Below are 88674 nucleotides of genomic sequence, written 5' to 3' on the forward strand. Positions count from 1 at the left end.
CGTCAAACGCAATGATGTCCGCGCCCTCCGCCGCGAGCCTGACAGCATGATTGCGACCCTGCCCTCGTGCAGCTCCGGAGATGAGTGCGATCTTGCCTTCGAAGCGTTTTGTCATGATCTTCCTCCAGTTTGAAATTGAGGTGTGGCCCGATGGCCTGTGTTTCGGGTTCCTGCGCTCACGCCAGTCGACGGGCGGCTTCGGCGGCCGCTGATTGCACCGCCTGAACCGCGTACCCGCAGCGCACGTCGCGGGTACGCGCGGTGACGGAGACAGCGATGGGCTGCTGGTTTCGGTCGAAGATCGGGCGGCGACAGAGCCGATTCCGACAGCGCGCTCCTCGTCGTCGCGGGCGAATCCGTTCCAGCGGACGGCGTCGAGTTGTCCGAGGAACAGCCTCGGCACAACAACCGTCTGCGGTGACCTTCGGTGTAATCGTCACGAGTCAGGACCGAGCCGACGGAGCCCGATGGTTCATGCGCCAGGACACCCTTGCCGACAGCCGCGCAATCGACCGCCTTCGCGTAAGGCAACGAGGGCGCCAGTGTGTCGAGTTTCTACAGGTAAACCAATGTCGGTGCCGTCAAGGACGGCGAGGCGCACGGTCAGTTCGACGCTGCTCTATAGCCGGCGCAAAACCGGACCAACGGTCAGTCCGATGCTGTGGCGCTGTGGTGCCGTGCGACGCGTTGGCCCAGCTCGAACAGTCGGTGCGCAATGGGTTTCGGAATCCCCTGTGCGGGCGTGAATTTCGGCGAGGGTGAGTGTTTCATCGCCTACACGGAGGCCTCGAATAGCCCGGCGCACCTCCCAAGCACGGCGTTCGGGTCAGGTGCAGGCATGGTTGCCGCCGACTTCCGAGACGACGTCACCGGTACTCCTGCCCTGACTCCCGGTCGTCCTGCCCGAGGCATCGGGCACCGTTGGCTTGTGGGAGACGACGAATCTCACTGGGACCTCCTCGTCGAGGCGTCGCCGCCGTCGGCGAACTTGTTCCAACGAGAGTGACACAGCATTTGACCGCGAGTCAAGGAATATTTGACTCACAGTCAAATTTTGCGAGAACGGCGCCTCTCCTTGGCGCTCAGCTGCGGAGCGAGTGCGGACCGTGATGCGCAACCTGTCGGTTCTGAAAGCCGATTCCTCAGCGCGCCGACGACCAGCGCTCGGATGGTCCGCGTGCGCGGGTTGTGGGGCCAGTGCCCCGTGTTCCGATGAGGGAAATGCACACCCTGACTTCAGCGATACTCGACGAGACCCCGGTGCACCTTCAGGATCCAGGCGGCCCAACTCGCGGCCTCTTCGCGCCGATTGCGACCAGCGCCTCCGCCCGCCCGCGGACTTCGACTGAAGCAATAGTCTGGCCTTATGACCAAGCCTGAAACGAGTTCAAAGGCCGACGACAAGCGCCGCCGGCTGATCAATGCGGGACTCGGGTTGATGGAAGACCTGCCCTATGCTGAGATCACCGTCGCTATGGTCGCCGAGAGGGCTCGTATGGCGCGAGGCCTGGTCTTCTACTACTTCAAGGACAAGGAGGCGCTGTTCCATGGCGTCGTCCGAGACCTCCTCAACGGGGTGCGCCAGTCATTCGAAGAGAACGACGTGTTGGATGCGCAAGACGATCCGAGGGCGTGGCTGCGCCGTGAGCTGGAGGTCTTCCTCGATTTCATGGCGGCTCATCCGCAGGCCATGGAGACCATCGTCAGTCAAGGATGGCAAGACGAGCAGGACGAGGCAGGGACCACAATGATGGACTTCACCGCAAGCCGCATGCTGCTGGCATTCGGCGGTTCCCCTGGGGACGAACTGCTCGATGCAGCCCTGCACAGTTGGGCCCATCACTGCGTGGACTTCGCGATACGACTCCGCAAGACAGCTCCGCGGTCGGATCGGTCGATGGTCGTCGCGATCCTTGTCAATCAGGCCGAAGCGGTGTTCACCACCCTCGAAACAGCTGCTGACTGAGAGCAACTTGCACCAGGATTTGACCGTGAGTCAAGAATTTCTTGACTCACGGTCAAATCCTGTGCCACCCTCGTTGGACCGAGTTCGCTGACGGCGGAGAAACCCGTAACCGGGAGGTCACTCCTGTGCACCGCGAGCGGATCGAGATCGTCGAATCGACCGGCGATGGTGACGGTGGCGCCGTCACGACATCATCAGCCTCGTCGCCTGCCGACCGCACCAGGGCACCCTCCCAACGGAAGGAAAAGCATGACCACCAGTGTTTCCACGGATACCGAAGCGTCCTACCTCGGCGATCGGACGGATGTCCTGATAGGAGGACGCTGGGTTCGGGCCACCGGCCCTCGCATCCCTGTCATCGATCCCTCGACCGAGGAAACGATCGCTACTGTCACCGAGGCATCCGAGGAGGATGTCCGCGCGGCAGTGGCCGCCGCCCGGGATGCCTTCGACAATGGCCCGTGGCCGACCTGGACTCCTCAGCAACGCGCCGCCGTGATGGAGAAGATCGCCGACCGCATCGAGGCGCGGATCCCCGAACTGGCACGGATCGGCACACTCGAGGGCGGCGTGCCAGGGCCGTTCAGCGAGTTCGCCCAGTCGAGCTGCGTAGGCTTCCTGCGCCGGTTCATCGCCATCGCACGTGAATACGAATTCGAGCGGGAGGTCATGCGGCCCGACGGCGGGGAGAGCCGCGTGGTGTCCGAGCCAGTGGGTGTGGTCGCGGCGATCGTGCCATGGAATGGCGCACTGCCGTTGACAGGACTGAAGCTGGGCCCTGCCCTGATCGCCGGCTGCACAGCCGTTCTGAAGACACCGCAGGAAACACCGCTGACGACGTTTGTCTTCGCCGAGGTGATCGCCGAACTGACGGAGTCGGGCGACCTCCCGCCCGGCGTGGTATCCGTACTGACTGCCGGGGCGGAAGTCAGCCAGGCGCTCGTGGCCGACCCGAATGTGGACAAGATCAGCTTTACCGGCAGCACCGTCGTGGGCAAGCAGATCATGGCGGTCGCAGCTGAGCGGATCGCACGGGTGACTCTGGAGCTCGGGGGGAAGTCCGCGGCGATCATCCTGGATGACGCACCGATCGACGATGTCCTGCAGACACTGGTGCTGGGCGGCTGCGGTTACACCGGCCAGATGTGCTTCGGACTGACCCGCGTGCTCGTCTCCCGCGAACGTGAGGCCGAGTTGCTAGAGAAGTTCGCCGCAGCCCTCGAAGCGTTGCCAGTCGGCAGCGCACACGATGCGAGCACGATGATCGGACCGCTCACGGTCGATCGACAGCTCCCACGAGTGCAGGGCTATGTCGATCTGGCGGTCTCGGAAGGCGCGCGGATCGTCACCGGCGGCGGCCGGCCCGCCACGCCCGAACGGGGCTACTTCTTCCAGCCCACCCTGCTGGCAGACGTCCGCCCGGACATGCGAATTGCCCAGGAGGAGGTCTTCGGCCCCGTCATCAGCGTGATCACCTACGAAGACGTCGACGATGCGGTGCGGATCGCCAACAACTCCGACTACGGTCTGGCCGGCAGCGTCTACACCAGTGACATCGAGGCGGGTTACCAGATCGCTCGCCGGATCCGCACCGGCACTTGCTCGGTGAACGGTGCAGTCTTAGAAATCTGCGTTCCGTTCGGGGGCTTCAAACAATCAGGTCTCGGACGCGAGGGCGGCGTGGAGGGCTTCGCAGAGTACCTGGAGAAGAAGTCCATTCACATGCCGGCCTGACGGAGCCCCTGCCAGCGGTCATCTTGTCGCTGCTGGTGCGGCTACCGCATTTGCTGCCCGATTTCGCCATTGCCCCCTTCGACATCACCTGACCCGGCCTCGCGACGCTTGAGCCGCCCAGCGACGCCGTCGAGCCCGCCGCTGCGCCATCGACACCAAGTTCGCGGCGGCGGGCCGCTGATGCGGGTCTCGCAGGTTCAAATCCCGCCGAGGGGACATTTGTCAGCGCTCTCCGAATACCCGGCCACAAGCGGATTCCGATACCTGCATCAGCTTCGCGATGAACCCGACCGGCTGATGCTGCGCCGAGGCCATCACCTCCACAGCCCGCCGCATCCGGATCGGTTGCTTGCTGCGCCGTGCGATCTGGGCCAGTTTGTGGCCCCCTTCCGGGGTCACTGCTCTGACGAACACATCCGCTTGCGAGCCACCGGCATCACCTCCACCGGCAGCATCACCGCTCACCCGCCGAGGATCAACCCGCCACCCCGAGACGGGGATTAAAGCATCAGCACGCGCAGAAGGTCCTGCTGCCCGGAGTTCGACAGGTACGCGTCCGGCTCATCCATCAACAGCAACTCCGAGCGTTCACCGCGTTGGTGGGCGCGGATCTGGACGTAGTAGGCCAAAAAATGAGTGAGACCACGACTATGCTCCCCGAAGGAGTACTCGGTGCCGGTGCGGTCGACGATGGTGAACACCAATTCACGGTCACGCGGTGACACCCGCAACGCGAATTCGATGTCCTGCGACCACCATCGGGTGAGATTCATGTGTCGCCGCAGGCTGTCGTTCGTCCGGCTGATCAGCCCGCCGACATCACCCTCGTTGCCAGCAGCCAGCGCAGCCCGCAACTCGCCGAACACCGCCGGATCGATGCAGGCGACGTCCACGGGCATCTTGCGGGCAGCTCGATTTCACGATTCGCGGCGTTCGACCGTCGCGGAATCTTCCACGGCGGCAACCAAATAGCCATCGCAGCAGTGCTCGCGCTTTTGGTCCACGCATCCACGCTGGGACCCAAACCGCCGGCGAAGTCCAAGACTGATTTCGGATGCTGCGGTTCTCGAGGCGTGTTACAGCCTCCCCGCACAGAGTCGCGATCGGGACACCGTCGGGGATCGCGATGTCGGTAGAGAACCGGCGCTTGACCGGAAGCAGACGATCCTGCACCGTCGCGACCTGCTCGGAGGTCAGTTCGATGAGGCTTTCGGTATCGCCGGGCATGCGCACCAGAAACGGAGCCCCGACCCCAGGGTGCACGAACAGCACCACTGTCCCGACAACGCAGTCGATGCCCAAACCGCCGAGCACCTCGACTCGCGAAGAGCGCATCCCGCCACCGCGCCCGGTCGATCCGCTCTCCCTTGGGATACCAACCATTTACGTCACAGTGACGTATCTCGCGCCCGAAAACCCTCCGGAAATGACAACTAAAGTGCCAATCCCGCCGGAAATGACAACTAAAGCGAGACAGTGACCCCGGAATCCGTCGCATCCAATCTGTCAATCCCCAGGTCGACGATGCCAACTAAAGTGCGAACGGACACACGTCACCCAACGACGCCTAGCTGGCCGATAAGCGACCACCCCGACCGCCATGTCGGCCCGGCACTGCGGTGCTGCGCGAGTTACTGCTCGCCTACGGCACATCGCCAGGTTGGCCCCTGCGGCGGACCGAGTCGCTGCACCGGTCCGGACCTGAACACGCACCCATAGGACTTTCCCGGGCCACCACCCGGCAGGGTGCTATCCGATCCGCCGACGAGAAGCGCTGCGGCAAGAAGGAACTGGCCCGTGACCGCCAGCTCGTCGACCACTGGCCGCGCACGCTGAACCGCATCAGCGGGCAGGTAGCCGACCATAGTTCCGTCGAGCTGCTGTGGAAAGGAATGTGGCTGCGTAACTGGGGCTTTGGCTAGCAAGGCCCGGCTTGGCGTGTTTGTTCACATCGTGCGAGTAGCTTTCGGTTAGTGGTGCGGGCGGTGTCGAGTTGCTGATCGCATTCGGACACTGGTCTGACGACGACCGTCCGCGAGGTGAGAGACCGAACCGGTCCGGCATCTCGGGCCGTTCCGGAGCCGAAGTTGGTGACGATATATAGGGTTCCGGCGACAGATCACCGGTGCTCGCCGTCAATGCCCGTTTATCCGAGCGGGGCCATTACCCGACGCGGCCAGCGGCTTACTAGCCGCTTGTGCCAGCGGTGCAGCCAGCGCCGCTGAGCCCAGCGAGCGCGTGCGTGGAGTCAGCGGACCTGAGTTGACCAATTGGGCCACCGCGGGGAGGCCGCGCCGATCAGGGTCTAATCGCACACACCGCACGATTGTGCAGGCGATGGATGGCGCGTGCTGGTTCGACCATTTCGGTCTCCGCCGGTGGCGGGCAGTTGCAGCTGCGGCTGGGCGCCGACGCCGACCCCGCTTCGCGCCATGATCGCCGCCGCCATCGGCGCGCAGCGCATCGATCAGGTGTCTGATTTCCTCGGCAACCGAAGCTGGGGCGGTCCCCAACGTGGATGGGCGGCCGCACTCCGGGGTTGGCGATAGGCTGGGCATCGTCGGAGGTAAGCGCATGGTGCCCGATGTTGGTGCACACGTCCAGTGGATTGTCTGCCACTGATGGTCGACGAGGATCCGCAGCGGACCCGCCGCGACGTGGGCATGCCGGTCGCGGTGGAGTTGAGTGCGTCCGGGTTCGAAGATGCCGAGGAGATCGGGCGCGGTGGTTTCGGTGTGGTGTACCGCTGTAGGCAGGTGGAGCTTGATCGCACGGTAGCGGTGAAGGTGCTGACCGCGGAGTTGGACGCGGACAACCAGGAGCGGTTCTTTCGTGAGCAGAAGGCGATGGGCCGCTTGACCCGGCATCCGAACATCGTCACTGTGCTGCAGGTTGGTGTCACCGCGACCGGGCGGCGCTATCTGGTGATGCCGTATCACCCGCTGGATTCGCTGGATGCGTGGATTCGACGGGAGGGGCCGATACCGATCGAGACGGCATTGTGGGTGGGGGTGAAGATCGCCGGTGCGCTAGAGAGCGCGCATCGGTTGGGGATAGTGCATCGCGACGTGAAGCCGGGCAATATTCTTCTGAGCGAGTACGGGGAGCCGGCGTTGACCGATTTCGGTATTGCGCACATGGCCGGGGCGTTCCAGACTGCCGCGGGCATCGTGACCGCGTCCCCGGCGTTCACCGCTCCGGAGGTGCTCGGTGGCGAGGTTGCGACACCGGCGGCGGACGTATACGGGCTGGGCGCGACCCTGTTCGCTGCGTTGACGGGGCATGCTGCGTTCGAGCGGCGTAGTGGTGAGCAGGTGGTGGCGCAATTTGTGCGGATCACCAGTCAGCCGGTGCCAGATCTCCGGGAGGGTGGTATTCCCGGCGATGTGGCGACGGTGGTGGAGTCCGCGATGAGCCGGGATCCGCAGGCGCGGCCGTCGGCGGCGGGGTTGGGTGAGGCGATCCGGCATGTGCAGCAGCACCATGGTTACCAGGTCGGCGAGATGGTTGTGCATGGAAAACCGGCTGCGGCTCACGGGCTTGCTCCGGTGCCCGGGCTACCGGAGCCCATCCTGCGAATGGGGGGACCGGTCCCGTCGCAGACCGCGGGGCGCGGTAGCACTGGTGGGCTGCCGCTCGAGCTGACCAGTTTCGTTGACCGCCGCACGGAGGTGTTGGAGATCAAGAATCTGTTGTCGGTGTCACGGTTGGTGACCTTGGCCGGGATTGGTGGGGTGGGTAAGACGCGGCTCGCGTTGCGGGCGGCGTCGAATGCTCGATCAGGTTTCGCCGACGGCGTGTGGGTGATCGAGCTTGCCAGCGTGCGCGACCCGGCCCTGCTGGTCGATGTCGTGGCGGCTGGCATGGGCCTTCGAGACGATTCGGGCCGGCCGATGCAGCAGGTGCTGGTCGAGTTCTTGCAGGCTCGGGAAGTGCTCCTCGTTTTGGACAACGGCGAGCAGGTGGTCGAGGCGTTGGTGCACCTGGTCGAGACGCTGTTGCTGGCTTCTCCCGGCCTGCGGGTTCTCGTCACAAGCCGCGAGCTCTTGGACGTCGCCGGGGAAGCAGTGCTGTGGGTGCCGCCACTGCAGGTCCCCGATCCCGACGATGAGCTCACACTGCGGGGACTGCCCCAATACGATGCGGTGACGCTGTTCGCCGAGCGCGCCGCCGCCGTGGTGCAGGGTTTCGAGGTCACCAAGGAGAATATGGCCGCGGTAGCAGGCATCTGTTCACGTCTGGATGGGTTGCCGCTGGCGATCGAGCTGGCTGCGGCGCGGACGCGCACGATGGCACCGGAGCAGATCTTGGTGCGGCTTACAGATCGGTATGCGCTGCTCACTCACGCCAGCCGTAGCGCGCCGCGGCGACAGCAGACCCTGAGATTGTGCATCGACTGGAGCCACCAGTTGTGCACCCCGGTCGAGCAGCGATTGTGGGCCCGGCTGTCGGTGTTCTCCGGCGGCTTCGAACTCGACGCCGCCGAGCAAGTGTGCGGTGCCGACCTTGATCCCGCCGGTCTGCTGGACGCGTTGTCATCCCTGGTCGACAAGTCGATCGTGAACCGGGAGACGCTCAATGGCACCGTGCGTTTCCGGATGCTCGAGACCGTGCGGGACTACGGGCGGGAGCAGTTGGAAAGGCGCGGCGAATACCAGGACCTGCGACGAGCACACCGCGACTGGTTCGAGCGGCTGGCGCTTGATGCAGAGGCCGGGTGGATCAGTGAAGGGCAGCCCGACTGGATGGCCCGGCTTGAGCGTGAGCAACCGAACTTGCGCGACGCGCTCGAGTTCTGCCTGTCAGACAACAGTGCAGGTTCGGGCGAGGCCGGGCTGCGCACCGCTGCCGCCCTGTGGAGGTTCTGGAGCTTCAGGGGTCTGTACGGGGAAGGTCTACGGTGGCTCGACCGCGCGCTTACTCACCCCGGCGCGCGCTCGATACCCGATCGTGTCCGGGCACTATTGCCCAGCATTGTCTTCGCCGCAGTGCAGCAGGATCTTCCGTTGGCTGATGCCTTTCTGGAGCAGGCGCGGGCATTCGCTGAGCAGGATCGCACTCCCATGAACCGGGCGCTGGTCGCCTACGCCGAGGGCGCCTTGGCGCTGTATCGCGATGAACCTGCTGGCGCGGTCTCGTTCTTCCAGCGTGCCGTCGAGGTGTTCGGCTCGAACAGGCGAGGACACCTGTATCTTGGCGCGGCGGCGTTGCTCGCTCGGGCATACGAACTGCAGGGCGATATCCGGCGGGCGATCGAGTGCCACGAGCAAATCGTGTCGATCACCGCAGAGTGCGGCGAACTGCTGTACCGATCGATGGCTCTGTGGGGGCTAGGAATCTCCGTATTGCGGCAAGGCGAGCGCTCCCGCGCGCAACAGTTGCTACAGGAATCGCTGCGGCTCAACCGGGGCGTGCGTAGTCCTCTGGTCGCGGCATTCGATCTCGAGGGGCTGGCCTGGACCGTCGCCAATAGCGATGACGAGCGCGCGGCCGTGCTGATGGGTGCAGCGGACAGTCTGCTGCCGTCCGGCTCTGGCATTTCGATTCTTTTTCAGCTGGTCAACGTTCACGATGAATACGAGCGCATGGTGCGTGGCGCGCTCGGTGAGCGACGATTCGATGCGGCGTTGCGACGCGGCCAGGGGTTGGGGATGAACGCTGCAGTGGCCTACGCGCTGGGTGAGCCGCCGACCACCGCATCGCGCGTTTCGGAAACGGCGTTGACCAAGCGTGAACGGCAGGTCGCCGAGCTCGTCGCCCGCGGACTCACCAACAAGCAGATCGCCGCCAAGTTGGTGATCTCGCAACGCACTGCCCAAGGACACGTCGAACACATCCTGACCAAACTCGGGTTTACCTCCCGCACGCAGATCGCGGCCTGGATCGTGGACCAGGCCCATCAAGACAATTCTTGACCGCACTATCAGCACCATCAGACCGCACCGATCGTGATACCCGCACGAGTTCTGGGCGCGGTACAGGGAACCGGTGGGCGGCTCTCCGACGCCAAGGTGGCCGAAAGCGGCTACACCAATTTCGCCTCCAAGCCCGATTGGGCCACTACTCGGTCGATTGTGCGTCGCGCCCGCGATGCTGCTCGCCAGGAGGAGCTGACCCTGCGCCACCGGTGCCTGGCCGATCCTGTGCTGGGCCAAGCCCGCAGGGCCACCCAACTCGTCACCGTCCGGACCTCATCTGGCTCATCCTGAGCGAAAACTCATGCTGCACTTGCCTGCTCACTGGCCCTCGGCCGATGAATGGCGACCACGTGGAACGCCACCATCACCACACTCTCGACCGTATGAACTCAGGGCAACCGGGACCCTTCGACCAGGAACCACAGTGGAAAGCCGGGCAGACCAGCGGCGACCCTATACCTGAAAACCTGCTGGCCTGTGCGCTTCCGGCGCATAGGCCAGCCCGAACCGGCTCGGTGGATTCAGGCTAATAAATGCGATGGCCTCGTCCATTAAAGAAGTCATGCAGGCTGTCCAGAGTCGAGAACAGATCACGTGCATTGATAGACCAAGTCTCTGCATCGGCCCCATCGTCGGTGAGGCCGAAGTTCGGGTCGGGCAGGATCTGGTGCAGTTGACTGATGTAGATGTCAAATACAGATTGCCAGAATAGACCTGCATCGGCCACGGATTGCCATGCCCGGCGCGCGTCTTCCGGATGGCCGCTGTCGATGTAATCGCCGCATCTAACGGCGAGCGCTTCCATCGGCGTTCTGGGCTGCGTGCGGGTTGACGGTCTTCGGTCATGGTGAGGTGCGGGCAATGGTCTGGATCGAACGTTGTCGGCTGTCTGCGACCTATTTGGTTTCTTGTATCCGTGGTCGGCAGCGAAGCGCCGCAACCGTCGCGCTGTCATAATGTCGCCGAGTTGGGCGCGAGTTGTTGCCAGGGCAATGAGGGCGAAGAAGTCCTGGCCCTCCGCCATCGTGCACGCGAGTATCTCTGCGAACAGCGAGAATCCATTGGCTTCGAGCCGGCTGACGGTTTGAGCGAGAAACCCTGGCGCCCAGTGGTTGGGAAAATCCGATCTGAGCAGATGCTCGATCGTTTTCGTGGGGTCCAGAACATGGGCACGCATGATGAGCTGATGCTGCCGCTGCAGCCGCCCGCGTGCACTCGCTGCGTCGGCGAGAGTCAAAATCACTACACCGTCATCGCAACTCTCCAGAGCCGCCTGCCAGAAAGAGGCGGGAGGGGAATCGCGATCGTGGTCAGTCTCTTTGACGTATTTGAATGAGTCCGAAAGTTTGTACCGATCGTATTCTCCGCCTGAACACTTATCACCGCTGGCTGCTGCCTGGAGCACGGGACCTGAGGAATCATCGCCCGAGGCTGTGAGGTAAGCCAGCGCTTGGTTGAACCAGGTCGGCTCGCGACCGGTAAGGAGTCGGGTCCGGTTGTCGAGGTAGCCGACGGCTGCATCGCGTAAAAAGACCCTTGGCATGTTCGCCCACCTGCCGAGTCGCTCGGCAGCAATGGCAGCGTCAGCCACAGCGCGCGCGTGTCCATCAGCAAGGTGATAGCGCAGCAGCATGTCGGGCTCTCCTGTCATCGATTGATCGAGATGCGCACTCTCCGCTCTTCGGCCTAGCCCGAACAGGGTCCGGTTTGAGTCTGAACCTTTTCAACACGCGGAAATAATTTACGCCGTTGAGTCAGCCTGTCTCGCGCCGCTAGGGTTGGTATTAGCTGGTTCGCTCGGTGCATCAGCGTCTGGCAGTACTGCACTGGGCGGAATTCATAATTTCATGAGCGCCTGCTTGAGTTGGGCGGGTAGATCCAGACTAAGTTGTCGCGATGTATTTGGACTCAAGGTACTCAGCTAGACCTTCTGCACCGCCCTCGGTCCCCAGCCCTGAGTGTTTGATTCCACCGAACGGCGCAGCAGGGTCGGAGACCATGGCGCGATTGATCCCGATCATTCCGAATTGTAGGGCATCGCTGACCTTGTGAGCTTGAGCGAGGTCTTTGGTGTACACATAGGCGGCCAGGCCGTAGTCGGTACGATTAGCCAGTTCGATCGCTTGTTCGCGTGTCTCGAATTCGGTGATCACGGCTATAGGGCCGAATATTTCCTCGTCGAGGACGCGCGCATCGGCCGGTACATTGTCGAGAACGGTGGCCTCGTAGAAGTAGCCGGGCCGTTGTATCGGTTTGCCGCCAGTGCGCAGGCGTGCGCCATCCATGATCGCTTCGTCTACGAGACGTGCAACCTTGTCATGATGCTTGCGGCTGATCAACGGGCCGAGGTCAACGTTGTCCAGGTAGCCCGAACCTACTGTCAAGGCGGCCATCCGCTCCGACAATCTGCTGGTGAAGGCTTCGCGTATAGGGGCGGCGACGAGGAACCGGTTCGCTGCGGTGCAGGCTTGGCCACCGTTACGCATCTTGGCGATCATGGCACCGTTGACAGCAGCATCGATGTCCGCGTCGTGGAGAACGATGAACGGCGCGTTTCCTCCCAGTTCCATCGACATCCTCAGGACGTTGGGAGCAGCGCGTGCGATCAGCTCCCTTCCGACCGATGTAGATCCGGTGAAGGAAACCTTGCGTAGACGACGGTCGTTCATCAATTGCCCTGCAACTGCCGCTGAGTCTGTCGTTGGAAGGACCGACAGCACGCCGGCCGGCAGGCCTGCGTTATCGAAGACCTGTGCAAGTGCGAGGGCGGTTAGTGGGGTCTCTTCCGAGGGCTTGAGCACAATTGTGCACCCGGCTGCGAGGGCCGGTCCGATTTTGCGAGTTGCCATGGCAAGCGGGAAGTTCCAGGGGGTGATCGCCAAGCAGGGGCCTACCGGCACCTTGTCGACGAGTATCCGGCCAGTGCCGGAGGGTGAGCGGGTGACGCGCCCGTTGATTCGGACAGCTTCTTCGCTGTACCAGCGCAGGAATTCCGCGCCGTAGGAAACCTCGGAGAGGCTTTCGTTGACAGGCTTGCCCATTTCGGCGGTTATCAGGTGGGCGAACTCGACGGCGTTCGCGGTGAGGAGTTCCCACGCGGCTCGCAGGACTTCCGAACGCTCTCGTGGTGCGGCGGCTGCCCACGTCGATTGGGCTCGGCATGCCGAATCGAGTGCGCGAGTGGCATCTTCGGTGCCCGCGCAGGCGCAATCGGTCAATGTGAGTCCTGTCGATGGGTCCTCGACGGCGAATCGTGCGCCGTCGAGAGCGTCGTGGAACTTGCCGTCGATCCATATTCCGGTGGCGGTCTGTGCCGCCGCTGCCATAGCGTTCATTGTTTCCTTTGTTCAGACCCTGCAGCCCGCCGCCTTTAGTTCGCCGATCCGGGGAGTCAGGTCGGAGGATCGCGGAGGCTGACGGGATGGTGATCATGCGATCGGGTGCGGTGTATCTGGGCCGTCGCCCTTGACGAGCTCCGCGGCTTCGCGTACGCATCGCCTGATGTAAGCAAGTATTCCGCCGTGGACGATGAGCTGGGCTCCCTGGTCGAAGGCAGCATGGATGGCCACGGGATCGGATCGGAAGGCACCGAATGCGATTCCTCGCTGACGACACAGTGCCGCGACCTGATGCTCCGCGTCGACGACGAGGTGGTGGTTCGGTTCGCCTGCGACCCCGAAGGAGTGCGCGAGGTCTTGGTGCCCGACAACAGCAAGCCCGATCCCTGGCACCAGCATGTCGGGCAGGTTTTCCACGGCTTCGGCTGTTTCGATGACGAGGCCGAGAAGGGTCTGTTGGTTTGCCCATCTCATCGCGTGGCGCACATCAGTTACTTCTTGATAGTTCACCCCAGCCCCGCCGACCATCACCACTCCGCGGCGGCCGAGGGGGTGGTAGAAGGACAATTCGATTAGGTTGTGCACCTCTGCCGGAGTGCGCAAGTGGGGGATCAGCAATGACTGGCAGCCACCGTCAAGCAGTCGCGTTATCCATTCATACTCGACTGACGGCGGGCGAACCAATGGCGCGATGCCGGCACCGTGGGCGTGAGCGACCAAGTCCAGCACCGTTTCGGTGTTGTGAGCGTTGTGCTCGAAATCGAAGAAGACCGTATCCGCGCCCGCGGCGGCCAAGGCGTATACCGAACCTGGGTCGCGCGCTTCATTGAAACTGCATCCGAGTACCCGCTCGCCCTGTTGCAGCTTCTCCTTCAAGGTGTTCGTTCTGAGAATCATTACTGATACTGCCGATCTGAATAGTCTTGGACGTCGGGTCCGCGAAGACACGCCCGCTCACGCGGAGTGTCGCCGGAACGGCTGCGGGTAGAGGCACAAGTGCAGCCGGCCGTCTTCGCACCAGACTGGGTAATGCCTTAAGCGTGCTTCCTGCGGGCGGTATGCCCGACCATCGCGGCCCGCGAGCTTGAATCGGAGCCCGTGGCCAGGGCAGATCAGATCGCGGCCACGGACTGTCGCGTCTTCGAGCCGACGGGTTCGATGTGGGCAGCGGTTGTCGATGGCGTATAGGCGGCGTCGCACGAACAGAACCAGGATCGAGGATTGATGGCCTTCGATCTCGAGCACGACGCGGCGATCCCGATGCAGGGCAGGCAAACAATCGACCATGACGGTCCCGACATGGCAGTGGTCAACGTAGTAGGTCAGGCACGGGTGGTCGACGGTCCCGGGCAGACTTCTGCGGAGATCGGCAGTTCCTGCCCGTTGCGCACTACCGCCAAATCGTGCTGCGAAGCGGTCACATACGCGCCACATCAGGCGTGTCCTCACTAATCCTCCTGCTCGCCCGACCGCTGCACTGACGTGCAGACCGCCGAGGAACCAGTGATGGGCGCCACTCGCACCCATGGATATGTATCGTAATTCATCTAAATGAATTACGGCACTGATGTCAACAGGCCTGAGGTCGATCGCGGGCTCGACCTGGGTTCGTTTGATGCTTGACCTGCCGATTTCGCCGCCAGGGCCCTATGAACCCAGGGCGACGTCCGACGATCACAGCAACTTTCACCTCTCGGTCGCCGAGTTCGCCGGCGATCCGGTGTTGGTGCTGATCGGACATGCCGTCCGTGACATCAGCGTCGACATCTTCAACGAGGAGCGGGTTCCGAACCTCGGTGACCAGCTCGCGATCTCACACTCTCAGATCCGCGACGCGATCGCGCGCGGCAGCGCTGCCAAGGCCGAAAAGCTGATGCGCGGCCACCTCGAGGAGTACGTGACCCTGCTCGAAACGAACCATCGACTCCTGTCCGGATGGGACAAGGCGGCACAGCCCTTCGCCTACGTCACCCGATGATCAACGAGTCGAATCGGAATCCTTGGCTCACGCACCTCTGGCGGTTTCGCGGGCCTTCATGCCCGGCCGCAGGCGTGGGTCATGCGATCCGCATCCAACCTCGCCCAGCCCTCGCTCGCCCCGACGCGGGGCGATCCGCGGTCGTCATTGACAATCATGTGGGAAATCTATTTAAATAGTTTTCATCAGTGGTGGGTGCCGCCCAGCTGCTGATCGGTTGCGGCCGGGGCGAGCGCGCGCCCGCCTCCCCCGGCCCCATCTCGGGCGTGCGCCAACCAGGCACTGCGCCCACTATCACCAGGAGGTCGGCAGATGACTGCCTATTCATCCCATTCGCTCATCAAGAGCAACGGTCCTGCGGCCGGACGTCTGCAGGGAGTCAATCATCTACAGCTGATTGTCGACGATATGGACACGAGCGTTCGGTTCTATCGGGACATCTTGGGGTTGCGTCTCGTGCGGACACGGACCAAAGATAATTACCCGGTCCAGAAGCGCGGTTTCAACATGTTGAAGAACTATTTCTTCGACATGGGCAACGGCGGTCTGCTGTCACTTCTTCAAATCGAGGCGGCATCAGGATCGGCGGAGGACTCGGAGCCTGCAGTGACGGGCGTGTGGCTGTGGCCAGGTGAGCGAGTCGCACGGCACCCTCGAAAAATGGACCATCTTGCCTTCGATGTCGATAGTCACGAGGACATGGTTTGGTTTCGCGAGCACCTGATTACAAACGGTGTCGAGGTCACCAAAATCATCACTCGAGAAGACGAGCACTTTGTCGAGTCGATCTACTTCTACGACCCGAACGGCATCCCGCTCGAAATCGCTACCTTCGATAGGGCGCATCCCCGCTGGCAGGACCACGATCCGGAGATGTGGTTCTGGGACACCGATCCAGTGCCGGCTTTGCGGAGCGAGTGAGCAACTAGACGCTCGCTCGCTTCTCCCGAACCAGGAAAACCTAGCCATACCAGGGCGTACTCCGCAGCGCCCTGATCACCAACCGACTCGCTGCCGGCCTGCCTACCTTGTCAGCAGGCGGCCGGGGCAGCGAGCGGCCATGAATGGAAGATGCATGAATGGCGCGTCGATGGATCTGGGTTTGTTCCTGATCCGAGTCACCGTCGGTATCACCATGTGCGTCCACGGCATCAACAAATGCTTCGGTCCAGGTGGAATCACCGGCACTGCGTCGTGGTTCGAGAGCGTGGGCCTGAGGCCGGGCTTGCTGCATGCTAGAACAGCTGTCGTAACAGAGCTGGTGTCCGGACTTCTCGTAATGTCCGGGCTGGCGGTGCCCCTTGCCGCCGTGATGATCACCGGAACCATGGGCGTCGCCGCGTCCACCGACCACCGAGGCAAGGGGTTCTTCGTCTTCAAAGGAGGCTGGGAATATGTCGCCGTCCTGGCATTGCTCGCGATTGCGCTCGCGTCAACAGGCCCTGGCGGATGGTCGCTGGAGCGGTCGCTGGGCTGGGAGTTCCACGGCATCTTCTGGGGCTGTACCGCAGGCGTGGTCGGTGCCCTGGCTACCATCATCGCCAGTGCCTCCGCGCGGGCTCGCGAGAGAGACAATCCACACAGGTAATGGTGCACACGAGCCAATGTTCGGTCACCATCAGAGTAAAACAATTTCGGTACCGTCGGGGAATCGGATGTGTTTGATGTCGAGATATCGCAAAGACGCGACTCGAATAGAAGGAAGAAGTTTCACATGCAGGACGTTCCTCGATCAACAGCACTGATGTTGCTCGATATCACGCCGGTCACGGTTCCAGAGTTCGGAGGCGACGACGAATTTCTCAAAAGCCTGGCGGCTGTATCAGAGTTCGCGCGTAAGAGCGGGTGCGGAATCGTCTATACACGCGTAGCCTTCAATCCTGGCTTCCCGGAAGTCAGTGCCTCCAACAAGGTTTTCACATACGTCGTCAGGAACTACGACTTTCTCGAAGGATCCGACAGTACCAGGATTCATCCGAGTCTCACCGTCGAACCCGGCGACAAAGTCATCACCAAACGCCGGGTGAGTGCCTTCCACGGAACCGATCTGGAGCTGTCCCTCCGGTCCGCGGGCATCACAGATCTTGTCCTCGCCGGCGTTTCGACATCCGGCGTGGTGCTGTCCACGCTACGCCAAGCAGCCGATATGGACTTCAGTATCACGGTCCTATCGGACTGTTGCGCCGACCACGACGAGTTTGTACACCAAACCCTGCTGTCCCATGTCTTTCCAGCGCATGCCGAGGTGATCAGCTCGGCTGAGTGGATGAACAGGTCGCGATCATCCCGGGTTGAAACGCACGAGGGAACCTTGCTGCCCTAGCGTTCGTGGCTAGAGAGATCAAGGACTCGAATACGCAATCACAGCAGATCCCCTGTCAGCAGATGCTGACAGGGGATCACGATTCTACCCAACCGATAACCCTCGGCAAACAAAGCAGGGCAGCAGGAAAGAGCTCAAGTGGGCTCGTCGAGGCCGAGCACAGCGCGGGCCTGCAACCCCGATGCACCTGTCCGATCGTTGGCGGCCACCCCGGTCAAGCAGTCCAATATAGGCCGATCACGGCGGAACAGCCTATTTCAAGAAGGATGTCGATCACCGAGTATGCGAGCCTTCGGAGGCGAACAATCCGCAGGTTTCCAGATATCGATGCACGAGAATAGTATCGCAATGAAAATGAGAATAGGACCGGGGACCGGGCCGCCAGGAAACGGCAGCCTTCCTATCTTCCTGGTAGGTCAGCCGGAATCAGTATTTTTCGATCAGCAGGCCATGGCATGTGTCGTCGGCTTCCGAGCCGATGATCAACCCGGATATCCCCCCGGTGTCTTCGAGGGCGCCCAACATAGTTGCCAGCGACCGAAGGCCGGCTGCATGCGCGAGGTCACCCAGCGCGATCGCACCACCGCGTGGATTGAGGAGGTCTGGATTGATCGCGAACTCGGATTGCCACGCCAAAGCCGATGCGGCGAAGGTATCCGGTATCTCGACATGGTCCATCGACGTCACCGGAAACCTGCATGCGCTGAGCAGTGAACGTGTAACGATAGAAGGGAGGTTGCAGAATTTCTGCCGAGGACGCCTATAGACTTCGGTGAATTGACGAATTCGCGCACGCGGCGTCAGGCCCAACTCGTTCGCCCGGCGTAAACTGGTGACAAGAGCAGCTCCGGCCCCCACGGCCGTATGCGCGTAATCGCCGAGGACAACCGGCTCATTCTCCGGTATCGCGAGTTCTTCAGTGCTCCACGACCTTTTCATCAGTTCGATCTCGGTGACCCGAGGCACGCTGCACAAAATGTCGGTCGTCATTGTTCCTCCATACGCCAGCGAATGCGGGCTCGTAATGGGGACGATCTCTCGTTTGTAGTCGCCCCAGCGTGCACATTCATGAGCGCGTTCGATTGACTGACGGGCATAGTTGTCGATCTGGGTACGCGTCAATCCGTACAGGGTGACGAGCAATTCGGCGTTGGTTCGAGAATCCTCAATTCGGGAGCCGTTTCGCGTGGGCGCAAGTTGTGGGTTGCCTCTTTGACGAGAGTGGTTCACTCCGGCAACGAGGGCGACTCCACGTGGGTCGGCTTGTACACCGTTCACGGCCGTGAAGAGCGCACCGAGGCTGGATCCGGCCGAATGGAGTATGTCAAAGCCCCAGAAGCGTGATGACTCCAGGTAACCGTCGGCGCGGATTCCGGCCGCATGGATCTCGTCGATACACCCCTGGTCGATACCGGACCGTTCCGTTATGCCGTTGATGATTTCGTTCAGAAGATCGATCTCTGACAATGATGTGAGCGGGCTTGGCTGGTCGGCGGGTGACAGCGGTGTGCGGGCAGCGTCTACGATGACGATTTCTTCGGGCATGACGGTTCCTTGGGGCTACTTCTTCGATCGCTGATTCGGAATTACGGCATTCCGATCAATCTCGCCGTCTCGACAAACTGAGAAACTCTTCTCGTGTCCGCGGATCTTCTCGAAGCGCGCCGGCCAGTGAGGAGGTGACGGTGGTCGATCCTATGGCTTGTGCACCTCGCAATGTCATGCAACTGTGCTCTGCTTCGATCACCACGCCAACACCTCTTGGTGTCAGGTGCTCGTTCAGCCAGTCGGCGATCTGCTTGGTGAGACGTTCTTGTACTTGAGGCCTGCACGCGAAATACTCGACGACGCGCGCGAGCTTGGACAAGCCGAGAATTCTGTCGCCGGGTAGATATCCGACATGTGCGACGCCGAGAAACGGCAACAAGTGGTGTTCACAGATAGATCGGAACGGAATCGCTTTGGCGAGAATAAGCTCGTCATATCCGGCGTCATTGGGAAAGGTGGTGAGCTCGAATGGGCGTGGCGTGAAGAAGTCCATATACGCGTGGGCCATTCGACGTGGCGTGTTGCGTGTACCTTCCTCCTCGGTTGATATGCCGAGAGCGGCAAGAAACGCTGCCGCGGCGTCTTCTGCGGCGACGATGTCGATTCTTCGCTGATCCGAATGCAGGAGGTCCTCGAGGGGTAGTAGTGGTGACATGATCGTTCAGTCCTTGTTCTCCGAGGCAGTGATGGGGCGGTCGTGGCCGATATCGCTATCAGCGGATGCCTGTAGTTGGTGACGGCGAATCTTTCCGACACTGGTGCGCGGCAGCTCTGGCACGAAATGCCACGCCCGGGGCCGGCTCTGGGGCGGAAGGTTTTTCTCTGCCCACTCCGTAAGTCCTGCCTCTGATAGGCGGGGCGTGTGTGAGTTGGCGACCACGAAAGCGATCGGTACGACATCGCGAATCGGATCAGGGCGGGCGAGGACAGCTGCTTCGAGCACGCCGGGCGCTTGAGCGATGGTGGCTTCGATCTCGGTAAGGCTGACATTCTCACCGGCAACTTTGATCACGTCGTCGGCTCGCCCGACGAAGCGGAGGCCGCCTTCCGAATCGGAGGACACGAGGTCGGAGGTGCGAAGCCACGTTGTATTGCCATCATCAACCAAGGTTGCGGCGGTCGTAGCCGGGTCGTCCAGGTACTCGCAGAATAGGTCCTGGCCGGGGACGCCAGCGACGAGGAGCATTCCCGGTGTGCCGGTTGGCGCAGGCGAATCGGACTCGAGCTCGACCACGGCTGTGGTTCTTCCCGCGTCGGCGGGACGGCCGATGGAGTCGCAGCGCGGATTGTCACCGAGCTCGGCCGTGACTATTGCGACCGTTTCTGTCATCCCGTACAGCTGCCGCGGGACGCAGCCGGCCAACTCGGCGAATTCCGCGTAGTGGGCGGGTGCGAGGCTTTGCGCGAACCAGACGTGTTCGAGTTCGAGAGCCGGAGCGTCGGGTCGTCGGCGTGCCAGGATCATGCGAATCGGTGCTGCGAAGAGACTGGCATGGGTTGCGTTCAGCTCCTGCGCCCAGAAGGGCCATTGGGACGCGGAGAAACGTGCAGTCAAGGCTACGCTGGCGCCGACGGCGATCGCGGGTGCGAAGCAGTAGTACTGGGCGTTTGCGTGGAACAGCGGCAACGTGACCAGCCATCGGTGACGACTGGTGAGGTCAATGATCGACGACATGGTGTCGGCGACATGTGCATAGTTGTGCTGAGATAGCACGACCCCCTTGGGTTCGGACGTCGTACCGGAGGTGAACATGACCGCCAGGCGTGTGGTCGGCGAGGGTGCGGGTTCGAGCTCCACGACCCTCCAGTCGATCGCGCTGGTCAGAACTCCATCGAGCTCCAGATCCTGAGCAGTTTCGGCCAGCGCCAGTACATGGGGCACGGATGCTGCTCCGCGACGATAGATGTCGGCACGGTCGGCGGCACAGAAGCCCACAGCCGGATTGGTTCGCCGGATCTGGGATTCGATGTCTCGCGACGACGACGCCGGGTCTACCGGCACGATCCACGCCCCCACGCGCGCCGCGGCGAGCCACAGGCCGACAAATGCTGGGCAGTTACGTAACGCGATATGGATGGAGGAGCCGGGAGTGCAGCCCAATGTCACGAGGTTGGCTGCGAGACGGCCGACGATTTCATCGAATTCGGCGTAGGTCCATTGAGTGACCGTGTCGTCGTCTGCTTTGAATACAAGGAAGACTGCGTTCGGGAACAGCTGCACCGCCCGGCGCCACCGATGGTCGAACGTCACAGGATCGCTGGAAGACACGGGCGTTCCGCTTTCTGAAGGAGCTGAGATGCTGTTCGGAGGAGATGCCGGTAATTGTGATGTTGGCCGGCGGCGGTATTGACCGGTGAACCGACCGATCCTGAGACCTCGGCCCAGGACGCCGTTGTCCTTCACCGAGGACCCCTCGGCTCCTGGACACCATTGACCTGGAGCCGAGGTTCAGGATGGATCAACCGCTACGCCGGCACCGTGTATTCGGGATTGACGCCCTGTTTGGCGAGGGCTTTCGCGTAGAGTCGAGCAGGGTTCTCCCACAGGATCTGCCGACGGATCTCCTCGGAGATGTTCCCCATGACGAGTTCGATGTTCTCGTCCAGGGTGGGACGGTGATAGCCGGTCGGGTGCGGGAAGTCGGTTTCAAACAGGATGCCCCGCAGACCGAGCTTGTCGATGTGGAACTGGTCGAGTTCTTCGAACCAGAAATTCACCGACATCTGGCGCTTGAAGTAATCACTGGGAAGCATGTCCCCGAACGCGTCGTGGTGGCTCTTCGCGACACCGTTCTTTTCGAATCGCTTGTCCAGTGCCTCCAGCACGAACGGCGCCCAGCCGATGCCGCTTTCCACCGAAGCGAACTGCAGGGTGGGGAAGCGGTGCATGATGCCCGACATCAGCAGGTCGCACACGTGGTTGGCATTCGCCAGGTAGATGTGCGGTCCGTCGCGGACCACGAGAGCACCACCGGAGACGTCGTCGTCCTCGTGGCGTTCCATCAGCTGCCGGAAGTCACCGCTCGCAGTGTGGAAGCTGACCGACAGTCCGGCCTCCTCACATGCCTTCCACATCGGATCCCACTTGCGGCTACCGAGGGGCGCCTGACCGTGCTCATGCGGTGCGCCAGTGGTCACGATGCCGCCGAAGCCCGCATCGGCAAGACGTTCGATCTCGGCAACAGTCTGCTTCACGTCCCAGTAGGGAACAACCATCATGGGAATGAAGCGGCCGGGGAACTGCTCGACCCATTCCAGCTGAAAGTCGTTGTAGGCGCGCAGATGTGCGATGGCGACTTCCGGATTCGGGTGGTGAACGAACGGCTTCCAGTCGAACCCGGCGAGGTTCGGATACAGGACCTGCATCTCGAAGCCTTGCTCGTCCATGAACGCCACACGGGCCTTGGGATCGTAGGTGGCGGGGTGGGCCTCGGAGAGACGAGTCGGCCCCGAGCCGTCGTGGATCTCGCCCTTGCCCGTCCATCCCCAGTTCGCCCACTGCCAAGCAGACTTCAACGGCTGATCGCCGAAGAACCACAGATCCTGCTGCGACTTGTCGTCCCATCGCACGTGCAGGACATCGTCGCCCCACGCCTTGGGCAGCCGCTCGGTCCACAGGTCCGCCGGCTCGATGAGGTGAGTGTCGGTATCGATCACTCGGTACTTGCTAGCCATTTGATTCGCCCTCCAGTTGGTTTGGCGAATTCATTTAAATGGTTTTCACCCACCTGTGTCAAGGGTCACCTGCGTGGGAGCGCACATATGGGCGCTAGCGGGATGTTTACCCAGGTAGTCGCGGGAGTGAAGGCGCGGCCGTCGAAGGTCATAGAACGGTCTTCGAGACGTGGATGGCCGCGGTGCCGCCGAACGCCAGCTGCCGGAACGGGCTTGCATAGAACTTGCTGTCGGCCGTTCAGTGTCGGCAATGCCGGTATCGGCCCGCGGTCCCGTGCCTTCAGCAGCGGTCGGGGTGCCCGCGTAAGTGCAGCGGTGGAGCGCAGTTGGACCATCCACAACGGCCCACCGTGCATGAACTCGACGCCGACAGGGGCGTTCAGCGGTGCTGGAAGCGACCGCGATGAAGCTTTAGAAACAGGGTGTGGCGTGTTGGTTCTACGCCCTTACGGAGTGGCCGGCAAGCTCGAGATCAGCACCTACGGTGAGGGAACGTGAATATTGGTTCTGGCCCACTTTCGATGAACTTGGGTGTGCCGATCTGGTTGGGGCACAGCGATTTCCGATAGACCTTGTCCGTGGTCGTGCGTGGTGTCGTGGAGTCTGCGTTCGGGTAGTGGCGGGCGTACGTGTCGAGGGAGTCGACACGAACGGCCGTACGATCCGTCCGGACGCGTACGGCAGTGCGGACTTGGCTGCGTGATCCGTCTGCGGCAACGTCTCCGCGCGTGTGAACGGTCGTACGTTCGCCAGCTCGCTGATCGCAGCATTGGCGGCCTGGCGGCGTGTATCCGATTGCGGGCGAGGCGATTTCGGTGCGCGGCGCTGGATTGTCGATGCTAGATATTCGCTGAGCAGATCACCAGGTTGCCGGGACCAGCCCCGCAGTAGTCGGTTGACCGGTCTGCTGACCACAGTCACGTTCTGGGTCGCCGCGCGGGAGAGCGGCTCAGCGGCCACCTCGCCGCTGAGATATCCCGCTCTACGCCGCTGAGGTTGATCCGGCGGCTGCCGACTGCGGGTGCGCTGCCTGCTGTCGGCGTCGACGACTTCGCGATCAGCAAGGTCATGTCTATGTCATTGATCATCGACTTGGCCACTCCTCGACCGGTCTGTCGGCAGCGCGTGAATACTGGATCTGGCACAAATTTCGTGATCCGATCGACCGGGTTGTTCACTCGCTCAACAGGATTCGCTTGCGGAGCAGGTCAGTTTTCGCGCGGCCGAACATCTGGCGCTTGAGCATCTTGATGCGGTTGACATGGCCTTCGACCGTTCCGCTGCTCCAGGACATGGTCAGACCAGCGGTGACCGCGTCCTGATCGCGGCGCAAGCCCCGCACGAACGAGTGCAGCCCGGGCTGGTCGTCGGCATCGACGGCGGCCATCCACCGTTCGAGATCCCCACCGCGCCGTTGGCCCATGATGTCGGCGAACGCGCGGACGTACCCGGTCAGCGCAGCCAATTCCGGGCTGACTGCCAGGATCGCGTCGAGACTCGTCCGATGCTCGGCAGCGAGGGTGTCGGGGTTGGCCATGATCCAGGCGACGACTTTGCGGACGGACGGCGGCTTGGGCGGCGCGACCGGGACGTGTGTGACGGCGCGGAAGGGCTGCAGGTAGTTGCGCACCAACTTCTCACTGCCTTGATAGCCGCGAGCCTTGATCTCCTCGAACAGCTGGGTTGCGTTGGTGCACCCCTCGTTCCACCGCCGATGCAGCTCGGGCTTGTATGCCTCAAGGATGCTGACTCGGAATCCGAGGCGGTTGTTGACCAGTAGCTCGTCGACCGACTCGGCGCGGGCGAAGCGGCGTGTGGTGCCGCGGGACAGGCCCAGCTCACGGCTGATCGCCAGGATGCTCGTGCCCTGGTCTAGCAGGGTATGGACCTGGGCCCAGCGCTGGCGGGTGCGCACCGCGGTGCGATCCTGCCGTTCGCCGCGCGGGACCGGCCCAGGGAGTATTTCGGCGGCAATCGCGGCGATGTCGGGCCTGTCCTGTGGTTCGGGGGCGGTGATCGCGGCGGGCAGGCTGGCGCGGTGGCGTGCCACGGTGCGTTCGACCGCTTCGCCGAGGTTGTGCCAGATATGCCAGCGATCGGCGACCTGTACTGCGTTCGGCGCTCCGGCGGCGGCGCCTTCGGCGTAAGCGCCGGCGCGGTCGCGGCAGACGATCTCCACGCCCGAGTGGGCACGCAGCCAGGCTGTGAGGGTGTCGGCGGTCCGGTCGTCCAGGACCTCGATCGGGCGGCGGGTCTGCATGTCGATCAGGATCGTGCCGTAATGATGCCCGCGGCGCAGGGCGAAGTCGTCCACGCCCAGCACCCGCGGGACCGGGGGCTGAGGATCGGGCAAGGCCCGGATCTGGCGCAGCAACGTCATCCGGCTCACCGTCGCGGCCAGCTGCCGGGTCAGCCGCGCTCCCGCGCGACCGCCCAGCGCCAGCCCGACCGCGCACAACACGCGCTGCAGAATCAAGGTACGGCGAGCATGCCTGGCCGCCAGTTGCGGCACCTGCTCGGCGAAAGTTGTTTTCCCGCAATCGGAATTGCCGCAGAACAGCCTGCGGACCTGTAACCCGATCACGACTTCGCGGCCGGTGATCGAGGTATCGGACAACCGTCGCCGGTATCGGCTGTGGACCCGCGCGGACCGTGCCCCGCAGCCGGGACACTCGGCCGGTCCGTCACCGGTGGCAGCCTCGATCCGCACCGTCGAACCCGCCGCGCGGATGACCTCGATCCGCAGACCGTCCAGGTGCGGGAACAGGACCCTCATCGCTCCAAGATCAGAACACCCGCGACATAATGAACTATCAACCGCCCCTTCACATCCCGAACGGGTCAATCACCAAGTCTGTGCCAGATCCAGGATTGGCGTTCCGTTGACACGGTCGACCAGATCGACCGAATCCTTGGCCACCTGGCTGCGTGAGCATCCCGAAATTCGGGTCGTATGTCGTGACCGCCGTGGCCCCTACGCCGAAGGCTCCCGCACGCGCTCGGCCTCACCCTCGGATGGAGCAGCGGCATCATCGAGCGAACGTCACCTCAGGTGAGGCGCTCCGGACGGCTCACGTCCGTCGCCCCAGGGTATCTACGACCAAGCCGCACCTGAAATCGCGATCGCGTTGTATCACGGCGCTCGTAGGTCTGGGTCGATCCATGTACAGGAGACCGAAACCACAGGTCGAAGGCGCAATGGGATACAGATTCAACGGAAGGTCTGGGTCGGTCGCCCAGCCGCTGCATCGACGTAGTCCTGCCTGATCGGATGGAATGCCTCAATGAATACGGCTCCCTCAGAGCCGACGTGCAGGCCGTGAGCGACGCCACTGGGCACCACATACGCTGACGACGTATGGAGCGCGTACTCGTTCCGACCAAGCTGCACTGTGGCATCTCCGTGGAGGAGCAGACCGATCTGCTCCTGAGGATGTGTGTGCACAGGAACCACGGCGCCTGGGGCAAATCTCACGATCGTCAACTGCAGACGATCACCGAACACGGCCTGTCCGGACATTCCCGGCAGCGGAGTGAATTCAGGGATCTCGGAAACCTCGTACACTCCGCCGTCAGACATCGATCGACCCGTTCATCTCGAGGACGATCTTGCCCAGCCCGCGGCTGCCCGCGAGATGCCGGTATGCCTGTTCGACCTCGGTCCAGGCCATTGTTCGCTCTACTGTCGGCCGTAGGGCAAGGGCGGGTGAGATGCCGTTATCCGCAGGTGCGAGCAGTAGCTGGCGTACTCCTTCGGCTATTGCTCGCCGCTGATCGAGATCTCGCGTTCGGAAGGTCACGCCGATAATCTCAAGTCGCTTGTAGGCAAGTGCTTCCATGTTGATGCGGCCGTCGGCTCCGGCCAGGCGCCCTATGCCGATGATCCGACCACCCAGAGCCGCAGCAGCGATGTTGTCCTCCAAGTACGGTCCGCCAGCGAAGTCCAAAACGATGTCGATCCCGAGGTTGTGAGTCAGGTCCTGAACGCGCTCGGCCCAGCCGGGCCCATCGACGACGATCAACTCGTCCATTCCGAGCGCGCGCAAAGCATCTACCTCCCGGCGCGCACGAGCGGTTCCCACAATCCTGCCCGCACCGAGGTGCTTTGCCAGCTGGATGCATTGAATTCCCACGGCCGAGGTCGCCCCGTGCACCAGAACCGACTCCCCAGTCGTCATGCGCGCAGCTGTCATCAACGCGTTCTGGGCGGTCATCAGCCCGACAATCGCTGCGGAACCTTCGATGTAACTCCATTCGGGTGGAATTCGAACAGCGGTTCCCTCGTCTACGACCACACGCTCCGACAGCCCACCCGAGACCATCATCATCACGCGGTCGCCCACTGCGACATCAGTAACGCCACGTCCTGCCTCGACCACTTCGCCGGCTGCGTCCAGCCCTGCCAATCCGGAGATATCAGCCGTGTGAGTGCCGGCCCGTACCGCGAGATCAGCGCGATTCAGCGAGGCAGCACGCACCGCGACCCTGATCTGGCCATCGCCCAATTCCGGCTCGTCGATGCATCGGAACTCGAGACCATGCGATCGCTGATCGATCACTATCGCTCGCATCGGTGGTTAACCTCCTTGGGACCCAGCATCAAACGAACAGACCGGCGGAGACAAGGACCGCAGGGACCTCTGCCGAGATTTGCTCCCGGCCTCGCCCGTGAGCACCGGCCTCACGCGTCAGCGTGTCGGGCACCAGCAGCAACCGACACGCGAAGTCCGACACTTTGAGCTCGGTCGACATCGTTGTAAGACCATTGAAACTATATATATAGTTTGCGATCGTCAAGATTCTTTTCGCACCTGGCGGGCTAATCGTTGACGAGGGGGCGCCGAGCCATCGTCGCGAGACTGGAACGGAGATACTGCCGGTTCGGCTTCGAGCACCCCGCCGCGGCCTTGATGCTGGAGCGAACTCAGATCTCGGATACGGGTTCCACCAGATGCAATCGGCAGCATGGGCAGCTACGACGACAGCAGGGCGCCCCGACGCGAGCGCGGACATGCACAATCTGCCGGAGCAGCAATATCCGCCGCTTGCCGGGTGCGATTCCCGCACGTGATCGGCAGCGTCCTTGTCGCGCAAGCGAAGCTGCCGCAGAACAACCGCCCGACCGGAACCACGATATTGGCTTTCTGGTCGGCGATCATCGTGCCTGACTGCCGCCGAGCGTGGCTGCTGTAGGCAGGTCACGATCGCGCCGTGCAGCCGACAGCGCGAACCCTATCGGATCACAAACCCCAGATACGGCAATAAACCCCCCAGACACACCATGGCCGCGAGTCAGTCAACAGGCGAACCATCAAGCGCCGCAGTACATCCCGATCAGAGCAATCATCAATTGGCCAAGGCTAGATTTCGTCCGGATTGACACACCCGCCCGCCGAGACGACTCTGGCTCAGCCCCAATCGATGATCTGGTTGAGCAGATGCGGATAGTTCGTTTCGAGCAGGGTCACGTACTCCTCGAGGTGGCCGCGCATCAGCTTTTCGGCCTTGGCAGCGCTGCCGCGCGCGATCGCGTCGCGGATCTGAGAGTGTGAGATCGCGAGCTGGTCACCGAGGCTCGGAACCCGCTCCTCGTTGAAGATGTCGACGGTGATGTCACGGACGGCATGTCCGATCAGCACCAACACCGGATCGCCGGCGAACTCGGCGACCGAGAGGTGAAAGTTGCTGTGATCGTCGGCCACGCTGCTGTTTTCCGCGGCATTGTCCAGCTCCGTCCATGGCGTCCCCGCGCTGACCGCCTCGGCGGCGAGTCGCGCCATTAGGGGCTCCAGATGCAGTCGAGTCTTCAGCAGGTCGCGCAGCGTCAAACCCAAGAGGTGAAAGTACAGCGACGATGAAGTGGCGAACTGCTCGCCCGCAATCCGATTCACGATAGCCCCTCCGCCAGGGCCGGGCTTGAGCGTGATCACCCCATGCACCTCAAGCATCCTCAATGCCTCGCGCAGCGACGGGCGGCTGACCTTGTACTTCTTCAGCAACTCGCTCTCGGCGGGAAGCCGATCCAGCTCCCGGGCCGTGATGTCTCGGACGATATCCCCCGCCACCACCCGCGCGGTCTTCCCACCCACAACTTTCATAACATCATCGTAGCAATGTGACATCACGGCGACGGCTCCCTTGCTGAGCCAACTGCAACCGCGAAAATGACGCTCGATCCGAAGAATCGGCAGGTCAGGCCAGTCGTAGACAAAGGCTTCGGGGTACGGAAGCCACTTCCCTCGTGCATCTAGTGACATAGATCATTTATATGGTTTCACTTAGCCCTTCCACCCTATCGGGTTGACAGTCAGGTACTCACGTCCCAGTGGACGAGGACCAGCAGGAAACGAGCCCGGGCGCCAGGCCGGGCCAACATGCGCGCACTCGCCGGCGGTCCAGCGAGCGCGCGCCACGGTAAGCCTCAGCCGAGGCGAGGCCAGTCGGCGGTCCGAGTCAATACCTCAAAGGATGCGACGGTGAGGATGTCGGCGTGCAGGGGCAGTACATCGCGGAGCAGGAGTTCATGGAGTTCTGCGTTGCCGTCCGCGCACGCGTCGCCAACGACAATGATTCGATAGTCACGGTCAGCGGCGTCGCGGACAGTGGAGAGCACGACGCCACTGGTGAACATCCCAGCCAACACAAGGGTGTCGATCCCGCGCTCGCGCAGCGATTGATCCAACGACGTGGTATTGAAGGCACTCACGCGCGTCTTGGTGACAACATGCCCACAGCCGCCGTCCTGTAGCGACCAATGGACCTCAGTCCCAGGGTCGCCGAGACCCAGAGCCCTACGGGCAGCGAGTGGGGCGAACACCTTGTTATGCAGCGGGATTGCAGCATGCTCGTCCGGGGTGAACGCCACCCGGATCTGCACCTGGTGGATACCCGCACGCAGCGCGGCGCGCTGCGTGCGCCGCACTTGCGCCAGCAACACCTCCGGTTGCGTCAAGCCATCGAGTAACGAGGCCTGAAAGTCCATGAGCAGCAGCGCGGTTCGGGCAGCGTCAAAGGTCGTGAATTGATCCGACAAGAACCCTCCTTCATCGAGCGGCGCCGCTCACCCGAACGGTGGGTGAGCGGCGCCACTCTTTTAGTATAGCGTTAAATATTCCAGCGCTGTAATATCGAACTCGATGGGAACCCCTCTGCCGGTCGACGCCGATCGGGAGAGGGCAGCGCCACCTCGATGTGGAACCGGGCTCTCCGGAGTCGATCGACCGCACAGAGAGGTCTGGATCACAAGCAGGCTCCAAACCCGAGCGGGCACATCGGGTGTCACGTGACATCGCAGCTTTACCTGCGGGGCCATCGTGTGGAGCTCGTCCAGCGAGCATCAGATCGACGCGACGCCAATTCAGCGGCAGGAGCCCGATCGCAGCGCCAGGTGGGTTCCTCGTTGCCGCCGGCTTGCCCCGCGGCGAGGCGACGGCCCACAAGAGGAGGGCACAGACGGATGGAGGAGGTCCGAGACTTATGACGACCCGAGCAATCAACCCTGATGCTTTCGCACGAAAGGGTGCTGAACGAAGGGGACAAGTTCAAGTACAGGCCATTGCCGGACTCGGCGGCTTCCTGTCGGCGATCAACAACTCGATCATGGCTGTAGCGCTGCCGACCGTGAGCCGTCACTTTCATGCCACCGCCAGCGCGGCCTCATGGATCGCCTTGTCCTACATGATGGTGGCAACAGTGCTGGTGCTCGTATTCGGCCGGGTGACCGACATGCTCGGGCGCCGACGCATGTACCTCGGCGGGGTCGGGCTGCTGACGCTGGGAAGTGCGCTGGCCGGGCTGGCGCCCAACGTGGGTGTGCTGATTTGCTGCATCTGCCTGGAGGGCGTCGGCGCAGCCGCTCTGCTGTGCAATATTACGGCGTTGATCACCGATGCTTTCCCTGTCGGAAAGCTGTCCACTGCGCTCGGTATCAACGCCACAATCGCCGCGGTTGCACAGGTCCTGGGTCCGGTCATCGGCGGTGTGCTGGCCTCAGAACTGGGCTGGCGGGCCGTGTTCTGGTTCAACGTGCCAATCGGGCTGATCGGACTGCTCTGGGCATGGCGAAGCCTCAGCCCGACGCCGGCGCATGCTCACGGTGAATCCTTCGACTACTCCGGCGCGGTGTTGTCAGCACTCGGACTGGGTGGGTTGATTCTGGCGCTTTCCGAAGGCGGCACAGCCGGATGGACAAGCGTGCCCGTGCTGCTCGGACTGGTGCTGTTCGTAGTCTGCACACCGGCGTTCTTGATCCTGCAGACACGCCGCCAGCACCCGCTGTTCGATCTGTCGTTGTTCGGCGATCAAGCGCGGAACCTGGCGTACCTGTCACTGTTCCTCATTGCCATGGCCTACTACGCAGTCGTCCTGCTGATGTCGCTCTACCTTCAAGCAGCACTCGGAATGGCAGCCGACCAAGCTGGCTTCCGCGTCCTCTTTGTTGCAGTCGGCATGGCTATCGCGTCCCCGATTGCCGGGCGCCTTCAGGCACGGTTCACTGCTCGCACGCTCGCCAGTGCCGGGCTAGCAGCCACCGCACTCGCCTTGCTGATGTTGGCGATCCTTATCAATCCTCGGCTAAACGACGCGGCCCTGGGTGCATGTCTGTTGGTGATCGGTGCTGGCGCTGGATTCTTCATGACACCCAACACCAGCGCGATTATGAGCTCGGTAAGCGCGGACCGGCGTGGCATCGCAAACGGCTTTCGCCAAGCAGTCCAGAACGCCGGGTGGACTCTTTCCACAGCGCTGTCCCTTACGATCGTGACCATCAGCCTGCCGGGCCCGCTGAAGAAAGCGGCCTACGCCGGCAATGTCGGCACCCTGGACCAGCACACCTTGCAAGGCCTCACCGCCGGATATCGCTGGGCTCTAGTGATCCTCGGCATCGTCTGCATTGCAGGCCTCATCGCATCCCTCGCCCGCCGGAACCCGGCGACAGCATGAGAGCTGCAGGAAGAGCACAGAACTCGGTCATGCGAGGTCACTTTGCTACCGAATCGGCTGATTACGCCCCGATCGACAAGATGATCGCGCGCGATCAACCAATCTTTCTCCGCTGCTCACGTGCCACTCTGCTGTGCCACAGACGGGTCTTTTGTCACAGACTCGCTCTGCCCGGCTGCGGCAAGGCCGGGCCGTGGCATGGAGTAGGCGTCGCTTCGTCAACAGGGTGGCGGGCACCGAAGACACTACGTCCTGTTTCATCCGAGCTGTCGGCGTGGCTTACGGGGTCTGCCCAATTGCCCCATGCATTACTACAGCGCTGGATATTCCAATATGATCGCAAGGATGACGAGCGACGAACAACTGGGCTGGCTCAGCCCCGACGAACTGCGAACCTTCCGCGCCTTCAACCGCGCATGGGAAGCAGCCGCAGCTCACCTCGACGCCGATATGGAACGCGAGACCGACCTACCACGTACCTACTTCGACATTCTGTGGCGACTACGCCGCGCGCCGGATAGGTCTCTGCGGATGAGCCGACTCGCCGCGATCACCCATTCGAAGTCGAGTCGAATCACCCACGCCATCGGCCGCCTGGAAGCGGACGGGCTAGTGCGCCGCGAAGTTCCGCCGGGGGACCGACGCGGCTGGTTGGCCGTGCTCACCGACGAAGGTCTGCGGCGGGTGGAACAAGCAGCGCCGGTCTACGCGCGCAGCGTACGCGAACGTGTCCTCACCCCGCTCACCAACCAACAACGCAAGCAACTCACCGCTATCGGTGAAACCCTGCTCGCCGGTCTCGAACCAGAAGCTCTCGTCAGCAGTGGCGATAAAGAACAAGCCGCGACGCCCTGACCACTCAGACCGAGCCGCTTCGGCGGCGACCATCGCTAGCCAGCCCTCCGGCCAGGAAGGTTCTCCGCGGAAGTTCGTGCTACACCTACCGGATTCAATCTATGCACCGATACCACTCAGCCCTCTCGATTCCAAGTGATGAGATGAATGCAGACCCTGATGATTTGCGAACTATTTTCGACTGTTCCGACCCTGGATCGAGAGCCGCAGGGCTGAGCGCTGCGCAGGCATCGCTGAAATCGGGAGGTCTCGTCGTACTTCCGACCGATACGCTGTACGCCATTACCGCGGATCCATTCGACGCCACGGCGGTCGGCACGCTGTTCGAGGCAAAGCAGCGCAGACGGAACATGCCGGTTTCGGTCTTAGTTGGTTCCTGGGACACCATCGACGGACTGGTCTACTCGGTACCAGCACGAGCGCGGGACCTGATTCGGGCGTTCTGGCCCGGAGGATTGAGCCTTGTCGTCCAACAGGCGCCGTCGCTGGCGTTGGACCTCGGCGACACTCGCGGGACCATTATGCTTCGCATGCCCCTGCACCCGATTGCATTGGATTTGTTGCGTGAGGTCGGACCGCTGGCTCAATCCAGCGCCAACGTCTCGGGTCACCCGGGGGCCTCCTCCGTCCACGAGGCACGTGAGCAGTTGGGTAGCCAAGTCGCGGTGTACCTCGACGGCGGTCCGGTCACGGAAGGCGTCGCATCGACCATTCTCGACCTCACCGCCGATAGCCCGAGGATACTTCGTAATGGCGCGGTGCCAGCAACCCAGGTTGCCGAAGTGCTCGGCGTAGCGCCCGCGTCGCTGATGCCCACGGGTCGACGATAACAGCCTGGTGCGCATTTCAACGGAGTATGGAGACCTTGCGAAAGCTGACAAGAAATGATCGGTCGCGGGCAGGATTTGATGCCCCTGCGACCGATCACGTCGAGCAACCGGATTTGGTTCGAGGCCAGATAGCCACACTGATCATAGAAATGTAGATTCAAGCGATCGGATCGGCTGGTATCTGACCTCTGTCTTCGCCTCGGCTACGACAGCGCGAAAGACACTTCGCCTTCTTCAGGGTCCTCTCCATGCGGCCCAGAGTTTGTCGATCCGTCCTTGATAAGCTTCCACTCTTCGAACTCACGCATGAAGACAGTCATTACAGAGCCTATAAGCGCGGCGACGGCGATGTAGACAGCTATCGGCACCCACGAGTTGAAGGACCTAAGGAGAGAGGTGGCTATCATAGGCGCAAAGGCTCCGCCCACAAGTCCAGCTGCGGCCTGCCCGAGCGCCATCCCAGAGTAACGGAGATTCGCACGAAAAAGGGAGGGATAAAACAATCCCATACTTCCACCATAGGCGGCATAGCCTAACAAAAATATGACGAATCCTGCGTACAGCATAGCCAGGGAACCTGAGTTGAACAGGGGAAACCAGATGAACGGAGTGACCACCGTCAAAACCTGGCCTGACAGGAAGACCTGCTTTGCGCCAAAGTAATCAGCGAGCCAGCCGCAGAGGGGCATGCCCAATGTGAGGACTGCGGCTGTGATCATAACCGCCACAGAAATATCCGACCCCCTAATCCCGTGACTCTTTCCGTAGGTGAAAGAAAAGACTGAGGCTAGATAAAATGCAATGCTCATCGGAGCAGTCGTCAACGCGAAACCAAGCAGCGCACGCGGTTGCCGGCGAATAAGCTCGACCGGCGGGCTCTTACTGATCTGGCCGCCAGCTTGGACCGCTGCGAAATCCGGACTTTCGGCCAGCTTACTCCTGACGAAGATGCCGACGCCTACAAGCGCCACACTGAAGAGAAATGGGAGTCGCCACCCCCAGCTCATATATTGACTGTCGGGCAAGGATGTCACCAGGAAATTCACCGCATTGGCTAGCAGCAGGCCCACCACATTGCCGGTACTAACGATACCTGTAAACAGCCCTTTGTGGCCCTGGTTGGCGTGTTCATAGGTCATTAAGTAGCCCCCAGAGGTCTCGCCGCCCAAAGAAAATCCCTGAATGAATCGCAGAACGGTGAGTAGAATCGGCGCGGCGATACCGATTTGGTCATATGTTGGCAAGACGCCAATCAGCGCGGTGGCCCCTCCCATCGCGCTGAGGGTGAATACTAGAACTGCCTTCCGCCCGAGGCGGTCGCCAAAGTGGCCGAAGACCCAACCACCGATGGGTCGAGTAAGGAACGCCAAAGCAAAGGTGGACAAGGAAAGCAGGGTGCCGACCAGTGGATCGAATGATGGGAAGAATAGCTTTCCGAATACAAGGGATGCCGATAGTCCGTATATGAAGAACTCATAATATTCAATCGAGTTCCCGATCAGGCTAGCGGCCACCGATCGGACAGGCTGCCTGCGTGGTTGAACCATATTTGACATACAGTATCTTTTCGTAGATTCATAGAGTTTCACTCTGCGCACATGAATGGCCAGTAACGATATTGCCGAGCCGAGAAGACAACCCAACGCCACAGTGTGATTGTGGCGCGCCTTCATCGAAGGGCCTTTAGCCGCAGCCTTCGTGGTGTCACGCAGTAGCATCCCAGTGTGCTTGGAATACTCGGCCGGAGGCTCGCATGCTACAAATAGAGGCGCTGGGAGAAACGGGTCCGGTGCAGTGTGCAGTACAACCGGAGTCGAGTCTTTCAGGCAGTGTCGGCAATGGTTGGCCACACGCTTGACGGAAGTTTCGTCAGGCGTCAGTGCAGTAGGATTTCATCATCGCATCCGACGAACCGGCATTCGTGCGGATATGGGTACTGCTTGATGGCGGGAAGTACCGAGTATTCTGCCCGCAGAGATACGGCAAACCTCTGCGACACCTCACATGGATTGGCAACCTCGCCGCCAGATACAGAAGACCAGACTCGAATCGACGCGGACGGTGGAACTGTAGCAGTAAGTCAGCTTGTCGAAAATACACAGACTAGTCCGGGGCCTTTATTCGATTTTTACTCCTACGGGTTCGCGAATATCGGACGGAGCATAGACCCATCGCAAAATAAATGGCACGATGGATCTCTTTCCATAATAGGATTTCCGGTCAAATCGCGATAATCCAGCAAGATATGCTTACGACGCTGCAGTGGCGGACCGGTCATCTATTCCCTTATGGATTACTGTGCCGGCGCTGCCCTTTTCGACTCCTAGATTCTGCGGGTTACGATTTGGTGAAAACCATTTAAATAGATTTCCCCGGTGTTGTCAACCCCCGATCGAGACCAGCGTCACATCACTCATGGCCGCCCACCAGTTAGCCTCCGCCCCTCACGATGAGCTGCACGGCTCCGGCTACGGACGGTAGTCCTGCGGGTCCGGGCGGATCGAACAGTTCGCCCCGCACGACTGGGACGCCATGGTCGCCACCAACCTGACCGGCACCTTCCTGTGCACCCGCGCGGCCGTGCCGCACCTGCGGGAACGCGGCGGCGTGATCATCAATATGTCTTCGTCCATGGCGAGCCGGATAGCGGCCGGCGATACCAATCGAGCCCCGGACCGCGTGCGTCGGTTCGGGGCTCGTTCGGGGGTAATCGCCCACACTGATCGCATCAGCATGTTTGACGTCTGAACCCTACAAGATCGAAGGCCCGCTTGAGCGGCCCCAGTTTGGTGGTCGCCGCCAGCTCAGCATCCGCGGGTCACCCCCTGCCTGGACTTCCCGCCACAGCAGGTATCTGATCCAGGCCAGGGCGAGTTGGACGCTCAATCATCGGGGTCGTAGCCCATCTCGCGCAGTTCCTGTCGGCGTTGCCAGCCCATGTTGGCTTGGACGGTAGCCAGTCGAGTCTGGTTCGTGTTGAACGCCTCGACCGAAACCATAAGCGAACAGCCTATTTGAAGACCGCAATACCTCGTTGGCCCGAGGGTGTTGGTCATGTTGACCGGTCAACCCGACCTGGGTGGATCATCGGGTTGGGGTCGACTCACCCGACTGTATTGCTGATGGCTTGCCGCGGTCTGTACTGACGGTTGCTTTCGAAATGTGCTGCAGGACAACACCATTGCTGCGCCGATCACTCTTCGTTATGCCAAGCATGGCTGACAGATCTGTCAAGGGCTGCGCGTCCAGGCAAGCATCGTGTCGGCCCACTGCTCGGCGTCGAAGAGTTGGGCGTTGCCCAGGCCGGTTGCCTCGCGCAACGCTTCCGGATATGTCTGGTCATAAACGCGATTCGCAGCTGTCGCCATCTCGGGAGCCAACAGCATCCACTCAGCACAGATACTCGTCGGGGTCCACAACATCGCGTCCGACTCTTCGATTGCATCGAGAAGTCCGAGCGCGCGTAACCCGCGCCAGAGCGACGCGCATCCCGGACCCGACGTGCCGTAGGACGACGGTGGACGGTCGACGGCTAAGAGCGGCCGCGGCAGCGGGCTGGTCTGTATGCGTGCCAGCAGTGGAAGTCCGAAGACTCGTGCGAAGTGGGCTCGATGGGTTCCATCACCTTCTACCGCGAATATCGGCCCTGCCGGGCCTTCGACGCGTTCGAGTCGGACCGGCTTCTGGAAGTGACCGGTCATGAACGTGTCGATCCACTCGTCAAGTCGGTCCGCTGCGGCGGCTTCGTACAGCAGCACACAAAACCAGGCGAGCGAACGCCGCCACGCCTCAGCCCGATCGAATCGGCCCCACTGCTCATGGTCCGGTGTGCTGACCACCAACACCGGGTCAACCCAAGCGAGGTAGTGGGCTCGGGCGCCGTCTTCGCCGCCAGGCGCCATGCCCGATCCGAAGGCGGAAATCAGCCGCGCCTGGGAGGACATCGAATTCACCTGTGCCACTCGCATATCGAGCCAGGTGCCAAGTTCGCGCCCTGGGTCTGGATCGCGCACGTAACGCATCCTCGCTGCTTGGGGGCCAGGTTCCGGCATCTCCGCAAGGAGCATCGACAAGGCATCGTGCAGGTGCAGACGCTCTGGCCCGTGAACCACCCGCTGCAGGTGTTCGTCCCATCCCTCAGAGTCGCTGTCGAGCTCGGCTTCTCTCACGAGCGCGGCGTCGTAGAGTGCGACGACGTGTGAGACCTCGGGGCCCGTCATCGCTGCGCCGCTCATCCCGAGCCGAGCCAGGACGTCGTACATCTCCTTCGCCGTGGCAGACCAGCCACGAAGAGCCAGGCCTTCGTGACAGACGGTGAAGACGCCTGAGTCTGCTCGTCGGATCATGGAGCCCCTTCGACTGCAGGACCGTCGGCCAACGCAGAGCCGGCCCGGATAGATCACTCAGGCTACCGTGCGTTGCTGTGCCGTATATCGCTGTGGGCCGGGATGTTTCGTCACAGCCAGGTGATCAGGTAGCGGAGCTCGGCATGGATAGCCCGAGTGATTCAGGCGAGATTCGCTCAACCCGAAATATCCTGTCAGCCAGCTAAATTCATCGCTGGATGCGTCATCGATCGAGGCGTCCGATCTCGGCACGGTGCCACGTGTACCGGAGAGGTGTCGCTACCACGTCATCTCGTGCACCAGGTAGTCGCGCACTTCCGGAGACGCAGGCAGCACGTTGTTGGTCTGTGGCAGCCGCAGCACGTTGCCGTCGCCGCGGGTTGCCGCGGCCGCCACGACCAGCGAATCACCGTCACGATGCCGTCCACGCCGATCCCCGTCGAATCGGGAGTGCTGCAGAAACCGTGGGACGCCGTCACCGATCCGCACGAACTGCAGAGTCGGGTGTCCCACTCCGACGATAGTGGTCAAAGCGCCGACATTCGCAGCGCGCATCCGCTGATTGTGTGCGAAGGCTGCCGCCGCCAATTCCGCGTTGCCGCCCAATGATTCGACATCCACGCCGGTCAGCTTACGCAGGCCCGCCTCGGACTCCACGCAGGCGTAGGTCGGCAGCATCTCGTAGACCGCGGGCATGGTGCGCAACGCGCGAACGAGATCGCGGTGCCCGGGAATATTGACCGTAGTGCCGGACAGATACTGAAGTACACGCATGCTGCCCAGATACGGAGTGCCCAACGTGTATGTCGTGCGCACGATGTCGCGGCCACCGAGCGCACCGGTGAATGCCTGGGCGACAAGACCGCCGTATCCGTGCGCGATCAGCAGCAGCTCCGCATCCGGTCCCGCCTCGGGACGGGTTCGCCACCAGGCCAGATGATTCTCCGCGGCCTGAGCCAGCAGCGCCGCATTGTGCATCGATCCTAAACGCCAGTCATATGTGAACGTCAGTACAGCTTCGGGGATCGGTGCCGCACGACGCAACGCGCGCAGCAACGAGGTGTAGGGATCGACCTTCCACACGCCTCCGATCGACAGTGCGACTGGATCGGCTGCGGTGAGAGGAACCTGCTCGCCTGGATTCTCCACACGCAGATCCAGTGCACCAGAACCAGCCGCGCTGCGGAACAACGCACCGGGACGCAAACTCCACACCACGCGCCCGGAGTCCTGGTCCGTCAGTGTGCTGCCAGCGAACCCGGGCAGGACAACGATTGCGTCGCTGGTGCGCGCGGAGCGGGGCCGCGCGACGGTGAACGAAGGATTCTGCTGTTCCGAAACCGCATGGTCGGCAACCGGATCCGGATGCGCAGGTGTGTGCTCGATGCCAGTGTGGGCGGCTGCTCGTCGTTGCTCGTGACGATGCAGGACCGCGAGCAGCGCGTCCTTGGCGGTGGAGTCGAGGCGGTTCCGCTGCGGGATAAGGACCTTGTAGCCCCCGCCCGAGGTGCGTGCCACGTTCTCGGGAGCGATGTACTGCCAATAGGCGCGCTCCTGCTCCACGTCATACAGGACCACCAGAACTGGAAGCGTATGCGAGAGCCAATACTTCACGTGCCGAGCGCGGGGCCGGAACACCCAACCCCGTGGTGTTGTGCTCCGCTCGGAGAACCAGCTGCGGCCGGCTTTGACCTGCACCGCGAACAACCTGCCGTCAGGACGACCCTCACAGACCTCCACCTGGGCATCGATGCCGTAGTCCGCGCCCTTCTGTTCCCGGTACTTCCACCGCAGTTCGCGGATGACCAGAAGCCCTACACCCCATTCCCCCATCTGGCCGGTATCGTCGGTCGACGGAGAATCCTCCATGCGAGGCAGCGTAACCGGAGTCGCATGCCGACGTCGTTGGTTCGATAACAGTCTCCGCAGCGCACACACCCGCGACGGCACCGACCGAGCGCGGCGAGCGGTACTCGCCTATGGGGCGCCTGTGCACCGCCGATGGTGTTCCCCGACGCCTCGGCGAGGTCGAAGTGTCCTTCCCCCGAATTCACTGGTCACCGGCGGCGTAAGTGAAGGCGAGTGCTGGCTGAAAGATCAACGCACCCAGGGCAGGATGATGGGGTGGCTAAAAATTGAGGTCGTCCCCGACCGGGTGGCAGCAGCCCTCGGGAGACCAAGCGTGTCCAGGTTTTCGACGCCGCGCAACTGATCGCCGCGGTCGAGAACATCGCGCGGGTGGCAGGGTCATTTGAGGCGGGACCAGACCAGCGGCAGGCCGCTCTGGTCGCAGCGAACATGCTCGACGTGTGGAGAGCGGATCAGGTTGTCGTTCGTCTCGATGACCAGTTCGTCGACGCGATCGTATCCAGCGACACCAATGTGCCGATGGTGCCGGATTGGTTAGGCCGGTTGCCGTTTGGGTCGCTAGCGGCATCCTTGCCGACGCCTCTGCCGCTGGACGACGGCACCGACCTGTGCCGGTACACGGGGTTCCTCGCGACCGGAATCGTTCACGGGACACCAACCGGCAGCAGGATCCACACCAGCTATCGGCCGTTCGCCAAGGGCGACGGGATCCGTTTCCTGTGGGTCTACAGCGTCGATGGCGATCCGGTGCCGCGCTATCAGACCATCACCGTCGAGTTGCGAGGCGCGCTCGCGAAACCGGATCTCACTCTCGCCGGATGGATTTCAGGCTTGCAGCACGCCGCGCAGGCGCAGGGACATCCGTGGGGACCGGAGTTGTCGGTGCTGGTCCCGCTGTCGGTACAGGCCTTGCTGTATCTGACCGCGCAGGAACCGGATCTGGATTGGATTCCGCCCGAGCGATTGAGCCGGCCCCAGCAGTTGCGGACCGCGGTCGTGGGCCATGTCGGGTGGCGCGTCGGTTCTGCGTTGCGCACCTGGCGCAGCGTAGAACCGACCAGGCCCACCGCTAACCCCGAACCGGGGAAGGCCGCAGGAACCTGCCGCCGCACATCCGTCGCGCGCACTGGCACCGGGTGCGGATGGCCGCCCGTGACGGTGACGGCCGCATCGTCGGCGATGTGGGCGGGCAGCGCGGCGTCGACTGGGACTATCAATTGCGCTGGTACCCTCCGACACCGGTCAATACGGGCAGTGCTGGCCCAGCGCCGGTCGTGCGCGAGATGGGCTGACCCTATGTCGGTAGAACCGGCGTTTGGTGTTCTTGGGCTCGCTCGATGTCGTGTGAACTACAGTGCATGTGGGCCGAGGCGCTGGCCCGCACTGTGCCGGACATCGACGCCCACGCCGTCGCCGGGCTATTCCACGGTCAAGGTCTGTGATCGCGCCGAGCGTGATCAGCTGTCGTGCCCGAAACCCGGTAGGCGCGGAGCGTGGGAAACCGTGCCGTATAAGGAGTTCCGGCATGACCCGTGATTATTTTCGAAAGAAAGCTGTCCGCGACCACGCTGCCGCCACGGACCGCGCGTATCTGGACGCCGAAAGAAGTCTGACCGCATCGAGATCCGCAGGATTGGCACTCGCGGGCGACCTTCGTGACAGGTTGGCCGCCGGTCTGGTCGCAGCTGGGTGCCCGGTGGAGGTTGAGCACAACCCACAGGACGCGGGATTGCGGATCTACGCCGGACCGGCGACGATCTCGGTCGAACGGCAGAACAGCCTGACGATCTTCACCGGAGACGAGCATCCCGACGACCCGGACGTCTTCGACCTGACCATGCCTCTCGCTGTGTTGGTATGGGCCCCGCTGGTTGGTGAGTATTCCGAGGAACTCAAGCGCGTCTTCGGCGTCGATGGTCACGAGATCGCCGCCGATCGGACGGTCGCCGCGATCATCACCGAGATCGATTGTGTGGTGGGGCAAGCCCGTCAACGCGATCTCGCCGATTTGTCCGCCGACACCGAATGCGGGATCTGCGGGGATCAATATCCCGCTGTGGGATTGTTCAATCCGACCAAGGCCGAGATCAGCGTGTGTCCGTGTTGCGCGTTCGACGGGGACCTGCTCGGTGCCAGTCCAGAGCGGTTGGCATTCGAGATCGACAAGGCGGTTTGCGGGAATCTGGCGGTGCCAGCGGGATGGGCGGGTGCGCAGGCGTTGCTTTCGTGTCTGTGAGGTAACGAGTTCCATTCGTGGCTGCAACGCGAGTGGCGGGAAGCTGGAACCACTTTCACGCCGCTGGAGTGGTGGGGTGCGATGGGAAAGACATGGATCTGGCTTCCCGCGCCGGATCGGCGGCCACCTGCGTTGGCCAGCTTCGGCTGTGGGGCGTCCCTCGCCCACGTCGTGACCGCGATCGCCCGGATCCACCCGGATCTGCGCGGCCAGTGCCAGATCAACCGAGCCGACGAGATCGCGGAGTTCCTCGATGCCGACGACAGCGGCGACCTGGACGAGATGACGCTGGAGCGTATATGGCCTGCGGCCATTGCCTACGCGGTCGCGCTGCTCACCCAGCAGTCCGAACGACCAACGCACCGAAGTCCCTGGCACGTGACCGAATCGTTCGAATTGTCGGCGTGGGTGGAGGAATTGGAATCCGACCTCGACGACTACGAAGTCGAGTCCATCCTTGGCGTAGCGATTCCCACGATCGTGGGTGCTCTCGATCCTGCCGACTCGGAGGTCTGAGGCGACAATCCTCAGGCCGAGGCTGTGAGCTGGCGGACCTCCGCCAGCTGAGTCGAGGCTGCGGTCCCGCTGCTCGTCACTCCGAGACGCTCAGCAGCGTCCCGGACAGGGGTACAACGAGCGGGTTCCGTCCATGTCCAGCGGGTCCACGAGCGGATCGCCGTCATCCCAACTCACGGCACACTGAATGTCTGTTCCCCAGGCTCGCCGGCCGTGCATGCTGGAGTCGACGTAGCCGGACAGTTCGACTGCCTTGATCAGGCTGGGCAGGCGGTCGCGGGGCGACATTGACTCTTCCTCTCGCCACAGCTGGCTTACGGTCCCGCCGCAGATTGGGATGCGGACCTCGCTATTGGTCAAGGCGGCGTTGGGCAGATACCAAGGTGCTCTTCGGTTTCCTGGGATCTGTTGTCGGAGGTGGCCGCTAGATTTTTCCTGTGAGCGCGAGTGATCCGTTCGTCTTTCCCGCGGTCCCGGACGGACTGCCTCCCGGCCGGGTGGTAACTGCTCGCGGGGGCCGTTGGGACGGGCGCGAGGTCTTGTGGGTCTCGGACGAACGCCAGCGCCACGCTGACCAACTCTGGAGCCATCTGTATAACGAGCACGGCGCTACCGGCCTGTATCCGCTGTTGCTCGATGTCTTGAAGGTCGGCTCCGACGGGGACCGGCGGCCCTGGCGCAGCGGTGAACTCGGCTTTGTTCCCGTCGAGGCGATCGATGTGCTCGACCCAGACCGTGTGCTTCAGCAGTGGTGGCGAGTCTCCGACGACCCGACGTTCGAACCCGAGATGCCGAGGCAATGGCCGGGATTGGCCTCGCCCGGCATCGATTGCGACAGTCCCGATTCCACGGCCGGCTGGCTGGCGAGTATCCTGGCCACGGACACGATTCCTCGGCTCGGGCTGATACCCGCACAGCGCGGTGCAGATGCCGTCGCGCTGTGCGGCTGGCAGGGGCCGATGAATCACACTGGCGAGCCCGAGAAGATCTCGGCGGTGCTCCGCTCCTGGGAAGAACGCTTCGGTGCCCGCGTGGTGATGCTCGGCTTCGACACCCTGGCCCTGTCGGTGGCCGCGCCTCCACGCACCCACGCCCACGCACGGCAGATCGCAGTCGAACACGTGGCCTTCTGCCCCGACAACCTCGACGACGACACCCTCGACACCTACGCCACCGCACTCATCGACCACCTCATCTGGGAATTCTGGTGGGACTGATGTGACAACTATGGTCCGTCGTTACACGCATGACCGGCGCGAAGCAAGCCGTATCTGTCACCGGATGCAGACCGAAGTTGTCACCGCCGGAACCAAATCTCCTTGTTACCAGGCGATTCCGCCGCTGGTGACAGATGGCGGTCCCGCCGACGACCCACCCGATCGCCGACCCATGGCTTTCCTTGCCGGACATCTGCGCCCTTCTGTTCCCATTCGTGAGGCGGGCCAACAAGGCCCCTCCAGCGTGCGCGTCGTGCCACAACAGGCGACGTGCTCAGCGCTTCACCCGGGGATTCACCCGCTCACCACCGGCGCACGGAGCCTGAGCTGGCCCGGCCAGCTAACTTACGCTACCGTAGGTTGCCTCACCGAAGATCACTGCGAGCTGGGACGTTCGGTCCCCAGCTAGGAATACTCGGTAGCGATGCTGGACGCCGGTAGCGACAGCGATTATCCAAGACCCGCCCGATCTACTCGGAATGTCTTGTCAGCCAGCAAATTTCATCGCTGGTTACGTCGTCGAACCAGGCGCCGGCTCTCAGCACGGTGCCACGTGCACGGGAGAACCTGCCAATGGCCTCTGTCTCGGCTCCCGCTCGTCATCTACGCCCGGCGCGGCACCCGCACAGCCGCTGCCCCCCTTTCCGTTCGGGTGGTTCGCTGTTGCAGCCAGTGCGGATGTTCGGCCTGGGCAGGTCATCACGCGCCGTCTCGCGGGCCGCGACGTCGTTCTGACTCGCCTCCGATCGGGCCGTCTCGCAGTGTCCGAGGCCGCGTGTCCACATCTGGGCGCCCATCTCGGCCAGGGCGGTACCGTGACCGCGGGCGGGAACTTGCTGCGTTGTCCCTTCCACGGTTTCGAGTTCGATCTCACAGACGGCCGTTGTGCGGCAACGCCGCGCCCGTACGGTCCGCCGCCGCGCACTGCGCGGCTGGCGATGCTGCACGCGCGGGAGGTTCTCGGCACTATCCTGGTGCACGGTCCCGATCGCGGCGAACCGCAGTGGGAAGTCGAGGAAGTCTCGACGGATCCAGATGAGCACTGGATCCGGTTGCGGCACAACGTGATTCGATTTCACGGTGGACATCCGCAAGAAGTATCCGAGAACTCGGTCGACCTCGGGCACCTGTCGATCCTGCATCAGTTCGCGGCAGTCACGGTCCGCCGCCCACTGGAAACAGATGGCCCGTATCTGCGCAGCGCCTACAGCGCACGCCTGGCCCGGGTGCCGGTCATCGGCCATTTGAACGTCGACTTCGATGTCTACGTGGACGGATTGGGCTTCAGCCGCGTCGAGACCCGCCTACCCGACCTGGACCGCTTCCTCGGGACCGGATGGGCGCTGCGACAGCTGGTGATGCCGGCCCCCACCGACGATGGCACCCTCGAGTTGCGTCTGGCCGTCAGCGTCCGCCGACCCGACCGCCGACCGAGCTGGCTGTGGACCGCGATCGCCTATCTCATTCGGGCAGCGGTCATGGTGCGGTTCCGCGGAGAAGTGAACTCCGACCTAAAGATTTGGCGGCACAAGGCATACCTCGACCGGCCGACCCTCGCCGTCGGTGACGGGCCAATCGGACCCTACCGCCGCTGGGCCGCGCAGTTCTACCCCGAGAACGCGCCCGCCTCGGCCGACTGACCCCACTCGTTCACTCCCCCTTTCCTTTTCGAGGTTGCTCATGCACTCACCCATGCTGGTCGTCGAATCGCTCACGGCCATCGCGCGCGGCCGCGGGCAGTCCGTCTATCGGTGCCCGCCTGTGGTGCCGGCCGGATTCGAGCCGGTTCCGCTGGCTTTCCACGGCCCCGACGCCCTGCCGGTCGTCGGGATCGCATCTCGGTTGTGGCGCACCATATTCGATCCCATCGGTCTCGTCCGTGAGGCCGCCGCACACTCCGGCGACCGCCCATGGACAATCCGAATTCCCGGCCAATTCGACCTGACCTATCTGCCGGGGCAGGACGGCTACGACACCCTGATGGGGTTGTCGGCCAGTGATGCCGGCATGGGCAGTGTGTTCTCCCGGGTCCCTGTGATCGGCATGTGGTATCCGCGCCACGGCCGCATCGATGATCACGACTCGCTGCAAGAACTTGTGCTGATGGGCCGCCGGATCATGGCGCAGATGCTGTCCCCGGACCGGGTCGCGGGCCTTCCGGCCCTGATCGAGACCGTCATGCGGGATCGGATGCGGCAGTGGGGCACATCCGTAGACCTGGCCGAAGTCCTCTACCAGGCCGTGTACGAGATCTCGATCCGGTTCTTCGCAGGCGAGAAATTCTGGTCCCGCTTCGGTGAGGAGCTCATCCCGGTGTTGCGGGCGATTGCTGATGGCATCGACATCCCTAGAGCTGCCTTGGCAGTCACTCCTGCGCGATTTGCGATGCGTGAATATCGAGCCTCGCGGCGGCTCGTCGGCATTTTGCGTCGTGCGCATCGCGAAATCGGTGACGCCGACTCGCCTTTGTTCGCCGCGATCCATGCCGCCGGGGTGCACCGCGACAATTGCTCGTGGATGACGATGTACGTGCTGTGGAATGCCACCGCGTACCCGGGCAGCTACAGCTTGTGGACCTTGGTCGACGCCGTGACCGATGCCCGCACCAGCGAGGCGTTGGCTGCCACCGATCAAAGGACCACCCTTCTCAGCTGGTGCATGTGGGAAACGATCCGTCTGAATCCCATCTCCTCGCTTGTGAGAAGCCTGAGCGAGCCCCTCGAGTACAGCCATGATGGACACCGGTATTACTTGCCAGCGGGCACCCTCGCGGGCGTTGCGCCGTGGCTGCTGAATCGTGATTCGGAGACCTGGGACAGGCCGAATGACTATCTGCCCGAACGGTTCTCAGGAGTAGCGCGGCCACGGTTGTTCGGCGCCGGCCCGTTCTCGTGCGTGGCGGCGGAGTACTCGCGGGTGCTGATCACCGGCGTGTGCGATGCGATCCTCACTGCCCGCGAGATTTCGTTCCCGGGCCCCATTCCGGCTCGCCGCTGCCGTGTCCATCTGACCTACCCCAGCGGGCCGGTCGTGGCCGAATTGCCTGTGCGGGCACAGAAACCGCAGGCGGTGCTGACGAATGCATAGGCAATTCCAGCAGGATCTCCTTGTTGCGGCTCCACTCGCGTTCGTGCGCGACCAGATCGCGGCCCTGCGCCACGACCTTCCGGCACACGACCGCTACGTCGTCGACGCCACCTTGCTGCGCAGCCGCAGCGACGGCGCGCAGAGCATCGACGACTACGACGTCCTGGACCGGATCGGCCCGCGACCGATCGCGCTCACCATCCGCTACCGCACCCGCATCACCTGGGACGAGAACGACGGATCCGTCATCTACGCAACCCCACTCCCCTTCGGCATCCACCTACACACCCGCCACACATGCCAGGCAGAGGGCGAGAAGACCCGGATCCGCGAGACCGTCGACGTCACAGCGCCCCCGGTGCTCCTGCCGATCGTCTACCGCGGTGTCGCGACCGCCCAAACACGGCTGCTCGCACACGTGAAGGCCACCGCCGAATCCGCCTCGGCCGACGGCGCTGAAGCACTCGGACACGGTCCGGACAGCTAGAAGCCCGCATCCGCGAACCGTAGCCACACCACGAAAGAGAACCATGCAAATCGCCAAATATTTTGCCCCGACGTTGATTTGCCTGACCGCGTCCACCGTCCTCGCGGCCGCGCCAGCGGGCGCTGATCCTGCGACGCCACCGGCCCTGCAGATAACAGGCACCGACCAAAGCGTTGCTTACACTGCGGCATTGTCCGACGATCACCGCGCCGCGATCACCACCCTGCAGGCCGGGCAATTCCGCATCAACGCAGACACCACTGAGGTCGAGGTCACCGGCGAAGACGGGGTCCAGGTCGCCGCCGTTCCTCTTGGTTACGACATCGCCGGCAGGACAGCGGAATTCACTGCCGCGATCGATATGGACGGTTACCGTCTGACGTTGCGCCCGGTCGCCGAGACCGAGACCCCGCTCCGTGACATCGACGCCCAGCAGCGGTTCTTCGACGTCCTCCAGGCCAACATGCCTTCCGTGGCTGCGGGTGCGGCCCTCGGTGCAGCGATCGGCTTCGTCGCGGGTTTCCCGCTCGGACTGTTCGTTCTGGACTTCATCACCGCTCCGCTGCTCGCCGTCGTCGGCGGGCTCGTCGGGGGATTTATCGGACTACAGCAATCAGGAGGCGCGCCTGCTGTCGACGCCGCTTTCTCCTTTGCCGACAGCCTGCTCACCGGCACGGCCGATGCGATTCGCCCTCTGGCCACAGCGCTTAACGCATCACCACAGCCCACCAGCTAACCCGACCCCTCACAACAAGCTGCACGGCTCCGGGCTGCGGACGGTTCTCCTGCGGGTCCGGGCGGATCGAACAGCTCGCGCAGCCGTGCCGCACCTGCGAGAACGCGGCGCCGTGGTCATCAATATGTCCTCGTCCATGGGCAAGCCGGATAGCGGTCGGCGCCGCGGGCTACAGCGCACCAAGGCCTCCATCGAAATCCTCACCCCCACCACGCAATCGAACTGGGGCAGTGTGGAATCCGGGTCAACGCCCTCTCGCCTGGCATTCTCGACGCCGGCATGAGCGGTCGCGCGGCTCACCTTCGCCTGGGGGCCGCGGCGCCGCTACCCACCGGCGACCGGGTTAAGGTCAACAGAGTTGAGTGAAACCCGACCGTTCAGGATGCAGCACGTGGAGAACAAGAAGGCGCCGTGGACCGCCGGCGACATTCCGGATCTGCAGGGGCGCACCGCCATTGTGACGGGGGCCAGTGCCGGGCTGGGGTTGGAGACCGCGCTGCGGCTCGCCGAACACGGCGCCCGGGTGGTCCTCGCCTGCCGTAATGCCGACAAGGCCGCGGCCGCGGCGGAAGCCATTCGTCAGACCGTGCCGGATGCCGAATTGCCGTTCGTGGAGCTGGATCTGGCGTCGCTGAAATCGGTCCACCGGGCTGCGGAACGGCTGCATGACGACTTCGGGCGGATCGACCTGCTGGTGAACAATGCGGGCACGCTGAGCCGGGAGCGGACCGTCACCGAGGACGGGTTCGAAACCACCTTCGGCACAAACCATCTGGGACCGTTCGCGTTCACCGGGCTGGTGTTGGACCTGCTGCGAGCCGCACCGCAGGGGCGGGTGGTGACAGTGACGAGCGCGGCCTCGGCGAAGAAGGGGGCGCGGCTCGAGCTCGATGATCTGTTCTACGAGCGTCGGCCGTACAAGGGCTTCCAGGCGTATGCGCAGTCCAAGCTGGCCAATGTGCTGTTCGCATTCGAGCTGCAGCGGCAGCTCAATGGCACCGATGCTCGGCTGAGTTCAATCGCGGCGCATCCCGGGGCCGCCGAATCGGACTTCGCACAGAATTTCGGGCCAGCCGTCGCCTTTCTGGCACAGCCGTCGCTGCGGTGGGTGTTCCGGGTGTTCATGCAGTCCGTCGAGATGGGTGCGCTGCCGACGTTGCGGGCGGGCACCGATCCAGACGCGCAGGCCGGAGAGTTCTTCGGGCCCACCGGGTCCACCAAGGGGTACCCGGTGCTGAACGAAGCCTGCGAGCAGGCCCATGATCCGGAGCTGGCGGCCCGGCTGTGGACGCAATCCGAGCGGCTCACCGGCGTCACCTACCAGTTCGGCGAATTCAACGGCGGGACAGCGGACTAGACCGCCACGCGGCAGCGGACTCCGCCGTCCTACCGCACCGCTCCTCTGCTCGCTCTTGTTGGCGGGATCGTGGGGGGAATCATCGGACTGCAGCAGTCCGGCGGCCGACCCGCGGTCGATGATGCCGCGTCCTACTTCGACAGCCTCATAGCCGCGCCTGCGGTGCAATTCGCCTGCTGACTACTCAGTACAGCTGTGGCCGTCTCGCCAACGATGACAGCACGACGACAGCTGGTCTCTCGTCAAGGTCGACTATGGTGCGGCCTTGGGTTCTCTTCCGGCGCGGCGACTTCTACGGCGAGGATGCCCATTGGACCTTCGGCCGCCGGAAGTAGTCAGACCCGGGCCCTACACTCGCGGCCGTGCCCGGTCGACTCTCTGACCGCGATATCGCGGCTATTCGTGAACGTGTCCGGATCGAGGACATCGTCGGCGGCTACGTCACGCTGAAGCCAGCCGGACCACTATCCATGAAGGGGCTGTGCCCCTTCCACGACGAGAACTCGCCGTCGTTCCATGTCCGGCCACAGAACGGCCATTTCCACTGCTTCGGGTGCGGCGAGAGCGGCGACGTGTTCACGTTCGTTCAGAAGATCGAACACGTGGGGTTCGTCGAAGCAGTCGAGCAGATGGCGGACCGGATTGGGCACACCCTCACCTATGAGGGCGGCGGAACCTCCGTCCAACGCGACCGCGGCACACGCGCCCGCCTGGTCGCCGCCAACGCCGCCGCCCACGAGTTCTACACCACCCAGCTCGCCACCCCCGCGGCCGCGGAAGCCCGCACGTACCTCATCGACCGCCACTTCGACGCGGCCACCGCACGGCACTTCGGATGCGGATACGCACCCGGAGGATGGGACACCCTGACCAAACACCTTCTCCGCAAGGGCTTCAACGCCCAGGAACTCGAGGCGGCGGGCCTGTCGCGCCCGGGCAGACACGGGCCGGTGGACCGGTTCCACCGCCGCCTGCTCTGGCCGATCCGCAACCTCAGCGGCGACGTGATCGGGTTCGGCGCCCGCCGCGTGCACGACGACGACCCCGTGACCGCCAAATACCTGAACACGCCAGAGACCCTGCTGTACAAGAAATCTCAGGTGCTGTTCGGGCTCGACCTCGCCAAACGCGACATCGTCAAAAGCCATCAGGCCGTGATCGTCGAGGGCTACACCGACGTCATGGCCATGCACGCCGCAGGCGTGACCACCGCAGTGGCAGCCTGCGGCACCGCCTTCGGCCACGACCACCTCGCCCTGCTGCGACGCCTGCTCATGGACGACAACTTCTGGCGCGGGGAGGTCATCTTCACCTTCGACGGCGACGCCGCCGGCCAGGCCGCCGCCCGCAAGGCGTTCGCCGGGGATCAGAAGCTGGCCGGGCACACCTCCATCGCGGTAGCCCCCGCCGGCCTGGACCCGTGCGAGCTGCGCCAGCTCCACGGCGACGGCGCCGTCCGCGATCTCATCGCACGCCGGATCCCGCTGTACGAGTTCGTGATTCACGATCTGCTCAAGCAACACGACCTCGACACCGTCGAAGGCCGCACCCACGCCTTGCGGCGCACCGTGCCTGTCGTCGCGCAGATCAAAGACACCGCCCTGCGCAGCGCCTACGCCACCCGGCTCGCCTACCTGCTCGGCTGGTCGGACATCAACTACGTCACCCGAGCCGTCGCGGCCGCCGCGCGCACGGCCCGGCACGACAGTGGACGCATCGGTGCGGCCACGGCCCCGGCGCGCACGACACCGATCGCGAGCAGCGCGCCCCCCGGACCCGATCCCGACGACCCAGCGCTGCGGGCTCAGCGGCAGCTGCTTGCCGCCGCCCTCCAATACCCGGGCGTCGTCGGTGCCGGATTCGATGCCCTCGACGAGCGCGCCTTCACCCACCCCGCCTACATCGCAATCCGAGCCGCTATCCACGCTGCCGGCGGCACCGCCGCACAGCCCGACCTGGCCACTGTCACCGAGCACGCCGACGAGACCGTCCGCGGCCTGGTGCGCACGCTGGCGGCCGAACCAATCCCGGTGGCCTCGGCGCGAGATATCCCCCGCATCGTGCACGGCATCCTCCTCCACGTGCAGCAAGCGTGGATCGGACGCCAAACCGAGGAGGTGAAATCACAGCTACAGCGGGTTTCACCGACCGACCAGCCAGACATGTACCGCTCGCTGTTCGACGACCTGATCGCTCTCGAGCAGTACCGTCGAACGCTGCTCACCCAGTCCAGCGCCGACGCGTCGACCCGCTGGACCCACACCCAGCCCACCCAGGACCCGCTGGCCGCCACCGAAATCACGCCGCCAGCGCCCGAGGCGTGACCCGCCGGGTGAATCAGTAGTTCGGGGCAACACAACGTCCGCCCTGGCTCGGCGGAATGCTCGCGTCCGCACACAATCCGGTCTGCCAGACACGTCGCAGCGGGTCGTGACCGTCGGCCTTCGCCGCCGCGGTTCCTTCAAGGACCGTCCCGCGGTCCCACCAGAGACTCCGTCCGACGAGGCGGCGGGTGTTCTCTGCGGAATTTCTCCCGAATCCCCGGGTCTACCCGGCGATCGCCTCCAGCATAGAGCTGGTCGGTGACAACGTGCCCCAGCGCGAGAGCGGCCAAGAGCTGGGGACCGCCCACGGCGATTCTGCCTATATTCGGCGTGTCGGATACTCAGTCCCAGTGGTAGTCTCGAACTGTCCAGGGGTAGTCTCGACCGGGTGCCCGTAAAACTCTATTACGCCCTCGCGCAGTTGATGGCTACCGCTGGCGTTGACCTCACGCCGCACTAAGTCACACAACTGATGCGACGGTGGTTGGCCGGGCAGCGTCGGGCATGGGGCCAGCCCGCCCACGACCCCGCGACCGGCTGGCAGATGTATCTGCTGTGGATCCGCACCGACGAAGGACAAATCGTCCAGGTCACCGGCCGGATCGCCCCGCCGGACTTCTACATCGTCGATGTCCGCCCGTTGACCGCCGCCGAAACAGCCGAATTCACCCAGTGGGAGGCCCGCAATGATTGACAACACCACCCACACCAATGACGTCGCTCCGGAGGAGATGACGCAGATCCTCGCCCGTCTACAACCCGGCAGCGAGCCCTCGGCACCAGAGACCGAGGCCGAGGCCACCACCGCCGCCGGCTTGGTGGCGCGGTCGATCAAGTTGCCGCAGGACCTTGATCTGCGTGTCGAGATCCGCGCCGGTGAACTCGGCATGTCCAAGAGCGCCTACTACCGTTGGTTGGCCGAGAAGGACCTGAAGAACGCCTACAGCGACGAGCCGGAAATGGTGCCACTGGACCAGGTCCGACAGATCGCAACCAGCGCCGTCGACGAAGCCCTGGCGCGGCTGTCACATCGGCCCGGTCACGCCGCCTGACCACAACCTCCCTCGCTTGCTTCAGAGCGGGCGTCGTTGGCCGGAACGCGAAAGGGCAGCTCGCAGAGCAGAAATCGCGGGAACAGCCCGAACCGGCGGCCGATTTGGACTCCGGGCGGAGGGCGATCCCACGCACCCGCAACCCGCGTCGGGGACATACGGAACGTGGGCGGAGCGCATGCCGTGATCTCCGGTGCGCGCCCCGCCCCGGCCGATGGCAGAAGGTCAGCAGGCCGCCGGTACTGGACATCGTCGCGACGACCGACGACGGCCTGCCCAGCCTGATCAAGGCGGTCGAACTGTTCGGCTGGTTTGACTCCAGCATGCACGGCTGGCGAGCGTGGGGCGCAGACATCCAGTGTGCCGTGACCTGGGATGGTGGCAACCCGGTCGTGGAACCGCTGGGCTCGGACGGTGACCCTCGCGAAGTCCCCTGTTCGGGACACTGTGAACCCGTCTCGGGATGAATCGCGGTGTCGGGGTCCGCTGACCACGCGGACACAAACTAGGCCAAGATCTCCAGGTCAGCACCCTACAGGCGGCGTGGTGCATTACTGGCGAACAGTCGGTGTGCCCTTGAGAGCGGTAGCGGCCTGGAGATCGCCAAGCAGATGATGCTGTGTCCCCCGGCAATCCGGTCGGCTTGCCGTAGCCGAGCGGCAGGTTCAGAGGCAGTGGATCGCCGAGAATGAAAAGATCGCAAGGCCCAGGCCACAATTCGAGCATCCGTGGGGCCGTCAGCAGCGGCCGGATCGCAGCAAGGCGCTGATTGACGGGCCGGCTGGTGGGATGATGGGCAGCGACGCAAGCGCCTGCGCTGCCGAGGAAGAAGCGGGCGAGAATCGGCCTGACATCGGGAATATGGTGCTCGACATCGATGCCCAAGGGGTCGCGATGTGCCGCACCGGCCTGCCGAGACGCTGACGTGGTGAGGGCGGCCGAAATCTCTTCGGGGGTGAGGTTTCCCGGCAAGTCGGGCAGCAGGATGCGGAGCGGGCCGGTCTGGGGCTGCTGCTGGTGGGTCCAGTCGCAGTCGAGCGGGCAGGCGAAAACGACGGTGCCCGTGGCCATCTGCAGCGCGGGAGTGTCAGAACCCGTACGAGATGGGGCGTGTCGCTCATGGGTTTGATTCTCCTGCTAGCGGATTAAATGTGTGCCACTGCCGTCGTGGGCTGCTCGCTCGTGATTTCCGTCATCTTGCCGGTACTCCGGCGAGAGGCATGTCCGCTGTTTGCTCCAAAGATGCTGCGATGCAGCAGTTTCCACGCTTACCATACCGTCCGGTATCCGACTGGTTGCTGGCGCCGCCAATGTGATCTTGTTGAATTGTGGGCGACGACGACGGCGTGACCAGCGACGATCGGTTCAAACGCGGAAACACGTGGCTCGGCGTCGCCCCGGCCGGCCGAACCGGGATAGGCCGGTATCTGTTCCGCTGCCCGGCAGTGTGGTGCGAGTGGACCCATGATCAGGTCCAGGACACGATGGGGCGGTGGCGTCAGGAGGTCGATGACGCGGTCGGCGCGCATATGGCGGCGCGGCATCCGCAGTGGCAGCGGTGGGTGGGTGGCCATGGTCGGCTCCAGTATTGGGGGGTGTCCGGCGCGGCGCGCTGGATGGGGTAGCGGCGGGCCGCCCCGGACGGTGGGGCGGTGAGAGTGCGAGCGTGACGGCTCGCGCAAGCCGGTGGTGGCGGCGTCGATGCAGGTCAGGGGTCAAAGCCGTCGGTGATGGCCCACTGCTGGCCGGTGATGTCGCGGTGCGGGCCACGGTGGCGGAGCGTGCAGGTGGTGTCGGCAAGCGCAGTGAGGGTGCCGGCAACCTCGTTGTCGCGGCGGCGACCTCCGAATACTCGCATGTCCGTCTCCTCATCACAGAGCCTCAGGCGGGCCCGTGACTGCGGGCGATGTGTCGTAGGAATTCCTCGAGTTCCGGTGCCTGCAACGGCGTACGACGATCGGCGAGCATGTCCCTTTCATTATCTCTTTCCGGAATTGTCAAGACCTCGGCGCGGAGCATTTTTGTATAGCAGCAGAGCTTGTTTCCGGTGGCGTCAGGGCGCTCGTGCGGTGTCCAGGCGCTGCCACCTGGGTCGTGCGCGAAGGCCGTGGCCGGCCGATTCGCCCATATGCTCCGCCGGAACTACCTGACGAAGTCGGTGCAAGCGGCGCCTATGCCTCGACATGGCGAGGTCCGATACCTCTTCGGTGGACTTGAGCGAATCGACGGCTTCTTGGGTTCGCGCCAGTCAATGAACGAAGGGGCAGATGCGTGTTGACGCGCTCAAGTTTACATAAGGGATATTATCAGCGTTTAATCGAGTTGCGCCGCAAGCCTTTTCGTGCATCTTCAGATGTCCGATCCGGAAAGAGTTGCGTGTGGTCCGTCGAGGGTGCGTGTGCTCCGGATCGGGTGGATAAATCCGGGAAAACCTGCGTGTACGGCGGATTATTCAATGCCTTCTGCATAGTTATGCGTCGACATGTTGTGTCACTGTGACGTATGTGACTGTTGGTGCGTGTGTGACTTCGTCCGTGACGTGCAGGTCTTTCCGGATTTCGGTCCCCGCTTTGCTGTTCCGTGCGGTGTCCTGGGGTTTTGATTCTCCGTGGCGTGCAGGTCTTTTCCGGACGGTGTGTGGCGGGCTCGTGCGTGTCGGGTGGGCCGGCTCCGGGGCTCGCATGTCTTTCCCGGATTGTCCGGAGTTGGACTGCTCCCCTGGGTTCCTTTGTGTTGCAACAGTTTTAGCCGATAATAGGTAAGGTAATTATGTCAAGTTGAAGTGTCCACCTCGGCCGGTGCAACCCCATACGTCGCTGCCCGCGTCGGCCCTTTGTGCAAGCTATCGGCGCTCATCGATGAGTTCGTTTGCGGCGGTTGGTGTGCGGGGCGTGCTGCAACGATGCGGATTACGGCTGTTTCGGTGTGTTGTCGCGGGTGGAGCTGGAGAGGTCCCGGCCTCTCGATGATGAGGACCGCAAGCTGATCGCCGCTCGGCGCCTCGACAGAAACCGGCTGTATTTCGCGATCCAGCTTGTGACTGTGCGGTATGCCGGGTTGTTGTTGCCCGAGCGCGAACCCCTCGATGTTCCTGCGGAGCTGGTCGACTATCTGGCCGAGCAGCTGGAGATCGCGGATCCGGCGTGTGTGAAGTCCTACGCCGACCGCTAGAAGACCAAGCTCGATCATTGCGTGGGAGATCCAGCGCGAGTACGGTTTACGCCCGTTCGCCGAGATTGATGGGGCTCTGCCCTACCTATGGGCGAATTCGCTCGAGTAGTCGATCCCCAATCGGTCGACGACGATCTTCAAGGTGTACGTTCCCGGGTTTAGCGCAAGCTCGACGAAACGCACCATCGCAATGGGGTACGGACCCGTCGCCGGCCCGAACACCAGCTCCGTCTCGATCGAGCCGATGTGGTTCACCAGCGTCACCACGCAGTCGTCATAGAGGGACTCCAGCGGCAGCAACGGCGCGGTGTAGGGACCGGGCTGTTCGACCGGGGTGATCGTGAGCGGCACCTGGATCCAGGTATCTGTGCAGATCAGTCCGCCGTGCCAGGCCTGCCAGGTATCGGTGCACCCCAGAATAGCCGGAGGCACCAGGAGCGTGACAGTTGTGTCTGTTCTCATCGGTTTCACGCTCCTCTGTTGCGCCTATGCTCCCGGAAAGGTGTTACGGCACCCGATGCTGTTGCACGGGCAATGATTTCACAGACTGGTTGGTGCTACTCCACCCCTGCGAGACGGCACCCGATCGTCCACGGGCCTGCAGTTTTCTCGATGCTTGTCGGGATGGGGTTGGCGGTCTCCACGGTCTCCGATCCGGTTAGACGAAAGCTCCACCCTGCATTTCGATTGCTCTTGCACAGTGGCGACCATCCCTGGACAGTCGGATCCCAGCCCAGTCCGTGGTTGAAGGCAAAGCCGGAACCTGCGGGGCTGCTTGGATGTGAGACGTATGAATAGGCGGCGAGGGACAACTTCCAGCTGACTGGTTGAGTGCATTGATACGAGGCTTGGAACCACACAGCCGTCTGTCCCGTCCCGCCCTTCGCCACGATGTTCGCGTTCATCGTGCCGTTGCAGGACCCGACCGTTCGGGGTTGCTGTTCTCCGTTGAGTGTCTTCATGGCTTTGATCGGTATCACCCAATGGTTTTCGTCGATGAACCGAGCGTCCTTGTTGTTCGGCGAGAGATCGACGAACGGGACCCTTTCTTGGACTTCGGCTGCAGCGGGGCCCGCCGTGATGGTCATCGTTGCGGCTGCAGCAAACAGAGCCGTGAGCACTCGTGTGTGATGCCTCCGACCCGGTGACGAGGCCGCACGGTTCAATCGCTGCCGCAACTGGGATCTGAAGACCGGAAACGGACGGGCTGACAAGAAAACAGCGATCATCGGAGTGAGCAGGATTGTTCGGCGAGTCATCGTTTGCCCCTTTGCTGAACCTCGGTGCGGCCTGTGTGCCCGGGTGTTTTCCGGGGCGGCGGCCTGCTCGCAGCATTGAGGTCAACCGGGACCGTTCGTGACACGTCGATCTGATCGCGACATGAAATAGCTTGTCAGGCTATGTTTCTCGTCTTTCCGTTCCGGAGGCGCCGACGCAGTGAACCTGCCTGCGCGCGGGTGGTCAGCGGGCGCACAGGCACGATGAACTTGGTGTTGCGCGCGTATGCCGACCACAGGTCGGAGGTCAATGCACCGCTGGCTATTACGCAGATGCGTTGTTCGGTAGATGTCACATCGAGGTCGAGAACGACCATGAGCCCGTTGATACCGGTCATCAGCAGGTATCCGGCGATGGGGAGGAAGTCGGCGAAGCTGTGACTGGAGACCGCAGTGGCCGCCACGATCGAAGGCCCCAGACGTCTCGTCTGGGCCGGGCCTCATCAGGGATGTGTCGTGGCCGCCAGGACGGCTCATCGACGACCTCGAAGGCGAGACCCGCACCTGCCCCAACGGATGCGGCACGCAGATCACCACCGTGCCGAGGATTTGGACCGACCCGGGCGAAGCCTCCGAATGGTTCGATGATTTGAGCACTGCGACACGGTGATGAGGGTGCCGCTACTGGCCCAGTTATCAGGGTGGGTACGTCCTGGCCGCCTATCCTGTGGTCAGTGAGATGCGCAGGGCGGGCTGAATGGGTAGTCGGCTGCGTAGCTCGACCACAGGTCGGGTGTCAAGATGTCATGGGTCATTTCGCAGATGCGGTGTGCAGCGCCTGTCACGTCCAGGTTCAGAACGATCATGAGTCCATTGACGCCGGTTTGGAGTAGATATCCGGTGCTGCGCAGGAACTCGATAGGTCCGCTGTGGTCGGCTGCGGTGTTGGCAACGATTGATGGTCCGGAGCGTTTCGTTTGCCCTGGGGCGGACATTTCCGATAACTGGATGCCGCCGTCTTTGATGACGCTGGCGAGCAACTGCCGATCGGGGCGGATCTCGGCGCTTCCGTAGGAGATCCCGGATAGGTTGAAAACTCCGAGCGACTGCGGGTTTCGTGGGTCGGCGGTGTTCCATCCGTAAACCGCGGTGTTGGTGGTGGCGATGAGCGCCGACCCGCCTGAATCCACTGCTTCCAGATCGGTGAACAGCATTCCTTCGGGTGCAGGAATCTTGTCGATGAGCCTCGGCTCGAAGGCATCCGAGGTCGTCCAGATCTTGATCGATTGTTCCGCCCCGTTCGGTGTCTGGTCGTTGCCGAGCGTGTAGAGGATGTGGCGGTCTCGATGGTCGATCTCGGTGGCGAGAATCCGCGTTCTCCGCTCGGGATCGTTGTATAGCGCCGACGACGGGATGACCCCGATTTGGCGTGGGGTCGAGGCCGTCGAAATGTCCCACAGTTGGTTCTCGGTCCCGTCGGTGAACGACGTGGCGAGAACATGGGAATCGTCGGCATATCGGCCGGACCAGATTCCGGGGATGACACCTTGTAGTTGCGGAACAGCGGGGTTCGAAATGTCGAATATCCGCAGTTGCTCCGATGATGGATCCGAGGCGAGCATCTGCTTGCCGTCGGCCCTGATCGCGACGTGATCGCCTGGCACGCCGGTGATTTTGTGGGGCTTGTAGGGATTGGAGATGTCGATCACCTGCAGATTCCCGTCGCCGTAGCCGGTGATCATGAGGTGTGCGTTCCGGTCGACCACGCGGGGTGCCAGGTGCCCTGCCAACCCTCCGATGATCGCCGGGGCCAGCGACCACAGCTGGACGGTTCCGTCTGCGTTGCCTGTGACGAGCCGATCATCGGAGGGCAGGAAGATCAGTGAGAGCACTCCGGTGAAGCAGGACCCCTCGGGATTGACGCATTTCGGTGGACCGCTGCGAAGTGGGGATCCCAGCGGGTGCGGCGTCCGGGGGTCGCTGACGTTCCACAGCCGCGCACCGTCGTCGACGCCGATCGCCAATGTGCGGCCGTCATGGCTGAACTCGAGCGCCCACACGCCGCTCCGGGTCGCTACGGGTAGCGGATTGCCGAGCAGATGAGGGTCGCTGTCGTCCCCGAAAGCCCACAGTTGAACGCTGGCGTCACCAAGCAGATCGGGCCGGATCTCGGTGCCGCCGAGTCCGATAGCCAGTGTGGAGGTGTTCGGGTCGAATGCGACCGCATCGATTCGGGTATCGGTTGGCGCGGTGAGTAGTGGGGTCGCTGTCGGTTGTGGCAGATCCAGTAACCACACCAGAGCCTGGGCTGGTTCGTCGTTTTTCGGGAGGTCGAATGCTCCGGACGGATCTCGGGCGGAATTGTTTGCCGTCACAAGTTTTCGGCCGCTGCGGTTGAAGGTCAATGAGCGCACCGGCAGTCGCGTGTGCAACACGGTGCGCGGAACGAGGGTGCCGGCATCAGTGACCGCCCACAGAGTGACCGAACCGTCCTCGTTGCCGGCCGCCAAAGTTCGCCCGTCCGGGCTGAACGCCAGGCGGACCGCGCTTTCCCCGCTTGCGAGAGCGGGTCCTAGAGGATGTGGCTGGGCGGGATCGGACAGATCCCACAGTCTTAAGGCCGCCAGGGTACCGATAGCGAGCCATGGATGGGACGGACTGAACACTACGGAGGAGACGGGTGCAACGTAGGTGTCGGGAATCAGCGCTGGGGTTCCGCTGGGGTCCGCGGTATTCCGAAGCAGTACCTGATGATCAGCGCCCGCCGAGGCCAGCGTCGAGCCATCCGCTGACAATGCCACCTGATAGACCAGGTCAGAGTGGCCGTTGAACCGAGTGGCCAAAGGCAGGGTCTGGAAACGCAGGACTCGTGAGCGAAGCTCAGCGTCGTTGGGACGCAACTGAAACGCGGCGAGCGCCAACTGTGCAGCCAACGAGGGATCGGTGGCTTCCATGGCTTCGGCTTGCGAGGCCAGCGAGGCGATGAGTTCTTCTCGTCGGCTCTGGGAGGCAAGGTCGGCCTGATGGTCAGCGCGACTGTTCACCACGTAAGCCAAGGTCGCCAGGGCCAGCACGATAACCGCGGTCAGCGCGGCAACAGCGTTGAGGACGGTGGTGCGCCGTTCTCGGCGACGCCGCTCGTGTTCGGCGGCGGCCAGGAACTCAGTGGCCACGCCTCCTAATGCGCTGCTATGCACATGGTTACGCATCTCGGCCAGCTGCGCTGCGGAGTAGAGCCTCGATGCGGGGCGTCCGGTGTTGTGCCACTCGCCGGCGTCGGTGGTCACACGCTGCCGTTCGAGGACACCGACCCGGTCCTCGTCAAGCCAATTACGCAGTCGCTGCCAGTTGTCCAACACGACTTCATGGGTGAGGTAGACGAGGTCCTTCTCCAGGGTGACGAGCCGGCTGCGAGCCAGCACATCCACCACGAGTGCGGCCTCGGGATCGCCAGCGACGTCGTCGCGAGCAACGACGCGGCGAGTGTCCTTGGCGTCACGCCCGGCATTGACCAGCGCCAGCAGAACGTTCTTCGCTGCGGAACGCTGGGCCTCGGTCAGTTCGTCCCAAGCGTTTTCGGCGGTGGCTGTGACCGAGCCCCGGACACCGCCAGCGGCGCGGTAACCGTCGACCGTCAGTTTGCGGCCCTTACGATGACGCCAGGTCGCAGCCATGACATGCGAGAGCAGCGGCAGCAGGCTCGGGTCGTAACTGCGGCGTCCGGCCGGGTCGGTTCCGTCTCCGAGCCCGCACAACTCGTTGATGACCAGCTCACACAACCCGCTGTCGAGAGTGCAGCCGGCCAGCGCAGCCGGGCGGGTCACCGCACGGGTGAGTTCCTCATGATCCATCGGGCCAAGCAGATAGCTGCGCTCGCTCAACGTGTCCAGCAGCACCGGGTAGTCCATGCACCGGGCGTAGAAGTCGGCACGCACTGCGACGACGACCGTGGTCGGTGACCCGGCGTCCGCAGAGGTGAGGACGGATTCGAGGGTATCGAGGAAGGCGGTGCGGTCCCGGTCGGATTCGCGGGTGGTGAACAACTCCTCGAACTGATCGACGATGAGCAACCGGTGTGCGCTTGTCCCCCAAGCGATCTCGGTGATCGCCTGATCCTCGACCCGCCCCGGGGTTATCGTGCGGGCATCCCAGCCCTGGGTCGCCAGCGTAGCGGTCACACCCGCTGCGAGCAGCGACGACTTTCCCGCACCTGACGCGCCGACCAGCGCCACCATGCGACCCTCATGGCCTCGAATGAGGGTGACCAGTTCCGCGGTCGCTTGTTCACGGCCGGAGAAGAATTCGTGATCGGACTCCCGGTATTCGGTGAGGCCCGGATACGGGCAGCGGGTGGCGACGGCCGACTCGCTTTTCTCCTGAGCCTTATGCCAGAGGTGTTTCCACTGCTGCTCACTCAGCAGGCGTGCCGACACCGGTCGGTCCGACTCGCGGGCCCACCGCCACAGCACGCTCAGAACGGGATCGAGGGTCTCCCACTGACGGGGAACCGCACGCCCGGCTTTCCAATCGCTGATGCGCTGCATGGGAACCGGGTCCTTACGCCCCGGCAAGTCTCCCGTGGCCCGCGACACCGCCTCGAGGGTGGGGTTTCCCGCTGCCGCATACAACTCGGTGAAGCGTTGCTGGAAAACGGTTCTCGGTGCAACCCGTCGTACTGAATCACCCGGTGCCGACACTCACTCCCCCTCTGGTTCCGCGCGGCCTTCATCGTCGGCCGACACCCCGCCGGCCGCAACCACGGCGGACACCATCCGACATCCGAGCTCCGGAACGGAAACCCAAAGAACCACAGCTGAACTGCGCGAATACACGGCGGACCCGGACTGAGCCCGCCATATTGACGAGCAAGGGCGCGAGCATGACCAGTACCGGACCGAGCACCGTTCACGGGCCCACCCGCCGGAACCATTCCTCTCGGAAGGACAGGGAGCACAATCATGAAACGACTTGTTCTGGCAGCCGCCGCGTTGCTGACCCTCGTGACAGCGAGCGCCACCACGGAACCGGCAGCGCACGCCTTGCCGCCGAGATGGGGTGCGGTTGCCTACTCGGACAGCACGGGTTGGTTCGGGATCGCGTGGGACTCCCCGACACTCGCTGACGCGGTCGCCGCGGCGAAGGACAAGTGCCGATATAGCGACTGTCGATACGTATTCAGCTGGAAGAACGGCTGTATGGCCATCGCGAAAGGCTCGGGCGGTATCGCCTTCGGCAGCGCCTTCTCACAGCCGGTTGCCGACAGGATGGCTCGCACGAAAGCCGGCCCCGACGCCTACGTGATCAAACAGGCATGCACCAGGTCGACGTACTGATCGCCGCCACATCCCCCAGCCGTCGCGGGCCGCGACGTTCGCGTTCGTGGGGCTTGGTCCTCTCGATCAACCATCTTCAGGCTGCTGTATCGCGGTCCGGCATTCGCCGCGCAGATCTGGGTGGATCTGGTCGATCGCCGCGGCGATGTTGTGGGCAAAGGAAGCCCCGTAATGGAACTCGACGCCTCCCAGGCAACACAACAATGCCTGTACGCCCGACCATCCCGCCGGATCCGGCGCGGCGCGGGCCAGCGCCTCGGCCCACCCGCACGTAGTTCACGCGACACCGATCGGAGCAAGCACGCAGCAGCCGGTTCCGCTGTCATTCGTCGTGACGAGAGCGGCGGACACCGCACTGACGAATCGCATCCAGGGATGTTCAAATCCCCCGCTGTACCGCGGGCCTCGACGAACCATCCACCGGTGGCTCCAGCCCGGCGCAAGTCGAAGCTTCCCTGCAGTGAATAAATCGCTGGGCGATCTTGACGGCGGGTCGCGCAGCCCTCGTTCTAGGGTGTGCAGGTGACGCTGCCATCCACCGCCGCAGTCGACTGGCTTACGAAGAGCGATCTGACTCAGTACCTGCGCTGCAGGCAGGGTTTCGTGCTCCTACGCGGCGGAGAAGTCGCCGAGTCCGCGGCGGTGGGCACGGCCGCGCGCACCGTCATCGACGCGGGCACCGACTTCGACCACGCAGCACGCGCCGCGGCCACCCCGATAGTCGACGACACTGGCAAACCGGTCGCGATTGACGATCTGTTTGCCACCGACACGTTCGTGCTCACCGATCATCTCTTCGTCAACCGCGACCTGCGATTTCGAGGAATCCCAGACGGAATCAACATGGCTTCGGGCGAGCTCCAGCCGCTCGAGATCAAGAACCGGTCCCGGCAGATGCCGACCGATCTGCTGGAGCTGGCGTTCTACTGGATGCTGCTCGAGCCGCACCGACTCGTGCCGCACGCCAACCCGGTCGGGTGGCTCCAGCTCTCTGACGGGACGGGCAGTCTGGCAGACCCGATCCAACTCGACATCCCCGCGGAAGCGTTTGCGCAGGTGCACGAGGTGGCCGCGCAGGCGCGTTCGGCTCTCACAGAAGGGGTCGAGCGGTTCTGGTGTGACTGCAGCGTGTGCCGCCAGCACCCCCGCCCTGCGGGTCCGGCCGCACGCCGGACAGCCCCCGTGACGGTCATCAACGGAATCGGCCGCAGCACCCGTGACGCCCTCGTCAGCGGCGGTGTCAACACGGTGGGAGATCTCGTCGACCTGTCCCGCGAGCACATCCGGTCCGTGCTGGCACCCCGACAACGTCGGATGTCGTCGGACGCCACGATCGACAGCTGGAAGGAACATGCACGGGTGTTCATCGCGAACTCCCCGAAACTGAAGCCGGGCCGGCATGATCGGCTGCCCGACCGGTTCATCGCGCTCGATCTCGAATACGAGACCTCCACGCCGTCGGTGGTGTGGCTGTTGTGTGCGCACACGGTCGGTGTTGAGAGTCCGCACCGGATCACGGTCTTGGCCGACGAGAGCGGGCAGGCGGCGTTGATCGGCGATTTCGCAGCATTCTTGGCCAAGTATCCAGGGCTTCCCGTTGTGACCTGGGCCGGGACATCAGCTGACCTCCCAGCATTCACGCGCACGATCGAGCGGTACCCGATGCCGGAATCCCTCGATACCGCAGCCTTCCTCGAGACCCTCGAATCACGACACCTCGACCTGCACCGTTGGACGACGAAGGTGCTCGATCTCCCGATTCCAGGCCGGCGTGTCAAAGTCGTCGCTGAGTCCTTCGGGCTCGCCATCGACACCGCCGTCGGAGATGGACTGATGGCGAGCATTCTGTGGCATCGATATCGACAGACCGGCGACGCTGAGCTGAAGGACCGACTGATCGCCTACAACCAGTCCGACGTCACGATCCTCGCCGGCGTCCACGCGCACCTCAAAGCCATTCACACCGGAACCACTCCCCCAGTGCTTGGGCCGCCGCAGTTTTCACACGACGAGTTCATCTCCCGCGAGACACCCCCACAACCGCCCCTGGAAGCCGGCCATCAGGACGGCTCCCGGCGACGCACGCTCTGGGAGCGACTGCGAAACCGGATCGGCCGCGGGGCAGCCCCAGCTTCACCGTGAGCTTCGCGGGCGCGTCGGCGACACTGCAACGGCCTGCCGTTTCCACACGCACCGCAATCCGCAGCGTCGAATCCGCGGCACCGCAAAAGCCACTGAGGCGGCCGGGAATGCCTGCAGGGGTGAACCAACCGCGGATCCTGGGCGGTCGTCCGGTCAGGGGCGTGTAGGTTCGACGGTATTGAGTTGGATGGCGTGGTTGGCGATATCGCTGCCGACGGCACAGGGGACCGGTAGCAGCAGCAGGGTCGCCAGAGCCCAGATGGCCAATCGGGTGCGGGTGATCGCAGCAATGATCACGCAGCCCAGTCCGATCACCAAGACTGCGGCCATTCCCAGCAGAGAGACGTTGATGCCCCGGCCGACCTGGTCCATGCAGGGACTGGTGGGCGCACACGAATCGGCGGCCATCACGAACATCCCGGTGAGCATTGTCAGAAAGATCGCGAGTAGGAAGGCCACCGCGAGACACAGGACGGCGATCCCTTTGTCCCACACGGGGATTCGTCGGCGTCGGATCGGCGAACTCGGCTCCCGGGCGTGTGTCGTCCTCATGCAAGCCAGCATCGCCCCGTCACTGCCCCCGGCGGATCCGTAGATCTACCCAGCGGGCGGAAGAACTGGGGAACTTGACGGGCGTCCTGCCTCAACGATCGTGGCCAGGCCTCGGTAGACCTGGCCAATCGCCACCGACCATTCCTGCCGAAGTTGATCTTCGAGGCTGTGAAAGCTCTTCAGGTGCACCAAAATTGGTGCACCTCTCTCGAAAGGTCGATACGTGCCCAAGCACTTGATCACGATGGCAGCGATGGCGGTGGCCGCGGTTGCGGTCACGGGCTGCAGCGACCACCGCAGCAGCCCGTTGACTCCGCCGTCTCCGCAGACCTCGGCACCCGTCCTCGGCGGCGGCCAGCTCCCGGACGTGATCGACGTCCCGACCACCATCCCGGCATCGACAACATCGTCGACCATGGCCGGATGACGGTCCGTCAGGCTCGACCGCTACCCCGAAGGCCTTGCGCAGGAGGATGTCTCGACCAGGCATGGGCTGCTGCTCGATCCCTAGCCGGTCGGGATGCTGTGGCGCAGTTCGTCGGCGGCCCCGCGTAGCGGTCTCGCGGACAAGAACGCCGAGCGCGCGGAGTTGCAGCGCGACCTCGAGTACATGCGCCCCGGCGACACCCGGCGCCGATACCGCGGAGGGAAAGCGCTGGGATCCACCCTCAACCTACGGTATCGTAGGTTTTGTCGCCCGGATTGTGGGGGCAGTGAATTCTCCTACCCCACTTACCCTTTCGGATGACACGAGCTGGACGCTGGTAGCGACAGTGAATCGAGCACGACGCCCGTCTTTCGGAGCGTCCTGCGGGCCAGCGGAATTCGCGCTGGAACCTCGCCCTTGCCGGTTTGGCTGCCATTTCATGCCGTGTGCTCAGGAGAATCACCGTGCGAAAAGCGCTCGTCATGGCCGGGACCGCTGACCCGGTCGCATCCAGGCCGCCCGCCGCAGCCGCCTCGGCCGACACCGTCCGGGCCTGCACCACCACCGACTGCTCGGCGCTGGGACCGATCCAGAATCCCAGAAGCCCGACCACCAATGCCGTCCCTCTCGACCCCGATGACTCCTGAAGCAAACGGCACGCCGACGCTGCGAACCCGCTCGGCGGGTTCACCGTGGGAGCGCCGCCCCCACCGACACTGCACTGCCGGCGCAATGCTGTTGAGCAGCGCCAGCTTCTGAGAGGTCACCACCCACAGGTGCGGCGATTCGAGCTCCGCCACGGCGCGCACCCCAGCCCGGTCCAGACCTAGAGCGAGTTCCCGACGCCGCCAAAACCCCGGCGACAGCCAGGACGGACCGTCGACAGGCGCCCCGCAACACGACGGTGACGTTGGGCGCACCCCTCGATCACCCACCCGGATCCCGAAGCCGCGCGGGCCTCCCACAGGCCTGCGACGGCCCAGCTCGGCCCGCTGCGATTCCACCCGGGCCCAAGTGCGTGAGGACACGGCGCACCCAGAAGTAAAGGCGGCGACGCTGCTGCCCGGTCCCACGCCAAAGTCCTGTCCGGGCTCGGTCAGCCGTACCGGCCTCATCGCTGCCACCCGTCACATCGCCAACAGCGCAGAGCCAGCGGTATCCGCTTGAAATCTGCTGCGCTGCAACCGAACAGAGATTTCAATGACGCTGCCAGATGCCGGGACTCCCCGCCCGAAACGGCTGCTCACCCAGAATTCCGATCTCAAACGGATCGGGGTGTGGAACTGGACGTTGCCCGCGTGGGCAGTGAGGCTCTCGGACGGCCGCACGGTCAACACGTGCCCGTCGGCCGGGGTGTGCGCACAGGTCTGCTATGCCCGCCACGGCACCTACCGATTCCCCGTCGTGCGCGCCAAACACGAAGCGAACCTGCTGTTCGTGCTCGACGACCTACCCGGCTGGCAGGCAGCCATGACCACCGAGCTGTCGGCCCGGCGGTTCCGCGACGCCTGGATCCGCATCCATGACGCCGGCGACTTCTTCTCCGACGCCTACCTCACCGCGTGGCTGGCGGTCGCGGCCGCGCACCCAGGGGTCGAATTCTATTCGTACACAAAGGAGATCAACCGCTTCCGCCGCCTCGTCGAGCCGGACCCGCCGCCGAATTTCCGATGGGTCTACTCCTATGGAGGCCGCCAGGACGCTGCGATCACCGAGCACGACCGGCGCGCGGACGTCTTCCCCGACGAAGCAGCGATCGCCGGCGCGGGCTGGTCATCACAATCGCCCTCCGATCTGCTCGCCGTCCTCGGGCCCCGGCAGGTCGGCGTGCCTGCCAACCGCATCCCGGCCGCCAACAAGAAGATTGCAGGCCGCCGATTCTCGCACTGGCAGGCAAGCCACGACGCCGCGCAGGCCGCCCGCCGCGCGCCCACCGCGCGCTCGAGTAACCGGGCTTCTGACCGAGGACCGCAATACCGGCAACCCGTTGTTTTTTCGGCGAGTTCTACCGGGACCCCGTACATCGTCGTGCGTATCCTGCATCAACGCATGGACATCGACCGTTCTGTCGCCAGTTAGATCTGTTGCTGCTCAACGCTGTTGGGGCTCGATCTTGGCTGCTCATGATCATGCCTGGTTGGGTGCGGCAGTGCAACAGCCGTTGGTGTCGGGTGTGGTGGATCAGCAGGGGCCGATCATGGTCTGCCGGGCGCGGCGTCGGCGGCCGGTGTCGAGGTCGGCGACCGGGGCCTTGGCTTGGGCGGTGTCGTTCTGCAGGGTCAGCAGGTTGATGACCGAGGCGTAGAGCTGTAGCTGTTGCTCGAGTTCGGCGCAGTGGGCGCGCAATTCGGCGTGCTCGGCCTTGAGCTTGTCGTAGGCGCTGGGCTCCGCGGTCACGTGTGCAGCCTGGGAGGTTTTGACGCGGGCCTGGAACAGCTCTTTGAGGTCGGTGTGCTGGTGTGTGAGGTGCCAGCGGCCCAGGTTCGCCTCGACGGCGAGTTGGGAGATGCTGAGTCGGCCGGTGGAGCGCAGGGGTTTTCCGGCGAGGAGGCGGTCCATGGCGGCGAGGATCTTCTTGCGGACAGGGTCTTTCTCGGTGGCGGCGGTTGGGTTCACTGGTGGTTCTCCAGGATGGTGTCGAGGCGGTCGAGCTCGTGCTGCTCGCGGTGGTGGCGGATCGGTGGGGCGAGTGGGTCAGCGACGATCTCAGCGAGTTCGTCTCGGCGCGTTCGTATTTCGGCGATGTCGCGGTCGGTGCGGGCGATGTTGGGGCAGCGTGGACGGCAGTCACCGATGTCGGGGGTGACCATGGGGTCCTCGGTGGTGACGCGGAGCTGGCAAGCGGCTTGGTGGGGGTCGAAGACGCAGGTCATGGCGTGGCCGTGGAAGATCTGTAGCAGCGGGTTGCCCAGGAGGTCGCGGGCTTGTTTTCTGCTGGTGAGGACGTGACCGGCGAATTGTTTGTGGGCGGCGGAGATTCGCGTCCTGTAGGCGTCGGCGGCTGGGCCGCTGACGTGTTCGCCGGCGTCGAGTTTCTGCTGGTTTTCGCTGAGTTCGTCGAGGCGGGCCAGGAAGTCCTCGAAGGCGTAGTCGTCGGGGAACCCGGAGGCGAGATCGCCGGCGTAGCCCTGGAAGATGCGGGTGCCGACGTGCCCGTATTGCAGTGCCCCAGCGACGAGACCGCGCGGGCGTCGCCGGATGAACCATCCCAGCGTCCGCCGGAATCGTGACAGGGTGATCCGGCCGTTCGGGTCTGCGGGAATGCCGACGACGCCGAGGTCATGGCTGTGGGCGTTGACCCAGTCGATGAAAGCGTCGAGATCTCTCGCGATCTGACTGGAAACACGGGCTTCGCCGGTGCGGGTGGCGATGGCGTGTCGTCGTGCATGGTCGATGCGGTTGGCGAACAGCAAGTCGTTGCTGTGCAGCCGTTGCAGCGTGGCGACCGCGGCCGCGACGGGTTCGACCACGACCCAGGGATCGTGGCGAGGTGCCCCGGCCGGGATCTTGTTGCCGTCTTGATCTCGTGCGTTCTTGAAGTAGGTGCCCGACATCAGCCAGAGTCCGGTGGCGGGGTCGTGGTGGACGCATCCGCGCCGCAGATCGAGGACCTCGCCGGGCCGCGCGCCGGACAAATATCCGATCACGACAGCGCAGGCGCTGCGCAAGTGGTGCGCCAGCTCCGGAGCTTCGAAATGGGCGATCGGACGATCTCGCCAGGGCCTGCCGTCGATCTTCGCTGTGATAGGTGTGTCGAGGTATGCGTTGTCCGCCAGGGGAATTGCGGACTCGATGATGAGTTTTCCGGGTGCCTCCCTTTTGAGGGAGTGTGGCGTGTATTCCAGGATTCGCCCCAGATGCTGCCAGTCGATTTCGGGGGCGCCGCCCGGCCCGATTCGCCCTGGCAAGGTCCCGCCGGTGCGGCGCAGATGGTTGAGGTAGTCGATGACGTTCTGCCGGTTCTGGCCTCGGGGCGGACGGACGATGGAGCCGCGCCGGCGGCGCCCTTCGACGGTGCGGCTCTGCAGGAACAGGTGCTCGGCGTAGGCGGCGACGATGTCGTCGGCGAAGTCCTCGACGAACCGTAGTGACCAGGCCAGCAACGATTGCATCGTGTTCTCCGCGATCCTCGGTGTCGCGTTGTCCCTGGCTGGAATGCGTTTGCCGAGCAACTCGTAGCCTCGGTCGCCGTCCCAGGGGATCGGGGCTGGCAGCCGCATATCCTCCGGCAGCGTGTCGCGGTAGGACCATAACCGTCGAACCAAGGTGACCCGGTCGTGCTTGCGGGCCAGGGGGATATCGGCGGCGCTGAGGTCGGCCAGGTAGTCGTCGAGCAGGTCGGCAGTCACCTGCCGCAGTTCGGTGACCCCGTGACGGTGCAGCCAGATCGTGAATTCTCTCAGGCAGTTCTGATAGGCCGTGATGGTCCGGATCGAGCATCGGCTGATCTTGGCGCGGTTGATCGGGATCGGGCAGTCGGTGTTGATCAGTTGCCAGACAAAGTGTTTCGCCGTCAATCGCAGAGGTTCCGGGATGAGGGCGAAGTTCCAGCTGTTGGCCTCGGCGGAGGCTTCGAAGATCGCGGCGTTGAGATGCCATCGATCGTCGCCGAACCGGGACAAGGTGGTCGGGTCGGTTCCGGGGACCAGTTCCCGGTCGACGAGCACCGGGGTGTCCTCGGTGGGGATCTCGATGCCGGGTGCGGGTGAAAAGTGTGTGAGTGCAGGGTTTGTCATCGCAGGTCGAGCTCCCTGTTGAGGAATCGTTCGACGACGGCGCGGTCGGTGTCGGTGCCCGCGCTACGGGCGTCGGCAACAGCGATGTCGTCGTGGCTGGCGAGCAGATCGGCGAGCTGGGCGTGCGGCAGCGCGAACCGCTGGACCCAGGTCAGGGGTGTCATCTCGGACTTGCGGGCCTCAAGGCGATCGTGGACGAGGACCTGAATCGGCAGATGCCGGGGTAATGCCCGTGCGCAGGAACAGCCCAGGCATTGCATGAACGAGGCCCGGCAACCCTCGCCGGGCGTCGAGTCCGATCCAGCGCCGTCATCGACGCAGGCGGCCATCACTGTGTCGAGCTCGCCGGCGATCAGGCGCTCGAGGGTGGCCGTGTCGATGCCGTGCGCGGCGGCCACTGCATCTGGGTCGGTGCGTGCCCTCGCGAGGTCGGCCGCAGTGAGTTGGGCGATGACTGCTCTGGCGCGAGCCTTGTCGACCTCCTCGCTCAGAGCGCGGGCGACGACCCCCTGGTAGTCGGCCAGGGCGCCGCGGTTGCGCGCGAGATAGTCGTTGACCAGAGTCGTTTCCCGATGCGCGACCGGCTTCTGATGCAGTTCGAGATAGGTCAGCCGCAGCAGGTCCATGCGAACCCGCAGCGGGAGTTCGTTGCCGTCGTCGTCGGTCTCGTCGGCCATCAGGCGATGCGATTCGCCCCAGCGCCGCAGCCAGTTGTCCGGATTGATCCGCCGAAGACCGCGCCCGATGTCGGCTCCGCCGGCTGCGTGATAACCGATGAAAATCTTGTCCGTGCCCATGATTTCGCGTGATCGTGTGGTCAGCTCGATCATCAGCGAGTAGAGGCCGAACGGCGTGTGCAGTTCATCGCGTGCGGAAAGTTCCTCGGGCCGCTCAGGGATGCTGATCCAATCCGGGACCTCGCTCAGCGCGATGTCCATGTAGGCGCGACGGCCGCGGCGAGGCTTGTGAGCGCCCAGGATCGCGGTGGCCGTCGGCCCGGTGTGACCGTCAGCGCGGTGATGGGCCACTGCAGTGTTCATGATGACGCTCGGGTTCTGGCCGGTCATGATCGCCAGCAGGATCGCGGCGGCGATGGCATCGCTGCCGGTCGGAAAGAGCTGGCCGACGACCTTGGCCGTCGCGCCGAGCCGTTTGACCCATGGCGACGGTATGCCGGATGCGGATCGAGGAACATCACCGTGGCGGTCGATGAAATCGAGCAGTTCCAGACGTCGGTCGGGGGCAACCAGATTCCCGGCTCGATAGTCGCCCAGCTCTGCCCGATTGCGGCGGATCCGTTCAGCGGCTTCCCGTAGGTCCCCGCGCGCGGCCGCGGCGATCCGTTTGAACTCGTCTCGGCTGTAGCTGGCTTTGCCGATGCTGGCCGGGCGTGGTGGGTTCGGCTCGCTCAGCTTGGCTTTCAGCCCGTCGCTGACCTCGTCGCTGTGCCGCAGAACTCGTTTGAGCGGCCCCAATTCCCTCGCCGGGTCGTCAGTGAACGCTCGGCGGTGAAGGGCGAACTCGTCGAGGTGTTCGCCGGTGATATCGCGCAGGCCGCCGGGTGCAACCGGCAGCGCTGCCAGATAGTCGCAGAACCGAGACAGCGCGCGGAACGCGTGCCCGAACGAGATCATCGCCGTCATGCCGCCGCCAGGTGCAGTGCGCCGCGCGAAGGCAACCGCCAGCTCGCGCTGCAACTTCGAGGTCACCGCCAACGCGGAAAAGTCGAAATCACGCTGCGCGCTGCCATCCTGAGCGAAGCAACGAACCACCAAACCGTCACCGAGAAGACCTCGGGCAGTGGCGGTTTCGGTGTCGGGCAGGGTGGCTTTGCGTCCCCGCCGGCTCATCGGGCGATCGCCAGCGGATCCGCGATGACACGTGGATGGCCGGTGAGCGCCTCGACAACGAACTTGTCGACGTCGAGCCCGTCGACCTGTGCGAGCAGAATCTCCACCGACAGGTTCCGGAACGGTTCCAGGTAGACCGATTTCGTGGTCTCGACCCGCCGGTGCCCCAGGATGGTCTGCACCAGATCCCAGGTGTCGCCGAACTGCTCACGGAAGTCACGGGTCTCTTCCGCGTCCAAATGCCCGATCTGTTTGGCGTAGACCAGTTTTCCGACCGAGAACCAACGCAGGGCCGCGCTGTGGCGACCCATGTGGGCAGTGACGTGGAAGTTGCCCAGCCCCAACGCCGCGACGCGGGCGTTGGCGGCGTCGAAGGAGTGGTGCCAGCCATGCGGATCACGCGGCGTCCCGTCCTCGTTCAACCACAACCACACCGGCTCCAACCCCGCTGGCGTCTCCCGGAACATCCTGCGCCGCAACGTCGGCCGCACCATGTTCCAATCCCGCACGACCCAGCCACCCGCCTCCTCATCGGGCATCACCACCGCCCCGCGGCGCCGGTCGACGTCGACCACCATCCGCCGGGGCGATCGCTCATAGATGCCCGCCTCCTGCGCCTGGCGGACCGCCCGCGCCCGCGCCCCTTCGATATAGGCCCAAACCGCGCTCAACGCGCGGCGCGAGATCCAATACCGGTGCCCATAGCCGCCCTTGGCGCACTTGTCGGCCAGCGTGCAAGTGTAGAAACCGCGGCCGACCTCCAGCCGAGGCAGTTCCGGCAACACCACGCTCGACCACTCGCTCAACCGCAACGCGGTGCCGTAGAGACCGTCGACGAACGCGGCATCACGTTGCTCATTGCGGCCCCGCCACGACCGATCCCGCCGCCCCGACAGGTCCCGCCCCCGCAGGCCGACATCGCGCCATCTCGACCACGCCGCCGGATCCACCCACTTCACCGACGCATTCCGCGTCGCCGCCGGATAGTCCACCTCGGCGAACACATCGACCACATCGCCATAACGGCTCGATGCCCACTGATAGAACTTCTTGCACGCTGCAACGTCTTTCGCGAACGTCGACGTCTGCACCGTTGCGGAATTCGCCGGATCGGTCAGCCGCCAGAACTCGAACTCCTCGACATGCTCGTCATCGGCCTGCCACCACGGACACGCCCTCGACTCGAGGAAGCTCAGCCACAACGCCAGCGAATGCACATAGTCGCGCCGCGTGTTGTCTGCCAACACCCCGAACTTCGCCGAGGCAAGGAACCGATTCACACGAACGTCAGGGAATCCTTTCGGCCCCAGCATGAACCACTGACCATGACGCACTCCCAGCCGACCGGCCCACGATCCCAGATCCTGCTCCACATCTACCGGCAACTCCGGCCAGGACCGCTCCAAATCGAACCGATGCACGCTCCAATACCCAGCACCCACAACAGATCTCCTCGATGATCTACGTCATCGAACCACAACAGGAGAGCAGCTATAGAACGACCGCCACCTCTAGGCACTGCGAGCCACCGGCTCGAATTAGCGGCAGTACAAGCGCTTTCCACTGCCGCTAACCTGTGCGAAAGGTCTACAGGTCGACGTACTCGCGCGAGGAACCCACCACCGCCGGACGTTGGTCGCCCGGGTACAGCTTCAGCGACGGGAACCGCGCGTCGATCTCGCTGCGCGACAACGGATCCGACACCGGCGCCAGACTGAACACGCCCGGCAAATCCTCCCACGCGGCCGCCGGATCCAGCGCCCGCACCCGCGCGACCTGGCCATCGACCACGTACACCACTGCCCGCAGACCGGCACGCCGCCACGACGGCACCGGACCACGCAGAGACGACAGCCGCCGGTCAGCCTCCCACAACGGATCCGCCGACCCGGCGAATTCCTCGAGCAGCGCGCGCTGTGTCCGCGTTTTCCGGTACACCACCATCACATGCGGGCCCACGTTGTGCGCCGCGGCCGCCAGATCCGCGACGAGATCTTCCAGGGGTGTCAGACCCAGCGCAGGGAACGCGAGCCGCACCCATTCGTACGGCGCGAACACCGCCCGCTGCGCGCCGCGGAACATCACCACCGTGTGAATCCCGGCCTCGAGATCGTCGATGATCTCGGCGACGTTCACCCGCGCATCCGTCGAAGCCCGCTCGCGCACACTCGAATCCGCCACCGCAAGACGCGGATTCACCGCTTGGGCCTCGCGCCACATCCCCGGCGACAACATCATCGCCGTCGGCACCGTGCCGAACCGATTCACCTGCACGAACTTGTCGTCAGCCGCATGCTTCCAGGTCGCGGACCAGTCATCACGCAACGTCTCGGTCTCCACGACCAACAAATCCGAATCCACACTCGAAACTCTACAATTCCTACATTTCGAGGGTCGGAAGGCAGGAAGCTAATCACAGGCTGAAGCGCTTCGAGGGCAGCCGGGGATACCGGTTGCCGTCGAGAATGGGAGTTCTCGACGCCGCTTTCCTGGAGTGTAGTCAGGCATTCCTTCAGAGTCGGCTGTGTTCCTGTTGAACTTCCATTTGATGATGGGTACGTAGGGCCACCGCGGGTTCAGGCCGTGGGCTTCAGTGGCGCGAGACGCGCCCAGAGCAGAGGGGGCCGCCGGTCGCCTCGACATGCCGGACATGCCGATGTCTCTACGGTTCGGGCACCACCCAGCCCCGGGTCTCAGCGGCCGCCTGCAACGCCGCCAATCCCTCCTGGTCCGCGCGGGCCTGGTCGTACTCAGCCTTCGACGCCATCAGCTTCCCTGTCGCTGCCGCCACCTTGAGCGCCAGGGCCTCGCCCGATGGTGTCGCGATCTCGTTGAAGCACAACCTGATCGGCGGATCCTGTGCCGCCAACACCGCCTGCGCATGCAACACCAGCGCCGTGCCGTAACCGTTGCCCTGCTCGGATTCCACTGTGTACGTGATCAGGTCGTACATGCGGGTAGCGCCTGGTGCGGGCGCGTACGCCACGAACACCGACAGCGCCTCACGTCCATCGCGCACCGCCACCCACATGCGCTCCCGCGCGACCCGCGGCGTGCACTCCACGAACTCGATCGGCTCGAACCCGGAACCATCCATACCTGGACTATCGGCTCCGTCCCGCGGCCCGCTACTGGCACCGATGTGCCCAATGACGAATCGCAGGATCCTTGGTGATCTTCTCGCGAAGACTGGACGTATGACAGGCTGGCACTGACCGAGTTGGAGTTCGCGACCTTGGTCGGCAATCGAAATTCGAGTTGTAGGCCCGTATGGGTGGGGAAGGCTAAGGACGTTGGTAATCAGCAGGTTCAGGCAGCGCGGTGCCGTTGAGCGGATTGTGCGGCGGGTGAAGGATCGGGGCTGGCCGGAGGGCGGCGAGCTTAATGCGGAGCAGGTGCCGCAGGGCTATCACCTGCTGACTCTGCCTGACGAGGATGGCGGCTACAAGCTGTGGGCGTTGCTCCGGTTCGACGACGAGGCGGGTGTCTGGCGGGTGAAGTCGTGGCACAACGGAGAAACGTCGGTCCCAGCTGGCCGCTTGGTGTATGGCGTGAATGATTGGCTGATGTCGATGGGGTTCAAGCTGTCCGGGCAGGCAATCGGACTGTTGGCCGGCGCGTACTGATGTCGGGACTCCACCGGAGCTGGCCGTAGCGGCCTCCCGGGTTGTGCGGCTCGCGGGCAGGCAACATCACACGCAGGCCGCATAGCAGGGGTTCATCTGGCGCATCACGAATCGTGTTGAACCTGGCTGCGATTCAGATTCAGCCGCAGGGTGCCGACCTGCGGTTTTTGTGACTGACCGCCGATAATGGCTAGTTATCCACTGTGTGGCCGACGCCGTCATGGACCTCGTCGACAGGCGAAGAGAAATTGTTCAGCGGAGGACAGTTCCCTTGGCTACGAGGGCGGGCGCAGTTGATAGCCGGGTCTCGCCGATAGGTGAATGGAAACCCGATTTCTCACTGATCTGGCGATCTGTTGGGAAGAGTCGACGACTGATCCTCGCCATGTCGGTGACATGCCGGTAGGCAGCTCCAGCCACCTCTTGCCGCCGAGTGGGCAGGACGCGGGATGGCCCGCCGGTACAGGATTTGAAGTCTTACCCTGGACGGGTCGTGCCCGAACGGGAGGGATCGCGAAATGCGAAGCCTGGAAGAAGAATTCGCCGCTTTCATCGGCAGGGTGAAACACCTCGACCACGAGACGTTGGCCGTGCAGCGCGACGAGCTGCGCAAGGAACGTGCCCTGCTCGACCAGGCGCGGCTCGCCGTTCCCACTGGTGGCCGCCGCGAGGCGCTGGACAGGCTCAGCCAGGATGCCTTCGCGGTGATGGAACGCCGCATCTACGCCCTGGAAAACCCCACCGTGATCGGGCCCGATCACCTCAGGGAACCTCCCGACCGCCGCAGGGAACGCTGAAGCCCGCACAACACCAGCCGTCAGACGCCGTAGCGAGCGGCGATGGCGTCGACGCGGTCGAGCAGGTCGTCGAGTTCGTCGAAGGCTTCCTTAGTGCGCCAGCGGGCGGCGATGCCCCGTTCGAACCAGCCGTCGTCCAGCTCGGGGCCGGCCCCGGGCGGGGTCGGGGCGAACAGGTGCCCGGTGGCGATATCGGCGATCGTGTCGGGACGCAGCGGCTCGAACTCATCGATGTGGCCGTGCGCCAAGCCGCGCTCATCGAACTGGGCGACCCCGGCCCTGGTCGGCTCCGTCGGATATCGCGAGTTCCACGGCGCGCTGCGACATCCCAGTTGGCGCGGATTGCGCACGGACGTCGACGTGCGCGCCCGCAACGCCTGGGATCGTGTTCTCTACGCCCCTCCCGGTGCGGACAGACAGCCTGGTCAGGACGGCATCCGGACCGCCGGTCAGGATGCCTTGCGGTGCTCGTCGTGTTCGTGGTGTGCGATGACGGCGAGGATCTCCTGCACCCAGGCGGGTCGCTCCCCACCGGTTCCCGCGGCCGCGATATCGCGCTCGATCAGTGACCGAATGTAGGTCGACTGCTCCAGGCCGAGTTGCTTGGCGCGCGCCTTGCACGCCGCGTCGAGGTCGTAGGGCATCTTGACCGATCGCGGCACCCAGACGGGTTTCGCTGTGGCGCCGACGTCGATGCCGAGGTCAGCTTCGGTGACCGGGGCATCGGTGAATTCGAGGCGGTCGATCATGGCCGCCACGTCGGCGGGGGTCATGTTGTCCATGGGGTCAGTCATTGCGGGTCGCCTCCCATTTCTCGAACTCGGCGATCTGGTCTGCGTCAAGGTAGCGGGCCGCGTATACCTCGGTGTCGCGGCCTTTGCGGCGGGCGTAGACCGCGATCGGTTTGTTGGTGTTGTCGGGGCGGCCCCACAGCACGAACGTTGTCAGCCCGGTGGCGGGGTCGGTGGCGGTCCGGAACCATACGGGTCGTGTCGCGGTCACCCAGGCATTGACGAGGTCGAACACGTCGTCCGGGTTGACGTCGTACCGTTCCATCATCGCCGCAAGAGCCCAGAACCACACAATCGCCACCCTGCGAGACTACCCCATGGACTACCATCGCGGGAGCCGCCAGAATCAGCGCGAGGGCGCGCCCACGGTGACGGGGGTTGAGGGCCAAGTGACCGAAATCCGGCGCTAAGGGTGTTGGGTTCGGAGATCCTTAGCAGATGCGCTCGGTGTGCTCCTGTTACCCGGGGAGTCGTTAGCGCGGGAGGTTTTTCGGGTCGCTGCCCATTTCGAACTCCGGCGCTAAGGAGTCACCGCAGATCACGTCCCTACAAGCGGCTGACGTTGTTCGTGCCGGCCGCCGGAGACACTTTGTGCATCGAGAAGAAACGGTGGCCGCCGCCGGACTGGAACTCGACCCGGTACTTGAATCCGGTGTTGCTCGCTATCCACAGCTCGTCGTCGGTCCAGAAATCATCGCTGGTGGCACCGGAATCCAGAGTGAACAGGTAACGATACTTTCCGCCGGCTCGCCGGAGGATCGTGATGCCGACGGGGTAATCGTTGTACAGCTTGCACGTCGGCGCGCGAGACGTGTCTGGTTCATCGGGCTCGGCCCCGCCCAACTCCGACAACGGCACGAACAGTTCCTCGCCTTCGCCTTCCAAGTTGATCTCAGTCACTTGCGCCTCCCTCGGTTGTGTGCCCTTGAACAAGGAATCAGCGGCGCGAACGCTGGCCGGATAACGCGTTGAGCCGCGCCAGCTCGGTTGTGAAGACCCGGCCGAACAAGTATGAGCCCGGTTCACAACACCCCACCGGCCGTTCGGTCGAATGGGACGCTCGACCGGGCGCGGCGAAGGCGGCACTGGTCATCCTCGGCGGATCGCGGAGCACCACTGGAAGCTACGTACAGGCCCGGTGTCGTTCTGGGGCAGCACCACACTCCGACCTGCGTCGATAAATGTTGATCCAGGGTCGATTCGGCCTATTCCTGACATATGCCTGCTCATGTCTTGGAATCCAGGTCGACACATTGCCGACGGGAGACAGGTTATGACCGCAGTAGGGCAAGCGGCGTGGGACGGGTTGAACGAGCGGCAGCGCATCTACCTGGGCGTTCTGTTTCGGGTAGATCAGGAGCTGGGGGGCGAACAGCGGCGTCTGGCGGCGCGGGGCCGGTTCGCCTCCGCGCCGGCGTGCGTCTGGCGCAGGGTCGACTTCAACAACCGCTACGGGCCGGTGGTCTCGGTCCTGGAAACCCAGGGGGTCTACGACGGCGTTCCGGATCCACCCTGGCTGCGCTGCGCGAGCGTGGGCTGATCCAGACCGAGACCGTCCCGGGGATGCTGACCGACCAGGTGTCGGTGTGGCTGACCAGCGCTGGCCGCGCCGCTGCGCGGGCCGGGACCGGAACCCCGCCGCCGAAGCGACCTCCCAAGGGTCTTCTGAGTGAGCGACTCTGGCGTCAGCTGGCCTTGGTGGCCCGCGCCCAGCGCAACGAGACACCATGCACGCAGCTCGCGGGCCAGACACATCTGAACCTGGCTGTCGGCTACACGCAGTACCGCAGCCGCGAGTACCTGCAGTGGCACAACACGCCCCGAGACGGGCACTATGTGTTCACCGAGGCCGGTCGCGTGCACTACCGCGAGCACCACCGGACCTGCCTGCAGCTTTATCCTGCGGTTGACGCTCCCCCACTCGCCGAAGGTGCGCCATGACCAGCCGATCCCGACAGGCCGCCAAACTCGCCCGGCTGCTGAGCGAGCGCACCGGCCGCAGCGTCCGGCATGTCTACGACGGCCCGCGGAAAGGGCGGTACGGGGGCTGGCATCTGGAATGGACCGACGGGCCCACCCGCGACACCATGCAAGCTCTGGCCGCCGAACACGTCGATCAGTTCCCGGATCTGCCGCCGCTGGCAGAGTTCCGCTTCTCCCGGTCCCGCACCACGACCGCGGACGCGGTGGCGCTGCTGTTGTGGCTCGACACCGACATCGACCACGTATTGCGCTACGACCCGGTCTTCTGGTTCGGCCTGGCCTTCGACGCCGTCGAACACCCCGACCTCGCAGCCGAGGTATGGCAGCAGCGCGGCCGCACCCTCTACATGCTGGTCGACAAGGCCGCCGAGCCCACCATGCGCCCCGGCGATCCGAGCCCGCACCGCGTAGTCGGCGACGACCTCGCCGACCGGATCCGCACCGACGGCTGGGAAGCCACACTCGAATGGCTCGACCAACAGGCCGGCCCCCGCACACGCCACCTGCACGCCGTCGAATGAGAACTTCGACCGGGTTCGGTCCCGAGTCGTCGCACCACCGCTTCCCCGGCGCTCAACTGCGGTTCACCGATGTCGACGGGCTGCGGTTGGGCGCGTTCGTCACCAATACCCGCCGCGGGCAACTGCCCGATCTGGAACTAGGCCACCGTCGCAGCGCCCGTTGAGAGGGCCGCATCCGCGCGATCAAGGACACCGGACTGCGGAATCTGCCGTTCCACCGGTTCCGCCGCCAACCGGGTCCGGGCCGCGATCGCCGCTCTGGCCCTCGGCCTCATCACCTGGCTGCAGATGCTGGGCCTGCACGACCAACGGGCACGCCGGTGGGAAGCGAGGACCCTTCGCCTGCGGCTGTTCTCGGCCCGGCCGCATCGCCCGACACGCCCGCCGCACCCGCCGCACCTGCCCCGCCACAACCCGCACACGCCCCTGGCCACCCTCGCGCTGGCCCGCCTGCAACCCGGCTGACCAACAAAGCCACCGCCCCGACAAGCAACGAATGGACCACTCGCCGGGGCTGTGGAACCCGGCAGCTGCCTGCTGAACGGGCCACTCCCGTTTGCCCTCACGCTGCCGTCCGGCAGCGAAAAACCAATCCGAAACCGATCACGCCCGGCCGAGGGCCGGACGAAAGATCGAGGCTGGACCACACCTGGAGGGGTGGCGTGAACTCACCCCTAGGGTTCGCTGTCTTTGCTGGTACCGGAGAGCAGAGTTATGCATCCGGGGCTGACATAGCAGTTCAGTTCGGTCCGACAGCCAGGGGGAAGTGTTGTGATGAAATTCGGCAGCAACAGAATCGGCCATGTCCGTCCCAGAGCGTTGCCCGGCTCGAACGGCAATACCGCGTGCGGGGCTGGCTCGCATCGACAAAGTCCAATCATGACTAGTCGCAGCTGGTGGACCCGCATCAGTATGCGCTTCACAATCGCAGCCGCGGCCCTCGTTCTCCCGCTCTTCAGTGCGGGGTTCGCTTCCGCAGGAGGATTTGGTTTGACCGCGGGATTCAACCCTGGCCCGAATGGCGGTTACACGGCCAAGATCACCGGTTTACGAGCCGACGATAAATGTGACATCTGGTTCGGAAAAAATAACGTACTGAATTCTAAGAACAGCGGTGAGGGCAACGGCGGACCTGATGGAACCCTCCACTTCGGCCCGTACGATGTTGATAGCCCCGAATACGACATGGTCGTAATCCGCTGCTTCGACAAAAACAACAATCCCCTGTTAACCGACTACTCGGCAACCTTCGACCGTAAGCATAAGATCCTTTCCCAGGACGGCTGGCTTCCCGTCAAGAACGCGGCTGCCCCGCTCGGTACTACGTGGACGATGGAAGACAGTGGCGGCGCGCCCCATCCCTGGGTCGGCACCTGGACCCGGGTCTCCCCCACGTCCGACACCTGGAACTGGACAGCGAAGAACGACCAGCTCCCCGGCACGCCAACCTCCAGCGGACAGATGAAGTTCACCTGGGATGGAAACACCCTCAGGATTCATCGCACGACCAACGGCTCCAGCCAAACCTGCGACTACGTCGGGACTCCCACCGGGACTGCGAACACTGACCTGTTCGACGGGTTTACCGGTACGTGCAACTGCTCCAACTCCGGAATCGCCAACATGAAGTGGCACACCACGTCGATCCGATAGGTCAGCGACCTTTGGGGTGCCGAGCCGTAGACAGCGACCGCCCTTCACTCCAGTACTCGAACATGGGTTCCCCTGGGTGCGACCGTAGTCGTGGCACCGAATCAGGGCGTTTGCGTTGTAAGCGGTGTCCATGACGCAGCGGTGCGATGATGGCCGATTTCGCAATGTCCCGACCCGACAGAATCGTCGAGATGCGCCGCAAACGCGCGCCCAGCGACACCGCGCGCAGCGGCCTGCGCGCCCTGCTACGCGGGCGTGACTCCCGGCCCGCCGCTGCCTCACCGCTGTCGGACGGGGCATCCGGCACGCAGAACGCTAGCACGCTGAGCACGCTTTTCTTTGCGCGCAGCACTATTCGCAATCATCGCGAACCGAGAGGTCTTTACTGCGGAAGGGTAGGAGGGTAGTGAATCGGCCACCGCGATCGTCGCCGACAACGCCACCGAACGCGGCGGCTCGCTGGCGGTGTACCTCGAGACCCCGGGCGGGCTGCGGTTGCTGCCCACCGACCGCGCCGACCTGACCGACACCGGATGGCAATGGCTGCGCTGGGGCTCGGTGGTCAGGCCGGCCTCGAACTCGTCGAGCTTGGCCTGGCGCACCGTGGTCGCCCATCGCACCTGCTTGTCGGTCCCTGTCAGCTCCAGCCAGCCCGCGGCCCGCGCCCTGGCGTCGTTGCGGGTGTTGATGGCGCAATAGTCACCGATCCAATGATGTTGCGCCGCAACCCATCTCCCGCGCACCTAGATGGAGCGTTCGGTACGAACGTCCCACACCGACGCGGGAAGGCTCACCTGCTCGCACGGTTTGCCGAGTATCAGGACCGGCACCCGCACTGAAATCCGGCAAAAGACAACATGATTCGCGCGAATCACGTCGGGTCCCGGTGCGATGCTGGTCTGCGGGAGGCAGAACCATGGACAGTCCGAAAGAGCTGAAAGAGCAATTCGGGGAAGTTATCGCCGAGCTGAGCCGTACCGGGGCAGCCCCCGGGGCCGAAACACTCGAACAGCTGCGCCAGGACCTCGAGCGGCTCGACGATCTGGTGCGCAAGGTCCCCGACGACGGGCAGCGGCACGAGCTGGGCCTGCGCAGTCGCGAAGCTCACTCGCGGTGGGAGCAGGCGTGGTCGGAGTTCGAGCATCCGACCATCCTCAGCGCCCAGCCCTCGCCGCTCGAACGCTCCCTCAACGCCTACATGCAGCGGGACAGGTGGGAAGGGTTCGAGCGGTAGGAGTTTCGTATGCCGGGACCGGCGCCCGGCTACTGCGCACAGTGAGGCAACTGGGACAGGCGTTGTGGCTGGCGTGGCGGGCGCTTACAGGAGGACGATGCCGCCGGCAGGGTTCCACACAGCGCGCCTCAACCGGGGTTCTACGGCTGGGATTCCGGTTCGGAGCCAGGGGCCCGGCCCGTCGGCCGCGTGCATGGCGGATCGGCGAGCCCGCTGGTGTTGGTCACCGCTTCGACGATCGTGAGTGGCGATACCTCGTAGAAGGCCGCGACCTCGAACAGGTCGATGAGCTTGGCGTTGCGCTGCCCGTCTTCGGTGCGTTGGTAGGTATTTCGAGTCCATCCCAGCCCCTGCCAGGCCCGGGCGACGGTGAGTCGACGACTCTGGCGAAGCGCGAGCAACTGCTGACCGAACGCGCGGTTGAGCGCTGCTGCTTGCTCGCGGTCCACCACTGGCACCGCCTTTCGCGCTGGTGATCTTGTCCGGCACTCCAGTTCTAGACGATCTCCTACGGCGCAGCAATGCCTCACCACCGCGCGGGCAAGGGTGTCTCGGCCGCCGTTCGGTTTTTCAGGGGGCCAGCTGGGTTCGGCGTTGGGTGGGCTGGCGGTTGAGTGCGGCTGCGGTGAGGTGGATGTCGGCGGCGGTGCCGAGGGCCTTGGCGGCGTCACGGAGGTGCTGGCGGCGAACGGTCTTGTCCTTCTGGATGTAGCGCACCGCCGATCCGGCCCAGACCACGCACGACGCAACCAGATTCACCCACGGCAACCGGTCCCACGAGGCGGGGTTCAGGTCCAACCCGTAGCCACCGGCGATCGGGTTCGTGTCGGGGTAGAGGTAGGCGTCGGCGACGCTCATCCGAGGGTGGGTGAAGGCACACAGCAGCCGATAGTGGGCGTAAAGGTTCGGTCCGCCGCCCTGGAAGTCGTCGAGCAGGGACTTGAAAACCTGTGCCTGTCCGGCGGACCCGGTCACGACAGTCGGGTCGCCCAGGTGTCCGATCCTCGCGGCGGCTTGCTGGAACTCGGGAATCGTCGCCTCGCGCAACGTGTCCGCCATCGCCCGGCGTTGTTTGAGTTCGTGGTTGAACACCGCCAGCGCGGCGTCGAGGGTCGATTGGGCGATCCAATGCGCGGTCAACGCGTTCTCGAAACACGTACGCACAGTGGGCATAGCCAGCAGGACGTGCTCGCGTTCGAGCAGATCCAGCGCCAGCCGGCCGAGGTGATGGGCGTGTATGGCAAACCCGAACACCGCGCCGGCCCGGCCGCGGTCGGCGCCGCTGCGCTGAAGGACTTCGAGCTGGCCCGCCTCGAGATGGGCGAAGAACGTCGTGATCAGTTCCCTGCCCACCGTGGCGTGAACGACGGGATCCGCGGACACGGACGGGTGATTGCTGTCGGCCAAGGTCATGTCGGCAGATGGTAAGGACACCGAACCGCCTCGGCGAGTGGATATTCCCAGCGCCCCGCCACACGGTCGCCGGCTGACTCAGGTTCACAGGCAGTGTCCGACCGTCCGATACGCTGCGCGAGCGGGCGAATCCGCCGCCCGATGCGCAGCGGTGGCGAAGGACGGTCCGCGGTTCGCCCCCCAGTGCGTCGGTTCGGCCCAGTGCGTTGGGATGCGTCGGCACCCTCTGATATCGATGGCTACGTGAGTATTCACCCATCGGCGCCGTTGGACATTCGCACTCGTGTGCTCATTGCCATCGAGATGCTGAAATTCTTTCTGCCAGGCAACAACTCGGCAATGCGTGCCGCGATCGGCGCCCCGCCCAACCCTGCGGGTGAGATTCATCCGCTCACCTGCCGGGACTTCATCGAGTACCTGCGTATCGACGAGAGGGTGTCCAGCGAAGGGCTCGACGAGGAGGCCTTTCAGATCACTGCGCTCGCGGCCGTGCTCGAACGCACGGGGTACATGGTCGGCGATCCGGGCGCGCTGTCTGGGTATCCGCACTACCGGACGGTCCACGCCGACGGCACTGCTGCGCAAGCAGGGGGCGTTGTCTGGCTGGCCGAGGCATTGGGCCCGGAGTTGATCATTCGCGCGATCGGCGCGGCCACCATCGCGATCACCGGAAAGATCCCCCTCACCGGCGACGCGGCTACGGGCACCGGCTTGCTGCTCGACCCGCGGCACGTGCTCACCAACCAGCACGTCGTGAAAGGCATGAAGGTCGATGACGAGCTGCGCACATCCGCAATCAGTCCCCTCTACGCCATGCCGCAGGACGAGGAATGCGAACAGCGCATCGTGCGAGTTGTGCGCTGCCACGCCCATCCGACGATCGATGTTGCGGTGATCGAGATCGAGCCCACCGATACCGAGGTCGAGGACCAACTCGATTTCGTCACCCGTGGTATCGCCTTCCGCGCCGCCCGGTGGGAGGACGACACCTGGACCTTCGGCTATCCGCGTGTCCCCAGCGCTATCACCCAGCCCCTCGTCGTGCACAAGGGCGGAGTTGTGAACCCCAAGGTACACAGCATGTTCGGCCCCGACTACATCCTGTTCTCGGCAACCGCACGGCCAGGCAACAGCGGCGGCCCCATCGTCGCGCAGGACGGGCGGGTCATCGGCATCGTCACCCAATCCCTCGAGACCAGCGACTACTCCACCGCTGAACGTGATGAAGACGCACCAGCACCCATCGCCACCTCCCCGTTCTACGCCGGCGTTCCGACCCCGCAGATTCAGAAGGCCCTCGCCGACTTGGGATTCGGTGCCTTGCTTAACATCGAAACCTGGCAGACCCCGGCCCGCTGAGAGGAATCACGCCAGTCCACGAGCCTGCCAACGCCGACCGGACTGGCCCCGATCGATCGGGGACGGGCGGCGGCGTCTGCCCCGGCGCCATCTCCGCCTCCTCGCCCACCTTTGCCGCTTCGGCGCAGCAGATTCGTGCGCCGGGTCATTCGATGTGGTCGCGGGTGGTGATAGCCTCGGCGCGCGCGGCTACAGGGGTTCCGGTTAGCGTGACTTTTCTCGCCGATGTTCCCGGACCCCCGTGGCGCATCCGCACAGAATCCGGCGGTCGCACCACTACCCCGGGTCAGCCTTCGAACCACTCCCCTGCGTCCGCACGGGACGCCCACACCTTCACTGGTGTCGTGCGCTGCGCGGTTCTGCACTGCGAGCAGGTGCGTACCTCCTGGAGGCCATCTGCGGTGACGACGCCCGCCGGCCAGCTGGTGTACTCACCGCCACAGTCATCGCTGCCGCAGGGCAGGCAGATATGAGAAGACAATGGGGGAAGGGGTGGAGAATCCGATCCAGTTCACCGAAAACCCGAATGTGTCGTTCTGCAAAGGGATTGCATGATTCCCATGGATGAGCCGAGGCGGCCGTGAGCGCCGCCTACGTCGGTGACCTCGATCCCCAGATCGATAGCACCGCAACACAATCCGAGAAGCCAGGAGCGTTGATGTCCAGACTGCCGACCCAGGAGCAGATCTTCACCAAGGCCGCCGACGCCGCCCACGCTGCGGCCGGGGCGCTAGCGGAGGCGCGCGAGTTGCTGTGGTCCGATTGGTCCGACACCGAGTCGCTCACCAACGAAGCCGCCGACGCTCTCACCTCGGTCCACGCCAAACTCGCCTCCCTCAAAGCCGACATCTACGAGGTCGAGCAGCTGCTGCGCGACGGCGCGACGAGCCTGCGCGACCGGCGGTAGAACTGCAATGGCCACCACCGCCCAAGCCGCATGGGTTGGGCTCGATTCCAGGCAACGCGCCTACCTCGAGGTGCTGTTCCAGGTCGATCAGGACCTGGAGGAGCACCACCGGCGCATGGGCGCGACCGGCCGTTACAGCTCCGTGCCCGCGCGGATCTGGCGGCGGATGCCGGTAGGTGTGCAGCGGGACGCGGTGGTACTGCTCGGCCGAGCAACTGCCCCTTGGATTCGCGCCGGCAGCGTTCCGATTCTTCGCGGCCGCGTCGAGCAGTTGGCGCACGGCCAGCTATTCCTCGCGTTCACACATGCCTGCACGGCTGGCGGACCTGGCCGCCGCCGAGTATGACCGTGCGGTTCCGCGCCTGAGATACCCTGTCCGCCACCTGGTCTCATGCATAGTGCCCCGGCGGCTGGTCCGAGCAGGATGAATGCGGTATGCCGAGGTCAGCGACAAGTAGAGGGTCGACGTGGACAACTCGATCGAAGGGAACGGGATGAAGCGGGATACGCGCATAGTGATCGGCCTCGGAACCGTCTGTGTCGCACTGGTTTCCGCGGTGGTCTATTCGGCGAATTCGCCGCGGCGTGAGGCGGACGCCGTCATGCCAAACGTTGTTGGCGCATCGCTGTCCGACGCGCGCGATCAGCTCGATGACCTACAGCTGAAGACGCACGTAGTGGATGACACGGGGAACGGTCGCCATGCGATGGTCGACAGCAACTGGATCGTCACGAGCCAGGACCCGGTGGGTGGAAGTGTGCTCGGAGAGCGGAAGAAGGCCACCCTCGGGGTGGTCAAGAAGGGTGAGACGCCACAACCCTCCGTGACTACAGCAGCCTCTTCCTCACCCAGTGCCACCGCCGTGCACTCCGATCCAAAGCCCTCCAAGGCGCCGGAGTCCCACAACGCGTGCCTGCTGCTCGACCGCAGCGATTTGGAGGCGGCGCTCATGTCGCCCACGCTGGACAAGGCCCTCACCGATACCGATATCGATGAGGGGGAGACCACCTATGCGTGCGAGAACGACCTGTCGGAGGTCATGCTCGAAATCCACATGCGCCCCGATGCCGCCAGCGCCCGCCAAGCGGCCGATTTCGCCACCCGTGACACCGATCCCGGCTATCGTCACGCCTTCCCCAACGCGGTTCGGCTGCCCTACGCCGACCCGATGGGAGGCGCCAAGATCATTGCCACCGAAACCGGCACCTCGCGCATCAGTGTCAATCCCCTCGAAGTGTAGAGGCTTCCTTTATGCGGCCTCGTCTCGTGACAGGGCCGCTGCCGAGGCCGCGCGGACGGCGGCCATGTGGGTCTCGTAGTTGATCGGCGATATTCCGCCGCACAGGCTGTGGCGGCGGGTCGGGTTGTAGAAGCCGGTGATCCAGGTGACGATCCGCACCGCGGCCTCGGCTCGGGTGCGGAAGCGGTGTCGGTGGACGAACTCGACCTTCAGGGTGGAGTTGAACGATTCGGCCGGCGAGTTGTCCAGGGCCGAGGCGACCCGGCCCATCGACTGCACCACCCCGAGATGCCGGCACAAGGCGTTCGTGGCCGCGGCGGTGTATTCGCTGCCGCGGTCGGAGTGGAAGATCACCCCGTCGATCGCATCGAACCCGCCCCGCGTGGCAGCGGCCATTTTCAGTGCGGCACATGCGAGTTCGGCGTCGTGGTGGGCGCTGGTGGCGTAGCCGAGCAGCCGACCGGAGAAGCGGTCTTCCACCGACGCCAAATACAGTTTCCCCTCGTCGGTGACGATCTCGGTGACATCGCCGACCCACAACACATCCTGGGCGACAGCGGTGAACTGACGGCGCACCAAATCCGGCGCCGCTGCCCGTTTCCCCTGCCGCGTGGTCGCGGGTCTGTGTTTGACTTTCCTTGCCACCCAACCATTTTCGGCCATGATCGCGGCGATGGTGTTGTCGGAGACCCGCCAGCCCTTCTCCCGCAGCTCCAGCCCGATCCGCGGGCTGCCGTAGGTGCGCCCCGAGTCGGCGAACTCCTTGCCGATCGCGGCGGTCAGCGTCTCGCGGCGCTGCTGGCGCCCGGTGGGCTCACCGTCGTTCCACTTATAGAACAGTAAGAATGATCATGAGCCGACCCGGGTGGGCGTGACCCGTTGTAGAACTGGCCCCACCGGTGCCCTGTCTTGGATCTGTCCGCCCGCCCCGGGCCGGCTCACTACCGCGCGGTCGACGCGGACGGGTCGTGGCCCGATAGGGGCTTGCTCGATGCTCATTACTGTTCTGCCCGATCCTCGCCCGAGTCGCCGCGCTCTCGTTGTTGAGCAGGAGGATGTGTGGAGCAGGGTCGGCAGGACGAAGCAGTTGCAGCGAAGGTCGGTGGTGTGGACACCCACAAGGACCATCACGTAGCCGCGATCGTCGATGTGGTCGGGCGCGTGTTGGCCACCGAATCGTTCCGCAACGATCGCAGCGGACACCAGCAGTTGACGGCCTGGCTGGCTTCGCACGGCCCGGTGGATCGGGTCGGGGTGGAAGGAACCGGTTCCTACGGCGCCGAACTGGCTCGCATGCTGCGCCGATCCGGAGTCACCGTCGCTGAGGTCAACCGCCCTAATCGGCAACGGCGCAGGCGCCATGGCAAGAACGACACCGTCGATGCG

Annotated in this window: 84 protein-coding genes and 1 pseudogene (1 of these 85 cut by a window edge); 46 read left to right on the forward strand and 39 right to left on the reverse strand. The window is 63.9% G+C overall.

The features are described 5' to 3' along the window. Window positions 1–115 carry the beginning of a mycofactocin-coupled SDR family oxidoreductase gene (locus ABZV44_RS33055; RefSeq protein ID WP_354845042.1) on the reverse strand. Its footprint begins 719 nt before the window's first position, so only the first 115 of its 834 coding nucleotides appear in the window; its start codon is at window positions 113–115; the stop codon falls past the left edge of the window. Between the two features lie 1251 nt (window positions 116–1366). Here ABZV44_RS33055 and ABZV44_RS33060 point away from each other — a divergent pair. Then, window positions 1367–1966, forward strand: a complete 600-nt coding sequence (locus tag ABZV44_RS33060) for a TetR/AcrR family transcriptional regulator (RefSeq protein WP_354845045.1) — start codon at window positions 1367–1369, stop codon at window positions 1964–1966. A gap of 249 nt (window positions 1967–2215) precedes the next feature. After that, entirely contained in the window at window positions 2216–3700 is a 1485-nt protein-coding gene (locus ABZV44_RS33065; protein WP_354845048.1) for an aldehyde dehydrogenase, read from the forward strand. Window positions 3701–3922: 222 nt separating this feature from the next. Here ABZV44_RS33065 and ABZV44_RS33070 read toward each other — a convergent pair whose 3' ends face one another. Both ABZV44_RS33070 and ABZV44_RS33075 read right to left on the reverse strand, forming a co-directional pair. Further along, window positions 3923–4165, reverse strand: coding sequence for a hypothetical protein (locus ABZV44_RS33070; RefSeq protein WP_354845051.1), 243 nt, complete (start codon window positions 4163–4165; stop codon window positions 3923–3925). Between the two features lie 35 nt (window positions 4166–4200). Continuing rightward, window positions 4201–4599: a hypothetical protein gene (locus ABZV44_RS33075; protein ID WP_354845054.1), complete on the reverse strand. Its 399-nt coding sequence runs from the start codon at window positions 4597–4599 to the stop codon at window positions 4201–4203. A 1722-nt stretch (window positions 4600–6321) separates the two neighbouring features. On the opposite strand from ABZV44_RS33075, the gene ABZV44_RS33080 reads away from it, so the two are divergent. Beyond that, the gene (locus ABZV44_RS33080; protein ID WP_354845057.1) at window positions 6322–9615 is read left to right on the forward strand and encodes a protein kinase; all 3294 of its coding nucleotides are present in this window, start codon (window positions 6322–6324) and stop codon (window positions 9613–9615) included. Between the two features lie 529 nt (window positions 9616–10144). On the opposite strand, the gene ABZV44_RS33085 is transcribed toward ABZV44_RS33080, so the two are convergent. From ABZV44_RS33085 to ABZV44_RS33100, 4 genes are all read right to left on the reverse strand, one after another. Then, window positions 10145–11251 (reverse strand): hypothetical protein, encoded by a 1107-nt coding sequence (locus tag ABZV44_RS33085; protein ID WP_354845059.1) that lies wholly within the window; start codon window positions 11249–11251, stop codon window positions 10145–10147. A gap of 250 nt (window positions 11252–11501) precedes the next feature. Next, window positions 11502–12944, reverse strand: a complete 1443-nt coding sequence (locus tag ABZV44_RS33090) for an NAD-dependent succinate-semialdehyde dehydrogenase (RefSeq protein ID WP_354845062.1) — start codon at window positions 12942–12944, stop codon at window positions 11502–11504. A gap of 102 nt (window positions 12945–13046) precedes the next feature. Then, window positions 13047–13832 carry an aldolase/citrate lyase family protein gene (locus tag ABZV44_RS33095; RefSeq protein ID WP_354845065.1) on the reverse strand — a complete coding sequence of 262 codons (786 nt, stop codon included), beginning with the start codon at window positions 13830–13832 and terminating at the stop codon, window positions 13047–13049. 78 nt (window positions 13833–13910) lie between these two features. Then, a complete protein-coding gene (locus ABZV44_RS33100; protein ID WP_354845067.1) occupies window positions 13911–14483 on the reverse strand; it encodes a Rieske 2Fe-2S domain-containing protein in 573 nt (190 codons plus the stop codon). A gap of 88 nt (window positions 14484–14571) precedes the next feature. Between ABZV44_RS33100 and ABZV44_RS33105 the strand changes: the two genes are divergently transcribed. The 4 genes from ABZV44_RS33105 to ABZV44_RS33120 all read left to right on the forward strand — a co-directional run bounded on the left by ABZV44_RS33105 (window position 14572) and on the right by ABZV44_RS33120 (window position 17257). Further along, window positions 14572–14934 carry an FCD domain-containing protein gene (locus ABZV44_RS33105; protein ID WP_354845070.1) on the forward strand — a complete coding sequence of 121 codons (363 nt, stop codon included), beginning with the start codon at window positions 14572–14574 and terminating at the stop codon, window positions 14932–14934. A gap of 312 nt (window positions 14935–15246) precedes the next feature. Continuing rightward, the gene (locus ABZV44_RS33110; protein ID WP_354845073.1) at window positions 15247–15855 is read left to right on the forward strand and encodes a VOC family protein; all 609 of its coding nucleotides are present in this window, start codon (window positions 15247–15249) and stop codon (window positions 15853–15855) included. Window positions 15856–16009: 154 nt separating this feature from the next. Next, window positions 16010–16522, forward strand: a complete 513-nt coding sequence (locus tag ABZV44_RS33115; protein ID WP_354845076.1) for a DoxX family protein — start codon at window positions 16010–16012, stop codon at window positions 16520–16522. A 126-nt stretch (window positions 16523–16648) separates the two neighbouring features. After that, window positions 16649–17257 (forward strand): isochorismatase family cysteine hydrolase, encoded by a 609-nt coding sequence (locus tag ABZV44_RS33120; RefSeq protein ID WP_354845079.1) that lies wholly within the window; start codon window positions 16649–16651, stop codon window positions 17255–17257. Between the two features lie 426 nt (window positions 17258–17683). Here the strand turns inward: ABZV44_RS33120 and ABZV44_RS33125 are convergent, their stop codons facing one another. From ABZV44_RS33125 to ABZV44_RS33155, 7 genes are all read right to left on the reverse strand, one after another. Then, a complete protein-coding gene (locus ABZV44_RS33125) occupies window positions 17684–18802 on the reverse strand; it encodes a hypothetical protein (protein WP_354845082.1) in 1119 nt (372 codons plus the stop codon). A 55-nt stretch (window positions 18803–18857) separates the two neighbouring features. Continuing rightward, window positions 18858–19460 carry a GTP cyclohydrolase I FolE gene (folE, locus tag ABZV44_RS33130; protein ID WP_354845085.1) on the reverse strand — a complete coding sequence of 201 codons (603 nt, stop codon included), beginning with the start codon at window positions 19458–19460 and terminating at the stop codon, window positions 18858–18860. A 6-nt stretch (window positions 19461–19466) separates the two neighbouring features. After that, window positions 19467–21074 (reverse strand): AMP-binding protein, encoded by a 1608-nt coding sequence (locus tag ABZV44_RS33135; protein WP_354845088.1) that lies wholly within the window; start codon window positions 21072–21074, stop codon window positions 19467–19469. 197 nt (window positions 21075–21271) lie between these two features. Further along, the gene (locus ABZV44_RS33140; RefSeq protein ID WP_354845091.1) at window positions 21272–22480 is read right to left on the reverse strand and encodes an amidohydrolase family protein; all 1209 of its coding nucleotides are present in this window, start codon (window positions 22478–22480) and stop codon (window positions 21272–21274) included. A 1174-nt stretch (window positions 22481–23654) separates the two neighbouring features. Further along, entirely contained in the window at window positions 23655–25325 is a 1671-nt protein-coding gene (locus tag ABZV44_RS33145) for an ISL3 family transposase (RefSeq protein WP_354845094.1), read from the reverse strand. Window positions 25326–25691: 366 nt separating this feature from the next. Further along, entirely contained in the window at window positions 25692–26060 is a 369-nt protein-coding gene (locus tag ABZV44_RS33150) for a cupin domain-containing protein (RefSeq protein ID WP_354845097.1), read from the reverse strand. Next, window positions 26053–27051 (reverse strand): zinc-binding dehydrogenase, encoded by a 999-nt coding sequence (locus tag ABZV44_RS33155; protein ID WP_354845100.1) that lies wholly within the window; start codon window positions 27049–27051, stop codon window positions 26053–26055. The genes ABZV44_RS33150 and ABZV44_RS33155 overlap by 8 nt, the downstream gene beginning before the upstream one ends. Window positions 27052–27445: 394 nt before the next feature. Between ABZV44_RS33155 and ABZV44_RS33160 the strand changes: the two genes are divergently transcribed. Continuing rightward, a complete protein-coding gene (locus ABZV44_RS33160) occupies window positions 27446–27673 on the forward strand; it encodes a hypothetical protein (protein ID WP_354845103.1) in 228 nt (75 codons plus the stop codon). Between the two features lie 215 nt (window positions 27674–27888). On the opposite strand, the gene ABZV44_RS33165 is transcribed toward ABZV44_RS33160, so the two are convergent. Beyond that, entirely contained in the window at window positions 27889–28578 is a 690-nt protein-coding gene (locus tag ABZV44_RS33165) for a GntR family transcriptional regulator (RefSeq protein WP_354845106.1), read from the reverse strand. Between the two features lie 323 nt (window positions 28579–28901). Beyond that, window positions 28902–29513 (reverse strand): cysteine hydrolase, encoded by a 612-nt coding sequence (locus ABZV44_RS33170; RefSeq protein WP_354845109.1) that lies wholly within the window; start codon window positions 29511–29513, stop codon window positions 28902–28904. A gap of 443 nt (window positions 29514–29956) precedes the next feature. Between ABZV44_RS33170 and ABZV44_RS33175 the strand changes: the two genes are divergently transcribed. The 3 genes from ABZV44_RS33175 (at window position 29957) to ABZV44_RS33185 (ending at window position 33108) form a co-directional block, all read left to right on the forward strand. After that, window positions 29957–31423: an MFS transporter gene (locus ABZV44_RS33175; RefSeq protein ID WP_354845112.1), complete on the forward strand. Its 1467-nt coding sequence runs from the start codon at window positions 29957–29959 to the stop codon at window positions 31421–31423. A gap of 345 nt (window positions 31424–31768) precedes the next feature. Then, window positions 31769–32278: a MarR family transcriptional regulator gene (locus ABZV44_RS33180; RefSeq protein ID WP_354845115.1), complete on the forward strand. Its 510-nt coding sequence runs from the start codon at window positions 31769–31771 to the stop codon at window positions 32276–32278. A 164-nt stretch (window positions 32279–32442) separates the two neighbouring features. After that, on the forward strand, window positions 32443–33108 hold the full coding sequence (locus tag ABZV44_RS33185; protein WP_354845284.1) for an L-threonylcarbamoyladenylate synthase: 666 nt from the start codon (window positions 32443–32445) through the stop codon (window positions 33106–33108). 203 nt (window positions 33109–33311) lie between these two features. On the opposite strand, the gene ABZV44_RS33190 is transcribed toward ABZV44_RS33185, so the two are convergent. Next, a complete protein-coding gene (locus tag ABZV44_RS33190) occupies window positions 33312–34622 on the reverse strand; it encodes an MFS transporter (protein WP_354845118.1) in 1311 nt (436 codons plus the stop codon). Window positions 34623–35607: 985 nt separating this feature from the next. Here ABZV44_RS33190 and ABZV44_RS33195 point away from each other — a divergent pair. Further along, window positions 35608–35856 carry an SDR family NAD(P)-dependent oxidoreductase gene (locus tag ABZV44_RS33195; protein ID WP_354845287.1) on the forward strand — a complete coding sequence of 83 codons (249 nt, stop codon included), beginning with the start codon at window positions 35608–35610 and terminating at the stop codon, window positions 35854–35856. 482 nt (window positions 35857–36338) lie between these two features. On the opposite strand, the gene ABZV44_RS33200 is transcribed toward ABZV44_RS33195, so the two are convergent. Further along, the gene (locus ABZV44_RS33200) at window positions 36339–37370 is read right to left on the reverse strand and encodes a hypothetical protein (protein WP_354845121.1); all 1032 of its coding nucleotides are present in this window, start codon (window positions 37368–37370) and stop codon (window positions 36339–36341) included. A 363-nt stretch (window positions 37371–37733) separates the two neighbouring features. Further along, window positions 37734–39404, reverse strand: coding sequence for a DUF4365 domain-containing protein (locus ABZV44_RS33205; protein WP_354845124.1), 1671 nt, complete (start codon window positions 39402–39404; stop codon window positions 37734–37736). A 348-nt stretch (window positions 39405–39752) separates the two neighbouring features. On the opposite strand from ABZV44_RS33205, the gene ABZV44_RS33210 reads away from it, so the two are divergent. The 3 genes from ABZV44_RS33210 (at window position 39753) to ABZV44_RS33220 (ending at window position 42075) form a co-directional block, all read left to right on the forward strand. Further along, window positions 39753–40859: a hypothetical protein gene (locus ABZV44_RS33210; protein ID WP_354845127.1), complete on the forward strand. Its 1107-nt coding sequence runs from the start codon at window positions 39753–39755 to the stop codon at window positions 40857–40859. Beyond that, on the forward strand, window positions 40849–41559 hold the full coding sequence (locus ABZV44_RS33215) for a hypothetical protein (RefSeq protein WP_354845130.1): 711 nt from the start codon (window positions 40849–40851) through the stop codon (window positions 41557–41559). The genes ABZV44_RS33210 and ABZV44_RS33215 overlap by 11 nt, the downstream gene beginning before the upstream one ends. 81 nt (window positions 41560–41640) lie before the next feature. After that, window positions 41641–42075 (forward strand): hypothetical protein, encoded by a 435-nt coding sequence (locus tag ABZV44_RS33220; RefSeq protein ID WP_354845133.1) that lies wholly within the window; start codon window positions 41641–41643, stop codon window positions 42073–42075. Between the two features lie 90 nt (window positions 42076–42165). Here the strand turns inward: ABZV44_RS33220 and ABZV44_RS33225 are convergent, their stop codons facing one another. After that, window positions 42166–42363 carry a hypothetical protein gene (locus tag ABZV44_RS33225; protein ID WP_354845136.1) on the reverse strand — a complete coding sequence of 66 codons (198 nt, stop codon included), beginning with the start codon at window positions 42361–42363 and terminating at the stop codon, window positions 42166–42168. A 149-nt stretch (window positions 42364–42512) separates the two neighbouring features. Here ABZV44_RS33225 and ABZV44_RS33230 point away from each other — a divergent pair, with 149 nt between their 5' ends. The 11 genes from ABZV44_RS33230 to ABZV44_RS33280 all read left to right on the forward strand — a co-directional run bounded on the left by ABZV44_RS33230 (window position 42513) and on the right by ABZV44_RS33280 (window position 53960). Further along, window positions 42513–43292 carry a DUF4253 domain-containing protein gene (locus ABZV44_RS33230; protein ID WP_354845139.1) on the forward strand — a complete coding sequence of 260 codons (780 nt, stop codon included), beginning with the start codon at window positions 42513–42515 and terminating at the stop codon, window positions 43290–43292. A gap of 479 nt (window positions 43293–43771) precedes the next feature. Further along, on the forward strand, window positions 43772–44932 hold the full coding sequence (locus tag ABZV44_RS33235) for a Rieske 2Fe-2S domain-containing protein (RefSeq protein ID WP_354845142.1): 1161 nt from the start codon (window positions 43772–43774) through the stop codon (window positions 44930–44932). Between the two features lie 52 nt (window positions 44933–44984). After that, window positions 44985–46379, forward strand: a complete 1395-nt coding sequence (locus ABZV44_RS33240) for a cytochrome P450 (protein WP_354845145.1) — start codon at window positions 44985–44987, stop codon at window positions 46377–46379. Window positions 46380–46422: 43 nt separating this feature from the next. Next, a complete protein-coding gene (locus tag ABZV44_RS33245) occupies window positions 46423–46866 on the forward strand; it encodes a hypothetical protein (RefSeq protein ID WP_354845148.1) in 444 nt (147 codons plus the stop codon). A 43-nt stretch (window positions 46867–46909) separates the two neighbouring features. After that, window positions 46910–47602, forward strand: coding sequence for a hypothetical protein (locus ABZV44_RS33250; protein WP_354845151.1), 693 nt, complete (start codon window positions 46910–46912; stop codon window positions 47600–47602). 391 nt (window positions 47603–47993) lie between these two features. Further along, window positions 47994–48959, forward strand: coding sequence for an oxidoreductase (locus ABZV44_RS33255; RefSeq protein ID WP_354845154.1), 966 nt, complete (start codon window positions 47994–47996; stop codon window positions 48957–48959). A gap of 362 nt (window positions 48960–49321) precedes the next feature. Beyond that, window positions 49322–51283 (forward strand): DNA primase, encoded by a 1962-nt coding sequence (gene dnaG / locus ABZV44_RS33260; protein ID WP_354845157.1) that lies wholly within the window; start codon window positions 49322–49324, stop codon window positions 51281–51283. A gap of 472 nt (window positions 51284–51755) precedes the next feature. After that, window positions 51756–51977, forward strand: coding sequence for a hypothetical protein (locus ABZV44_RS33265; protein ID WP_354845160.1), 222 nt, complete (start codon window positions 51756–51758; stop codon window positions 51975–51977). Further along, window positions 51970–52335 (forward strand): hypothetical protein, encoded by a 366-nt coding sequence (locus tag ABZV44_RS33270; RefSeq protein WP_354845163.1) that lies wholly within the window; start codon window positions 51970–51972, stop codon window positions 52333–52335. The genes ABZV44_RS33265 and ABZV44_RS33270 overlap by 8 nt, the downstream gene beginning before the upstream one ends. Window positions 52336–53127: 792 nt before the next feature. After that, window positions 53128–53259 carry a hypothetical protein gene (locus ABZV44_RS33275; RefSeq protein WP_354845166.1) on the forward strand — a complete coding sequence of 44 codons (132 nt, stop codon included), beginning with the start codon at window positions 53128–53130 and terminating at the stop codon, window positions 53257–53259. Between the two features lie 404 nt (window positions 53260–53663). Then, window positions 53664–53960, forward strand: coding sequence for a hypothetical protein (locus ABZV44_RS33280; protein ID WP_354845169.1), 297 nt, complete (start codon window positions 53664–53666; stop codon window positions 53958–53960). 83 nt (window positions 53961–54043) lie between these two features. On the opposite strand, the gene ABZV44_RS33285 is transcribed toward ABZV44_RS33280, so the two are convergent. Further along, on the reverse strand, window positions 54044–54193 hold the full coding sequence (locus ABZV44_RS33285) for a hypothetical protein (protein ID WP_354845172.1): 150 nt from the start codon (window positions 54191–54193) through the stop codon (window positions 54044–54046). A gap of 1010 nt (window positions 54194–55203) precedes the next feature. Here ABZV44_RS33285 and ABZV44_RS33290 point away from each other — a divergent pair. Next, window positions 55204–55506, forward strand: coding sequence for a DUF4158 domain-containing protein (locus tag ABZV44_RS33290; protein ID WP_354845175.1), 303 nt, complete (start codon window positions 55204–55206; stop codon window positions 55504–55506). 81 nt (window positions 55507–55587) lie between these two features. Here the strand turns inward: ABZV44_RS33290 and ABZV44_RS33295 are convergent, their stop codons facing one another. The 4 genes from ABZV44_RS33295 to ABZV44_RS33310 form a co-directional block, all read right to left on the reverse strand. After that, window positions 55588–55968, reverse strand: a complete 381-nt coding sequence (locus tag ABZV44_RS33295) for a hypothetical protein (RefSeq protein ID WP_354845178.1) — start codon at window positions 55966–55968, stop codon at window positions 55588–55590. 95 nt (window positions 55969–56063) lie between these two features. After that, on the reverse strand, window positions 56064–56627 hold the full coding sequence (locus ABZV44_RS33300; RefSeq protein WP_354845181.1) for a hypothetical protein: 564 nt from the start codon (window positions 56625–56627) through the stop codon (window positions 56064–56066). Window positions 56628–56899: 272 nt separating this feature from the next. After that, a complete protein-coding gene (locus tag ABZV44_RS33305) occupies window positions 56900–57187 on the reverse strand; it encodes a hypothetical protein (RefSeq protein WP_354845184.1) in 288 nt (95 codons plus the stop codon). A gap of 267 nt (window positions 57188–57454) precedes the next feature. Beyond that, window positions 57455–61267 (reverse strand): hypothetical protein, encoded by a 3813-nt coding sequence (locus ABZV44_RS33310; protein ID WP_354845187.1) that lies wholly within the window; start codon window positions 61265–61267, stop codon window positions 57455–57457. A gap of 414 nt (window positions 61268–61681) precedes the next feature. Here ABZV44_RS33310 and ABZV44_RS33315 point away from each other — a divergent pair, with 414 nt between their 5' ends. Further along, complete coding sequence (locus tag ABZV44_RS33315) at window positions 61682–62056, forward strand: DUF4189 domain-containing protein (RefSeq protein WP_354845190.1); 375 nt, start codon at window positions 61682–61684, stop codon at window positions 62054–62056. 522 nt (window positions 62057–62578) lie between these two features. Then, window positions 62579–64198, forward strand: coding sequence for a ribonuclease H-like domain-containing protein (locus tag ABZV44_RS33320; protein ID WP_354845193.1), 1620 nt, complete (start codon window positions 62579–62581; stop codon window positions 64196–64198). Window positions 64199–64351: 153 nt separating this feature from the next. Here ABZV44_RS33320 and ABZV44_RS33325 read toward each other — a convergent pair whose 3' ends face one another. Then, window positions 64352–64693, reverse strand: a complete 342-nt coding sequence (locus ABZV44_RS33325; protein WP_354845196.1) for a hypothetical protein — start codon at window positions 64691–64693, stop codon at window positions 64352–64354. 280 nt (window positions 64694–64973) lie between these two features. Here ABZV44_RS33325 and ABZV44_RS33330 point away from each other — a divergent pair, with 280 nt between their 5' ends. From ABZV44_RS33330 to ABZV44_RS33340, 3 genes are all read left to right on the forward strand, one after another. Next, the gene (locus tag ABZV44_RS33330; RefSeq protein WP_354845199.1) at window positions 64974–65177 is read left to right on the forward strand and encodes a hypothetical protein; all 204 of its coding nucleotides are present in this window, start codon (window positions 64974–64976) and stop codon (window positions 65175–65177) included. A gap of 464 nt (window positions 65178–65641) precedes the next feature. Further along, window positions 65642–65824 carry a hypothetical protein gene (locus ABZV44_RS33335; RefSeq protein ID WP_354845202.1) on the forward strand — a complete coding sequence of 61 codons (183 nt, stop codon included), beginning with the start codon at window positions 65642–65644 and terminating at the stop codon, window positions 65822–65824. A gap of 553 nt (window positions 65825–66377) precedes the next feature. Then, the gene (locus ABZV44_RS33340) at window positions 66378–67256 is read left to right on the forward strand and encodes a hypothetical protein (RefSeq protein ID WP_354845205.1); all 879 of its coding nucleotides are present in this window, start codon (window positions 66378–66380) and stop codon (window positions 67254–67256) included. 102 nt (window positions 67257–67358) lie between these two features. Here the strand turns inward: ABZV44_RS33340 and ABZV44_RS33345 are convergent, their stop codons facing one another. The 6 genes from ABZV44_RS33345 to ABZV44_RS33370 form a co-directional block, all read right to left on the reverse strand. Next, the gene (locus tag ABZV44_RS33345; protein WP_354845207.1) at window positions 67359–67793 is read right to left on the reverse strand and encodes a hypothetical protein; all 435 of its coding nucleotides are present in this window, start codon (window positions 67791–67793) and stop codon (window positions 67359–67361) included. Further along, window positions 67790–69913, reverse strand: a complete 2124-nt coding sequence (locus tag ABZV44_RS33350; RefSeq protein ID WP_354845210.1) for a hypothetical protein — start codon at window positions 69911–69913, stop codon at window positions 67790–67792. The genes ABZV44_RS33345 and ABZV44_RS33350 overlap by 4 nt, the downstream gene beginning before the upstream one ends. Continuing rightward, window positions 69910–71763: a hypothetical protein gene (locus ABZV44_RS33355; RefSeq protein WP_354845213.1), complete on the reverse strand. Its 1854-nt coding sequence runs from the start codon at window positions 71761–71763 to the stop codon at window positions 69910–69912. The genes ABZV44_RS33350 and ABZV44_RS33355 overlap by 4 nt, the downstream gene beginning before the upstream one ends. Next, a complete protein-coding gene (locus ABZV44_RS33360) occupies window positions 71760–73007 on the reverse strand; it encodes a site-specific integrase (protein ID WP_354845216.1) in 1248 nt (415 codons plus the stop codon). Before ABZV44_RS33360 ends, ABZV44_RS33355 begins: the two co-directional genes overlap by 4 nt. Window positions 73008–73350: 343 nt before the next feature. Further along, on the reverse strand, window positions 73351–74124 hold the full coding sequence (locus ABZV44_RS33365) for a hypothetical protein (protein ID WP_354845219.1): 774 nt from the start codon (window positions 74122–74124) through the stop codon (window positions 73351–73353). Between the two features lie 301 nt (window positions 74125–74425). Then, complete coding sequence (locus tag ABZV44_RS33370) at window positions 74426–74860, reverse strand: hypothetical protein (protein ID WP_354845222.1); 435 nt, start codon at window positions 74858–74860, stop codon at window positions 74426–74428. Window positions 74861–75110: 250 nt separating this feature from the next. On the opposite strand from ABZV44_RS33370, the gene ABZV44_RS33375 reads away from it, so the two are divergent. Together ABZV44_RS33375 and ABZV44_RS33380 are read left to right on the forward strand one after the other, a co-directional pair. Then, the gene (locus ABZV44_RS33375; RefSeq protein ID WP_354845225.1) at window positions 75111–75389 is read left to right on the forward strand and encodes a hypothetical protein; all 279 of its coding nucleotides are present in this window, start codon (window positions 75111–75113) and stop codon (window positions 75387–75389) included. Between the two features lie 518 nt (window positions 75390–75907). Then, window positions 75908–76186, forward strand: coding sequence for a hypothetical protein (locus ABZV44_RS33380; protein ID WP_354845228.1), 279 nt, complete (start codon window positions 75908–75910; stop codon window positions 76184–76186). Between the two features lie 20 nt (window positions 76187–76206). On the opposite strand, the gene ABZV44_RS33385 is transcribed toward ABZV44_RS33380, so the two are convergent. From ABZV44_RS33385 to ABZV44_RS33400, 4 genes are all read right to left on the reverse strand, one after another. Next, window positions 76207–76434 (reverse strand): hypothetical protein, encoded by a 228-nt coding sequence (locus ABZV44_RS33385; RefSeq protein WP_354845231.1) that lies wholly within the window; start codon window positions 76432–76434, stop codon window positions 76207–76209. Window positions 76435–76635: 201 nt separating this feature from the next. After that, on the reverse strand, window positions 76636–76980 hold the full coding sequence (locus ABZV44_RS33390) for a hypothetical protein (protein WP_354845234.1): 345 nt from the start codon (window positions 76978–76980) through the stop codon (window positions 76636–76638). Then, window positions 76973–77278, reverse strand: a complete 306-nt coding sequence (locus tag ABZV44_RS33395) for a hypothetical protein (RefSeq protein ID WP_354845237.1) — start codon at window positions 77276–77278, stop codon at window positions 76973–76975. The genes ABZV44_RS33390 and ABZV44_RS33395 overlap by 8 nt, the downstream gene beginning before the upstream one ends. 245 nt (window positions 77279–77523) lie before the next feature. After that, window positions 77524–77877 (reverse strand): hypothetical protein, encoded by a 354-nt coding sequence (locus tag ABZV44_RS33400; protein WP_354845240.1) that lies wholly within the window; start codon window positions 77875–77877, stop codon window positions 77524–77526. Window positions 77878–78250: 373 nt separating this feature from the next. Between ABZV44_RS33400 and ABZV44_RS33405 the strand changes: the two genes are divergently transcribed. The 7 genes and pseudogenes from ABZV44_RS33405 (at window position 78251) to ABZV44_RS33435 (ending at window position 82368) form a co-directional block, all read left to right on the forward strand. Next, a complete protein-coding gene (locus tag ABZV44_RS33405; protein ID WP_354845243.1) occupies window positions 78251–78517 on the forward strand; it encodes a hypothetical protein in 267 nt (88 codons plus the stop codon). A 23-nt stretch (window positions 78518–78540) separates the two neighbouring features. Beyond that, on the forward strand, window positions 78541–78918 hold the full coding sequence (locus tag ABZV44_RS33410) for a hypothetical protein (protein WP_354845246.1): 378 nt from the start codon (window positions 78541–78543) through the stop codon (window positions 78916–78918). Then, window positions 78915–79481: a hypothetical protein gene (locus ABZV44_RS33415; RefSeq protein WP_354845249.1), complete on the forward strand. Its 567-nt coding sequence runs from the start codon at window positions 78915–78917 to the stop codon at window positions 79479–79481. Before ABZV44_RS33410 ends, ABZV44_RS33415 begins: the two co-directional genes overlap by 4 nt. A gap of 44 nt (window positions 79482–79525) precedes the next feature. After that, window positions 79526–79946 (forward strand): annotated as a pseudogene (locus ABZV44_RS33420) (transposase); the annotation flags it as partial. 525 nt (window positions 79947–80471) lie between these two features. Then, complete coding sequence (locus ABZV44_RS33425) at window positions 80472–81134, forward strand: hypothetical protein (RefSeq protein WP_354845251.1); 663 nt, start codon at window positions 80472–80474, stop codon at window positions 81132–81134. Window positions 81135–81599: 465 nt separating this feature from the next. Then, window positions 81600–81833, forward strand: a complete 234-nt coding sequence (locus ABZV44_RS33430) for a hypothetical protein (protein WP_354845254.1) — start codon at window positions 81600–81602, stop codon at window positions 81831–81833. Window positions 81834–82050: 217 nt separating this feature from the next. Next, the gene (locus ABZV44_RS33435; protein WP_354845257.1) at window positions 82051–82368 is read left to right on the forward strand and encodes a hypothetical protein; all 318 of its coding nucleotides are present in this window, start codon (window positions 82051–82053) and stop codon (window positions 82366–82368) included. A gap of 140 nt (window positions 82369–82508) precedes the next feature. On the opposite strand, the gene ABZV44_RS33440 is transcribed toward ABZV44_RS33435, so the two are convergent. Both ABZV44_RS33440 and ABZV44_RS33445 read right to left on the reverse strand, forming a co-directional pair. Next, window positions 82509–82820 (reverse strand): helix-turn-helix transcriptional regulator, encoded by a 312-nt coding sequence (locus ABZV44_RS33440; protein ID WP_354845260.1) that lies wholly within the window; start codon window positions 82818–82820, stop codon window positions 82509–82511. A gap of 118 nt (window positions 82821–82938) precedes the next feature. Then, window positions 82939–83781 carry a hypothetical protein gene (locus ABZV44_RS33445; RefSeq protein ID WP_354845262.1) on the reverse strand — a complete coding sequence of 281 codons (843 nt, stop codon included), beginning with the start codon at window positions 83779–83781 and terminating at the stop codon, window positions 82939–82941. Between the two features lie 285 nt (window positions 83782–84066). On the opposite strand from ABZV44_RS33445, the gene ABZV44_RS33450 reads away from it, so the two are divergent. The 4 genes from ABZV44_RS33450 to ABZV44_RS33465 all read left to right on the forward strand — a co-directional run bounded on the left by ABZV44_RS33450 (window position 84067) and on the right by ABZV44_RS33465 (window position 87288). After that, window positions 84067–85140, forward strand: a complete 1074-nt coding sequence (locus ABZV44_RS33450; RefSeq protein WP_354845265.1) for a serine protease — start codon at window positions 84067–84069, stop codon at window positions 85138–85140. 658 nt (window positions 85141–85798) lie between these two features. Further along, window positions 85799–86047, forward strand: a complete 249-nt coding sequence (locus ABZV44_RS33455; protein ID WP_354845268.1) for a hypothetical protein — start codon at window positions 85799–85801, stop codon at window positions 86045–86047. 7 nt (window positions 86048–86054) lie between these two features. Continuing rightward, complete coding sequence (locus ABZV44_RS33460) at window positions 86055–86393, forward strand: hypothetical protein (protein ID WP_354845271.1); 339 nt, start codon at window positions 86055–86057, stop codon at window positions 86391–86393. A gap of 121 nt (window positions 86394–86514) precedes the next feature. After that, a complete protein-coding gene (locus ABZV44_RS33465) occupies window positions 86515–87288 on the forward strand; it encodes a PASTA domain-containing protein (RefSeq protein ID WP_354845274.1) in 774 nt (257 codons plus the stop codon). Window positions 87289–87297: 9 nt separating this feature from the next. On the opposite strand, the gene ABZV44_RS33470 is transcribed toward ABZV44_RS33465, so the two are convergent. Further along, a complete protein-coding gene (locus tag ABZV44_RS33470) occupies window positions 87298–88128 on the reverse strand; it encodes an IS3 family transposase (RefSeq protein ID WP_354845288.1) in 831 nt (276 codons plus the stop codon). 267 nt (window positions 88129–88395) lie between these two features. Between ABZV44_RS33470 and ABZV44_RS33475 the strand changes: the two genes are divergently transcribed. Continuing rightward, window positions 88396–88674, forward strand: a 279-nt coding sequence (locus ABZV44_RS33475; protein WP_354845276.1) for a transposase, incomplete at its 3' end; no start/stop codon positions are given.

The organism is Nocardia sp. NPDC004860, assembly GCF_040609015.1.
Lineage (GTDB): Bacteria > Actinomycetota > Actinomycetes > Mycobacteriales > Mycobacteriaceae > Nocardia.

Coding starts and splice junctions, on each gene's coding strand:
- ABZV44_RS33060 (WP_354845045.1), top strand. CDS start 1,367: ATGACCAAGCCTGAAACGAGTTCAAAGGCCGACGACAAGCGCCGCCGG.
- ABZV44_RS33065 (WP_354845048.1), top strand. CDS start 2,216: ATGACCACCAGTGTTTCCACGGATACCGAAGCGTCCTACCTCGGCGAT.
- ABZV44_RS33075 (WP_354845054.1), bottom strand. CDS start 4,599: ATGCCCGTGGACGTCGCCTGCATCGATCCGGCGGTGTTCGGCGAGTTG.
- ABZV44_RS33080 (WP_354845057.1), top strand. CDS start 6,322: ATGGTCGACGAGGATCCGCAGCGGACCCGCCGCGACGTGGGCATGCCG.
- ABZV44_RS33085 (WP_354845059.1), bottom strand. CDS start 11,251: ATGCTGCTGCGCTATCACCTTGCTGATGGACACGCGCGCGCTGTGGCT.
- ABZV44_RS33090 (WP_354845062.1), bottom strand. CDS start 12,944: ATGGCAGCGGCGGCACAGACCGCCACCGGAATATGGATCGACGGCAAG.
- ABZV44_RS33100 (WP_354845067.1), bottom strand. CDS start 14,483: ATGGGTGCGAGTGGCGCCCATCACTGGTTCCTCGGCGGTCTGCACGTC.
- ABZV44_RS33105 (WP_354845070.1), top strand. CDS start 14,572: ATGCTTGACCTGCCGATTTCGCCGCCAGGGCCCTATGAACCCAGGGCG.
- ABZV44_RS33110 (WP_354845073.1), top strand. CDS start 15,247: ATGACTGCCTATTCATCCCATTCGCTCATCAAGAGCAACGGTCCTGCG.
- ABZV44_RS33115 (WP_354845076.1), top strand. CDS start 16,010: ATGAATGGCGCGTCGATGGATCTGGGTTTGTTCCTGATCCGAGTCACC.
- ABZV44_RS33120 (WP_354845079.1), top strand. CDS start 16,649: ATGCAGGACGTTCCTCGATCAACAGCACTGATGTTGCTCGATATCACG.
- ABZV44_RS33125 (WP_354845082.1), bottom strand. CDS start 18,802: ATGCCCGAAGAAATCGTCATCGTAGACGCTGCCCGCACACCGCTGTCA.
- folE (WP_354845085.1), bottom strand. CDS start 19,460: ATGTCACCACTACTACCCCTCGAGGACCTCCTGCATTCGGATCAGCGA.
- ABZV44_RS33140 (WP_354845091.1), bottom strand. CDS start 22,480: ATGGCTAGCAAGTACCGAGTGATCGATACCGACACTCACCTCATCGAG.
- ABZV44_RS33150 (WP_354845097.1), bottom strand. CDS start 26,060: ATGTCTGACGGCGGAGTGTACGAGGTTTCCGAGATCCCTGAATTCACT.
- ABZV44_RS33155 (WP_354845100.1), bottom strand. CDS start 27,051: ATGCGAGCGATAGTGATCGATCAGCGATCGCATGGTCTCGAGTTCCGA.
- ABZV44_RS33160 (WP_354845103.1), top strand. CDS start 27,446: ATGGGCAGCTACGACGACAGCAGGGCGCCCCGACGCGAGCGCGGACAT.
- ABZV44_RS33165 (WP_354845106.1), bottom strand. CDS start 28,578: ATGAAAGTTGTGGGTGGGAAGACCGCGCGGGTGGTGGCGGGGGATATC.
- ABZV44_RS33175 (WP_354845112.1), top strand. CDS start 29,957: ATGACGACCCGAGCAATCAACCCTGATGCTTTCGCACGAAAGGGTGCT.
- ABZV44_RS33180 (WP_354845115.1), top strand. CDS start 31,769: ATGACGAGCGACGAACAACTGGGCTGGCTCAGCCCCGACGAACTGCGA.
- ABZV44_RS33200 (WP_354845121.1), bottom strand. CDS start 37,370: ATGTACGACGTCCTGGCTCGGCTCGGGATGAGCGGCGCAGCGATGACG.
- ABZV44_RS33210 (WP_354845127.1), top strand. CDS start 39,753: ATGCTCGACGTGTGGAGAGCGGATCAGGTTGTCGTTCGTCTCGATGAC.
- ABZV44_RS33215 (WP_354845130.1), top strand. CDS start 40,849: ATGACCCGTGATTATTTTCGAAAGAAAGCTGTCCGCGACCACGCTGCC.
- ABZV44_RS33220 (WP_354845133.1), top strand. CDS start 41,641: ATGGGAAAGACATGGATCTGGCTTCCCGCGCCGGATCGGCGGCCACCT.
- ABZV44_RS33225 (WP_354845136.1), bottom strand. CDS start 42,363: ATGTCGCCCCGCGACCGCCTGCCCAGCCTGATCAAGGCAGTCGAACTG.
- ABZV44_RS33235 (WP_354845142.1), top strand. CDS start 43,772: ATGTCTTGTCAGCCAGCAAATTTCATCGCTGGTTACGTCGTCGAACCA.
- ABZV44_RS33240 (WP_354845145.1), top strand. CDS start 44,985: ATGCTGGTCGTCGAATCGCTCACGGCCATCGCGCGCGGCCGCGGGCAG.
- ABZV44_RS33250 (WP_354845151.1), top strand. CDS start 46,910: ATGCAAATCGCCAAATATTTTGCCCCGACGTTGATTTGCCTGACCGCG.
- ABZV44_RS33265 (WP_354845160.1), top strand. CDS start 51,756: ATGCGACGGTGGTTGGCCGGGCAGCGTCGGGCATGGGGCCAGCCCGCC.
- ABZV44_RS33270 (WP_354845163.1), top strand. CDS start 51,970: ATGATTGACAACACCACCCACACCAATGACGTCGCTCCGGAGGAGATG.
- ABZV44_RS33275 (WP_354845166.1), top strand. CDS start 53,128: ATGGGCAGCGACGCAAGCGCCTGCGCTGCCGAGGAAGAAGCGGGCGAG.
- ABZV44_RS33285 (WP_354845172.1), bottom strand. CDS start 54,193: ATGCGAGTATTCGGAGGTCGCCGCCGCGACAACGAGGTTGCCGGCACC.
- ABZV44_RS33295 (WP_354845178.1), bottom strand. CDS start 55,968: ATGAGAACAGACACAACTGTCACGCTCCTGGTGCCTCCGGCTATTCTG.
- ABZV44_RS33310 (WP_354845187.1), bottom strand. CDS start 61,267: ATGCAGCGCATCAGCGATTGGAAAGCCGGGCGTGCGGTTCCCCGTCAG.
- ABZV44_RS33315 (WP_354845190.1), top strand. CDS start 61,682: ATGAAACGACTTGTTCTGGCAGCCGCCGCGTTGCTGACCCTCGTGACA.
- ABZV44_RS33340 (WP_354845205.1), top strand. CDS start 66,378: ATGACGCTGCCAGATGCCGGGACTCCCCGCCCGAAACGGCTGCTCACC.
- ABZV44_RS33350 (WP_354845210.1), bottom strand. CDS start 69,913: ATGACAAACCCTGCACTCACACACTTTTCACCCGCACCCGGCATCGAG.
- ABZV44_RS33355 (WP_354845213.1), bottom strand. CDS start 71,763: ATGAGCCGGCGGGGACGCAAAGCCACCCTGCCCGACACCGAAACCGCC.
- ABZV44_RS33370 (WP_354845222.1), bottom strand. CDS start 74,860: ATGGATGGTTCCGGGTTCGAGCCGATCGAGTTCGTGGAGTGCACGCCG.
- ABZV44_RS33380 (WP_354845228.1), top strand. CDS start 75,908: ATGCGAAGCCTGGAAGAAGAATTCGCCGCTTTCATCGGCAGGGTGAAA.
- ABZV44_RS33390 (WP_354845234.1), bottom strand. CDS start 76,980: ATGACTGACCCCATGGACAACATGACCCCCGCCGACGTGGCGGCCATG.
- ABZV44_RS33405 (WP_354845243.1), top strand. CDS start 78,251: ATGACCGCAGTAGGGCAAGCGGCGTGGGACGGGTTGAACGAGCGGCAG.
- ABZV44_RS33410 (WP_354845246.1), top strand. CDS start 78,541: ATGCTGACCGACCAGGTGTCGGTGTGGCTGACCAGCGCTGGCCGCGCC.
- ABZV44_RS33415 (WP_354845249.1), top strand. CDS start 78,915: ATGACCAGCCGATCCCGACAGGCCGCCAAACTCGCCCGGCTGCTGAGC.
- ABZV44_RS33435 (WP_354845257.1), top strand. CDS start 82,051: ATGGACAGTCCGAAAGAGCTGAAAGAGCAATTCGGGGAAGTTATCGCC.
- ABZV44_RS33445 (WP_354845262.1), bottom strand. CDS start 83,781: ATGACCTTGGCCGACAGCAATCACCCGTCCGTGTCCGCGGATCCCGTC.
- ABZV44_RS33455 (WP_354845268.1), top strand. CDS start 85,799: ATGTCCAGACTGCCGACCCAGGAGCAGATCTTCACCAAGGCCGCCGAC.
- ABZV44_RS33460 (WP_354845271.1), top strand. CDS start 86,055: ATGGCCACCACCGCCCAAGCCGCATGGGTTGGGCTCGATTCCAGGCAA.